This window comes from Enterobacter cloacae complex sp. P15RS, assembly GCF_014895905.1.
Classification (GTDB): Bacteria; Pseudomonadota; Gammaproteobacteria; order Enterobacterales; family Enterobacteriaceae; genus Enterobacter; species Enterobacter quasihormaechei.
Map to the genome: position 1 here is coordinate 1 of NZ_JADBQL010000001.1, position 113351 is coordinate 113351.

The following is a 113351-nucleotide window of genomic DNA, read 5'->3' on the forward strand; positions in this document are numbered from 1 at the left end:
CTTTAATAGATTACCCGATAAACATTTAAACGCTTATAAAACAGCTGTTGCTGAAATTTCAATTAAAGATAAGAACTGGTCTGATAGTTATTTCTCTGATAAATATGATTCTCTTAGCAAAGAAGCTGAATGGCATTTAAGAGTACATCTCATTGTGGATTTTGTATCTGGAATGACAGATCAGTTTTCAATGGATATGTATCAACTTCTTAAAGGTATAAATATCAAATGAATACCTATCATTATGGGCATATGAAAATAAATAGGCATCCAATTTTATGGGTTTATGATTTGTTAAAATCTTACTATGATTGGGGAATCTTGACATCTGATACAATTTTAAGCTTTAGCCGATACAGATATTATCCACAATCTTTCAAAGACGAAAGAGAAGTTTTTGATTTACCTTTATATAACTTAGATAAATCTAGCCTATTTGATATGTTAATGGATTTGGATGATACACAAGAGCTGTCTCTGAATTCTAACATCCAAACTTTAAATTCAACGTTACACCTCCCTTTAATCGATTTTGGTGGTAAAGATAGCAAATTACTTGAATCAGCATTCAAAGAATTTTGCTCTCTCTGGGGTATGAATTTTCAGATATATAGTAGTGGAAGATCTTATCATGCTTATGGTAATAAATTGCTGAGTGAATCTGATTGGATTAAATTCATGGGAAGCCTGTTGCTTATTAACATTCCTGGATCATCAAAGATAATTGATGATAGATGGATAGGGCATAGGATTTTAGCAGGATATTCGTCTTTGAGATGGAGTAAAAATACCTCTCAGTATAAAAAATACCCAACACATATTGGCATATTGACCCCAAATGGATTTTACGAAAGCCGAGGCGGCGATATGTTCGAAAAGAGTTGGCTGAGATAGCAATTGCAATTCATTGCTGAAATTTTGGCGGAAGATCACAGGAGTCGAACCTGCCCGGGAACGCTGGCGCCCCCAACTGGATTTGAAGTCCAGCCACCTCACCGGAGATGACGATCTTCCGCGCCTGCATTGCTACATGGAGGCGGGCGCATTATAGCTACTTTCAGGCATTTACCACATACCCCACACCACTTTTTTCACCGCTCTTTTGACCTTAACCCCCCTGTTTCAGCTAATTCTTAAGAAAATCCTCAGGTTAGCATTTTGTGCTCACCAACCTTTATCCCGATCACAAAAAACAAGAAACGTAATCTGCTAACCAGAAAACGCAATACCCGCTACTGAAACAATGGTTTAAAAAACGGTAACCGGTCTCAGCGCCCCCTACAGCGTGAAGGATAAAAAGATGAGCGAAGTCCTGTCAGTAAAAGAGAAGATTGGCTACGGCATGGGAGACGCCGCCAGCCACATCATTTTCGATAACGTCATGCTTTATATGATGTTTTTCTACACCGATATTTTTGGTATTCCCGCCGGGTTTGTCGGCACCATGTTCCTGCTGGCGCGCGCGCTGGATGCGATCTCCGACCCGTGCATGGGGCTGATCGCCGACCGCACCCGCAGCCGCTGGGGCAAGTTCCGCCCGTGGATTTTATTCGGTGCTATCCCGTTCGGCATCGTCTGCGTGCTGGCCTACACCACGCCGGACCTCAGCCTCAACGGCAAAATGGTTTACGCCGCTATCACCTACACGCTGCTGACCCTGCTTTATACCGTCGTCAACATCCCGTACTGCGCGCTGGGCGGGGTGATCACCAACGACCCGACGCAGCGTATCTCCCTTCAGTCCTGGCGCTTTGTGCTGGCGACGGCGGGCGGCATGCTCTCCACGGTGCTGATGATGCCGCTGGTGAACCTGATCGGCGGCGACGATAAGGCGTTCGGCTTCCAGGGCGGGATCGCCGTGCTGTCGGTGGTCGCGTTCCTGATGCTGGCGTTCTGCTTCTTTACTACCAAAGAGCGCATCCAGGTGCCGCCAAGCACCACCTCCATGCGGGAAGACCTGCGCGATATCTGGCAAAACGACCAGTGGCGCATCGTCGGCGTGCTGACCATCCTCAACATTCTCGCCGTCTGCGTGCGCGGCGGCGCGATGATGTACTACTGCACCTGGATCATGGGCTCGCCGGAAGTGTTCGTCGCGTTCCTCACCACCTACTGCGTCGGCAACCTGATTGGCTCCGCGCTGGCGAAACCGCTCACCGACTGGAAGTGCAAGGTCAGCATCTTCTGGTGGACCAACGCCGCGCTGGCGGTGGTCAGCGTGGCGATGTTCTTCGTGCCGATGCATGCCACCGTGCTGATGTTCGCCTTTATCTTTGTCATCGGCGTGCTGCACCAGCTGGTGACGCCAATTCAGTGGGTGATGATGTCCGATACCGTCGACTACGGCGAATGGACCAACGGCAAACGCCTGACCGGCATCAGCTTTGCGGGCACGCTGTTCGTGCTGAAGCTCGGCCTGGCGCTGGGCGGGGCGATGATTGGCTGGATGCTGGCAGGCGGCGGCTACGACGCGGCGGCCAAAACCCAGAACAGCGCGACCATCAGCATCATTATCGGCCTGTTTACGCTGGCGCCGGCGATCTGCTACGTGCTGAGCGCCATCATCGCCAAACGCTACTACACGCTGAAAACCCCCTTCCTGACCAAAATCCTGAGCGAGCTGGCGCAGGGCGCGCGCCGCAATCAGCAGGATTTTGAAAACCTGCCGGTCAGCAAAGAATTGCAGAACTAAGAGGACGAAAGCATGAAAATCAGTGATGGAAACTGGCTTATTCAACCGGGCCTGAACGTGACGTATCCGGTTCAGGTGTTCGACGTGGAGCAGCAGGGCAATGACCTGGTGGTGTATGTGGCGCCGCGTGACGTGCGCGAACGCACCTGGCAACTCGACACGTTGATGTTCACGGTGCGCCTGTTTGCTCCGCAGGAAGGGATTGTCGGGGTGCGCATTGAGCATTTCCAGGGTGCGCTGAATAACGGCCCGCATTATCCGCTGAACGTTCTGAAAGACGTGAAGGTCGAGATTGAAAACAACGCCGACTTTGCCGAGCTGAAAAGCGGCAGCGTCAGCGTGCGCGTCACCAAAGGCGAGTTCTGGGCGCTGGATTTCCTGCGCAACGGCCAGCGCATTACTGGCAGCCAGTTGAAAAACAACGGTTACGTGCAGGATACCAACACCGACCGCAATTACGTGTTCGAGCGGCTGGATCTCGGCGTAGGGGAAACGGTCTACGGCCTGGGCGAGCGCTTTACCGCCCTGGTGCGCAACGGCCAGACGGTCGAAACCTGGAACCGCGACGGTGGCACCAGCACCGAGCAGTCCTACAAAAATATCCCATTCTACCTGACCAACCGCGGCTACGGCGTGCTGGTGAATCACCCGGAAAACGTCTCGTTTGAAGTCGGCTCTGAAAAAGTCTCCAAAGTGCAGTTCAGCGTGGAAGGGGAGTATCTGGAGTATTTCGTGATCGACGGCCCGACGCCGAAAGCGGTGCTCAACCGCTATACGCAGTTCACCGGGCGTCCGGCGCTGCCGCCTGCGTGGTCGTTCGGCCTGTGGCTGACCACGTCGTTCACCACCAACTACGATGAAGCGACGGTCAACAGCTTTATCGACGGTATGGCTGAGCGCGACCTGCCGCTGCACGTGTTCCACTTCGACTGCTTCTGGATGAAGGCCTTCCAGTGGTGTGATTTTGAGTGGGACCCGGTAACCTTCCCGGACCCGGAAGGGATGATCCGTCGCCTGAAAGAGAAAGGGCTGAAGGTCTGCGTGTGGATCAACCCATACATCGGCCAGAAGTCGCCGATCTTCCGGGAGCTGAAAGAGAAGGGCTACCTGCTCAAGCGTCCGGACGGCTCCCTGTGGCAGTGGGACAAATGGCAGCCGGGGCTGGCGATTTATGACTTCACCAATCCGGACGCGTGCCGGTGGTATGCCGACAAGCTGAAAGGCCTGGTGGATATCGGCGTCGACTGCTTCAAGACCGACTTCGGCGAGCGCATCCCGACGGACGTCCAGTGGTTCGACGGGTCCGATCCGCAGAAGATGCACAACCACTACGCCTACATTTATAACGATCTGGTGTGGAACGTGCTGAAAGAGACGGTGGGTGAAGAAGAGGCGGTGCTGTTTGCCCGTTCTGCCTCCGTCGGGGCGCAACAGTTCCCGGTACACTGGGGTGGCGACTGCTACGCCAACTATGAGTCGATGGCGGAAAGCCTGCGCGGCGGGCTGTCGATTGGCCTGTCCGGCTTCGGGTTCTGGAGTCACGATATCGGCGGGTTCGAAAACACCGCTCCGGCGCACGTCTATAAACGCTGGTGCGCGTTCGGGCTGTTCTCCAGCCACAGCCGCCTGCACGGCAGCAAATCCTACCGTGTGCCGTGGGCGTACGATGATGAGTCCTGCGACGTGGTGCGCCACTTCACGCAGCTGAAATGTCAGCTGATGCCGTACCTGTACCGTCAGGCGGCGCTGGCCCGCGACTTCGGCACGCCGATGCTGCGCGCGATGATGCTGGAGTTCCCGGACGATCCGGCGTGCGATTACCTCGACCGTCAGTACATGCTGGGGGATGCCCTGATGGTCGCGCCAGTCTTCTCCGAGGCGGGCGACGTGCAGTTCTACCTGCCGGAAGGCCGCTGGACCCATCTGTGGCACAACGACGAGATCGCGGGCAGCCGCTGGCATAAGCAGCAGCACGATTTTATGAGCCTGCCGGTCTACGTGCGCGATAACACGCTGCTGGCGCTGGGTAACAATAACCAGAAGCCGGAATACGCGTGGCACGAGGAGACAGCCTTCCAGCTCTTTAACCTGAGCGATGGCGCAACGGCGGTGAGCGAGGTGCCGGCCGCGGACGGCTCGGTGATGTTTACGCTGAAGGCGTCACGTCAGGGCGACATCGTCACCTTTACGGGCGCAGGCGAGGCGCGTAACTGGTCCGTCTGCTTGCGCAACGTGCAGAAGGTCGGCGGCGTGAAGGGCGGCTCGCACGCGGGCAGCGAGTGGGGCGTGGTGGTGAAAGCGGAGGGGGATGAGGTGGTGGTTCACCTCTGAGCCGTAAAAATGCCCGGTGGCGCTTCGCTTACCGGGCCTACGGTAATTATGATGTTTGATGCCCTCACCCAAACCCTCTTCCCGTGGGAGAGGGAACCAAAACCTCGTAGGCCGGGTAAGGCGAAGCCGCCACCCGGCTTTTTACTGTGCCGGAGCCACCGCCGACACCACGCCGCCGGTCATCGTCTGCTGCACCTGCTGTTTATCCATATTTACCGCGCTCAGCTTCCCATTCACCGTCGGCTTCAGTGGCGCATTCGCCTGCACGCTGCCGCTGGCGGTGAGCTGAATATTGCCGTCCCCCGCAATCGGCAGCGCTGGCCAGCCCCATTGCTGCAATACGTTGAGCGGTACGCCGCGCCCGTTCAGGCTCACGGTGGTTTGCCGCTGGGGCAGCTGTGACACGGTGGCGGTCGCTTCCAGGATCCCTTTCTCGGTAAAGGCGCTCAGGTCGGTAATATTTACCGTCGCGGCGTTGGCGTTCAGCGCCAGCGACGGGCGTCGCACGTCGACGCGGTTAAAGGTTGCTGCCGCGCCGTTCAGGGTTGCGTTACCGCCCCATATGCCCCATTTGCGATCTTTCGCCAGCCGCAGATTTGCGCCATAGCCGTCAAGGGAGGTGATCTGCCACGGGAAGGCAGGATCGATGTCGATCACCAGGTTGCGGCTCAGGCCAAATTTTTTCAGCGTCACGCTGTTCAGCCATGCCGGGAGCGGATCCATCCACAGCGTTTTCCAGTTTTCCGGAAGCGTATATTCCAGCCCGGCAATGGCAACGTCATCCAGCACCAGCGCCTGACCCTCGCGCAGCCAGTTGCCGGAGGTGCGCACCATGCCCCCTTCCCAGCGGGAGGTGAACTGACGCAGCGCAATGCCCTGAGGCGAGAATTCCGCGTTCAGGATGGGATCAAACAGATGCAGCGAGCCGTAAATAAACTCGCTGGCGTTCATGGATAACCGTCCCTCCTGGCTCTGCCAGTCACCTTTACTCAGGGTGAGGTTACGCAGGCTGAGATCGAGGTCGGTTACCGCCCAGTCAGGCCCCTGTAGACGGGCATCGGTCACGTCCAGCCGCCCAATCTGTAACGAAGGCAGGGTGACGATTGGGGCGAAGAAATCCAGCAGCGATTTGTCGCTCTGCAAGCGGATCTCATTCAGACGCAGGGTATCAATCACCCAGCTGCCATCGGCATTACGCTGGGCAGAGCCCGTCAGGGAGCCGCGCCCCATATCGGCGCCGATGGTGTTAAGCACCACCTCATTGCCGTTCAGCTGCCCCTGAATCAGCACGTTATTCGCCGGTATGCCGTTGAGCGTGAGCGAGCCGGCGCTCATCTGAATGCGCGCGTTTTTCCCCAGCACGTTACCCGCCTCGGGCTGCCACGGGCTGACGCCGCCCGTGACCTTTTGTGCGCTGAGATCCCACGCCGTGTTCGGGCTGTTAAAGGCCATGTTATTCAGTTGCAGACGGTCGGCCTGGAACGGCAGCGGCGCCGTCTGCGGCGATAAGTTCAGCGTGCCGTCGGACAGGGTGATGGCGTCTACGTGCAGCGGGTCGGTGATTTGGCGACTGCTTAAGCCGATATCCACCTTTTTAGCGACCAGCGTGGCCGGTTTGCCATCTCGTCCGAAGGTGACGTTTTCCAGAAGGATGTGAGAAGGGGATGAAAATCGGTGATCCATCAGGTCAAAGTTGAGCTCGTAATCGGTATTCACCGTGATCCAGCTGCTGACCTGCGATGCGCCCCAGCGGGTCTGGAGCAGAAAATAAAAGGCGAGCACTACGATGAGCAGGGCTACCAGAAGATAGATGAGCAGCTTTCCAATAAATTTCATGGTCTTCCTTCCCGCGAAACGTACATAAAGGTGTTATGCACGATTTATGCGCAATGCTCAAGGCGGGAATGGTGTAAAGAGGTGTCACGGCAGGCATTGACAGCCTGCCGTGAGGGAGATCAGTTCTTTTCAGGCGGAAAAACGAGGTTCAGCACGATAGCGGTAATACCGCCCGCGGCGATGCCGGAAGAGAGCAGGTTTTTCACCCAGTCCGGAGCAAACTGCAAAATCATCGGCTGCTGGGAGACGCCCAGACCCACGGCGAGCGACAGCGCGATAATCATGATTGCGCGGCGGTTCAGCGACTCGCGGGAGACGATACGCACGCCGGAGGCGGCAATGGTGCCAAACATGACCAGCGTCGCGCCGCCCAGTACCGGCTCAGGAATGTGCTGCACAAACCCGCTCACTGCCGGGAACAGCCCGAGGACGACCAGCATCAGCGCCACCACGAAGCCCACGTAGCGGCTGGCCACGCCGGTCAGCTGGATCACGCCGTTGTTCTGGCCAAAGCAGGAGTTCGGGAAAGTGTTGAATACCGCCGAGACAAACGAGTTCATCCCGTTTGCCAGCACGCCGCCTTTGAGGCGTTTCATGTACAGCGGGCCAGAGACCGGCTGCTCGGAAACGTCGGAGGTGGCGGTGATATCGCCGATGGTTTCCAGCGAGGTGATCATAAAGACCAGCATCAGCGGCAGCAGCAGACTCCAGTCGATGCCCAGGCCGTAGTAGAGCGGCGTTGGCACGGTAATCAGCGCGCTGTTGGTCGGCGCGGTGTTTTCCGGCAGCATACCCAGCGCCCACGCCAGCAGGTAACCGGCCGCCATGGCGATCACCAGTGATGCAACGCGCAGGTACGGGTTACGCTGGCGGTTGAGCAGAATAATGATCGCCAGCACCACGCCTGCCAGCAGCAGGTTTTTCGGGGCGCCAAAGGTATGGTCGCTCATTGCCGCGTAGCCGCCCCCGATGGAGGTCAGGCCTACCTGAATCAGCGACAGGCCGATAATCATCACCACCACGCCGGAGACCAGCGGGGTGATCACCCGGCGCGCCAGGTGCAGAACGCGGGAGATAATCATCTCCGTGCAGCTTGCCAGCATCAGGGTTCCAAAAAGCGCCGCCATCATGGTCGGCACGTCCGCGCCGCCGGTTTTCAGCGCCGTACCGCCCATGATCAGCGGTGCCACAAAGTTAAAGCTGGTGCCCTGAATCGACAGCAAGCCCGATCCCACCGGACCCCAGGCTTTAATTTGAATGATGGAGGCCACGCCGGAGGCGAACAGAGACATACTGATGATGTGCTGCGTATCCTTTGCCGGTAGCCCCAGCGCCTGGCAAATCAGCAGCGCCGGCGTGATGACCGCCACGAACATCGCCAGCAGGTGCTGACAGGCGGCAAAGAGGGTTTGAGGCAGCGGGGGACGATCTTCAAGGCGGTAAATCAGTTCGCTGTTTTGCTTCTGCGCAATCGGTTGCGCATCAGAAGACTCCAGAGTGTTAACAGACATCGGCGGCAATCCCACGGTGGAAAAGCGGGCATTTTAGCTGACGACCTGGTAAAAGCAAACGATTGCCAGCAAAAAAAAGAGAGAAAATCTGCCGGTGTGAGCAGGTTTTCTACAACCAACAGGAAAAAAAAATTACACTTTTCGCGCCGGCGGCTCATGACGAGCATCACCCGGCCCAGGATAACGCCGCGTGTGTATGGAACACGCGCATAACAGGAGCCTTCTATGATTCATCTCGATACGTTGTCGACCCTTGTTGCCGCAACGCTGGTTCTTCTGCTTGGTCGCAAGCTGGTACACAGTGTTTCCTTTCTGAAAAAGTACACCATTCCTGAACCCGTCGCCGGTGGATTGCTGGTGGCGCTGGCCCTGCTGGTGCTGAAAAAAAGCATGGGCTGGGAAATCGATTTTGATATGTCCCTGAAAGATCCGCTGATGCTGGCCTTCTTTGCCACTATCGGCCTGAACGCCAACCTGGCAAGCCTGCGTTCAGGCGGCAAGGTGCTGGGCGTTTTTCTGATTGTCGTGGTGGGCCTGCTGCTGATGCAAAACGCCATCGGCATCGGTATGGCGTCGCTGCTGGGGCTGGATCCGCTGATGGGCCTGCTGGCGGGGTCGATTACCCTCTCAGGCGGCCACGGAACGGGCGCGGCGTGGAGCAAGCTGTTTATCGAACGCTATGGCTTTGAAAACGCAACGGAAGTGGCGATGGCCTGCGCGACCTTTGGTCTGGTGCTTGGCGGCCTGATTGGTGGCCCGGTGGCGCGCTATCTGGTGAAACACTCCACCACGCCGGAAGGCAGACCAGACGATGAAATGGTCCCGACCGCGTTTGAAAAACCGGACGTTGGCCGCAGCATCACCTCGCTGGTGATGATTGAAACCATCGCCATGATTGCCATCTGCCTCACCGTGGGCAAAATCGTTGCGCAATGGCTGGCGGGAACGGCGTTCGAACTGCCTACCTTTGTCTGCGTGCTGTTTATCGGGGTGATCCTGAGTAACGGTCTGGCGCAGATGGGCTTCTACCGCGTCTTTGAACGCGCGGTGTCCGTGCTCGGGAACGTCAGCCTGTCGCTGTTCCTGGCGATGGCGCTGATGAGCCTCAAGCTGTGGGAACTCGCCTCGCTGGCGCTGCCGATGGTGGCGATTCTGGCGGTGCAGGCCGTGTTTATGGCGCTGTATGCCATCTTTGTCACCTGGCGGATGATGGGCAAAAACTACGATGCGGCGGTGCTGGCGGCAGGACACTGCGGGTTTGGACTGGGGGCAACGCCAACGGCCATCGCCAACATGCAGGCGATCACCGAACGGTTCGGCCCGTCGCACATGGCGTTCCTGGTGGTGCCGATGGTGGGCGCATTCTTCATTGATATCGTCAACGCGCTGGTGATTAAGCTCTACCTGATGCTGCCGATGTTTGGCTGACCGTCAGGCGTTGGAATACCGCTCGGTTTCCGGCATCCAGCGTTCAATCAACGCTGCCGCCTGTTCGGGGTAGCGTTCATGAATATGGCGCGCAAGGCGTTGTACTTCGGGGATCATGGCCTGATCGCGCAGCAAATCCGCCACTTTAAATTCGGCGTTACCCGTCTGACGCGTGCCCAGCAGTTCGCCCGGGCCGCGGATCTCCAGATCTTTTTGCGCAATGACGAAGCCGTCATTGCTGTCGCGTAAGACCTGCAACCGCATCTGCGCGGTTTTCGACAGCGGGGCTTTGTAGAGCAGCACGCAGTGAGAGGCGACTGCGCCACGGCCCACGCGGCCTCGCAGCTGGTGGAGCTGCGCAAGACCCAGGCGCTCCGGGTTCTCAATAATCATCAGGCTGGAGTTTGGCACGTCCACGCCCACTTCAATGACCGTCGTGGCGACCAACAAATGCAGCTCGCCCTGCTTGAACGACTGCATCACCGCCTGCTTCTCGGCGGGCTTCATGCGCCCGTGCACCAGACCAACGTTCAGCTCCGGCAGGGCGAGTTTCAGCTCTTCCCACGTGGCTTCGGCAGCCTGGGCTTCCAGCAGCTCAGACTCTTCAATCAGGGTACAGACCCAGTAAGCCTGGCGGCCTTCCTGCGTGCAGGCGTTGCGCACACGGTCAATAATGTCGCTGCGGCGCGTGTCCGGAATGGCGACCGTGGTCACCGGCGTACGGCCCGGCGGCAGTTCGTCGATAGTGGAGGTATCCAGATCGGCATAGGCCGTCATCGCCAGGGTGCGCGGGATAGGCGTGGCGGTCATGATCAGCTGATGCGGATGGAAGCCCTGTTGCAGGCCTTTCTCCCACAGCGCCAGACGCTGATGCACACCAAAGCGGTGCTGTTCGTCGATAATGACCAACGCCAGGCCGTTAAACTGCACCTGTTCCTGGAAAATAGCGTGTGTGCCGACAATCATCTGCACCTGCCCGCTGGCAATGGCCTCCTGTTGCGCAAGACGCGCTTTGCCTTTTTGCTTTCCGGCCAGCCAGCCCACTTCGATGCCCAGCGGGGCGAACCAGTTACGGAAATTGTTGGCATGCTGTTCGGCCAGCAGTTCCGTCGGCGCCATTAGCGCCACCTGCTTGCCGTGGGCGATGGCGCGTAACGCGGCCAGCGCGGCGACCAGCGTTTTACCGGAACCGACATCGCCCTGCACCAGACGCATCATCGGCACATCAAGCGCCATATCGCGTTCGATCTCGGCGGTGACCCGCGCCTGTGCGCCGGTGGGTTTAAACGGGAGTGAGGCCAGCAGCTTATCTTTGAGTTCATCGCGCTGGCTTAATGGCTGCGCGTGGAAGCGCTGCGCACCTGCGCGCAGTGCCAGCATGCTCAGGTTATGAGCCAGTAATTCCTCAAGGATAAGACGCCGTTGGGCGGGGTGTTTACCGCTTTCTAAATCAATAAGCTGAAGCGTTGGCGGTGGACGGTGCAGGGTGCGCAACGCCTCCGGCAGGCTCATCATGCCCTGCGCCAGCTCCGGTGGCAGCAGCTCGTTAATGGCGCAGGTATCGAGCAGCTCCAGCGCCTGGTCGGTGAGCTTGCGCAGCGTTGCCTGCTTGATACCCTCGGTGGTCGGATAGACCGGCGTGAGCGTCTCCTGTAGCTCAGGTGAGCTAAGATCGCCCTGCACGCGGTATTCCGGGTGGATCATCTCCGCGCCGTATTTGCCACGTTTCGCTTCGCCGTACGCGAGCACACGTCGTCCGGTGGCAAGGCTGTTTTTCATCGCCGCGCTGAAGTTGAAAAAGCGCAGGGTAAGAATACCGGTCCCGTCGCTGATCTGGCAGGTCATCATCCTGCGTCCGCCAAAGGTGATGTTGCAGTTCAGCACTTCCCCTTCAACGGTGGCGTAGATGGCAGGCAGCAGATCGCCAATCTTATAAAGCTGGGTGCGGTCTTCGTAACGCAGGGGGAGGTGGAGCAGGAGATCCTGCACGGTGTGCAGGCCAATTTTGGCCAGTTTACTGCTTTGTGCCGCACCCACGCCCGTCAGGCTGTTGAGCGGTATGGCGTCCAGCAGGCGGCCTTTCATCTTTTACCCTGCGTACTGCATGGTGGACCACCACTCGGCATCGGCTTCAATTTCGCCCTGCGCGTTGACGTGGGGGTAAGGCAAATTCTTCTGCTTCGCAACGCGAGCCAGCACCGGATAGCCACCTTCAAACAGCAGGCGCTGCTGCTCATCTTCCGGCAGCATGCTGTTGCTGCGCTCGTACATTCCGGCGTTCTGACGCTGGCGCTGCGCTTCGTACAAAATCAGCGCAGAGGCGACCGACACGTTGAGCGACTGGACCATGCCGATCATCGGAATGATGATGTCCCGATCGGCCAGTTCCAGAGCTTCCTGCGTGATCCCCGTTTTCTCCTGGCCCATTAAAATACAGGTTGGACGGGTATAGTCGATCTCACGGAAATCCACGGCTTTAGCAGAGAGGTTGGTTGCCAGAACCTGCATACCACGCCCTTTCAGGTGCGAGACCGCTTCACCAATGCTCTGGTGCGTTTTAACGGAGACCCAGCTGTTGCTGCCTGCGGCGGTGGAGGCCATGGTACGCATACGCGCGCCCGGCCAGACGGCGTGTACTTCATGCACGCCGACGGCATCTGCGGTGCGAACGATAGCAGAGACGTTATGAGGTTTATGGACCTGCTCCATGCAGACCGTCAGATCAGGCTGACGCCTGGCGAGCATTTCGCAGATTCGCTCGTAACGTTTTGAATTCATAATGCTAGTTTCGGTTTCGGGTGACTTTAATGACGTCCGGCATCACGCGGATCTTGCGCATAATATTCGCCAGATGCACGCGGTCACGGGCGGTCAGGCGAATAAAGGCGCTGTAAACGCGGCCATCTTTTTCTTCCGTATTCAGGCTCTGAATGTTGGACGAGGCCGTGTTGATTGCTGCCGTCAGGTTCGCCAGTGCACCCTGGTGGTTAAACATATCCACCTTGATTTCAGTAATAAATTCCTGCGCTGTCTCTTTATCCCACTCGACCGCCATGAACTTCTCAGGCTCTTTCTGGTAGCCACGGATGTTACGGCAGGATTCGTGGTGGATCACCAGCCCTTTACCTGGGCTGACGTGCGCAATAATCGGGTCCCCCGGGATGGGACGGCAGCATTTGGCGAAGGTGATGAGCACCCCATCAGCGCCTTTGATCGGCAGGTGACCATGATTTTGTGCGTTAGCTGGAACGGCTGTCGTTTCGCCCTGTTGCAGGTTCTTCGCCACGACCACGCTCATGGCGTTGCCGAGGCCAATCTCAGCCAGCAGGTCATCCAGCGAGGCGAGCTTCATACGCTCCAGCTCATGCTGAATGTTCTCTGGCGGGATTTCAGCCAGTTTGCGGCTGCCACCTAGCGCGTGATTGAGCAGACGGCGCCCCAGGCTGACGGAGTCGTCGCGCTTGAGGTTTTTCAGCAGCTGGCGGATTTTTGCGCGCGCTTTTGAGCTCACGACAAAGTTCAGCCAGGCGGCATTAGGCCGTGCGCCCGGCGCGGTAATAATTTCTACCGTCTGTCCGCTAAAGAGTGGCTGGGAGAGCGGGTAAGGCTGCCTGTCGACGCGGGCACCTACGCAGGCATGGCCGATATCGGTATGCACGGCGTACGCGAAGTCGACCGGTGTCGCGCCCGCAGGCAGTTCTACAATGCGCCCTTCCGGCGTGAAAACGTAAATCTCATCCGGGAAGAGATCGGATTTAACGCTCTCGATAAATTCAAACGAGCTACCTGCACTCTGTTGCAGCTCCAGCAGGCTCTGCATCCAGCGCTGGGCGCGGATTTGCGCGGTAGTGCTGCTTTCGCCACCGTGCTCTTTATAGGCCCAGTGCGCCGCGACACCCATCTCTGCCATTTGATCCATGTCTTCGGTACGAATTTGTACCTCAACAGGGACACCGTGCGGGCCAATCATGGAGGTGTGCAAAGATTGATATCCGTTCGCTTTTGGAATGGCAATGTAATCTTTGACGCGCCCCGGACGTGGCTTGTACAGGCTGTGCATCTGCCCCAGCACGCGATAGCAGGTGTCTGAGTCATGGACGATCACGCGAAACGCGTAAATATCCATGATTGAGTGAAAACGCTGCTCTTTAAGCACCATTTTGCAGTAGATAGAGTACAAATGCTTTTCGCGACCGCTCACGCGGCACGGTATACCGGCTTCCTGCAAACGCCCTTCGATTTCAGAGAGGATCTTTTGAATCATCTCTTTACGGTTGCCGCGAGCGGCTTTCACCACCTCTTTAATCACGCGATAGCGGTTCGGGTACAACGCCTCAAAACCCAGCTCTTCCAGCTCGGTTTTAATGTGATGTATACCTAAACGGTGCGCCAGCGGACTGTAGATTTCGAGGGTTTCACGGGCGATGCGGCGACGTTTATCCGGGCGAAGTGAGCCCAGCGTGCGCATATTGTGGGTGCGGTCAGCAAGTTTGATGAGAATGACGCGGATATCCTGCACCATCGCCATGATCATCTTGCGAAAGTTTTCGGCTTGCGCCTCTTTCTTGTCGCGGAATTTCAGCTTATCAAGCTTAGAGACCCCTTCCACCAGCTCGGCAACGCTTTTGCCAAATAGCTGTTCCATATCCTGGTAGGTGGCAGGGGTATCTTCGATCACGTCATGCAGCAGGGCGGCCATCAGCGTTTCGTAGTCGAGTTTCATCTCGGCCAGAATACAGGCTACCGCTACCGGGTGCGTGATGTAAGGTTCACCGCTTGAACGTGTCTGGCCCTCGTGAGCGTCACGTGCAACGAGATACGCCTGCTGAAGACGTTTAATCTGGTCTTCAGGCAGGTAGGTTTGAATCAGTTGATTCAGGCTTTCAAACAGATACAAGGGCGACCCGCAGGTTTAATTAACGACGACCTTCAGCAATAGCGGTAACAGCTTGTAATTCAGCGGCTTCCTGCTCTTGCTGCTCCTGGCGCTCACGCACGTCGAGGATCTGGTTGTTGATCAGACCTTCTTCGATTTCGCGAAGTGCAATAACGGTGGTTTTATCGTTTTCTTCCGGTACCAGCGGATCTTTACCGCCTACCTGCATCTGACGAGCGCGACGCGCGGCGACCAGCACCAGGTCAAAACGGTTACCAATTTTCTCTACAGCGTCCTGAACAGTTACGCGTGCCATACTTAAAATGCTCCACAGGTGAAGAAATGACTGGGCATGATACTGAAAGTGGGTTCAGTCTGCCAACAGTTTGGTGATTAATGCGTCATGTCGCTGCTTCTGGCGGCTCATACGCAGACGTTCTGCGCGAAGGATAGTTTTGAGATCGCTTAGCGCGGCATCAAAATCATCATTCACAATAAGGTAATCATATTCCGCGTAATGGCTCATTTCTGCAACAGCCTGCGCCATACGCTTTGCGATAACTTCTTCGCTGTCCTGGCCGCGGCCACGCAGGCGGCGATCCAGCTCATCTTTCGATGGCGGTAAAATAAAGATACTGCGCGAATCAGGCATTTTCTTGCGAATTTGCTGCGCGCCCTGCCAGTCGATATCCAGGAACACGTTCACGCCGGTCGCCAGAACCTGCTCAATGGTTTCACGCGAGGTTCCGTAGTAGTTACCGAAAACTTCAGCGTGTTCAAGAAACGCGTCTCTGCCAATCATCGCCCTGAATTCATCGTGATTCACAAAGAAATAGTGTTCACCGTGCACTTCACCCGGACGCGGCGCCCGCGTGGTGTGAGAAACAGAAACCTGCGTATCGTACAACGGTTGGGTTTTTAACAGTGCCTGAATAAGGCTGGATTTACCCGCGCCACTAGGGGCAGAAACAATATAAAGCGTGCCTTGAGCCATGAGAGTCTTTTGTATGTGTTAACGAAGAAGTCCTACATACGGGCTTATTATACACGTCGCCGCTGTGTGACGTAGCCTTTGTCACACTTTTTCCCCTGGATTATTGATTTTGCGTGCCGTTTTCAGGTTTTACCCTCCTTTTGCTGCAACAAAAACAATGCGCTGAAGCACGCTCGTAATATGCCTTTTTGCCGCTGGTCTGCGGCTCCCGGGCGGGGTATACCCTTCGCAAAACCGGGAGGGATGATAATGGTGAGATGGATAAGCATACTGATGTTCTTCTTAAGCAGCGGGGCGATGGCAATCTGCCCGGTCTGGTCGCCGTCGAAGGCCGGGCAGGAGATCGCGGCCCTGAAGGCGCAGCTGGCCCGCTGGAATGATGCTTACTGGAAGCAGGGCAGCAGCGAGGTGAGCGACGACGTTTACGACAGGCTTAACGCCCGATTAAAACAGTGGCAGCGCTGTTTTCACGATGAGCCGCTGCACGACGATCTCCCTGCCGCCAGCGGGACGGTGAAGCACCCCTTCGCCCATACCGGCGTGCATAAGGCAGATAGTCAGCAGGCGCTTAGCCGCTGGATGGCCGCGCAGCAGGATCTCTGGGTGCAGCCAAAGGTGGATGGCGTAGCGGTCACCCTGGTCTACAAAAACGGCAGGCTGGTGCAGGCCATCAGCCGCGGCGACGGTTTGCAGGGGGAAGAGTGGACGGCTCAGGCGCGAATGATCCCCGCTATCCCGCAAACGCTGTCCGGGCCGCTTGCCAACAGCGTATTGCAGGGTGAACTTTTTCTGCTTCGCGAGGGGCATATTCAACAGCAGATGGGCGGTATGAATGCGCGAGCGAAGGTGGCGGGAGCGATGATGCGCGCGACCGATCGCGCAGCGCTGAAGCAGACAGGCATTTTTATCTGGGCCTGGCCGAATGGTCCAAAAATGATGAAAGCACGCCTTTCCGCGCTGGCAAAGGCCGGTTTTACCCTGACTGCGCGTTATACCTTGCCGGTTAAAAACGCGGCTGACGTGGAAGCGCAGCGGACGGCCTGGTTTAAGGCTTCGTTACCCTTTGCCACGGATGGCATTGTGGTTCGCGCCTCGGCAGAGCCGCCGGGTGAGCAGTGGCTGCCGGGAGAAGGGAACTGGGTCATCGCGTGGAAATATCGTCCTGTGGCCCAGGTGACGGAAGTCAAAGCCATTCATTTTACCGTTGGCCGTACCGGGCGGATCACGGCGATTGCGCAGCTTGAGCCGCTTATGCTCGACGATAAACGTGTACAGCGCGTGAGCCTGGGGTCGGTCAACCGCTGGCAGATGCTGGATATTGCGCCTGGCGATCAGGTGCTGGTAAGCCTGGCGGGTCAAGGTATTCCCCGGCTGGATAAGGTGGTATGGCGCAATGTGGATCGCCATAAACCACAGCCGCCCTCATCGCACTATAACGGCTTAACCTGTTTCTACGCCTCGCCGGAATGCATGGAGCAATTTTTTGCCCGGCTGACGTGGCTAAGCTCCAGCCAGGCGTTAGATATCAAAGGGGTGGGCGAGTCGGGGTGGCGTAACCTCTATCAGGCGCATCGGTTTGAGCATCTCTTCTCCTGGCTACAGCTCACGCAGGCGCAGCTCGCTGCGACGCCGGGGATATCGGCAACGCATGGCGCTGCGCTATGGCATCAGTTTAACCTGGCGCGGGAGCGTCCTTTTATCCGCTGGATCGCCGCGATGGGAATACCGTTGTCCCGGTCAACGCTGAAGGCGGCAGGGGATCGCTCCTGGCAGGCGTTGGTTCAACGAAGCGAAGCGGAGTGGCGGAGGCTGCCGGGTACCGGACAGGAGAAGGCCCGCCAGATCGTAGACTGGCTGCATCAGCCGCAGATTGATGCGCTGGCGAGGTGGCTGGCCGCACAGCACATTGGTGGATTTTAATCTGCGTACAACGTCTGGAGCAGAGCGGCGTCAACACCAAAGGGGTGATCCTGAACGGCGTCATTAAGCGGGCAAGCAACGCTTACGGCTACGGCTATCATCACTACGGCTACACCTATTCGAGTAACTGATAATCCGGCGCCTGCCCGTTCTGACATTAATGCGCATTGTGTTTGTAATGAAAAACGGGCAGGCCAAGCTTCAGGCGCAATGCGAGCATGCGCGCGGTGAAACCAAACAGCAGCGTGGAGATAACCACCACATCGTGACTGGTGACATAGTGCTGCAAGGCAACATACAGCACTGCGGCGGCAAAGGAGATGCCGGCATACAGTTCCTTCTGGAAAACCAGCGGGATACGTTTACAGAACATATCGCGCAGCACCCCGCCAAACACGCCCGTGATCACCGCCGCAATGGTGGCGATAACCGGACCTTCACCCATATCAAGAGCGATTTGCGCACCAATGATGGAAAAAACAATCAGCCCAAGCGCATCAAGCACCAGGAATAAGCGGCGCAGATGAGGCATCACCGGAGCCACAATCGTGGTGAGTACGGCTGCCGTTGCCACGATAATGACGTACTCAGGGTTTTTGACCCAGCCGAGTGGATAATGGCCAAGCAGGATATCGCGTACGGACCCGCCGCCGAGCGCAGTGGCTGTGGCAATAATGATCACGCCGAAGGTGTCCATACGGCGACGTCCGGCAGCAAGCGCGCCGGTCATGGCTTCTGCGGTAATGCCAATGAGATAGAGAACGTGAAGCAGCATAAAACCTCCGGAATGAAGAAGGGGAGATTAACGATTTGTGCGGGAGATCACGATTGAGATTTTCTAAGGCGAGGTGGTTTTCCCTAAAGGAATTTATCAGCGCACGGCGGGCAGGCTTGATTTAAGGCGGGGAGAGAGAAAGTAAGGCTAAATAAGGATTAGAAAAAGTAATGGGTGGCGTGCGAGGCAGCACCACCCGGAAAGGGATCACTCGATATTCTGGATCTGCTCGCGCATCTGCTCAATCAGGACCTTCAGTTCAATCGCTGAATTGGTCACCTCTGCATTGATGGACTTAGACGCCAGCGTGTTCGACTCGCGGTTGAACTCCTGCATCATAAAGTCGAGACGGCGGCCTACTGCTTCTTTCTTCTTCAGAATGTTGTAGGTCTCTTTAACGTGCGCTTCCAGACGATCCAGCTCTTCAGCCACGTCCACGCGCTGCGCCATCAGCACCAGCTCTTGTTCCAGACGGTTGTTTTCGAGCTGGACTTCCGCCTCTTCCAGTTTGGCGACAAGTCGCTCACGCTGCCATTGCAGCACTTCTGGCATATGAGCGCGAACTTTAGCCACTTCGGCGCTCACGCCCTCAAGACGCTGTTCAATCATTGCTTTCAGCGCCTGGCCTTCGGTTTCGCGGGCAACGATAAAGTCATCCAGCGTGCCGTCGAGTGCCGCGAGGATTTCGGCGGTAATTGCGTCCAGATCCTGCTCTCCGGCGGCCATCACGCCAGGCCAGCGCAGAATATCAACCGGGTTGATCTCGCCTTCGTCGCTTTGCATTTTGACCCAGTTCGCCGCATTAACGAGCTGTTTTGCCAGCTTTTCGTTAAGGATCAGTTCACCCTGCGCGCTGGCATCGGGCTCAAAACGCAGATTACATTCCACTTTCCCGCGGGTCAGACGCGTACGGATACGCTCACGCACCACAGGCTCCAGGCTGCGGAACTGTTCCGGCATACGGAAATATGTTTCCAGATAGCGCTGGTTTACCGAGCGCATTTCCCAGGTAGCGCTACCCCAGCTACCCTTGATTTCACGCCGGGCGTAGGCGGTCATACTGCGGATCATAGACATTCCCGTTTTTAAAGGAGAGATGGGGGGATTATAACTTTCAGGGGCTTCTCAGGATAGGAATAAGCGTCCTTTATCCGTATAATGCGCAGCCACATTCGTTTCAAGCCGGAGAATCCATCATGCGTCCAGCAGGTCGTAGCGCCAATCAGGTGCGTCCCGTCACCCTGACCCGTAACTATACAAAACACGCTGAAGGCTCCGTGCTGGTTGAGTTTGGTGACACCAAAGTGCTTTGCACCGCGTCCATCGAAGAGGGCGTGCCTCGCTTCCTGAAAGGTCAGGGCCAGGGCTGGATCACCGCCGAATACGGCATGTTGCCGCGTGCAACCCATACCCGTAATGCCCGTGAAGCGGCGAAGGGTAAGCAGGGCGGTCGTACTATGGAGATCCAGCGCCTGATCGCGCGTGCGCTCCGCGCCGCGGTTGACCTGAAAACGCTGGGCGAGTTCACCATCACTCTGGACTGCGACGTGATCCAGGCCGATGGCGGCACGCGTACCGCCTCCATTACCGGCGCCTGCGTGGCGCTGGCAGATGCGCTGAACAAGCTGGTTGCCGCCGGTAAGCTGAAAACTAACCCGATGAAAGGGATGGTTGCCGCTGTCTCCGTCGGTATCGTTAACGGCGAAGCACTTTGCGATCTGGAATACGTTGAAGATTCTGCCGCAGAAACCGACATGAACGTGGTGATGACCGAAGATGGTCGCATCATTGAAGTGCAGGGCACGGCGGAAGGCGAGCCATTCACCCATGAAGAGCTGCTCACCTTGCTGGCGTTGGCCCGAGGGGGTATCGAATCCATTGTAACGACGCAGAAGGCGGCGTTAGAAAATTGATTTTAAGGCGACCAATGAGTCGCCTTTTTTTTGCCTGTAAGACAGAAAAAACGAAAGGAGCAAATCCATGAAATCGTATCAGCGCCAGTTTATTGAGTTTGCGCTTAACAAGCAGGTACTTAAGTTCGGCGAGTTCACGCTGAAATCGGGGCGTAAAAGCCCGTATTTCTTCAACGCCGGGCTGTTTAATACCGGGCGCGACCTGGCACTGTTAGGCCGTTTCTATGCCGAAGCGCTGGTGGATTCCGGGATTGATTTCGACCTGCTGTTTGGCCCCGCGTACAAGGGCATTCCGATTGCAACCACCACGGCGGTGGCGCTGTCGGAGCACCATGACCGCGACGTGCCGTACTGCTTTAACCGTAAAGAGGCTAAAACCCACGGTGAAGGCGGCAATCTGGTAGGCAGTGCGTTGCAGGGCCGCGTGATGCTGGTCGATGATGTGATCACCGCAGGCACCGCGATCCGTGAATCCATGGAGATTATCCAGGCTAACGGTGCAACGCTTGCGGGCGTGCTGATTTCGCTCGATCGTCAGGAGCGCGGGCGCGGCGACATCTCTGCTATTCAGGAAGTGGAACGCGATTATGGCTGCAAGGTCACGTCGATTATTACCCTGAAAGACCTGATTACGTATCTGGAAGAGAAGCCTGAGATGGCGGACCATCTGGCAGCGGTAAAAACGTATCGCGAAGCGTTCGGGGTTTAAGTGTGTTGCCCGGTGGCGCGACGCTTACCGGGCCTACCCGTTCGTAGGCCGGATAAGGCGAAGCCGCCATCCGGCGATGGCGTTACTGCAATTGTGCTGCCACTAACGGCCAGCGGGCGTCAAAATCGTCCGTTGGTCGGTATTTAAATTCGCTGCGCACAAACCGAGAGAGCATCCCCTCGCAAAATGCCAGGATCTGGCTTGCCAGCAGGGCCTCATCAGTAGTATATCCCTCACCTTCCCGCATTTTTTTCTCGCGCAGAACCTGACGCAGCTGAGCTTCGATACGCTCAAAAAGCTGGTTTATACGGCCTTGCAGACGATCCTGTTCAAACATCAGCGCGTGGCCGGTCAGAATACGGGTCAGACCCGGGTTACGTTCACCAAAGCCCAGAATCAGCAGCACAATCAGACGCAGACGCGCGCTGGTGTCTTTTTCATCTTTCAGAATCAGGTTGATGCGCGTGATCAGGCTATCTTCAATAAACTCGATCAGGCTGTCGAACATCCGGGTTTTACTCGGAAAATGACGATACAGCGCCGCTTCTGATACGCCCACAGAGGCCGCCAGCTTTGCGGTGGTGATGCGTTGACTGCCGTCGCTGGATTCAAGCATCAGAGCCAGAGATTGAAGTATTTCTTCGCGACGATTCCTTTTCGCGGTTTGTTTTTCTGCCATGTTACAAAATACCCCTGAAAATAAGCACTTGTCAGGCTGGCAACCACACAGCGACCCGCAAACTGACGTTTGCGGTTTGTTATTGCATTATGGCGCTGTGAGATGCGTGTTTGTCGGGTGGTTATTTGCGCCCGGAATGGCCGAAGCCGCCTTCGCCACGGTCGGTGGCGTCGAAGTCTGCCACCAGGTTAAATTCTGCCTGCACCACCGGTACAAACACCATCTGCGCGATACGCTCGCCCGGCTCAATGGTGAAGCTGTCCTGGCCACGGTTCCAGACGGAGACCATCAGCTGACCCTGATAGTCAGAGTCGATCAGGCCGACCAGATTACCCAGCACGACGCCATGCTTATGGCCCAGGCCAGAGCGCGGCAGGATCACTGCTGCCAGTGACGGGTCAGCAATGTGAATCGCCAGTCCGGTCGGGATCAGGGTCGTTGCACCCGGCGCCAGTTCTACGGCGTCGTCGAGACAGGCGCGCAGGTCAAGACCGGCAGAGCCGGAGGTGGCATACGTTGGCAGCGGAAATTGCTCGCCAACGCGCGGGTCCAGAATCTTAACGTCGATTTTTTTCATCATAACGGGTAACGATCTCGTCCAGTAATTGTTGGCCCAGGAGTGCTTTGCGCTCAAGCGGTAAGACTTTATCTCCATCCTGCCAGAAAAGGTGCAATGCGTTGCTGTCGCTGTTAAATCCTTGCGTGGACAGCGATACGTCGTTCGCGCAAATTAAATCGAGGTTTTTGCGGGTACGTTTTTGCCGGGCATATTCTTCCACATTATTCGTTTCTGCGGCAAACCCAACAACGTAAGGACGATGAGTTTTCAATGCGGCGACACCGGCAACGATATCCGGGTTCTTCACCATTTTTATTGTTAATTCATCGCCTTGCTTTTTAATTTTGGCGTCAGCAATGGTTTCAGCACGGTAATCAGCGACGGCCGCACAGCCGATAAAAATATGCTGCTGTTGTGCATGCGCCTGTACGGCGGCGTTCATTTCCAGCGCGGTCGTCACATCAATACGTTGCACAAACGCCGGTGTGGTAAGCGACACCGGGCCGCTCACCAGCGTGACGTTCGCGCCGCGTTTGGCCGCCGCGGCGGCAATGGCAAAGCCCATTTTGCCGGAGCTGTGGTTGGTGATGTAACGCACCGGATCCAGCGGCTCGCGCGTTGGGCCCGCGGTAATCATGATGTTGAGATGTTGCAGATCGTTGACAGGCGAGAAATGGGCGGCGGCCATATCAACAATCGTCAATGGGTCGAGCATACGGCCCGGCCCCACGTCGCCACAGGCCTGGCTGCCGCTGTCCGGCCCCCAAATCAGCAGGCCGCGTGAGGCCAGCGTTTCCAGATTATGCTGGGTGGCGGCATTGCGGTACATCTGCTGGTTCATGGCGGGCACAACCGCGACGGGCGCAGGCGTGGCAAGGCAAATGGTCGATACCAGATCGTTCGCCATACCGGCCGCCACGCGGGCAATTACATCTGCCGTGGCGGGGGCAAGGATAACCAGATCGGCCCATTTCCCCAGCTCAATGTGGCCCATTGCGGCTTCGGCCGCCGGGTCGAGAAGGCTGTCGGATACCGGGTATCCCGAGACGGCTTGCAGGCTTAGCGGGGTGATAAAGGCTTTGCCGCCTTCGGTGATCGCGACCCGTACGTCGGCCCCGCGCTCGCGCAAACGGCGCACCAGGTCTGGCGTTTTATAGGCAGCAATACCGCCGCTTACGCCAAGAACGATTTTTTTACCGGCCAGGCTCATCATGATTCTTTCCTGTTGGGTTCACCAGAGAGCGGGCATTTTATCACAATCCCTAAAACGGGGTGATGATGTCCTTTATTCACTTTGCGAGGCGTTACGCAAGAACGAAACGTCAGCGTCGAGCCCCGAATTTGCCTGTGGCAGCATAATGGCAAACAGAAGGAGGCCGGGCATGGAAGAGACTGAACTACTGCTACCGCGTGAAAAAATGCTGCGCCATGGCGTCACGTTGCTGAAAGACGACGAGCTGCTGGCGCTCTTTTTACGCACCGGCACGCAGGGAAAAACGGTATTTACGCTGGCGAAAGAGCTGATAGACCATTTTGGTTCACTGCATGGTTTGCTGACCGCCGAGCTGGAGGCGTTTACGCACGTGGAGGGCATCGGCGTGGCGAAATATGCCCAGCTGCGGGGCATTGCGGAGCTTGCCCGGCGATTTTATAACGTGCGTATGGAGGAAGAAGACCCGATCCTGACCCCGGACATGACCCGCGAATTTCTGCAAAGCCAGCTCTCCGATCTGGAGCGGGAGATCTTCATGGTGATCTTTCTCGACAACAAAAACCGGGTACTGAAACATACCCGCCTTTTTTCGGGAACATTGAGCCATGTTGAGGTGCATCCGCGTGAAATTGTGCGGGAAGCGATAAAAGTGAATGCAGCCGGCGTGATCCTCGCGCATAATCACCCCTCTGGCTGTGCAGAACCAAGCAGAGCTGACAAAGCCATTACCGAACGTATTATCAAATGCTGTCAATTCATGGACATTCGTGTGCTGGACCATCTGATAATTGGCCGCGGAGAGTACATTTCTTTTGCCGAACGTGGCTGGATTTAGGCCTTTTCTCGCGATCCATCGGGATCTTTGTCTGTTCGGGACTTGAGCACACCGCCGAGTCAGCGTATACTACGCCACCTTTGAGAATCTCGGGTTTGGCATTTGGGCCTGGCAATCGAGAGTTCAATAGAACTATGCGATGACCGGGCTGTAAAGCCTGACGAGGCGCCGATACCCCATACGAAGCTCGAGCTAATTTGATTTTTGGAGAATAGACATGTCCCGAGTCTGCCAAGTTACTGGCAAGCGTCCGGTGACCGGTAACAACCGTTCCCACGCACTGAACGCGACTAAACGCCGTTTCCTGCCGAACCTGCACTCTCACCGTTTCTGGGTTGAGAGCGAGAAGCGTTTTGTCACCCTGCGCGTATCTGCTAAAGGTATGCGTGTAATCGATAAGAAAGGCATCGATACAGTTCTGTCCGAACTGCGTGCCCGTGGCGAAAAGTACTAAGTACTTAAAGAGGAAATAAATCATGGCTAAAGGTATTCGCGAGAAAATCAAGCTGGTTTCTTCTGCTGGTACAGGTCACTTCTACACCACCACGAAGAACAAACGTACTAAGCCGGAAAAACTGGAACTGAAAAAATTCGATCCAGTTGTACGCCAGCACGTACTGTACAAAGAAGCTAAAATCAAATAATTTTAGTCTCCTTGTATTGAAAAACCCCGCATCTGCGGGGTTTTTTGCATTCTGCATCTCAACGGAGGAACCATGCCTGAATTACCTGAGGTAGAGACCAGCCGCCGCGGTATTGAGCCGCATCTGGTCGGCGCGACTATTCTTCATGCTGTCGTTCGCAACGGGCGTCTGCGCTGGCCGGTTTCCGATGAGATCCACGCGTTAAGCGATAAACCCGTCCTGAGCGTGCAGCGCCGCGCGAAATATCTGCTGCTGGAGCTGCCTGACGGCTGGATCATTATCCATCTGGGCATGTCGGGCAGTCTGCGCATCCTCACCGAAGAATTGCCTGCGGAAAAGCACGATCACGTTGACCTGGTGATGAGCAACGGCAAAGTGCTGCGTTATACCGACCCGCGTCGCTTTGGCGCATGGCTGTGGACCAAAGAGCTGGAAGGGCACAACGTGCTGGCGCATCTCGGGCCTGAGCCGCTCTCAGAGGCGTTTAACGCGGATTATCTCAAAGAGAAGTGTGCGAAGAAGAAGACCCCGATTAAACCCTGGCTGATGGATAATAAGCTGGTGGTGGGTGTGGGGAATATCTATGCCAGCGAATCGCTGTTTGCCGCCGGGATCCATCCCGATCGGCTGGCCTCTTCGCTGTCGGCGCAGGAGTGCGAGCTGCTGGTCAGAGTGATTAAAGCGGTATTGCTGCGCTCAATTGAGCAGGGCGGGACGACGCTGAAGGATTTCCTGCAAAGCGACGGGAAGCCGGGCTATTTTGCGCAGGAGTTGCAGGTTTATGGCCGTAAGGGTGAACCATGCAGGGCCTGCGGGACGCCGATTATTGCCACGAAGCACGCCCAGCGGGCCACGTTCTACTGCCGTCAGTGCCAGAAGTAAGGTTACTTTAGCTTTTCCATCAACGCCTGGTGGACGTTAACCGGCAGGAAGTGGGTAACGTCCCCGTGATGGCGCGCCACCTCTTTCACCAGCGAAGACGAGATGAAAGACCACTCCTTGGAGGGCATCAGGAATACACTCTCCAGCTCCGGCATCAGATGGCGGTTCATGTGCGCCAGCTGCATCTCGTATTCGAAGTCTGCTACCGCGCGAAGCCCGCGGATCAGGATATTGGCCTGCTGAGCACGGGCAAAGTTTGCCATCAAATCGCTGAACCCGACGACCTCAACATTCGACAGATGCGAAATCGCATCGGTGGCCAGCTGCACGCGTTCGTTCAGGTCGAACATCGGCTTTTTGCTCGGGCTGGCGGCGATAGCCAGAATCACCTTGTCGAACATACACGCCGCACGGGTGATGATATCAAGATGACCGTTAGTGATTGGATCGAAGGTACCCGGATAAATCGCTTTTGTGCTCATGGCTCACGTTTTCTCTGAGTAGCCGCGGTTCAGCGCCCACAGCTCGGTGTATTTGTTGAAAGTATACTGGGCATTGACCACCGCCAGTAACCAGCCCTGTTTGCCGTCCAGCACGCCGCCGCGCAGCAGCAGCGTTTTCAGAAACGCGCCCAGCGTGTGGGTGAAGATACCCGTCAGCGTGGCCTTCTTGCCGCGCTGGTGGCGTTCCTGCGCCCATGCAGTGGCATAGTTGAGCTGTTTGCGCTGGAAGCTGGCGAAATCACGGCAGGTCAGGTGAAGCAGATCGCCCGTCAGGGGGATCACCTGAGCGTTATCGCAGGCCAGCGACTCATGAACAAGGTTATCGTTGTACTGATAACGCTCGCGCGCATAGAGGCGCATCACGCGGTCGGGATACCATCCGCTGTGGCGCATAAAGCGGCCCAGGAAATAGTTACGACGCGCGATACTGTAGACCGCGCCAGGCTGCGGCGCGGCAAGCACCGTTTGAATGGCCTGCCGGAGTTCCGGGGTGACGCGCTCGTCGGTGTCGATCATCAGCACATAATCGCCCGTGGCGAACCTCTGCGCACGCTGGCGCTGAATGCCGTAGCCCTGCCAGTCGGTGTCGGTAAAGACTTTTGCGCCCGCTGCACGGGCAACGTCCACCGTGTTGTCCGTACTTCCGGAGTCGAGAATGACGATTTCGTCAGCCCAGGCAACGGAGGCCAGGCAATCCGGAAGCAGGTCGGCGGCGTTTTTGGCGATCATCACGACCGACAGACGCGTTGACATCAGTGGCTCCGCTGCGGCAGATAAGGTTGCAGAAGTTGCAGCAGACGGGTCAGTGCGCCCTGGTTCTGATGCAGGACTTCAACGGCATGTCGACCGTACCACAGGCGGTAATCTTCGTCAGTCAGAAGGGTCGAGACCTCTTTGACCACCGAATCCGCGTCGGTCACAGTGATTAAGCCGTCGGCTTGCTGCAATTTAGCGCAGATATCTTTGAAGTTAAACGTGTGCGGCCCCATCAGAACAGGGATGGCGTGGGCCGCCGGCTCCAGCGGGTTATGGCCACCGCGCTCTACCAGGCTGCCGCCGACAAAGGCGAGATCCGCAATGCCGTACAGCAGCATCAGTTCGCCCATCGTATCGCCAATCACCACCTGCGTGCTGCCTGAGGGGATTTCCCCGCTGCTGCGCAGGGTGAAGCTGAAACCGCCTTTTTGCACCATTTCACGGGCATCTTTGAAACGCTCCGGATGGCGGGGAACCAGAATCAGCAGTAAATCAGGGAATTTTTCCAGCAGCTGGCGGTGAGCCTGAAGAATAATCGCTTCTTCGCCGTCATGAGTGCTGGTGGCAATCCAGACCTGGCGACGCGGCGCCCACTGTCGACGCAGCGTGACCGCACGGGCGGCGAGTTCTGGCGTGACGGAAATATCGAACTTCAGGCTACCCGTGACAGCAAGCTGGTTGCGTTTCAGCCCGAGGGCGATAAAGCGCGCGGCATCTTCTTCGTTCTGCGCGGCAATCAGCGTGATTTTGCTGAGCAGGCGACGCATAAATTTACCCAGCTTGCCGTACCCTTTCGCCGAGCGTTCTGACAGACGCGCATTGGCGATAACCAAAGGGATTTTACGGGCATGCAGGGCGGAAATCATATTCGGCCACAGTTCGGTTTCCATGACGATCACCAGTTTAGGGCGAACGGTATTCAGGAAACGGTTCATGGCGCAGGGAAGATCGTACGGAAGATAGACGTGATGTACGTCTTTACCGAAAGCAGACATCACACGCTCTGAGCCGGTTGGCGTCATCGTGGTGACGGTGATGGGCAGCGACGGATAGCGGTGGCGCAGGGCACGCACCAGCGGAATGGCCGCCAGCGTTTCCCCGACTGACACGGAATGCAGCAGAATACCGTCCGGCGCCACTTTATTGCGGCAGTAGCCATAGCGTTCGGCCCAGCGTTTACGGTACGCAGGCGCTTTACGGCTACGGAGCAACAGTCGCAGCCACACCAGTGGCTGAATGATGTAGAGCAGGGCGGTATACAACAATTCCAAGCGATTATCCGTTTTTTTAGTTTCGGCCGGGAAATTCTAAGCATTTAAGCGTGCTAAAGCTATCTCTTATGCCAGATACCGTTTTAAACGGAAGTAGCGGCGGCCCAGGCGCCAGCGCAAACGCGGGCTTTTGGCACTTTTCCAGATGAGCTTCCAGATCCCGGTGTCGAAGAACTCTTTGATTATCATTGATTTCTTCGCCTCATCCTTCATGTTGTCGAAGGTATGAATAATTCCCAGCCCCTCTTTGGCGATTTGCCAGTGGCAGGCAGGGATATTTTTCACTTTATCCGGGTAACGCTGGTTAATGGCATCAAGCATCTTCAGGATCTTCATGTAATGACGCGCGGAGCGAATAAGCGTGTCGTCATTATCCGGGGTGTGCGATACCGAGGCGGAGTGTATGTAGTAGTCGTAAAAGCGTTCGCTGGTGTACTGGACGCGTTCCGCAGCAAGCAGCACCTCGGTAGTCCACGGGATATCCTGATGGCGCAGGCCAGGCTCGAAGCGGAAACCGTTCTGACGAATAAAATCGTGGCGATAGATATTGAGCCAGGTCACATGCAGGAACTTACGTGAATCCAGCGCCTTTTTTAGCCATGCCGCGCCATTCATGACGCCCGTTGAGGCGAGCTTATCTTCAGGGAAGATAGGGCGAGACGGTTTTTTGTTATTTTCCCAGACGTAGTTGCCATTGCAGGTGGCGACGTCCAGGTTCTGCGTGACGGCCATATCCAGCAGACGCTGGTACATGCCGGGTTTAAAGACGTCATCAATATCCGGAAAAGAGAGATATTGGCCGGTCGCAACGGCCAGGCCGGTATTACGCGCGATGGACACGCCCTGATTAGGTTGTTCAATAACCTGCATCTGTGGCAGCGTTTCACGCCATTTTTCGACAATCTGCATCGAGCGGTCAGTAGAGCCATCATTGACGATGATGACTTCCATACTGTCGATATGCTGATTGACAAGGCAGGTAAAGAACTGATCGAGAAAAGCTTCACCGTTATAAACGGCAACCACCACGCTTAACAAAGGCGCTGAATTTTGCATATGAAACCTGATTATTTTTGGTTGTCGACCAAAGCAATGTATTGCTGGCAAATGGCGTTGATACCGAACGATGCGATCGTTTCGCGATCAACAACCGGCGGAGAGGCATACAGTTCTGCCAGAGTTTTCGCCAGTGATTCGTCGGTTAACGCTGTCAGACCACGTGCCAGGGGGCCAGTAAGGATCTCAGCAGGGCCGCCAGGGCAGTTTGTACTCACCGGTGGGGTCTGACAGATAATGGACTCCACCAGTACATTACCAAAACCTTCGCAGTCGGAACTTAACACTAAAAGGCGAGCCCCTTTGATCCACGGATAGGGGTTGGTTTCGAACGGGCGGAAAATGATCTTATTTTCGATTCCAAGCTCAGCCGCTAACTGTTTGAGCTGGTCTATTTTGGCGTCAGAGCCTTTGCCCATTAACACCAGCGATGCGTCGATCTTGCTCAGCGCGAACGCGCGCAGAAGCCGGTCGTGTCGCTTGTGTTCATGAAAACGGCCAACGTGGATAATGTAATCCTGCCCCTGCATCTCAAAGGGCGCTTCTGCCAGACGCTGAATTTCAGGGATATCGAAGGGGTTATGGATAACCGCTTTGCGCCGCAGGGGGATAGCGAGTACTTCAGCGAGATCGTGCAGCACGGCGCCGGATACCGCCACAACGTTGCGGTTTTCATAGGTATGGCGAATTTTATAATGCTTAAACCAGCGGGAAAGCCCGCTGCGATGGCGTAAATAGGAGAAGGAAAACATCCCGTGTACGCAGAACCAGACCTTGTCCCGATCCAGCGCGCGGCTGTGCGCCACGATACGGTCGGTTTTATGCAGATGCGAGAAGACAACGTCAAATTTACCGCTGCGTTCTGCCTGCTCAATGGCGCGATCCAGCAAACGGGCGCGACGCGGGATCTCGGTCAGCTTCCGCCAGGGTTTTTTACAGGTATCCTGCACAACCTGAAAATCGATGCCTTCCGGAATGGCGTAGTCGCACACCTTCCGTAAGGAGAAAAGGGTAACCTGATGCCCCAGTTCTGTCAGTCCGCTGGAGAGGGTGAGAACCGTTTTTTCAGCTCCTCCACCGGGTAAACCATCAATAATCATTAGGATGCGCATTATTAATCCAGTAATTTTTGATAAAGCGAAATAAGCTCACTTGACAGTTTTTCAGGGGTTGCTTCTCTGACGCGTTCACGCGCCGCAAGCCCCATATTGTTATTTTTTGCCAGTGAAGGAATGGACACGACGGCCTCCTTCAATGTGCGGATATCAAGTGCATCACAGTAAAACCCGTTCTGGCCTTGCGCAATAAATTCTGATCCACCGCAACTCTCTGACGTAATGACGGGCAATCCGCAGGCCATTGCTTCAAGTATGACGTTAGGAAAAGGATCATACAGCGTCGGCAGCAGTAAACCATCAGAAAGCTGATAAAATGGCAGCGTCTCTTTTTGCATCCCCAGGAAACGGATTTGCCCCTCACAGCCTAATGAACGGGCGAGGTCGCGATAGCGGCTTTCCGCTTTATCCTGACCGACTACAATCAGCCACGCCGATGTTCCTGCTATCGCCTGAATAGCGCTTGCCAGACCCTTGCGTTCAAACCCCGAACCCACGAAGCAGAAAATGACGGCATCAGCGGGTAAGCCAAATTGCTTACGCAGTACAGCACGCTGACGCTCTTCTGCCGGAACGAAGCGGCTGGAATCTATTGAATTATAAATCACATGTATCTTTTTTGCGTCAATATCAAAGTCTTCGACGATTTCGCGTTTGATCATCTCCGCATTACAGATAACGGCTTTCAGCTCGGGCGCCTGATACATTTCACGCTCTGCGTGCATTACGTAGCGGTGATAGCGATCGTGCATAAGCAGCTTCGCGCGCCAGGCGGGGAGAATACGCGACCGCTGTAGCAGCCAGCGTCGATGCACGCCATCTCCGGCGCGGTAAATATCACAGCCCGGAATGCGTTCGTGGCTCTGCACAATATCAAACTGCTGTTGCTGCCAGAGCGCGCGCGCGGCATGTGCGAAGCCGCGTTCACGGCTGATGCGACCCCATTTCCGTGGATCGCAAATATGAATGTGCCAGTCGTCCTGCTTTTCGCCCTGCCACTCGCGAGTGATGACGTTGAGCTCAAGGTTTTGATTGCTCAGCGCGGTGAGTGCCCTGGAGACAAAACGTTCCGCTCCCCCATCCGGACGATATTTTTGGCGCACGATGGCCAGACGATGAAGCTTCATTGCAGGTATCTCCTTGCGGCGGAGACGACGGCATCAACGGGTATGGCGTCGAGATAACGTTCCGTCGTTTTTGTATCAATGGCGTCAGGGTTGGGAAGCGGGCCGTAGTTACCTGCCCAGATGACCTCGCCGTTAACCTGCCATGGCGACCAGAACGTCAATTTTGACGGGCCAAACAGCGCCACGCAGGGCGTCTGAAGGGCGGCGGCCATGTGCATGGGTACGGAGTCAACGCCGATGAAGAGGTTCGCATGATCGATAAGTGCGGCCAGCTGGCGCAGGGTTAACTGTCCTGCCAGCGAAACAACACCCGTTTGCGGGGAGGCGGCAAGGATGCGATCGATCATCGCCAGCTCTTTTTTATCCGGACCTGCGGTAAGAACGATGGTGTGGCCATCCTGCTGCAACGCGGCGATAGTTTGCGCCATTTTGCCTTCGTCCCAGCACTTAAAGAACCAGCGTGAAGTGGGTTGAATAACGATGAAGCCTTCTCCCACGCCCTTTTGCGTCAGCTTTTGCTGAGCATGGTGCCAGTCATCCGCGCTGTAAGCCATGGTGACGGTAGGGTTGGACGCTACCGGCAGCGCTGACAGTATGGAGAGATTTTGTTCAACGGTATGCAGCGACTGATGACTGGCCACAGAAACCAGTTCACTGTGACAAAAACGCCAGAATGCATTATTGCGCTTGTTAAAGGCAAACCCGAGCCGAACCGGTGCGCCGGTGAAGCGGGTGACAATCGCGCTGCGCCACTGATCGGCCAGATTAATCACCAGGTGATAATGTTGAGCGCGCAACGCACGAAGCAGCTGCCACTCTTTTTGCAGGTGCTTTAGCGTCCCCAGCTGCTTCCATTTACGATCGATACCGTAGATCGTACCGATTGCCGGATGCGCGGCGAGCATGTCTCGCGTCTCTTCATAGAGAAGCACGTCGATTTGGGCTTCAGGCCATTTTTGGCGTAATGAATTGATGACGGGGGTAGTGAGTAACATGTCACCATGATGGCGAAGTTTGATCAGTAAAATGCGCAAATCAGGCGTGTCAGGTAAGTTATTCATCATCATCTTATCGGCGTTGTACTATTGGCAATTCTAATAGACCTGGTAACGACTTGCACTCTTTCTCCATAATGTCGGGAATTTCCCGGGAAGGGTTTACTCCTGCTTTCGGGCGTGCGTAACATAGCGCTAACTATTTTGTCTTGCGGGCTCCTTATGAAAAAACCAGCGTTTATCATCACGATCGATACCGAAGGGGATAATCTCTGGCAGAACCACCGGGTGATCAAAACGGAAAACGCGCGCTACCTGGCGCGGTTTCAGGCGCTTTGTGAACGTTTCGGCTTTAAGCCCGTCTGGCTGACCAACTACGAGATGGCTGTCGAACCGGTATTTATTGCGTTCGCTAAAGAGGTCATAGCCCGCGGCCAGGGTGAGGTGGGGATGCATCTCCATGCCTGGAACAGCCCTCCGGAGCACGATCTCACCGGTGATGACTGGCGCTGGCAGCCTTATCTGATTGAGTTTTCAGACGAGGTGATGCGTGAGAAAGTGGTATTTATGACCCGCTTACTGGAAGAGACCTTCCAGACAAAAATGCTCAGCCATCGCGCCGGGCGCTGGGCATTTGACAGCCGTTACGCCAGGCTGCTGATTGAGCTGGGGTATCAGGTAGATTGTTCCGTCACGCCGCGCGTGAACTGGCGAAATGCGAAAGGTGCCCCTCAGGGAAGTGGCGGAACGAATTACCAGCATTTTCCCGATCGCGCTTACTTTCTGGACGCAGACGATATTTCCCGTCCTGGAAACAGCCCGTTACTCGAAGTGCCGATGAGCATCCAGTATAAACACCCGGCATGGCTGAATTCCCTGAAGCAGGGGTATGATCGTCTTCGCGGTAAATACCGTTCTCCGTCAGTTAACTGGTTACGCCCGTCCGGCGGGAACGCGGCGGAGATGATTAAGGTTGCGCAGCAGTGTCTGTCTCAGGGGAATGACTACGTGGAGTTCATGCTTCATTCTTCAGAATTTATGCCTGGCGGCAGCCCGACGTTTAAAGATGAGGCGGCGATTGAAGGTTTATATCAGGATTTGGAGCAGCTCTTTACCTGGTTATCAGATAAAACGGTGGGAATGACGCTGGCGGAGTTTTACCAGTACAAAAAAGCATAATGCCCGCCAGGCGGGCATATTTGCTATTGCTGCTTTGTTTGCGAGAAAGGTGTACTCAACGCAAAGATAATCATAAAGAAGATGAGGGCTTCTGAGCTGAGCAGTATGACATCCGTCAGTCCATACAAAAGCAAAAGAAGCATCGACGTTAGCAGCAGCGCATTTCTGTTTCGCAGAGCATACGCAATCATCGAAACAAAGAAAAAGAGCATTACCGCCACGCCGGGGATCCCCTGCAAAGAGAACTTCTCAATGAATTCGTTGTGCAGGTGGACCTGAATGTATTCGAGCGCGCTGCCAAGGTGTGGATGTCCGTCTTTAATATACTGCCGCGTCCATGCTTCACGCTCTTCGAGTGATTGTCCTAACGGATGGGCAAGTCCATTCTGAATACCTACCGTCCACATGGAAAAACGCGCGCCGAGTGACGTGCGGTCAATACCCTGTTGATATCTCTGATATTCAAGCTGTGTTTGCGATATTTTAGGCGATATTAACGGCTTGTAGCTAACGATGATAATACCAGCCACAATACATAAAAAGATGAGGGTGGATTTAAGGTGAATACGCCTGAAGTGATAGAGCGTCAGCACTATCGCCAGGAGCAGATAAAGCCCCATTGCAGCGCGCGTGCCCGTGAGCAGTATGACGAAGTAAGAAAGTAAAATGGTTAAACCAGCAACAACGTAAAGCGTCACGTTCTTCTGTAGGTAAAGACTGTATACGAATGCCAGCGATAACACGGAATACACATAAGCTGAAACGGTGGCTCGGTTAATCGCCATCTCGACGCGAGCCATCCCTTGCGTTGCCTGCCACAGGCCATATCCCGTTGCGAGTACAAACCCCGCAGCTGAGGCGTAAAGGAAATATTTTTTAAAGGTCTCTTTATCGAGATAGGATTTAAAACGGTCAATATAGAATATCAGGACGCTCGCCAGGATTAATTTTTTACTTGAATCGAGATAATCGCTGTAAAGATTCATCCCCTGATTATGGTACTCATAGATGAGATACCAGCTAAGGTTCAGTAATCCAATCAATAAAATCGGCAGCGCTATGGTAAAGGGACGCAGCGTGATTTTTTTATATTCGAACGCCAGGCCGATAATGCTGACGTAAATAGCAATATAGAAAAACTCTCTCTGTTTTCCTGAACTAACCAATGCCAACATCAAAGAGATGAGGCTCAAAATGAGTGTCAGTTGATACAGTCGTGGTCTTATTTTTTCCATAACGCCTCAATAACCCTTTTTTTGTAGCTAAAACGAACATCGGTGGAAAGGAAAAACGACAATGTATACATGGATTTTACGCGTTGCGTAACGAGCGCCATGTGTTGGTCTGAAAGATATGTCCGATGATTGCTGTAGATATCAAACCAGTGGCAATTGACGAGATGCCTGTAAGAGGATGGAAATGTGTTTTCCATCTGTAGCGTACACTCGACCAGCGTAGATATTTTGCTGGCATCCAGAACGCTCGATAAACTGTCGCTGCGTTTAATATAATAATAGTGGCCCTGGCGCTGATAAGCTATTTTACTCGACTGCATTAGCATGCCGGGAAAAACAGCGAAATCCTCATAGCATTGCAGAGAGGGAATCGGATTGTTTTCATATAGCTTACGATGAACAAACTGACCGATGAGATGCGCCTGAAAATCTTTGTGGCGTAAGAAACGGGAGATTGCTTCATGCTGTGACAAGGAAATAGGGTTAAATCCCCGCCACTCTGCGCTTATTTTCCGGGGATCGCGAATCTCAAGCAAACGCGTCAGCAGCATGTCCGGGCGCTGTGCTTTCAGGAAGGTGATTGCGTCTCTCAGGCTACGCGGCTTTAAGCAATCGTCACTGTCGAGCATCGTAATGTACTCTCCCGATGCCAGCGCGACGGCACTGTTTCGGACCTGGCCTACGTTACGAAAGTTCACGGTCCGGGTTATGACCTGCGGAAATTTAGGCGACCACTCGTCAATTATTGCCTGCGTGGCATCCTCAGAACTGTCGTTAAAAATGATGACTTCGGTGTCTTGGTCTGTTGCTGCCAGCAGGCTCGAAAGCGTGGCGGGCAGCGTATCTTCAGCATTATGCGCAGCAATGATGACGCTTAAAAAAGCCATAAAAATTAGTGTCCTTGAGCGTCGGTAGCGCGATCCAGTGAGCGGGCTTTCGGCAAGCGTCGAATAAACTGCTGGAGTTCGTCTAAAGCGGGTTCAGTCACCGCGAAAAGCTCTTCCCTCTCCTGAGGGAAATAATAACGTGTTTCAAAGACATAAGAGCAAATGTTGTCGTCATTACCAATCAGCATCACGTTGCCAAGCGGACGCTGTTCATAGTGGCAGCAAGGCCCAAACAGCAGAACCACCGGCACGCCGACAGCGTCTGCAATGTAGACATTGCCCGAATCAGACGCGATGTAGCAGTCCATTTTAGAAATGGCCCAGGGAAGCTCTTCGAGCGAAATTTTGCCAATCAGATTGATAAAATTCGGGATGTCACCGTAAAGGCGGGTGATATCGTCCATCCACGACTGTTCGTTTGGCGCGCCGAAGACATAAAACTCGCAGGGTAAATCGGCGAGACGATCCACAATCCGCTTCCAGATAGCAGGCGGCACCGTTTTGGCTTTATTACCCGCCGCAATGCTGATGCCGATGCGGATAACGTCTGGTTTATCAAGAATGGCCGGGTAAGTCGTCGGTTTGAAGAGCGGCTTTGTGGCGTGCTTGGGAGAGTCTTGCCAGGTAAGCGAGCGGTCGGCCAGTTTCAGGTAGTTCGTCACCGAAAGCGTTTTTTTGCCGTGCTCAACGGTACCGTCGGCCGCGAGATAGAAAATCCCGTGATACCACCTGCGTGTGTAAATGCTTAGAAATTGTTTGTTTTTTGCATTGCAGACGGAGGCAAAAAAGAGGTTTACGCTGTTGGGCTGTAGCAGGTAGATGTTGTCGTAGCGGTTCATGATCCTGCAAGCGAAGCAGAGCTTACGCCACAGGCTGCGCTTATGCTGCTCAATAAAATAGATCTGCTCGATAGTCTCATCATGCTTCGCCAGCGCGCCAACGCTGCGACTGACCAACACATCGCTTTTTTGCAGATGTGCCAGAAGAGGTGTCGCATTAATAAAGTCACCGATTTTGGCTGTCTGAATGACAAGGTTTTTGCCCGTGTCTTTCCGAAACAGCTTCCGGAGGAGCTTCACCGGAAAGAGTAAAATCAGCAGAAATACATAACTCATGGGTTAAATATCCCTGTTGGAAAGCCGATGGCTGCCCTGTAAAAATGAAAAAATAGCATCTGCGCTAATATCCTTCGTTTGTTGCGTAGGGCTGACCATCTGATGCTGGTTTTTACCGTAACCCCCGATCAACCCCGGATCGGTCGGGCCGAAAATCGTGATATTAGGACGATCCAGTGCGGCGGTTAAATGGCTTAACCCTGTATCCACAGAAACGACGGCGTTAGCGCCCGCCAGCTGTGCGGCAACTTGCGCCAGCGTGAGTTTGGGTAACACCTCGACGTGGGAAAAGCCTGCTGCCAGACGCTCCGCGCGCTGCCGCTCATGTTCAGCGCCCCACGGGAGTTTAATATGGATACCGCAAGGTTGCATTAGTTCAATCAGTCTTCGCCAGTGCGTTTCCGGCCAGTGCTTGTCGTCGCGCGTTGTGGCATGCAGGAAGACCAGATACGGCTCGCTATCCTTCTCCGTTTCGCGCAGAAAATGCTGTGCGATGGCGTAGTCACCCTGGGCGTCGGGTTTTGCATAGCCGAGACTCTTTGCGAACAGCTCGCGGGTGCGTTCCACGGCGTGTTGCTGCTTCGCAATATGGTGGCGACGATTATAGAACAGGCTCGCCAGCGGTTCGCGGGCGGTTTGCCAGTCCATACCGTGCTTTACGCCGTGCGCCAGACGCGTGACCAGCGCCGCGCTTTTCACCAGCCCCTGCGCGTCGATAATCGCGTCGTAACGCTGCGCCTGTACCGCTTCGCGAAAGGCTTTACGTTCGGCTCTAATCGGTGCGGAAAACCACGCTTTGCGCCAGCGGCGAATGGCCACCGGGATCACGCGGTCAACGGCTTCATGCCAGGTGGGGATCTGCGCGAAGCCTTCTTCTACCACCCAGTCAAAACGGATGCCTGGAATGGCCCGCATCGCGTCCGTCAACGACGGCAGCGTATGCAGAACATCACCCATTGAGGAGGTTTTAACGATCAATACCCGCATCCGTTATCCTTCTTCGCTCAACAGCAGTTCGTTGAGTTCTTCGAGAACGCGCTGCGGCGTAATGTCGATCAGGCTCTGATGGTAACCTTCTGCCGCATCGCCTTTGCGGACTTTGTGATAGCCGGTAATGAGACGGATAACGCGCGCCTTGTGCGACAGCGGCGGCGTGAAGTCCGGACTGCTCGGGCCATACAGCGCGACCAGTGGGCGATCCAGCGCGGCGGCGACGTGCATTAAACCGGAGTCGTTCGTTACCACGGCCTTACAGGCGGCAATCAGGATAACCGCCTGCTCAAGCTGCGTTTCGCCGGCCAGGTTGCGGCACCAGGCCTGTTGCTCTGTGCTGAGCGTGGCGAGAATTTCGTTGCCTGCCTCGTGATCCTTCGCCGAGCCAAACAGGACAATCTGATAGCCCTCGTCGATCAGCTGTTTCGCCAGTTCAGCGTAGTGGTAGTGCGGCCAGCGTTTTGCCGGGCCAAACTCCGCGCCGGGACAGAAGCCAATCATCGGGCGTTCGGACGAAATGCCAAACGCGTTGCAGGTGTGGGATTTCTCCCCGTCGTTAACCTGAAGCTGCGGCCACAGCAGCGGCTGCGGCAGATCTTTCGCGCTGCGCATGACGCCTTTGTCGTAGGCCAGCGCCACGTAGCGCTCCACCATCAGCGGCCAGGCTTCTTTATCCAGCACCCGGGCATCGTTCAGCAGGCCGTAGCGCATTTCGCCGCGCCAGCCGGTACGGTGCGGGATACCCGCAAAGAAGGGCACAAGGGCGGATTTGAAGGAGTTAGGCAGTACGTATGCGCGATCGTAGCGCTTCTCGCGCAGGCTATGGCCGAGCTTGCGGCGTTCGCCGATTTCTAGCGCCCCGTGGCCGAGCGGCATCGGGATCGCCTCGTTCACTTCCGGCATGCGCGATAACAGCGGACGGCACCATGCGGGTGCCATCACGTCGATTATCGCCTGGGGATAACGCGCCTTGAGCGTGCGATAGAGACTTTGCGACATCATCATGTCGCCCACCCATGACGGGCCGATCACCAGAATCTTCATGCTTATGCGTCGCGGTTCAGCCAGGCCATATATTCCGTTACGCCTTCGGCAACGGTCTTGAACGGCTTGTCGTAGCCCGCGGCGCGCAGGTTGGTCAGGTCCGCCTGCGTGAACGCCTGGTAGCGGCCTTTCAGCTTATCCGGGAACGGAATGTACTCGATGCTGCCTTTCTTATGGTACGCCAGCGTGGCGTCAGCCACCGCCTGGAAGGATTCCGCGCGGCCCGTGCCCAGGTTGAAAATGCCGGAGACGCCGTTTTCCAGGAACCACAGGTTTACGGCCGCAACGTCGCCTACGTAGACGAAGTCACGCTTGAAGCCGTCGCTGCCTTCGAACAGTTTTGGACTTTCACCGTTATTCAGCTGCGTGTTCAGGTGGAACGCCACGCTCGCCATGCTGCCCTTGTGCCCTTCGCGCGGCCCGTAAACGTTGAAGTAGCGGAAGCCGACAATCTGCGAGTTCGCTTCCGGCAGGATCTGACGCACGTACTCGTCAAACAGGAACTTGGAGTAGCCGTAGACGTTCAGCGGCTGCTCGTATTCGCGAGATTCGATGAAGTCCGAGGTGCGCCCGCCGTAGGTTGCTGCTGAAGAGGCATACAGGAACGGAATTTCACGCTCCAGGCAGTAGTGCAGGATCTCTTTAGAGTACTGATAGTTGTTATCCATCATGTACTTGCCGTCCCACTCGGTAGTGGAAGAGCACGCACCTTCGTGGAAGATGGCTTCGATCTCGCCGAACTCTTCACCCGCCATAATCTGGATAAGGAAGTCTTCTTTATCCATGTAGTCAGCGATGTTCAGATCCACCAGGTTAACGAACTTGGTGCCGTCTTTCAGGTTGTCCACCACCAGAATGTCGGTGATGCCCTTATCATTGAGGGCCTTAATAATGTTGCTGCCGATAAAGCCCGCGCCGCCGGTAACGATGATCATAACTGTAACCTTTGAAGTGTTGAGCCCGGGGACAATCCCGGACGCTAATAGTCATATCATATCATCACAATGCCCGGTCTTCAGCCATTCACCGATATGCAGCAGGGGTACACGTGATTTATGCTGCAAAAACGAGAAGAGATACGGCGTCATCTCGTCATGAACTATAGGTTTGGGTAATATGTGCCAAAATTTGCCGAGTCTGGAGAATTGCAATGCGTGGTGATTTTTACAAACAGTTAAACAGCGACCTCGACACCGCACGTGCGGAAGGGTTGTTCAAAGAAGAGCGTATTATCACGTCTGCCCAGCAGGCGGACATCACCGTTGCCGACGGCAGCCATGTGATCAACTTTTGCGCGAACAACTACTTAGGTCTTGCGAATCACCCTGAGCTGATTGCCGCCGCGAAAAACGGCATGGACACCCACGGCTTCGGCATGGCCTCCGTGCGCTTCATCTGCGGCACCCAGGACAGCCACAAGCAGCTTGAGCAAAAGCTGGCGAACTTCCTCGGAATGGAAGACGCGATTCTGTACTCCTCCTGCTTCGACGCCAACGGCGGTCTGTTTGAAACCCTGCTCGGCGCAGAAGATGCGATTATCTCCGACGCCCTGAACCACGCCTCTATCATCGACGGTGTTCGCCTGTGTAAAGCGAAGCGTTTCCGCTACGCCAACAACGATATGGTTGAGCTGGAAGCCCGCCTGAAAGAGGCCCGTGAAGCGGGGGCCCGCCACGTGCTGATCGCGACCGACGGCGTGTTCTCCATGGACGGCGTGATCGCCAACCTGAAGGGCGTGTGCGACCTGGCGGATAAATACGACGCGCTGGTGATGGTCGATGACTCCCACGCGGTCGGTTTTGTCGGCGAAAATGGCCGCGGCTCCCACGAATACTGTGATGTGATGGGCCGCGTGGACATCATCACCGGGACGCTGGGCAAAGCGCTCGGCGGCGCGTCCGGCGGTTATACCGCTGCGCGTAAAGAGGTGGTTGAGTGGCTGCGCCAGCGCTCCCGCCCGTACCTGTTCTCCAACTCCCTGGCGCCGGCGATTGTGGCCGCCTCCATCAAAGTGCTGGAGATGGTGGAGTCCGGGGCTGAACTGCGCGACCGCCTGTGGGCAAACGCCCGTCTGTTCCGCGAAAAAATGAGCGCCGCAGGGTTCACCCTGGCCGGCGCTGACCACGCGATCATCCCGGTGATGCTGGGCGACGCAGTTGTGGCGCAGCAGTTTGCCCGCGAGCTTCAGAAAGAAGGGATTTACGTGACCGGGTTCTTCTTCCCGGTGGTACCAAAAGGTCAGGCGCGTATCCGCACCCAGATGTCTGCGGCGCATTCGCCTGAACAAATTGAGCGTGCGGTGGAAGCCTTTACCCGCATCGGCAAACAGCTGGGCGTAATTGCCTGAGGACGTGTGATGAAAGCGTTATCCAAACTGAAAGCGGAAGAAGGGATTTGGATGACCGACGTGCCGGAGCCGGAAGTCGGTCATAACGATCTGCTGATCAAAATTCGTAAAACCGCCATCTGCGGTACTGACGTTCACATCTACAACTGGGATCAGTGGTCGCAAAAAACCATTCCTGTCCCAATGGTTGTCGGTCACGAATATGTTGGTGAAGTGGTCGGCATCGGCCAGGAAGTAAAAGGCTTTAGCATTGGCGATCGCGTCTCGGGTGAAGGCCATATTACCTGCGGTCACTGCCGCAACTGCCGCGGCGGTCGCACCCACCTGTGCCGCAACACCGTCGGCGTGGGCGTGAACCGTCCGGGCTGCTTCGCGGAATATCTGGTGATCCCGGCGTTTAACGCCTTCAAAATCCCGGACAATATCTCTGACGATCTGGCCTCCATCTTCGACCCGTTCGGCAACGCGGTACACACCGCGCTCTCCTTCGACCTGGTCGGTGAAGACGTGCTGGTCTCCGGCGCCGGCCCAATCGGCATTATGGCGGCAGCCGTGGCGAAGCACGTGGGCGCGCGCAACGTGGTGATCACCGACGTGAACGAATACCGCCTGTCGCTGGCGCGCAAAATGGGCGTCACCCGCGCGGTGGATGTCTCGAAAGAGAGCCTGACCGACGTGATGGAAGAGCTGGGTATGACCGAAGGCTTTGACGTCGGTCTGGAGATGTCCGGCGCGCCGCCGGCGTTCCGCACCATGCTGGATACCATGAACCACGGTGGGCGTATCGCGATGCTGGGCATTCCGCCGTCAGATATGTCCATCGACTGGAACAAAGTCATCTTCAAAGGGCTGTTCATCAAGGGCATCTATGGCCGCGAGATGTTCGAAACCTGGTACAAGATGGCAGCGCTGATCCAGTCCGGCCTGGATCTGTCCCCGATTATCACTCACCGATTCTCCATCGATGAGTTCCAGCAGGGCTTTGACGCGATGCGTTCCGGCCAGTCAGGGAAAGTGATCCTGAGCTGGGATAAGTAAACAAAAAGGGGCCTCAGGCCCCTTTTTTACTGATTCTTTTTCTCTTCATCCGTCAGGTAGCGCACCTTGCGGGTGTAGTCCTGCCCTTTGAACAGCAGTTTGTTATCCGGCGATTCAAGATACTTCTGCCATTCGGAAAGCGGGAAACCCCCGTGCGCGCCAATCACCTCTTTCGGCACTACGGCTTCCTGTCCGCCGATCTTCTTGGAGACCGGCCAGTTCATCCAGTCGCCCAGGTTAACCGTTTTTATATCCAGCATGTCCAGCAGCGCAGCGAGCGGCAGCTGATCGGTCGGCGGCTGGGTATCGTCCATCAGCTCCCAGGTATCCTGGAACAGCGTCAGCCACAGCGGGCAGATGCGGCGCCAGGTCTTTTTGGTTGCGGCGAGAAACGCGCCGTTAACGTGATCGACCAGATACGGGCGCACCGTTTCTTTGTAATAGGCCGGCACTTTTTCTGCGGGGGCGCCGTCCAGCTTGGCAATCATTTTGCCCTGACGGAAGCTGGAGTAGATGTGCATATCGGCCATGTTGATCTGGGGCATCTTCAGCAGGTTGAGATCGGAGTCGATCATCAATACGCCTTCACCGCGCGCCTGAAGCGGAGCGTTAAGCTTCACCAGACGGCTGAGGTAGATCTGCTTATAGCGGTACCCCTCTTCACGTTTTGGCAGCGTGAGGGTCACAACGCGGGTTTTTGGCGGCAGCTCGCCGAAAGCGGATTCAGGCTGATCGCTGACGATAACAATCTCGCTGACGTCGGTGGCGTAACGCGCTGCAAAGGTCGCTGACAATAACGCCTCTTCGACGAAATCCGCGCCCGTACAGGGGATCACAATGGAATCAACCGCAACGAGATCGCGCGTGGCCGGAAGGGAAGCGTAAGGAATGTTATGACGCCCGGTAATGTGGCGGTAGCGAGCATTCAGGAATTTAAACATGTTCTTCTCGTTTGGTTATTGCGCGCCAAGAACGGCCTCGACACCGTTAACATAGCTTTCAATTGCATACGCGTTGCAGACATTCTGGTGCGCGGCTGCGGCGAGCCGGGCGCGCAGAGCAGGATCCTGCCAGATATTATCCAGATGTTGAGCAAGTTGCGACACATCGCTCCACGGGAACAGCAATCCGGTCGACTCGTGGTCGATCAATTCTGCCGTGCCGGTCACCTTTGAGCCAATCACCGGAATGTTCAGCAGCATTGCCTCCAGCACGACGCGGGGCAAACCTTCGCTCTTTGAAGCCAGAATAAACGCGTCAAAGGTGGCGAGATAGTCAAAAGGCGTATTCTGGAAACCGGTAAAAATGACGTGCTCAGCAATCCCCAGCGCGTCAGCCTGTGCCGTCAGCGCGCCGCGTTCAGCCCCTTCACCGACCAGCACCATCTTCCATTTTGCCTGCGGGTGCTTCTGGTTGAACTGGGCCAGCGCCTCCAGCGTGTGATGGTTGGCCTTGCGGGGGATTAACGATCCAATGCTGCCGAACACAAACGTGTCGTCATCGATGTTCAGACGCTGGCGCATGGCGCGTCGGTCGGGCAAGGGCTGGTGGATGTCGATGGCGTTATTGACCGTGGTGCACAGCGCTGGCCGGACGCCATGCTGAAGAAGCACGCGTTCAACGCCGTGCGAGACGGCGATAATTTTTGTGGCGTGGGCATTCACCAGCTTCACCAGCGGCGGGGTCAGCGCCGGTTCAATCCGGCAGTGCTGGATTATCCGCGCATGCAGGTTCGCGCCCGCCAGATACCCTTCTTCGTTAGAGCCCGGCTGGTTGTTCATGTACAGCGTATCGAAACCGCCTTCCCTGAAAATCGTCTCGATCTTGCTGACGTTGGGCCGGATGCGCCAGAGCGTATCAATATGTCGGGTAAACGCCTTGCGGGCGCTGCGCGAGAAAAACAGCAGGCCACGGCCCAGCTCTTTCGCAACCTTCGCCCAACCGGGCTGCTTTTGCTGCGGAATGACAATTAACGGGATGCCAATGCCGTTCAACACCTGGCCGATGGTTTCCCCTTCGGCCCGGCTGTAATCGCTGTAAAAACAACAGGTAATATCAAACTTCTCGCGGTTAATCCGCTTCAGAAGTTCGAGCATGCTGTTGGTGCCTCCTCCCCACTCTTTACCGGTGTCGAGGAGCAGAATTTTGTGTCGTTGCGGCATCTTTCTACCTTAATCGCCTGTCACTGGGTTGGGCTCGCTGCTGTTTTTTTCCCCCAGCCCTGCCACTGGTGCTGGAAGTACTGCACCAGCGTACTCTGGCTTACGCTTTCGCCAATTACCGTGAAGAAGCGGGTGGCATACACCGGTTCAGGCGGCTGCTTCAGCGTGCAGTTCTTCACGCCACGGAACGGGTTACGCGGCTGCGTTGCGGGCGGTTGCGCACTACCCGGGCGAGAGGTATCCACCTGAGGTTCGTTGAGCAGATCGCTCGGACGCACCAGCGTGATATCGGCGGGTAAGCTCGGTAACATTTGCTGCAAAACGCGAACGGTAGACGGATGCGGGTGCCCGATGGCAATCGCCGAACCGTTACGGCGCGCCAGCTGAACCGCTCGGTTGAACTGCACGCGGATATCCGCTTCGTTCTGGGAGTCGTCCAGGAAGACTTTGCGCTTGATGACCTTCACCCCCGTACCCTGAGCGGCACGCATCGCCTGGCTGTTGCCAATGGTCATGCTGTCCAGGAAATAGAGATTGTAACGCTCCAGCGCCTGCATCACCTTCAGCATACCGTACAGGCTGGAGGTCATCGCGCTGCCCATATGGTTATTCAGACCCACGGCATACGGCACTTTATTGTACGCATCGCGGATGATGCGATCGATCTCGTCGCTGCTCATGTCCGGGCGCAGGGTATCTTTTTCCAGCGGCTGCTTGCTGAGGGGAGCCATCGGCAGATGGATGAGCACCTGATGGCCGCCATTGTGTGCTTTGGTCGCCATTTCATGCGCGTGAGGCGCATTCGGCAGGACGGCAACAGAGATGGCTGACGGCATCGCCAGCACCTGATTTTCATAGTGTGGTCGATAACCGAAGTCATCAATCACAATCGCGAGTTTGCCTGCATAAACCGGTGCAGCCAGCGCCAGTGCGCTGACGACGGAAAAAACAATTCGACGAAATTGAAGCAAAACTTATCTTCCCAACCACGGCTGTGGATTGACCGCCTGACCCTGACGACGAATTTCGAAATAGAGTGACGGGCGGCCCTGACCGCCACTGCTGCCCACAAGGGCGATGGGTTGGCCGGCGCGCACCTGGGTGCCGACGCTGACCAGCGCGCTCTGGTTGTAGCCGTAAAGACTCATGTCGCCTTTACCATGCTCGACCACCACCACGAGCCCGTAACCCTGTAGCCAGTCGGCCAGGATCACGCGGCCATCGGCGATGGCTTTCACTTCGCTACCTTCAGACGCACCGATAACGATCCCCTTCCAACGTAGCTCACCCTGCAACTGTTCGCCATAGCGATGCAGGATCGTACCGCGAACGGGCCAGTAGGCCTGACCACGAGGGGAACCGAGGCCGCCGGTGCGCGACATCAGGGAACGTTCATTTTCAGTCGGCTTATAGGTGGTGCCTTTCCGGGAGGCTTCCTGCTGCTTATTACGCACCGCCTGCGCTTCGCGCGCTTCTTTTTCGGCGCGCGCTTTGGCTGCGGCTTCTGCCCGGGCGATGCTGTTACGCAGTTTCGATTCGTTGGCGCGCATTTCGCTCAGCTGGCTTTGTCCTGCCTGGATAGAGGACTCCAGCCCGGCGAGCGTCTTCTTACGCTCATTGCGCGCCTGCTCAAGCTTCTCCTGCTGCGCCTGCTGATCGTAGAGTAGCGTTTGCTGCTGGCTCTGCTTCTCTTCCAGCTCGGCTTTTTGCGTGGTGACTTCTTCGCGCGTCTGTTTCAGCTGCGCAATGGTCTCCTGACGAGCCTGGTTGAGATAGCCGAAATAGGCCTGTAAACGCTGACCGCGCTGGCTCTCTTCACCGCTGAGGATCAGCTGAAGGCCAGTGTGTTCACCCTGACGGAAAGCGGCATCAAGCTGTGCAGCCAGGTTGCGTTCCTGGGCGTCACGCTGACGCTCCAGTTTCGCAATCGACGCGTTCATTTCATCGATTTGCTTATTGAGCTGGGCAAGGGTGTTTTGCGTTTCACGCAGCTTACGCGCAGCGGCGGAAATGGCCTCTTCCTGCTTTTTAAGCTGGGCAAGCAGGGCAGAACGCTGCTGCTGCTGCTGGCGTACCGCACGCTCTTTAGCGGCGATATCGGCCTGAATGGATTTGAGCTGGTCGCGGTCATCCGCGTGGGCGGATGCGGCGCACAGCAATACGCCAGCGCTGAGTGCGCTGGCGTAAAGCAGAGGTCTGACTGATAACCGAAGCGGCTTCACGACCCATGTGATTGAAAAAATCGCCTTTCCCCTCATGGGGAGCGATTATTCCACGATGAACAGCGGCTTGCCAGTCATCTCTTCAGGGATTTCCATACCCATCAGCGACAACATGGTTGGCGCGATGTCGGAAAGCTTGCCGCCTTCCACTGCTTTCACTGATTTATCACCCACATAAATCAGTGGAACAGGCAGGTTGGTATGGGCGGTATGCGCCTGACCGGTTGCCGGGTCACGCATCTGTTCTGCGTTACCGTGATCGGCGGTGATCAGCAGCTGGCCTCCCACGGATTCAACCGCTTTTGCGACCTGCTCTACGCAGTGGTCCAGCGCCTCAACCGCCTTAACGGCGGCTTCCATCACGCCGGTATGGCCGACCATGTCACCGTTCGGATAGTTACAGATGATAGTGTCGTATTTACCGCTTTCGATCGCGGCCACCAGTTTTTCGGTCAGCTCCGCAGAGCTCATTTCTGGCTGGAGATCGTAAGTCGCGACTTTCGGCGAGTTGATCAGGATGCGGTCTTCGCCTTTGAACGGCTCTTCTACGCCGCCGTTAAAGAAGAAGGTCACGTGCGCATACTTCTCCGTTTCAGAGATACGCAGCTGGGTTTTATCGTTTTTCGCCATCCACTCGCCGAAGGTATTTTCCAGCGACGCTGGCGGATACGCGCAGGGGGCCTTGATATCCGCTGCATACTCGGTCAGCTGGATGAAATCGAGCTTCGCTACTTTCTTACGGGCGAAACCGTCGAAATCACTGTTGACGAAAGCACGGGTGATTTCGCGCGCGCGGTCAGCGCGGAAGTTCATGAAGATCAGCGCATCGCCATCTTCCATGGAGGCATCGGCCTGGCCTTCAGCGCGGATCACGGTTGCTTTCACGAATTCGTCGTTTTCATCACGCGCGTAAGCCGCTTCCAGACCTGCGACGGCGGTCGGGAACTGGAACTCACCTTTTGCCAGGGTCAGCAGATCGTAGGCTTGCTCAACGCGGTCCCAGCGGTTATCGCGGTCCATCGCATAGTAGCGGCCAATGATGGACGCCACGCGGCCTTTGCCCAGTGCGGTAAATTTTTCTTCAAAGGCTTGCAGCGAGCCCTTAGCACTGCGTGGCGGCGTATCGCGACCGTCCAGGAAGGCGTGTAGATAGATTTTTTCCGCACCGCGTTCAGCGGCCAGTTCAACCATCGCCATGATGTGATCTTCGTGGCTGTGAACGCCGCCCGCAGAGAGCAGGCCCATAATGTGAACGGCCTTGCCTGCGGCGACAGCTTTATCCACTGCTCCGGTGAGCGTTGGGTTGGCAAAGAATGTACGTTCTTTGATTTCAACGTCCAGGCGCGTCAGGTCCTGATAGACGATACGGCCTGCGCCCAGGTTCACGTGACCCACTTCAGAGTTGCCCATCTGACGGTCCGGCAGGCCGACTTCCAGACCAGACGCGTCAATCAGGGTGTGGGGACGTTTTGCCCATAGCGCATCCATTACCGGGGTTTTGGCGTTGAAAATGGCGTTATCCTGCTGATCTTCACGGTAGCCATAGCCATCCAGAATCACCAGTACCATAGGTTTTTTAGAAACCGACATTGCGACAACCTCATGCTCAAGAGACAAAAAATTTGCGTAATTTTACTACAGCTGAATCGATAAAATAGCCGCAGAAGATCAAAGAAAGCGTGGAGGCAAGGCCGTTCTCGGGCCATTTTGAGGCTTTTTTTTCGTGGCATGCCGCAGAAAATAGATTAGCTTTATGTCGCTGGCTGTATTTGCCACAGCGCACAGGTATACTCCTGTCCTGGTTTTTTTAATCACTTAGTCGGGAGTTGTTACCCCCCATGCAAGAAATTATGCAATTCGTTAGCCGCCACCCGGTTCTGAGCATCGCGTGGATTGGCCTGCTGGTCGCTGTACTGTTCACCACATTTAAGGGACTGACGTCTAAAATTAAGGTGATCACCCGCGGTGAAGCGACACGTCTGATCAACAAAGAGGACGCCGTTGTGGTTGATCTGCGTCAGCGCGACGATTTCCGCAAGGGCCATATCGCAGGTGCTATCAACCTGCTGCCAGCGGAAATCAAAGCGAACAACATTGGTGAGCTGGAGAAGCATAAAGCCCAGCCGATTATCGTTGTTGACGGCACAGGCATGCAGGCGCAGGAATCTGCCAACGCACTGCATAAAGCAGGCTTTGAAAACGTAACGGTGCTGAAAGAAGGCATCTCCGGCTGGAGCGGGGAGAATCTTCCTTTAGTGCGCGGTAAATAAGGAGTTAAGTGATGGCCAATATTGAGATCTACACCAAAGCAACGTGCCCGTTCTGCCACCGAGCGAAAGCGCTGCTGTCCAGCAAAGGCGTAACGTTCAAGGAACTGTCGATCGATGGTGACGCGATTAAACGCGAAGAGATGATCCAACGCAGTGGTCGCACAACGGTTCCACAGATTTTTATTGATGCGCAGCACATTGGCGGCTGTGATGACTTGTATGCGCTCGACGCCCGCGGTGGACTCGATCCGCTGCTGAGCTAGAGACTTTAGGACAATTAAAAAGGGTTTTTCCATGTCAGAACAAAACAACACCGAGATGACTTTCCAGATCCAGCGCATCTACACCAAGGATGTCTCTTTCGAAGCGCCAAACGCGCCGCACGTTTTCCAGAAAGACTGGCAGCCAGAGGTTAAACTTGATCTGGATACCGCATCCACCCAGCTGGCGGATGACGTGTATGAAGTCGTACTGCGTGTCACCGTGACCGCCTCTCTGGGCGAAGAAACTGCATTCCTGTGCGAAGTACAGCAGGGCGGTATCTTCTCCATCGGCGGCATCGAAGGCAACCAGATGGCGCATTGCCTGGGTGCATACTGCCCGAACATCCTGTTCCCGTATGCGCGTGAATGCATCACCAGCCTGGTTTCTCGCGGTACATTCCCGCAACTGAACCTTGCGCCAGTTAACTTTGATGCGCTGTTTATGAACTATTTGCAGCAGCAGGCTGGCGAAGGTGCCGAACAACATCAGGATGCCTGATGAGCACTGTTAATGCGTCAATGACTGTGATCGGTGCCGGCTCTTACGGCACCGCTCTTGCCATCACGCTGGCAAGAAATGGTCACGACGTGGTCCTGTGGGGCCACGATCCAAAACATATCGCGACGTTGCAACACGACCGCTGCAACGTGGCGTTTCTCCCGGACGTTCCGTTCCCTGACTCTCTCTATCTGGAAAGCGACCTCGCGACCGCGCTGGCGGCCAGCCGCAATATTCTGATTGTGGTGCCGAGCCATGTGTTTGGCGAAGTCCTGCGTCAGATTAAGCCGCTGATGCGCGCGGATGCGCGTATTGTGTGGGCGACGAAGGGGCTGGAAGCCGAAACCGGACGTCTGTTGCAGGACGTTGCCCGCGAAGCGCTGGGAACGGCGATCCCGCTGGCGGTGATCTCCGGGCCGACGTTTGCTAAAGAGCTGGCTGCCGGTCTGCCGACGGCGATCTCGCTGGCGTCCACCGACCAGGCATTTTCCGACGATCTTCAGCAACTGCTGCACTGCGGCAAGAGCTTCCGCGTCTACAGCAACCCTGATTTTATCGGCGTACAGCTGGGCGGTGCGGTGAAGAACGTCATTGCCATCGGGGCCGGGATGTCTGACGGCATCGGTTTCGGCGCGAATGCGCGTACGGCGCTGATCACCCGTGGTCTGACCGAAATGTCCCGCCTGGGCGAAGCGCTGGGTGCCGATCCGGCCACCTTTATGGGGATGGCTGGGCTGGGCGACCTGGTGCTGACCTGCACCGACAACCAGTCGCGTAACCGCCGCTTTGGCATGATGCTCGGACAGGGCAGCGATGTAAAAAGCGCGCAGGAGAAGATTGGTCAGGTGGTTGAAGGCTATCGCAATACCAAAGAAGTCCGCGAATTGGCGCACCGTTTCGGTGTCGAAATGCCAATAACCGAGGAAATTTATCAGGTATTGTATTGCGGAAAAAATGCGCGCGAGGCAGCATTGACCCTATTAGGTCGTGCGCGCAAGGACGAGCGCAGCAGCAATTAGCCGGGAAGTATCGTCACCTGAATGACCCAGCCAGCGCAGAACTGGCTGGTCATTAACTATCGTCTGGAGCAAGCAATGCCGTGTGAAGAACTGGATATCGTCTGGAATAATATTAAAGCCGAAGCCCGCGCTTTGGCCGACTGTGAGCCTATGCTGGCCAGTTTCTATCACGCGACGCTACTCAAGCACGAAAACCTCGGCAGCGCCCTGAGCTATATGCTCGCCAATAAGCTGGCTTCCTCCATCATGCCTGCTATCGCCATTCGTGAGGTGGTGGAAGAGGCCTACGCCGCCGACCCGGAAATGATCGCCTCTGCCGCCTGCGACATTCAGGCCGTACGCACGCGCGATCCGGCGGTGGATAAATATTCCACGCCGCTACTGTATCTCAAAGGTTTTCACGCCTTACAGGCGTACCGCATCGGCCACTGGTTATGGAATGAGGGACGCCGCGCGCTGGCTATCTTCCTGCAAAACCAGGTTTCTGTGACCTTCCAGGTCGATATTCACCCGGCGGCGAAAATTGGCCGCGGGATCATGCTCGATCACGCCACCGGCATTGTTGTCGGTGAAACGGCGGTGATTGAAGATGATGTGTCGATCCTGCAATCCGTTACGCTGGGCGGTACCGGTAAAACCAGCGGCGATCGCCATCCGAAAATTCGTGAAGGGGTGATGATTGGCGCAGGCGCCAAAATTCTCGGCAATATTGAAGTCGGACGCGGCGCGAAGATTGGCGCGGGGTCAGTTGTGCTCCAGCCCGTACCGCCGCATACCACCGCCGCTGGCGTCCCGGCGCGCATCGTCGGTAAGCCAGACAGCGATAAACCGTCGATGGATATGGATCAGCACTTCAACGGTATTCACCACACCTTCGAATACGGCGACGGCATTTAAACGCGGAATAGCCAGATAAAAAAAGCCCGGTGAGTCAATGCACCGGGCTTTTGATTAGTTGCGGTATAACACTTTGATAATGTGATAGCCGAACTGCGTATGCAGTGGGCCGGTTGGCTCCAGCACCGGGCAGGAGAAAACCACCTTATCAAACGCCGGAACCATCTGGCCCTGGCGGAACTCGCCTAAGTCACCGCCGCGTTTGCCTGACGGGCAAATCGAGTGTTTCTTCGCCAGTTTGCCGAAATCGGCGCCGTTTTTAATCTGTTCGAGAAGATCCTGTGCCAGTTTCTCTTCTTTAACAAGGATATGCACTGCTGCTGCTGTTTTTGCCATGATCGTGCCTTGAGTCAACGAGTTTACGATCGGTATACTACCACGCGTTTTTCCTCCTCTCCCCACTTTCATTGAGCGATCACTTATGCGTTTAAACCCCGGACAACAACAAGCTGTCGAATTCGTCACCGGACCCTGCCTGGTGCTGGCGGGAGCGGGATCCGGTAAAACACGTGTGATCACCAACAAAATTGCCCACTTAATTCGCGGTTGTGGCTACCAGGCGCGCCATATCGCGGCGGTCACCTTTACCAACAAAGCGGCGCGTGAGATGAAAGAGCGCGTCGGCCAGACCCTGGGCCGTAAAGAGGCGCGCGGGCTGATGATCTCCACTTTCCACACGCTGGGCCTGGATATCATCAAGCGTGAATACGCGGCGCTGGGCATGAAGTCCAACTTTTCGCTCTTCGATGACACCGACCAGGTGGCGCTGCTTAAAGAGCTGACGGAAGGGCTGATCGAAGATGACAAAGTGCTGTTGCAACAGCTGATCTCGACGATCTCGAACTGGAAAAACGATCTCATGACGCCGGCCCAGGCAGCGGCGAGTGCCAAAGGCGAGCGCGATCGTATCTTTGCCCACTGCTACGGTCTGTACGACGCGCATATGAAAGCCTGCAACGTACTGGATTTCGACGATCTGATCCTGCTGCCGACGCTGCTGCTTCAGCGGAATGAAGAGGTGCGCGAGCGCTGGCAGAACAAAATCCGCTACCTGCTGGTGGATGAATATCAGGATACCAACACCAGCCAGTACGAGCTGGTGAAGCTGCTGGTAGGACAGCGTGCGCGTTTCACCGTCGTTGGCGATGACGATCAGTCCATTTACTCCTGGCGCGGCGCACGTCCGCAAAACCTGGTGCTGCTGAGCAAAGACTTCCCGGCGTTGCAGGTGATCAAATTGGAGCAGAACTACCGTTCTTCCGGACGCATCCTGAAGGCGGCGAACATCCTGATTGCCAATAACCCGCACGTCTTTGAGAAGCGCCTGTTCTCCGAGCTGGGTTACGGTACCGAACTGAAAGTGCTCAGCGCCAACAATGAAGAGCACGAAGCGGAGCGCGTAACGGGTGAGCTGATTGCCCATCACTTCGTCAACAAAACCGACTATAAAGACTACGCGATCCTCTATCGCGGTAACCACCAGTCGCGCGTTTTTGAAAAGATGCTGATGCAGAACCGCATTCCCTACAAAATCTCCGGCGGCACGTCGTTCTTTTCGCGTCCGGAAATCAAGGATCTGCTGGCCTACCTGCGCGTGCTGACCAACCCGGATGACGACAGCGCTTTCCTGCGCATCGTGAATACGCCGAAACGCGAAATTGGCTCTGCGACGCTGCAAAAGCTGGGCGAGTGGGCGATGACCCGCAACAAAAGCCTGTTCACCGCCAGCTTCGATATGGGGCTGAGCCAGACCCTGACCGGGCGCGGCTATGATGCCTTAACCCGCTTCACCCACTGGCTGGGAGAAGTGCAGCGTCTGGCCGAGCGCGAGCCGGTGGCGGCGGTACGCGATCTGATCCACGGCATTGATTACGAATCCTGGCTCTATGAAACCTCCGCCAGCCCAAAAGCGGCTGAGATGCGCATGAAAAACGTTAACCAGCTCTTCAGCTGGATGACCGAAATGCTTGAAGGTTCAGAGATAGACGAGCCGATGACCCTGACGCAGGTCGTCACCCGCTTCACGCTGCGCGATATGATGGAGCGCGGCGAAAGCGAAGAAGAGGCCGACCAGGTCCAGCTGATGACGCTTCACGCGTCCAAAGGGCTGGAGTTCCCGTATGTCTATCTGGTGGGGATGGAAGAGGGCCTACTGCCGCACCAGAGCAGCATTGATGAAGATAACGTCGACGAAGAGCGCCGTCTGGCCTACGTGGGGATCACCCGTGCGCAGAAGGAGCTGACGTTTACGCTGTGCAAAGAGCGCCGTCAGTACGGTGAGCTGGTGCGCCCGGAGCCGAGCCGTTTTCTGCTGGAGTTGCCTCAGGACGATCTTATCTGGGAGCAGCAACGTAAGGTCATTACCGCGGAAGAGCGCATGCACAAAGGCCAGGCCAACGTGGCAAACATTCGCGCGATGCTGGCAAAAGCCAAAGAGAAGGGATAACGGTTTGTAGGCCGGGTAAGGCGAAGCCGTCGCCCGGCACGCTTCAAAGGGTCACTTCACCTCAAGCGCCCAGTGCACATAGCTCTGCCACTGGAACTCCTGCTCAACCAGTTCTGCGCCAAGCGGGTGATTTTCAAGCCAGTTTTTCGGCAACGTCAGCGTCAGTTTCTCATCGTCTGCCACCAGCGTAATGTCTGGCAGCAAATCATCACGACGGCGGCTGGCAAACAGGATCGCCAGGCGCAACAGACGGCACAGATGCTCGGCCACGCGCGGCGGGACGGCGTTCTGCTGGTGAAGTGAAGAGAGATCGACGGCGTTGGTCTGGTTCAGCAGCAGGGTGGCCAGTAGCTTTTTCTGTGCGGGCGTATAGCCGGGTAAATCGAGATTTCGTACCAGCCAGGCCGCGTGCAGCGGTGCCTGCTTGTACTCCACGCTGAGACCAATTTCATGTAGCGCACAGGCGCTTAGCAACAGATCGCGGCTTAACGGTTCAATATCCCAGCTAGTTTTCACCTGATCGGCAAAAAGTGACGCCAGCTGACTTACTCTTTGCGCCTGGTCGGTATCAACAATAAAGCGTCGCTGAACATTACGCAGCGTACGGCTACGGATGTCCTGATCGACCGACTGGTGCAGCATTCCGTAAACCAGACCTTCACGCAGCGCACCGCCTGCCAGCGTCATACACTGGATATTCAGCTCGGTGAAAATGGCGATCAGGATGGCGAGCCCGCTTGGGAAAACCAGCGCGCGTTCGAGCGTCAGCCCCTCAATTTCAAGCTCTTCCAGGCGTCCACACTGAATGGCGCGCTGTTTAAGCTGCTGGAGCTTGGCAAGGGTGATCCGCTCGTCCATGCCCTGCGCCATCATGATTTCCTGCAACGCCTGAACGGTGCCGGAAGCCCCGACGCAGACTTTCCAGCCGTGATAGCGCAACTCATCCATGACCGGGCGCAGCACTTCACGCGCCGCGTTTTCCGCCTCGTCGAAATTCTCTTTGGCAAGGTTTCGATCGGTAAAGTAGCGTTCCAGCCAGGTCACACAGCCCATCGACAGGCTAAAGAGCGAGGTCGCCTGTGCGCCCGTGCCCGTGACCAGTTCGGTACTGGCACCACCGATGTCCACCACCAGACGGCGATCGTCGCCACCGGTCGTGTGCGCCACGCCCTGATAAATCAGACGCGCTTCTTCTTCACCGCTGATGACCTGCACCGGACAGCCCAGAATTTCCTGCGCTTTGGCAATAAAATCACCAGCGTTAACCGCCAGACGAAGGGTCGCCGTGGCAACAACGCGGATTTGACTGAGCGGGATATCCTGCAAACGTTCTGCAAACAGACGCAGGCACTGCCAGCCACGTTCCATGGCTTCAGGGGAGAGGTGGTTGTCGCTGCTCAGGCCCGCCGCGAGGCGGACCTTGCGCTTAATGCGCGTCAGCGTTTGTATGCTTCCCGCCACCTCGCGCACAACCAGCATATGAAAACTGTTGGAGCCGAGGTCTATTGCCGCATAAAGCGAGGTGGAGCTGAGCATATTTTCTTAACCTGAACGACGACGGTTACGCGGTGCGCCGCCGGAACGACGCGGACCATTGCCGGGGCGTGGGCGGGTAAGGCGCTTAGGCGGCGGCAGTTCGCTTAACAGCGCGTCCGGATTGTATTTGCTCTGTGGAATAGAGTGACCGATGTAGGTCTCAATGGCCGGAAGATTCAGCGCATACTCTTCACACGCCAGGCTGATGGAGTGGCCGCTTGCGCCGGCACGACCAGTACGACCGATACGGTGTACATAGTCTTCACAGTCATCTGGCAGATCGTAGTTAAAGACGTGCGTCACGGCTGGAATGTGCAGGCCACGGGCCGCCACGTCGGTCGCGACCAGAATATCGAGATCGCCACGGGTAAACTCGTCCAGAATGCGCAGGCGTTTTTTCTGCGCCACGTCGCCGGTCAGGAGACCTACGCGGTGACCATCTGCCGCCAGGTGGCCCCAGATATCTTCACAGCGATGTTTGGTGTTCGCGAAGATGATCGCGCGATCCGGCCACTCTTCTTCGATCAGCGTTTGCAGCAGGCGCATTTTCTCTTCATTAGAGGGATAGAAGAGCTCTTCTTTAATGCGGTGCCCGGTTTTCTGCTCCGGTTCCACTTCCACATACTCGGCGTTGTTCATCTGCTCGAAGGCGAGTTCACGCACGCGGTATGACAGGGTTGCGGAGAACAGCATGTTCAGACGCTGGTTTGCGGCAGGCATACGACGGAACAGCCAGCGGATATCTTTAATGAAGCCCAGATCGTACATGCGGTCTGCTTCATCAAGCACGACAACCTGGATTGCGCCGAGGTTGATATGGTTCTGTTTGGCGTAGTCGATAAGACGGCCAGTGGTTCCAATCAGGATATCCACGCCGCTTTCCAGCACTTTCAGCTGTTTATCGTAGCCGTCGCCGCCATAGGCCAGGCCAAGCTTCAGGCCGGTGGCTTGCGCCAGTGGCTCAGCGTCTGCGTGGATCTGTACCGCCAGTTCTCGCGTCGGGGCCATAATTAGCGCGCGCGGCTGGTTAACTTTGCGGTCTGCAATCGCTGGGTGAGAAAGTAAATAATGAAACGTTGACGTTAAAAACGCCATCGTTTTGCCAGTACCGGTTTGCGCCTGCCCTGCAACGTCGCGACCGGCCAGCGTCAGCGGCAGGGCGAGAGCCTGAATGGGCGTGCAGTTATGAAACCCTTTAGTTTCAAGGGCTTCGATCACCTTTGGGTGCAGGGCGAAGTCGGAAAACTTCTGTTCTGTTAAATGTGTTTTGCTCATAGTGTGGTAGAATATCAGCTTACTATTGCTTTACGAAAGCGTATCCGGTGAAATAAAGTCAACCTTTAGTTGGTTAATGCGACATCAACACGTCGTTGGTGGTGACAAAACCAACGTACCAGGCTTATTCCTGTGGAGTTATATATGAGCGATAAAATTATTCACCTGACTGACGACAGTTTTGACACGGACGTACTTAAAGCTGACGGGCTGATCCTCGTTGATTTCTGGGCTGAATGGTGTGGTCCTTGCAAAATGATCGCTCCGATTCTGGATGAAATCGCTGACGAATATCAGGGCAAACTGACCGTTGCCAAGCTGAACATCGACCAGAACCCGGGCACCGCGCCAAAATACGGTATCCGTGGCATTCCAACCCTGCTGCTGTTCAAAAACGGTGACGTGGCGGCGACCAAAGTGGGCGCACTGTCCAAAGGTCAACTGAAAGAGTTCCTGGACGCTAATCTGGCGTAAGGTTTCTCAGCTGAGCGTTCAGAGCGCCTAATTAATGGCGAGCTCTGGACGCCCGGCTTTAGTCGTGCTAAGTTAGCTATGACTACGTTTTAAACATATCTTGTTGTTTGAATCTTGTTTTACCCGATACTTCCCGTTGTTAATGTAAACAGTGCGTGAAGTTGCTAGATTCCGGGCTTGTCACTCAATCCGTCTTGTCGTTTCAGTTCTGCGTTCTTTCCCTGTGACCAGACAGCGAACAGACATGAGGTGATGGCCGCTAAACAGGCATGGATGACCCTGCCATACCATTCACAACATTAAGTTCGAGAATCACCCCGAGTTTAAGAACCCACACCATTATGAATCTTACCGAATTAAAGAATACGCCGGTTTCTGAGCTGATCACTCTCGGCGAAAATATGGGACTGGAAAACCAGGCTCGTATGCGCAAGCAGGACATCATTTTCGCCATCCTGAAGCAGCACGCTAAGAGTGGCGAAGATATCTTTGGCGACGGTGTGCTGGAGATACTGCAAGACGGATTTGGTTTCCTCCGCTCCGCAGACAGCTCCTACCTCGCCGGCCCTGACGACATCTACGTATCCCCTAGCCAAATCCGCCGTTTCAACCTCCGCACTGGTGACACCATTTCAGGTAAGATTCGTCCTCCTAAAGAGGGTGAACGCTACTTTGCGCTGTTGAAGGTTAACGAAGTTAACTACGACAAACCGGAAAACTCCCGCAATAAGATCCTGTTCGAGAACTTAACGCCGCTGCACGCGAACTCTCGCCTGCGCATGGAGCGTGGTAACGGGTCTACTGAAGACTTAACCGCTCGTGTGCTGGATTTGGCATCGCCAATTGGTCGTGGTCAGCGTGGTCTGATTGTGGCACCGCCAAAAGCCGGTAAAACCATGCTGCTGCAAAACATTGCGCAGAGCATTGCTTACAACCATCCAGACTGTGTGCTGATGGTGCTGCTGATTGACGAACGTCCGGAAGAAGTGACCGAGATGCAGCGTCTGGTGAAAGGTGAAGTGGTTGCGTCTACCTTCGACGAACCGGCTTCTCGCCACGTTCAGGTTGCGGAAATGGTTATCGAGAAGGCGAAACGCCTGGTTGAACACAAAAAAGACGTGATCATCCTGCTCGACTCCATTACCCGTCTGGCTCGTGCCTACAACACCGTGGTGCCGGCTTCCGGTAAAGTACTGACCGGTGGTGTGGACGCCAACGCCCTGCACCGTCCGAAGCGTTTCTTCGGTGCGGCGCGTAACGTGGAAGAGGGCGGTAGCCTGACCATTATCGCGACGGCGCTGATCGATACCGGCTCCAAAATGGACGAAGTTATCTACGAAGAGTTTAAAGGTACAGGCAACATGGAACTGCACCTTTCTCGTAAGATCGCAGAGAAACGCGTCTTCCCGGCCATCGACTACAACCGTTCCGGTACCCGTAAAGAAGAGCTGCTTACCACTCAGGAAGAGCTCCAGAAAATGTGGATCCTGCGCAAAATCATCCATCCAATGGGCGAAATCGACGCAATGGAATTCCTCATTAACAAACTGGCGATGACCAAAACGAACGACGATTTCTTCGACATGATGAAACGCTCGTAACGTAAATAATCCCAGTAAACGCCACGTTTTTACGTGGCGTTTTTTATTTATGGACTATACGCTATTACCACACACTCCCAATTTAGACCTGTCGGTGCGACAATAAGAAGGTTTGCACAGTCAAAGAAATAATTGATTGAAAAACATACAAAGGGAGTTGTGAGAAGCCATCTTTAATCCTTCTGAGGCAGAGGCTTCATGGTTATACTTCCGGGACTAACATTTGTTGAGAGCAATCCATTGTGAATCTACTCACTGCAGTAACTGAGCTGATCAGTATTTTTTTATTCACAACCTGTTTTTTGTTCATTGCGCGCAAGGTAGCAAAAAGAATTGGGTTAGTGGACAAACCGAACTTCCGTAAACGTCATCAGGGGCTTATTCCACTGGTGGGCGGCATTTCGGTATACGCAGGCATCTGTTTCACATTCGGGATCGCGGATTACTATATCCCCCATGCCGCACTCTACCTGGCGTGTGCCGGTGTGCTGGTACTGGTCGGCGCCCTTGACGATCGTTTTGATATCAGCGTGAAGTTTCGCGCGACGGTACAGGCGGCTATCGGCATCATTATGATGGTGGTGGGCGGTCTCTATCTCAGAAGTCTGGGCTACGTGTTTGGTCCCTGGGAGCTGGTGCTTGGGCCATTCGGCTTCTTCCTGACGCTGTTTGCCGTTTGGGCGGCCATCAACGCCTTTAACATGGTTGACGGCATAGACGGTCTGCTCGGTGGGCTGTCCTCTGTTTCATTTGGCGCTATCGGCATTATTTTATGGTTTGACGGCCAGTACAGCCTGTCAATGTGGTGTTTTGCCATGATTGCCGCCATCCTGCCTTATATCTGCCTGAACCTGGGTGTGTTAGGGCGTCGTTATAAAGTGTTTATGGGCGATGCGGGCAGCACCCTGATTGGCTTTACGGTGATCTGGGTCCTGCTGGAGACCACCCAGGGCAAAACTCACCCGATAAGTCCGGTAACGGCTCTGTGGATTATCGCCATCCCGCTGATGGACATGGTCGCCATTATGTACCGCCGTCTGCGTAAAGGGATGAGCCCGTTCTCTCCCGATCGCCAGCATATTCATCATCTGATTATGCGTGCTGGCTTCACGTCTCGTCAGGCATTTGTGCTGATTACGCTTGCGGCTGCTATTCTGGCTGCGATTGGCGTTGCCGCGGAATACGCACATTTCATTCCTGAATGGGTAATGTTGGTATTATTCTTGCTAGCATTTTTCATGTACGGTTACTGCATTAAGCGTGCATGGAAAGTCGCGCGTTTTATTAAACGTTTAAAACGCAGGATGCGTCGGAACAGTGGCAAAAACACAACATTAACTAAGTAAAACCGGGACTATGATGACTCAACCGTTGGCGGGAGCGAAATCAGTGGGCACTGAGAACGAGCTGGATATTCGTGGTTTGTTTCGAGTGTTATGGCAAGGCAAACTGTGGATTGTGGGTATTGCATTGGGGTTCGCACTGTTAGCGCTTGCCTACACCTTCTTTGCAAAACAAGAGTGGAGCGCCACGGCAATTACAGACCGACCAACGGTGAATATGCTTGGAGGCTACTACTCCCAGCAGCAATTCCTGCGTAATCTTGATATCAAGGCCAATCTGGCGACCCCGGATCAGGCCTCGGTGATGGATGAATCCTACAAAGAGTTTGTGATGCAGCTGGCGTCGTGGGATACGCGTCGCGATTTCTGGTCCCAGACGGACTACTACAAGCAGCGCATGGTCGGGAACAGCAAAGCGGATGCCGCGCTGCTGGATGATTTAATTAATAACATTCAGTTTATGCCTGGCGATATGCTCCGTAATGTTAGCGACAGCGTGAAGCTGATTGCGGAAACGGCGCCGGACGCCAATAACCTGCTGCGTCAGTACGTTGCTTTTGCCAGCCAGCGCGCAGCAAGCCATCTGAATGACGAGCTGAAAGGCGCCTGGGCGGCACGTACAATCCAGATGAAGGCGCAGGTAAAACGTCAGGAAGAGGTCGCAAAGGCCATCTTCGCGCGACGCGTGCATAATATTGAGCAGGCGCTGAAGATTGCTGAACAGCACAATATTTCCCGTAGCGAAACGGATGTTCCGGCTGACGAACTCCCGGATTCAGAAATGTTCCTCCTGGGTCGCCCAATGCTTCAGGCACGTCTGGAAAATATCCAGGCGGTTGGCCCTGACTTTGACCTTGATTACGACCAAAACCGCGCCATGCTCAATACGCTCAACGTCGGTCCAACGCTGGACCCGCGTTTTCAGACCTATCGTTATTTGAGAACGCCTGAAGAGCCTGTAAAACGCGATAGTCCGCGTCGCGCCTTCCTGATGATCATGTGGGGGATTGTGGGCGCACTGACTGGCGCTGGCGTAGCGTTATTGCGTCGCCGCACAAACTAAGAACGCCGTCTACGATGAAGGCTGCGGCCTTCATCGTCTAATCGAAGAGAATCGATGTGAAAGTACTAACCGTATTTGGCACCAGGCCGGAGGCCATCAAGATGGCACCTCTGGTTCATGCGCTGGCCAGAGATCCTGACATTGAAGCGAAAGTGTGCGTAACTGCCCAGCACCGTGAGATGCTCGATCAGGTCTTAACCCTCTTTTCTATCGTCCCGGATTACGATCTCAATATAATGAAACCGGGACAGGGATTGACGGAAATTACCTGCCGTATTCTGCAAGAGTTAAAGCCTATCCTGGAGTCGTTCAGGCCTGATGTGGTGCTGGTGCATGGCGACACCACCACCACCGTGGCGACCAGCCTGGCCGCGTTCTATCAGCGTATCCCTGTGGGCCATGTCGAAGCGGGGCTGCGTACCGGCAATCTCTATTCTCCCTGGCCGGAAGAGGCCAACCGTACCCTCACCGGCCACCTGGCGATGTACCATTTTGCGCCTACCGAGAACTCACGTCAGAACCTGCTGCGAGAAAATATCAGCGACAGCAAAGTTTTCGTCACCGGCAATACGGTTATTGATGCGCTGATTTGGGTGCGCGACCGCGTGCTGGCTAACGGCGAACTTCAGGCAGAACTCGCTGCGCGTTATCCGTTCCTGAATAACGGCAAGAAAACGATCCTGGTGACGGGCCACCGTCGCGAAAGTTTTGGCCGTGGTTTTGAGCAAATCTGCCACGCGCTGGCTGAAATTGCCGCGCAGAACGAGGATGTGCAGATTGTCTATCCGGTACACCTTAACCCTAACGTCAGCGAACCGGTCAACCGTATCCTCGGCCACGTGGAAAACGTGCTCCTGATTGAGCCGCAGGACTATATGCCGTTTGTCTGGCTGATGAACCACGCCTGGCTGATCCTGACCGATTCTGGCGGCATTCAGGAAGAAGCGCCTTCTCTTGGCAAGCCGGTACTGGTGATGCGCGAAACCACCGAACGTCCGGAAGCGGTAACTGCCGGGACCGTCCGTCTGGTCGGAACGGATCCGCGTCGTATTGTCGAAGAGGTCACGCGCTTACTGCATGACGATGAAGAGTATCAGGCGATGAGCCGCGCCCATAACCCGTACGGGGACGGGCAGGCTTGTGGCCGTATTTTGCACGCACTTAAACACAATCGGGTAACGCTATGAGTTTTACTACCATCTCTGTTGTTGGTCTTGGCTATATCGGACTGCCTACTGCGGCGGCCTTTGCCTCTCGTCAAAAGCAGGTTGTTGGCGTAGATATCAACGCGCACGCGGTGGAAACCATCAACCGTGGCGAAATTCATATCGTGGAGCCTGACCTCGATCGCGTGGTGAAAAAAGCGGTGGACGGCGGCTTCCTGCGCGCCAGCACGACGCCGGTAGAAGCCGACGCGTACCTGATTGCGGTACCAACCCCTTTTAAAGGCGATCATGAGCCTGACATGGTTTACGTCGAGGCGGCGGCAAAATCCATTGCGCCGGTGCTGAAGAAAGGGGCGCTGGTTATCCTTGAGTCCACTTCACCTGTTGGGGCCACCGAGCAGATGGCCCAGTGGCTGGCCGAGGCGCGCCCCGATCTCAGCTTCCCGCAGCAGGCGGGCGACCAGGCTGATATCAATATCGCCTACTGCCCTGAGCGCGTGCTGCCGGGCCAGGTAATGGTTGAGCTGATTAAAAATGACCGCGTGATTGGCGGCATGACCCCGGTCTGCTCCGCGCGCGCCAGCGAGTTATATAAGATTTTCCTTGAAGGCGAATGCGTGGTGACCAACTCCCGCACCGCCGAAATGTGCAAGCTGACCGAAAACAGCTTCCGCGACGTCAACATCGCGTTTGCGAATGAACTGTCGTTGATTTGCGCCGATCAGGGAATTAACGTCTGGGAACTGATCCGCCTTGCCAACCGTCACCCGCGCGTAAACATTCTTCAGCCGGGGCCGGGCGTGGGTGGACACTGTATCGCGGTCGATCCGTGGTTTATCGTGGCGCAAAACCCGCAACAGGCACGCCTGATTCGCACCGCGCGCGAAGTGAATGACCACAAACCGCACTGGGTGATCAACCAGGTGAAAGCCACGGTCGCGGATTGCCTGGCCGACAGCGGCAAACGCGCCAGCGAGCTGAAAATCGCCTGCTTTGGTCTGGCGTTCAAACCGAATATTGACGATCTGCGCGAAAGCCCGGCGATGGAAATTGCCGGGATGATCGCTGACTGGCACAGCGGTGAAACGCTGGTGGTTGAGCCGAATATTCATGCGTTGCCGGCAAAGCTTGCCGGTCACTGCACCCTTACCGCACTGGATGACGCGCTGGCGACGGCGGATGTGCTGGTACTGCTGGTGGATCACAATGCGTTTAAAGCGGTCTCCGGTGATGCCGTACGTCAGCAGTATGTTGTTGATACTAAAGGCGTGTGGCGTTGAGTATCCTCAACGGCGTGCTGGAACCCCTTGAGTGGGAAAGCACATTCTTTGCGCGTGCCTCAGCGATAGTGCGCTTGCGCGAAAATGCCCCTGCGTTGCGGGAAGCCGACTTCGGCGCCTGGCCGCGCGTGCAGGCTAAGATCCCGGCAGACCGGGCCGATATGCTGGACGCGCTCCAGCAGCACGGATTCCGGCTGGTTGAGGGTGAGGTTGATCTCTCTATTACCGTGGCCCGCCACGACTCACCGGGCGCGGAAATTGCATCAGAGCAGGATATTCCCGCGCTGCGCAACATGGCGGCGCTGGCATTCGCTCAGAGCCGTTTCCGGGCGCCCTGGTATGCGCCCGATGACAGCGGCCGTTTTTATGCCCAGTGGATTGAGAATGCGGTAAAGGGCACGTTTGACCACGTCTGTCTGGTGTTTCGTGCGGCGGAAGGTCCGATTGAAGGTTTTGTTTCGCTTCGCAGGCTCAACGAGCACGAGGCGCGCATCGGTTTATTAGCCGGACGCGGCATGGGCGAAAAACTCATGCAGGCGGCGCTGCACTGGGCGGAGCAACAGCGAGTATCAACGCTGCGGGTCGCGACCCAGATGGGCAACACCGCTGCGCTTAAACGTTATATTGCGAGTGGTGCCAGCATCGACGCCACCGCCTACTGGTTATACAGGTGACAAGATGATTCCATTTAACGCGCCTCCGGTCGTGGGCACTGAACTTGATTATATGCAGTCTGCTATGGGCAGCGGCAAGCTCTGTGGCGACGGCGGGTTCACCCGTCGCTGCCAGCAGTGGATGGAGCAACGTTTCCACAGTGCCAAGGTTCTGCTGACGCCGTCCTGTACCGCATCGCTCGAGATGGCGGCGCTGCTGCTGGATATCCAGCCCGGCGATGAAGTGATCATGCCGAGCTACACCTTCGTCTCCACGGCGAACGCCTTTGTCCTGCGCGGGGCGAAAATCGTGTTTGTGGATATCCGCCCGGATACCATGAACATTGACGAAACGTTGATTGAAGCGGCGATCACCGACAAAACGCGGGCGATCGTGCCGGTGCATTATGCGGGCGTGGCCTGCGAAATGGACACCATCATGGCCATCGCCAAAAAGCATAACCTGTTCGTGGTGGAAGACGCCGCGCAGGGCGTGATGTCCACCTACAAAGGACGCGCGCTGGGCACCATCGGTCATATCGGCTGTTTTAGCTTCCACGAAACCAAAAACTACACCGCAGGCGGTGAGGGCGGCGCGACGCTGATTAACGATCGCGCTCTGGTAGAGCGTGCGGAAGTGATCCGTGAGAAAGGGACCAACCGCAGCCAGTTCTTCCGCGGCCAGGTGGATAAGTACACCTGGCGTGATATCGGCTCAAGCTACCTGATGGCGGACTTGCAGGCCGCATACCTCTGGGCGCAGCTGGAAGCGGCAGAGCGAATCAATCTGCACCGCCTCTCCCTGTGGCAAACCTACTACGACGCGCTGGCGCCGCTGGCTAAGGCAGGGCGTATTGAGCTGCCGACCGTACCGGTCGACTGCGTCCACAACGCCCACATGTTCTACATCAAGCTGCGCGATAACGACGATCGCAGCAAGCTGATTGCCTGGCTGAAAGAAGCGGAAATTATGGCGGTATTCCATTACATTCCGCTGCACTCCAGCCCGGCGGGAGAAGCCTTCGGCGCGTTTGCCGGTGAAGACCGCTACACCACCAAAGAGAGCGAACGTCTGCTTCGTCTGCCCCTGTTCTACAACCTCGCGCCGGTGAACCAGCGTACGGTGATCAATTCGCTTCTGAGTTATTTCGCCTGATATGTCTCTGGCAAAAGCGTCGGTGTGGACGGCAGCGTCCACGCTTGTAAAAATTGGCGCCGGATTACTGGTCGTCAAGCTGCTGGCCGTCTCATTTGGTCCGTCAGGCGTTGGGCTGGCCGGGAATTTCCGCCAGCTGGTCACGGTGCTTGGCGTGCTGGCGGGGGCCGGGATATTCAACGGCGTCACCAAATACGTAGCGCAGCATCATGACGATGCCGGAAAGCTCCGCACGGTGGTGGGGACCTCATCTGCAATGGTGCTGGGCTTCTCTACGCTGCTGGCCGTCGTCTTTTTGCTGGCGGCGGCACCCATCAGCCAGGGGCTGTTCGGACATACGCACTATCAGGGGCTGGTACGCCTGGTGGCGCTGGTTCAGATGGGCATCGCCTGGGCGAACCTGTTGCTGGCGCTGATGAAAGGCTTCCGTGATGCCGCCGGGAATGCACTGGCGCTGATCTTCGGCAGCGTCATCGGTGTTATCGCCTACTACTTTTGCTATCGGCTGGGCGGCTATGAGGGCGCACTGCTGGGGCTGGCGCTGGTGCCTGCCCTGGTTGTCATCCCGGCGGCGTTTATGCTGATGCGCAGAGGCGATATCCCGCTGAGTTACCTGAAACCGCAGTGGGACAAGTTACTGGCAGGCCAGCTGGCGAAATTTACGCTGATGGCCCTCATCACTTCCGTCACCATTCCGGTAGCCTATGTGATGATGCGAAACCTGCTGGCGGCGCATTACAGCTGGGAAGAAGTGGGGATTTGGCAGGGCGTGAGCAGCATTTCCGATGCCTACCTCCAATTTATTACGGCTTCCTTTAGCGTCTATTTGCTGCCAACCTTATCGCGCCTGACGTCCAGGCAGGATATTACCCGCGAGATTTTTCGCTCCCTGCGTTTTGTGTTGCCGGCTGTTGCGGTCGCCAGCTTTACCGTCTGGTTGCTGCGTGACTTTGCCATCTGGCTGCTGTTTTCGGCGAAGTTTACCGCCATGCGCGATCTGTTTGCCTGGCAGCTGGTCGGCGATGTGCTGAAAGTGGGGGCGTACGTTTTCGGCTATCTGGTGATTGCGAAGGCCTCGCTGCGGCTGTATATCCTGGCAGAGATTAGCCAGTTTGCGCTGCTGACGGCATTTTCTCACTGGCTGATCCCTACCCACGGAGCGCTGGGGGCGGCTCAGGCCTATATGGCAACCTATATCGTTTATTTCGCTGCCTGTTGCGGCGTATTTTTACTTTGGCGTAAACGCGCATGACTGCACTGATACACATTCTGGGATCGGACATCCCGCATCATAACCAGACCGTTCTGCGGTTTTTCAACGATGAGCTGGCATCCGGCACGCCCGACGCGCGCGAGTTTATGGTTGTTGGAAAAGATAATGGCCTGAGCGCGGCCTGTCCGGCACTGAACATAACTTTCTGGCCAGACAAAGCGGCCCTGACCAAAGCCGTTGTCGCGAAAGCCAAAGCGGATCGAAGCCAGCGTTTCTTCTTCCACGGGCAGTTCAATACCGGCCTGTGGCTGGCGTTGTTGAGCGGCGGGATCAAACCCTCCCAGTTCAGCTGGCATATCTGGGGAGCGGATCTCTATGAAGTCTCCCACGGCTGGAAATTCCGCCTGTTCTACCCGCTGCGCCGTCTGGCGCAGGCGCGCGTGGGCTGCGTTTTTGCCACCCGCGGCGATCTCACCTATTTTGCTAAACAGCATCCGAAGGTTCGCGGCGAGCTGCTCTATTTCCCGACCCGCATGGATCCGGCGCTGAACACGATGGGGAATGACGCGGTTCGTGAGGGCAAGCTGACCATCCTGGTGGGGAATTCCGGCGATAGCAGCAACGAGCATGTCGCGGCGCTCCGGGCTGTGCATCAGCAGTTTGGCGACACGGTGAACGTGGTGGTGCCGATGGGCTATCCCGCCAATAACGACGCCTACATCGACGAGGTCCGCCAGCAGGGGCTTGCGCTGTTTAGCGCGGACAATCTGCATATTCTCAGGGATAAGCTGGAATTTGATGACTATCTCGCGCTGCTGCGAAAATGCGATCTGGGCTATTTCATCTTTGCCCGTCAGCAGGGGATTGGCACGCTGTGTCTGCTGATTCAGGCGGGAGTACCGTGCGTGCTCAACCGCGAAAACCCGTTCTGGCAGGACATGGCCGAGCAGCACATTCCGGTGCTGTTTACCTCTGACACGCTTAATGTCGGGGTGGTACGGGAAGCACAGCGCCAGCTCGCGCTGGTGGATAAAAATAGCATCGACTTTTTCAGCCCGAACTACCTCATGCCGTGGCACCGCGCGCTGCGTATTGCTTCAGGAGACAACGCATGAGCCAGTTGCAGTTTAGCGGCCTGCTGGTGGTCTGGCTGCTGAGCACGCTGTTTATCGCCACGCTCACCTGGTTTGAGTTCCGGCGCGTACGTTTTAACTTCAACGTCTTCTTCTCGCTGCTGTTTTTGCTGACCTTTTTCTTTGGTTTCCCGCTGACCAGCATCCTCGTGTTCCGCTTTGATGTGGGCGTCGCTCCGCCGGAAATCTTGTTGCAGGCGCTGCTCTCTGCGACCTGCTTCTACGCGGTGTACTACGTCACCTATAAAACGCGCCTGCGCGCGGCGAAAGACACCGCGCCCCGTCGACCGCTGTTTACCATGAACCGGGTAGAGACCCATCTGACGTGGGTCATGCTGATGACCATCGCCCTGGTCAGCGTGGCGATTTTCTTCATGCATAACGGTTTTTTACTGTTTAAGTTGCAGTCCTATAGCCAGATTTTTTCCGCCGAAGTCTCCGGCGTCGCGCTCAAGCGCTTCTTCTATTTCTTCATCCCGGCGATGCTGGTGGTCTTTTTCCTGCGCCAGGACAGCAAAGCCTGGCTGTTCTTCCTGGTCAGCACCGTCGCGTTTGGCATTCTGACCTACATGATCGTCGGCGGTACCCGCGCCAACATCATTATCGCCTTCGCGATTTTCCTGTTTATCGGCATTATTCGCGGCTGGATCTCCCTGTGGATGCTGGCGGCGGCAGGCGTCTTTGGGATTGTGGGAATGTTCTGGCTGGCGCTGAAGCGCTACGGTCTTAACGTAGCCGGTGACGAAGCGTTTTATACCTTCCTGTATCTGACGCGCGATACCTTCTCGCCGTGGGAAAACCTGGCATTGCTGCTGCAAAACTACGACAAGATCGAATTCCAGGGGCTGGCGCCGATTGTTCGCGATTTCTATGTCTTTATTCCGACGTGGCTGTGGCCTGACCGTCCCGGCATTGTCCTGAACACGGCAAACTACTTCACCTGGGAAGTGCTGAATAATCACTCGGGCCTGGCGATTTCCCCCACCCTGATTGGCTCGCTGGTGGTGATGGGCGGAACGTGGTTTATCCTGCCCGGCGCGATCGCGGTCGGACTGATAATAAAATGGTTCGACTGGCTGTACACGTTGGGTAACGAAGAGACCAACCGCTACAAAGCCGCTGTTTTGCACAGTTTCTGTTTCGGTGCCATTTTCAATATGATCGTTCTGGCGCGCGAGGGGCTGGATTCGTTCGTCTCGCGCGTGGTGTTCTTTATGGTTGTTTTCGGCGTCTGTCTGCTGCTGGCAAAACTCCTGTACTGGTTGTTTGACAGTGCAGGGCTTGTGCACAGACGTGAGCCACAGGGCAGCACAACGCTGTCGCAAGTCTGAGTAGGGATTATCATGACGGATAAAACTTCAGCCCCGCGTTATGCGCTGCGTGGGCTACAGCTGATTGGCTGGCGTGACATGCAGCACGCGCTGGATTTTCTGTTCGCGGACGGGCAGATGAAGTCGGGCACGCTGGTGGCCATCAACGCAGAAAAAATGCTGGCGGTTGAAGATAACGCGGAAGTGAAAAGCCTGATCGAAGCCGCGGAGTTTAAATACGCAGACGGTATTAGCGTGGTGCGTTCGATCCGGAAAAAGTTTCCTGACGCTAATGTGTCTCGCGTGGCGGGAGCCGATCTTTGGGAGCGGCTTATGGAGCGCGCAGGCGCTGAAGGCACGCCGGTATTTCTGATTGGCGGCAAGCCCGAGGTATTGGCACAGACCGAACAAAAGCTGCGTAGCCAGTGGAATGTCAACATCGTGGGCAGTCAGGATGGCTACTTCAGGCCGGAAGATCGCCAGGCGTTATATGAGCGCGTGCGCGACAGCGGGGCGAAAATCGTCACCGTTGCCATGGGATCGCCGCGCCAGGAAATACTGATGCGCGATTGCCGTCTGGTCAGCCCGGATGCGCTCTATATGGGCGTTGGCGGCACCTACGACGTCTTTACCGGCCACGTTAAGCGTGCGCCGAAAGTCTGGCAAAACCTGGGCCTGGAGTGGCTGTACCGCCTGCTTTCCCAACCGACACGCATCAAACGACAGATTCGCCTCCTGCGGTACCTCGCCTGGCATTACACCCGGAAAATGTAATCAATATGCAGCGCGATCTACCGTTCGCGCTGCAACGCCCCCCGCAAAACTGCTGAGTTTATGTGCAATGCATTCATTTTTTTAATGCATTGTTTGCCATTTGCCAGAATTTAAGAAACCATTCGCTCCGTATTTCAGTACCCCTCAAAAATAATAACCGGCAACAAGTCGGGAAACAGCAAACACAACCGAGGAATTATGGCAGAGAAAAAACCGGAGCTTCAGCGTGGGCTGGAAGCTCGACATATTGAACTGATTGCGCTGGGCGGGACTATCGGCGTTGGCCTGTTTATGGGCTCGGCAAGCACGCTGAAGTGGGCGGGGCCTTCCGTCCTGCTGGCGTATATTATTGCCGGGCTGTTCGTCTTCTTCATCATGCGCTCAATGGGCGAAATGCTGTTCCTGGAGCCGGTGACGGGCTCTTTCGCCGTTTACGCCCACCGTTATATGAGCCCGTTCTTTGGCTATCTCACGGCCTGGTCGTACTGGTTTATGTGGATGGCCGTGGGGATTTCGGAGATCACCGCCATCGGGGTCTACGTGCAGTTCTGGTTCCCGGAGATGGCCCAGTGGATACCCGCGCTTATTGCCGTAGGGCTGGTGGCGCTGGCGAACCTTGCCGCCGTTCGTCTTTACGGCGAAATCGAGTTCTGGTTTGCGATGATCAAAGTCACCACCATTATCGTGATGATTGTCGTTGGCCTCGGGGTCATCTTCTTTGGCTTCGGTAACGGCGGGCACGCCATCGGTTTTGGTAACCTGACCGGGCACGGCGGCTTCTTTGCGGGCGGCTGGAAGGGCTTCCTGACGGCGCTCTGTATCGTGGTGGCATCCTATCAGGGCGTAGAGCTAATCGGGATCACCGCAGGTGAAGCGAAAAACCCGCAGGTGACGCTGCGTAGCGCGGTAGGCAAGGTGCTGTGGCGTATCCTGATTTTCTATGTAGGCGCCATCTTCGTTATCGTGACCATTTTCCCGTGGAACGAAATTGGCACGACCGGCAGCCCGTTTGTTTTAACCTTTGCAAAGATTGGCATCACGGCGGCGGCCGCGATTATCAACTTTGTGGTGCTGACGGCGGCGCTTTCCGGCTGTAACAGCGGAATGTACAGCTGCGGGCGTATGCTTTACGCGCTCTCGCAAAACAAACAGCTGCCGGCAGTGATGGGCAAAGTCTCTCGCGTGGGTGTCCCCGTGGCGGGTGTGGCGGTATCAATTGTCATTCTGCTGATTGGCTCTTGCCTGAATTACATCATCCCCAATCCGCAGCGCGTGTTCGTTTACGTCTACAGCGCCAGCGTGCTGCCGGGGATGGTGCCGTGGTTTGTGATTCTGATTAGCCAGCTGCGTTTTCGTCAGGCGCACAGGCAGGCGATTGCCAGCCATCCGTTCCGCTCCATTTTGTTCCCGTATGCAAACTATTTGACGATGGCGTTCCTGATTTGCGTATTAATTGGAATGTACTTTAATGAAGATACCCGCATGTCGCTGTTTGTCGGGATGATCTTCCTGGCCGCCGTGACGGCTGCCTATAAGCTATTTGGCCTGGGTCGCCGCGGCTCCGCCCATAAAGTGGAGGAATAAGCGGCAAAATGTGCAAACCATAACCAAACGCGCATTTTTTTCAAAAAAGCACTAGACAGCGGGGACGGAGGTACGTAATATCCAGCCCCGCAACGGCGCTAAGCGCCCGTAGCTCAGCTGGATAGAGCGCTGCCCTCCGGAGGCAGAGGTCTCAGGTTCGAATCCTGTCGGGCGCGCCATTTTAGTCCCGGCGCTAGAGCTGCGGTGGTCTGAGAAGTAGTCAGAACCGCGTGAAAGAATACAGTGGTGGCTATAGCTCAGTTGGTAGAGCCCTGGATTGTGATTCCAGTTGTCGTGGGTTCGAATCCCATTAGCCACCCCATTATTGAAAGAGTTGTGAATTGCGAAGGTGGCGGAATTGGTAGACGCGCTAGCTTCAGGTGTTAGTGTTCTTACGGACGTGGGGGTTCAAGTCCCCCCCCTCGCACCACGACTTTTAATGAATTGAACTAAAAATTCAAAAAAGCAGTACATCGGCGAGTAGCGCAGCTTGGTAGCGCAACTGGTTTGGGACCAGTGGGTCGGAGGTTCGAATCCTCTCTCGCCGACCAATTTTGAACCCCGCTTCGGCGGGGTTTTTTGTTTTCTGCGCTTTTTCATCCTGTAGCCATCCCCCGACAACACCCTGCATCCTTGTCGCGATTCAGCGACATATAACTCGTTAATAATAAAGAAATTTTTATTTTGTCGCTTTAAGCGTCTCCTGCTGACGACAGATCGCCGCCCTTAACGCGATGTTGTACGGCGTAAGGCGGTTCTTAACAGCATAATTTCCTTTTATCTTAAAATGTTGCGTGATGTAAAAGTTCTGTGTGTAAACCTGGCACAATACGTGCAATAATACAGGGGTAGATGCTCATTCCATCTCTTATGCTCGCCTCAGGGCCTCATAAACTCAGGAATGACGCAGAGCCGTTTACGGTGCTTATCGTCCACTGACAGATGTCGCTTCGGCCTCATCAAACACCATGGACACAACGTTGAGTGAAGCACCACATATGTTGTCTTACAGACCTGTTTTAACGCCTGCTTTTATAGCAGGCGTTTTTTTATGCCTAAAAAAAGGAGGCCATTTGGCCTCCTTGTAATCTACTGCTGCGTCCCGTTGTTCTGTAGCGTCAGCAGTAGTCCATCATGTCGCATGGCTGCGGCCTCTTCCGGCTTGTGCTGCTTGTCCAGCGAATCAGCAAGCCAGGCGTAATCGAATGCGTCCGGGCGCTGCTTCAGCGCTGCGCGGAAGGCGAGGCTTGCCTCCTGCCACTCGCCGTGCTTCATAAGAGACTGGCCCAGCGTACTCCACAGCAGCGGACGATCGCCGACGGTTTTGATCTGCTGGCGCAGTACTTTTTCGATCTGCTCAGGATTATTGGTCTTCAGGCGCGGGATCACCATTACCAGGCGGTCATCATACTGTCGCTTGAGACCGTCGAGGAGGATCTCCTGCGCGGTGTCATGGTCGTCACACTCAATCAGATGTTCGGCCATCGCCACCTGGAGAGGGACCTGCTGGCGCGTTTTGCGGCTCTGGTTTTTCCACCAGGCCTTCAGCCCGTCGCTGCCAAGATCGGCACGCGCCTGATCCATCAGGCCAATCCACGCCAGACGCTGAAGTTCATCACGGTGTTCATCGTCGCCCACGTCGGCTTTCGCCATGGAAGGGATAATGTCCAGCAGCGATCCCCACGCACCGGTCCGGATGTATGCTTGTTCAGCAAGACGCAGCACTTCCGGATGACGAGGCGTAATCTCCAGCAGACGGTCAACGCCGTGGCGTGCCGCATGGTTTTCATTCCGCGCCAGTTGCAGACGAACGCGGGTGATCTCAACCGGAATCGGATCCTTAGTAGAAAGCTCAGAGGCGCGTTCAAGATGCTGATTGGCGCGGGCCTCATCGCCTCGCTGCTGCGCCGCCTCAGCGGCCAGCAGATAGTTTACAACCGGCTGTTCTGCATGGTCGGCATTTTTCGACATCAGCTTTTCAACTTGCTGATAATCGCCTTCGGCCAGCTTCAGCAGCGCCTGCTCGGTCTGCTTACGGGCGCGACGGCGCTTACGGCCAACGAACCAGCCGCGGGTATGCGCGCCGGTACGGAAAATACGACGCAGGATCCACTCCACGGCCAGCAGAACGACCACGCCCAGGATCAGGATAATCACCAGCCCGGTCACGCTGGTTTCGATGTTGTAGTTATCGGTCTGGATCAGTACGTAACCCTGGTGACCCGCGAGCATCGGCCCCAGCACAATCCCGGCGATCAGCAGGATGAAGAGTAAGAAGACTTTTAGCATCATTACTCTCCTTGCGGCGCGCTTTCAGGCGCTGGCGCGGCGGCAGGTGCTTCAGCCGGGTGCTCTGCCGGAACGCCCGGCTGGGCCAGCAGGTTACGCACGCGCGTCTGCATGATCTTCTCCAGAATCGGCTGGCTCTCCAGTTTGTCCGGCACGTTCATGGTGATGTTTTGCTGGCTTAGCTTGTCGATATCCTCAAGGAACGCGGTCGTGGTTGCGTCATTGGTATCGTAGTAAGCGCGGACCCAGGTGGATACGTTATCCAGAGCCTGTTTGTAGGTCTCTTCCTGATGACGCGGTACGGCCTGAGCAGCCACCAGCAGGCGGGAGCGAATGTTTTCGCGCAGATAGACGTCCTGGTTCGGCGCCAGCAGCGGCACGGCCGTTTCATCGCGGCGGCGAACGGTAATGAAGCTGTCCATAAAGTTCTGCCAGCTCTTTTGCAGGTTGATACGCCACTCGCTCAGGGAGCTGGACAGCTCGGTGCCGTCGGAATCCATTGGGGAGTCGTCGTCGTTGTTATCGGCCAGCTGGAGGTTATCAATCTGGTTCGAGAGCTGATTCACCTTAAGAATGATACCGTCGTAATCGACCTGAGAAACCGCAGACAGGCTGGCGATATCTTCCGTAATGGCGCGGCGTGCGCCGATCAGGCTCGGATCGTTCATGTCGGCCAGGCTTGCGTCGGCGCTTTTCAGCAGCGCGGCGGCGGTGGTGACATCCTGATCGCTCCAGAGCTTACGTCCGGCCAGCTTCACCAGAAAATCGGCCTGTGAAAGCAGCCAGGTTTTGGCATCGGTTCCGGAAATCGTGGCGACTTTTTCCTGCACTTCGCTCAGCTGTTTGGTCAACGCTTCACGCTTGCTGTTCGCGTCGGCGAGGGCGGCAGCCTGCTGCTTAATCACGCCTTCCAGCTCGGCTTTTTGCGTCTCCTGCGCTTTTTGCAGGGCGGTGATTTGGTTAACCAGCGCGTCGCTGGTGGCCGTCTGGTTGGTGCCCTGTTTCTTCACCAGCCCGTAAAGTCCCACGCCTGCGGCCAGCGCAATCGCGATGGCAATCACGCTCAGCGTAAGGCTGGTTTTGTTGCTGCCGTTTTTCTTCTCAACGGTTTTGTCTGTCGTCTCTGGCTGTGACGTGGTGTCCACAGTCTCCCTGGTCTCTTCAACCACGGCGGAGGATTTTTCGTGTTCCGTCATTATGGCTTCCCATTTGAGAGTTATTGTAATGCGCGCAGCAGCGCATCGTTGTCGGCGTTATCAGCGATCCGAATATCCTGCCAGCCCAGTTCCCGGGCGTGGTTCGCCAGACGCTCGCTGACGACCAGAAGCCGACAGCGGAGTAACCAGTTTTCGCGATACCAAAGCGGGATCAGCGACCAAAGCTGTTGTAACATTTCACCGCTGGTGACCACCAGCGTATTAATGCCGCGGGCGTGCCAGCGCATTGCTTCTTCCGCGCCATCGTAATGTTTCGCACAGCGCTGATAGCACTCCACAAACGTCACGTCTGCACCGCGTTCCCGCAACGTTTCACCCAGCAGTTCGCGGCCACCGTTGCCGCGCAAAATGAGCGCACGCTTTCCGGCAATGGTTTGTAATTCAGGTAATTGTAGCAAGACTTCGCTGATTTCCCGATCTAACGGATAACGAACATCAATTCCGCTGGCGGTGTGTAAGGCCAGCGCGGTGGTGCGCCCGATGGCGAAATAGCGGGGTGCACAGGGCCAGCTAGTGCCCTGCTGTTGCAGCTGCGCATGGGCAAACTCAACGGCATGCTGCGACAGGGCAAAGAGCAGATCGCCTTCCTGCAAGGCACGCATCTGGTCAGCGAGCGTAGACAGCTCGCGACCGGGGGAGAATTCAATCAGCGGAAAACTCCAGGCCACCTGCCCCAGTGCGCGCAGACGGCTCACTAACTGCTCTCCTGCGGGAGAAGGGCGGGTGACAAGAATACTCATGCAGGGGGTTCTCCGTTATAGACCTCGGCCAGAATTTCACGCGCGCCGTTATTCAGCAACTCTTCCGCCAGCGATACGCCAAGCGCTTCGGCATCCTGCGGCCTGCCGCGACGTTCACCGCGAACCATCTGCGAGCCGTCCGGCGCGCCGACCAGCGCACGCAACCACAGTTCACCGTCGGTTAATTCAGCATAGCTGCCAATGGGCACCTGACAGCCGCCTTCGAGACGAGTATTCATCGCACGCTCGGCTTTTACGCGAATGGCGGTATCGTCATGATTCAGCGGCGCGAGCAGGTTCTGGGTGCGCGCATCATCCAGACGGCATTCAATGCCGACGGCACCCTGACCGACGGCGGGCAGCGACAGCTCCGGCGGCAACGCCACGCGAATGCGTTCCTCCAGCCCCAGGCGTTTCAGGCCCGCCACCGCAAGAATAATGGCATCGTAGTCGCCGTTATCCAGCTTGCCAAGGCGCGTGCCGACGTTACCGCGCAGCGAACGAATCACCAGATCCGGGCGACGCTCCGCCAGCTGACACTGGCGGCGTAAACTTGACGTGCCGACCACGCTGCCCTCTGGCAACGCGTCGAGCGACGCATAGCGGTTAGAGACAAACGCATCGCGCGGATCCTCGCGCTCGCAGATAGTCACCAGCCCCAGCCCTTCCGGGAACTCAACGGGCACGTCTTTCATCGAATGCACGGCGATATCGGCGCGGTTCTCAAGCAATGCCAGTTCCAGCTCTTTGACAAACAGGCCCTTGCCGCCCACTTTCGCCAGCGGCGTATCGAGGATTACGTCACCGCGCGTGACCATTGGCACCAGCTCAACGCGTAATCCGGTGTGGCAGGCTTCCAGGCGCTGCTTAACATAATGTGCCTGCCAGAGCGCAAGGGGACTTTGGCGTGTGGCAATTCTCAAAACATTGTCTAACATGCTTGTTACCGTCATTATCAATCGCTAACCATCCTAACATTGTTGACACTCGGATGGCAGTTTTACGGTTGATGAAGCGCGAGAGGGACAGGGCGGCGTACGCGTCAGCCACCGCCGTATTCAGGAATTTACACGTACAGAACGGTGCTACACTTGTATGTAGCGCATCTTTCTTTACGGTCAACCGGCAAGGTGTTAAATTGATCACGTTTTAGACCATTTTTTCGTCTGTACCACCAGAAAAGCAAAAGGCGAAAGAAGGGTAACGGTTATTTTTTGAAATACTGCGGGTCCGCTGCTTTTTCTGTTTTGACTGGCGTGCGACACCCGGAAACATCAGGCGATACGTCTTGTACCTCTATATTGAGACTCTGAAACAGAGACTGGATGCCATCAATCAATTGCGCGTGGATCGCGCGCTTGCTGCCATGGGCCCTGCTTTCCAGCAGGTATACAGTCTACTGCCGACATTGTTGCACTATCACCATCCGCTAATGCCGGGTTACCTCGATGGTAACGTTCCCCAGGGCATTTGCCTCTTCACGCCTGATGAAACCCAACAGCATTACCTGACCGAACTTGAGCTCTACCGTGGTATGCCGCCGCAGGATTCGCCGAAAGGCGAGCTGCCGATTACCGGGGTTTACTCCATGGGCAGCACCTCATCGGTTGGGCAAAGTTGTTCTTCTGACCTGGATATCTGGGTCTGCCATCAGTCCTGGCTCGACAATGAAGAGCGCCAGCTGTTGCAGCGTAAATGCAGCCTGCTGGAGAGCTGGGCGGCGTCGCTCGGCGTGGAAGTAAGCTTCTTCCTGATTGATGAAAACCGTTTCCGCCATAACGAAAGCGGCAGTCTGGGTGGTGAAGACTGCGGCTCGACTCAGCACATTCTGCTGCTGGATGAGTTTTACCGTACCGCCGTTCGCCTGGCCGGGAAACGTATTCTGTGGAATATGGTGCCGTGCGATGAAGAAGAGAATTATGACGACTACGTCATGTCGCTTTACTCGCAGGGCGTTCTGACGCCAAACGAGTGGCTCGATCTGGGCGGCCTGAGCTCCCTGTCCGCCGAAGAGTACTTTGGCGCAAGCCTCTGGCAGCTCTATAAGAGCATTGATTCACCGTACAAAGCGGTGCTGAAAACCCTGCTGCTGGAAGCCTACTCCTGGGAATACCCCACGCCGCGTCTGCTGGCGAAAGACATTAAGCAGCGTCTGCACGACGGGGAGATCGTCTCCTACGGGCTTGATGCCTACTGCATGATGCTGGAACGCGTCACCGAATACCTGACGGCCATTGATGACACCACGCGTCTTGACCTGGTGCGTCGATGTTTCTATCTCAAAGTCTGTGAAAAACTGAGCCGTGAGCGTGCCTGCGTTGGCTGGCGTCGTGAAGTGGTCAGCCAGTTAGTCAAAGAGTGGGGATGGGACGAAGCGCGTCTCGCCATGCTCGACAACCGCGCCAACTGGAAGATCGATCAGGTGCGCGAGGCGCACAACGAACTGCTTGATGCAATGATGCAAAGCTACCGCAACCTGATCCGCTTCGCCCGCCGTAACAACCTTAGCGTTTCTGCCAGCCCACAGGATATCGGGGTGTTAACCCGTAAGCTGTACGCCGCGTTTGAAGCGTTGCCGGGTAAGGTTACGCTGGTTAACCCACAGATTTCGCCTGACCTGTCTGAACCGAATCTGACCTTTATCTACGTCCCGCCGGGCCGCGCGAACCGCACCGGGTGGTATCTGTACAACCGTGCGCCAAGCATGGATTCAATCATCAGCCATCAGCCGCTGGAATATAACCGCTACCTGAACAAGCTGGTGGCCTGGGCCTGGTTTAACGGCCTCCTCACCTCACGCACCCGGTTGTTTATCAAGGGCAACGAGGTGGTCGATTTAGCCAAGTTGCAGGAGATGGTGGCGGACGTCTCGCACCACTTCCCGCTGCGCCTGCCTGCGCCGACGCCAAAAGCGCTCTACAGCCCGTGTGAGATCCGCCATCTGGCGATCATCGTCAACCTGGAATACGACCCGACAGCGGCCTTCCGCAATCAGGTGGTCCACTTCGACTTCCGCAAGCTGGACGTCTTTAGCTTCGGCGAGCAGCAAAACTGCCTGGTGGGCAGCGTGGATCTGCTGTACCGCAACTCGTGGAACGAAGTGCGTACCCTGCACTTCAACGGCGAGCAGGCGATGATCGAAGCGCTGAAAACCATTCTCGGCAAGATGCACCAGGACGCCGCGCCGCCGGACAGCGTGGAAGTGTTCTGCTACAGCCAGCACCTGCGCGGCCTGATTCGTACCCGCGTGCAGCAGCTGGTGTCTGAGTGCATCGAACTGCGCCTCTCCAGCACCCGCCAGGAAACCGGGCGCTTTAAAGCGCTGCGCGTCTCTGGCCAGACCTGGGGCCTGTTCTTTGAGCGCCTGAACGTGTCGGTGCAGAAGCTGGAAAACGCCATTGAATTCTACGGTGCGATTTCGCACAACAAGCTGCATGGCCTGTCGGTTCAGGTGGAAACCAACCACGTTAAGCTGCCACAGGTGGTGGATGGCTTTGCCAGTGAAGGGATCATTCAGTTCTTCTTCGAAGAGTCGGGCGATAACGCCGGGTTTAACATCTACATTCTGGATGAAACCAACCGCGCCGAGGTGTATCACCACTGTGAAGGCAGCAAAGAGGAGCTGGTGCGCGACGTCAGCCGCTTCTATTCGTCCTCGCACGATCGCTTTACCTACGGCTCAAGCTTTATCAACTTCAACCTGCCGCAGTTCTACCAGATTGTGAACGTAGATGGCCGGGCGCAGGTGATCCCGTTCCGTACGCAGGCAATTACCCCTGCGGCGCCTGCGAATCAGGATACCGCACCGCTGTTGCAGCAGTATTTCTCCTGAGCCTTTTCGCCGGGCGGCGCTTACGCTTACCCGGCCTACGGTCCGAGCCGTTGTAGGCCCGGTAAGGCGTAGCCGCCACCGGGCAACAAAACTACCTGAAACTCACGTCCTCGCCCGCCTGCGCGGTTGCAGCCTGTTCCAGCAGATCCCAGAACGTTTCGCCGCTGCGATCGCAAACCCACTCGTCACCTTTCAGGTCAAAGTGATAACCGCCCTGTTTAGCCGCCAGCCACACCTGGTGAAGCGGCTCCTGACGGTTAATAATAATTTTGCTGCCATTTTCGAAGCTTAAGGTCAGGATCCCGCCGTTGATTTCACAATCGATATCGCTGTCGCCGTCCCAGTCGTCGATACGCTCTTCGATGGTCATCCACAGGGTATCGGCGAGGCGATGAAATTCACTGTCGTTCATGGTTTTATTCCTGTTTTTCGTGATGGCGGCAGTATAACGCTAAATAATTCCCGTTGCAGGAAAGCGGCAAACTCTTGCTTTTGTGTCTTCTCCTGCGATGATAGAAACAGATTTGAACTTACGGGCAACCTCTACATGAAAAACGTCTTTCGAACGCTTGCCGTTCTTGTCACTCTGTTTAGCCTGACCGGCTGTGGACTGAAGGGACCACTTTACTTCCCGCCAGAGGATAAAAACGCACCACCGCCGACAAAACCGGTGCAAAGTGGTATCGAGTCATCTACGCCGGATACCAACGATCGCGGCAATAACGGTGGCCCGACTCAGGTCAATCTCTGACGATTACGTTCTGTACCCGCGCAATGGAGCAAATGATGCAGTTCTCTAAAATGCATGGCCTTGGCAACGACTTTATGGTCGTCGACGCGGTAACGCAGAATGTCTTTTTCTCCCCGGAGCTGATCCGTCGTCTGGCAGATCGACACGTGGGCGTGGGGTTTGACCAGCTGCTGGTGGTGGAGCCTCCTTACGATCCTGACCTGGACTTTCACTACCGCATTTTTAACGCCGACGGCAGCGAAGTGTCCCAGTGCGGCAATGGCGCGCGCTGTTTTGCCCGCTTTGTTCGGCTAAAAGGGCTCACCAACAAGCGCGATATCCGCGTCAGCACCGCCAACGGTCGGATGGTGCTCAGCGTCACCGACGACGAACTGGTGCGCGTGAACATGGGCGAGCCAAACTTCGAGCCTTCTGCCGTGCCGTTTCGCGCCAACAAAGCGGAAAAGACCTATATTATGCGCGCCGCCGAGCAGACAGTATTGTGCGGCGTTGTCTCAATGGGTAACCCGCACTGCGTGATTCAGGTGGATGATGTGCAAACCGCCGCGGTCGAAACGCTCGGCCCGGTACTGGAAAGCCACGAGCGCTTCCCGGAGCGGGCGAACATCGGTTTCATGCAGGTGGTGAAGCGTGAACACATTCGCCTGCGGGTTTACGAGCGCGGCGCGGGCGAAACCCAGGCCTGCGGAAGCGGTGCCTGTGCGGCGGTGGCCGTGGGTATCTCGCAGGGGTTACTGGCAGAAGAGGTTCGCGTGGAATTACCGGGCGGGCGTCTTGATATCGCCTGGAAAGGAGCGGGTCATCCACTGTACATGACTGGCCCGGCGACACATGTTTATGACGGGTTTATCCATCTATGAAGCAACCAGGGGAAGAACTGCGGGAACCCTTAACGGAGCTGGACGACAGCGCCGTTGTGGATTACCTGCTGCACAATCCTGAGTTTTTTATCCGCAATGCACGCGTCGTCGAACGGATGCGCGTGCCGCATCCGGTTCGCGAGACCGTGTCGCTGGTTGAATGGCACATGGCGCGCTCGCGCAATCACATCCATCAGCTCGAAGAAAACATGACGCTGCTGATGGAGCAGGCCAGCAATAACGAAAGCCTGTTCCACCGTCTTCTGCACCTCCAGGCGCGCCTGGCGTCTGCGCACAGTCTCGAAGAGTTTCTCAACCGCTTCCACCGCTGGGCGCGCGAGCTGGGGCTGGCAGGCGCAACTCTCCGCCTGTTCCCTGACCGCTGGCGCATTGGCGCGCCGTCCGGGTTTACCCATCTGGCGCTTAGCCGTCAGGCGTTTGAGCCGCTGCGCATTCAGCGTCTGGGCCACGAACACCACTATCTGGGGCCGCTTAATGGACCCGAGCTGTTGGTGGTGCTGCCGGAAGCCAAAGCTATTGGCTCGGTGGCGATGTCGCTGATGGGGCGTGATGGTGACCTGGGTGTGATGTTGTTTACCAGCCGCGACGCGCATCATTATGAGCAGGGGCAGGGCACGCAACTGCTACAGGAAATCGCCCTGATGCTGCCTGAGCTGCTGGAGCGCTGGATTGAGCGCGTATGACGGACGCACTGCTCGCCACTGACGTCTCGCGTTTTCTGCGCTATCTGGGCGTAGAGCGCCAGCTTAGCCCCATTACGCTGCTCAACTATCAGCGTCAGCTTGATGCCATCATGCAGATTGCCGATGAAATCGGCCTGAAAAGCTGGCAACAATGTGACGCCGCCACGGTACGCGGATTCGTCGTGCGTAGCCGTAAAAAAAACTTAAGCCCGGCGAGCCTGGCGCTCCGGCTCTCTGCCCTGCGCAGCTTTTTCGACTGGCTGGTCAGCCAGGGCAAGCTGAAAGCTAACCCGGCAAAAGGGATCGCCACGCCAAAAGCCCCACGCCATCTGCCGAAAAATATCGACGTCGACGACGTAAACCGCCTGCTGGATATCGATCTTAACGATCCGCTGGCCGTGCGCGACCGCGCGATGCTGGAGGTGATGTACGGTGCCGGGCTGCGTCTGTCCGAGCTGGTCAATCTCGATATAAAACATCTCGACCTGGAAACGGGCGAAGTGTGGGTGATGGGCAAGGGCAGCAAAGAGCGCCGCCTGCCGATTGGCCGCAACGCCGTCTCCTGGATTGAGCACTGGCTGGATCTGCGCGGGCTGTTTGGCGCCGAAGAAGATGCGCTGTTTTTGTCGAAGCTTGGCAAGCGGATCTCCGCGCGTAACGTGCAGAAGCGCTTTGCGGAGTGGGGCATCAAGCAGGGGCTGAACAGCCACGTGCATCCGCACAAGCTGCGCCACTCCTTTGCGACGCACATGCTGGAATCAAGCGGCGACCTGCGCGGCGTGCAGGAGCTGCTCGGCCACGCGAATCTGTCGACCACCCAAATCTATACCCATTTAGACTTCCAACACCTTGCCTCGGTGTATGACGCGGCGCATCCACGCGCCAAACGGGGGAAATAATGCGTTTTTACCGCCCACTCGGTCAGATATCAGCCCTGACGTTTGACCTTGATGACACTCTTTACGATAACCGTCCGGTGATCCTGCGTACCGAGCAGGAGTCGCTGACGTTTGTGCAGAACTACCATCCTGCGCTGAAAGCGATGCAGAACAAAGACTTCCAGCAGCTGCGTCAGTCCCTGCGGGAAACCGAACCGGAGATTTACCACGACGTGACCGAATGGCGTCGCCGGGCGGTTGAGCAGGCGATGCTCAACGCCGGCCTGAGCGCGCAGGATGCGGCCACGGGGGCCGAAGCGGCCATGGAAAACTTCGCCAAATGGCGCAGCCGCATCGATGTGCCGCAGGAGACACACGACACGCTGGCGAAACTGGCCAGTAAGTGGCCGCTGGTGGCCATCACCAACGGCAACGCTCAGCCCGAGCTGTTCGGCTTAGGTGACTATTTTCAGTTCGTGCTGCGCGCGGGCCCGCACGGGCGCTCGAAGCCGTTTAACGATATGTATCACCTGGCGGCGGAAAAACTGGATTTGCCGCTCGGCGAAATCCTGCACGTGGGCGATGACCTGACCACGGACGTCGCCGGGGCGATCCGCTGCGGTATGCAGGCCTGCTGGATCAAGCCGGAAAACGCCGATCTGATGACCACCCTGGACAGCCGTCTTCTGCCGCACGTGGAAATTTCACGGTTGGCATCCCTCACGACGCTGATATAATCATCAATTGTTCTGTATAAATTAACAGGGTTTTGGCGAATGGAAACATTTGCCTGCCCGACATGACGTGACGGTGCCAATGGACGTTTCTTACCTGCTCGACAGCCTTAATGATAAACAACGTGATGCGGTTGCCGCCTCGCGTACAAACCTGCTGGTACTGGCTGGAGCGGGCAGTGGTAAGACGCGCGTGCTGGTTCACCGTATTGCCTGGCTCCAGAGCGTGGAGAACTGCTCGCCGTACTCAATTATGGCCGTGACGTTTACCAACAAGGCGGCGGCAGAGATGCGCCACCGTATCGCACAGCTGATGGGCACCAGCCAGGGCGGCATGTGGGTTGGCACCTTCCACGGCCTGGCGCACCGTCTGCTGCGCGCGCACCATATGGACGCTAACCTGCCGCAGGATTTCCAGATCCTCGACAGCGAAGACCAGCTGCGCCTGCTGAAGCGCCTGATCAAGGCGATGAACCTCGACGAGAAGCAGTGGCCGCCGCGTCAGGCGATGTGGTACATCAACGGTCAGAAAGACGAAGGTCTGCGCCCGCACCATATCCAGAGCTTCGGCAACCCGGTCGAGCAGACCTGGCAGAACGTCTACAAGGCCTATCAGGAAGCGTGCGACCGCGCCGGCCTGGTGGATTTCGCCGAGCTGCTGCTGCGCGCCCACGAGTTGTGGCTGAACAAACCGCATATCCTGCAACACTACCGTGAACGCTTCACCAACATTCTGGTGGACGAATTCCAGGATACCAACAACATCCAGTACGCGTGGATCCGCCTGCTGGCCGGTGATACCGGCAAGGTGATGATCGTCGGCGATGACGACCAGTCTATCTACGGCTGGCGCGGCGCGCAGGTGGAAAACATCCAGCGCTTCCTCAACGATTTCCCCGGCGCGCAAACCATCCGTCTGGAGCAGAACTACCGCTCAACCAGCAATATTCTGAGCGCGGCCAACGCCCTGATTGAGAACAACAACGGGCGCCTGGGTAAAAAGCTGTGGACCGACGGCGTCGACGGCGAACCTATTTCGATTTACTGCGCCTTCAACGAACTCGACGAAGCGCGCTTCGTGGTGAACCGCATTAAAACCTGGCAGGACAACGGCGGCGCGCTGGAGCAGTGCGCCATTCTCTATCGCAGCAACGCCCAGTCGCGCGTGCTGGAAGAGGCGCTGTTGCAGGTGAGCATGCCGTACCGTATTTATGGCGGTATGCGCTTCTTCGAACGTCAGGAGATCAAAGATGCGCTCTCGTATCTGCGTCTGATTGCCAACCGTAACGACGATGCGGCGTTTGAGCGCGTGGTGAACACGCCGACGCGCGGCATCGGCGATCGCACGCTGGACGTGGTGCGCCAGGCCTCGCGCGATCGTCAGCTTACGCTGTGGCAGGCGTGCCGCGAGCTGTTGCAGGAAAAAGCCCTCGCCGGACGCGCCGCCAGCGCGTTGCAGCGCTTCCTGGAGTTAATTGACGCGCTGGCGCAGGAAACCGCCGACATGCCGCTGCACGTACAGACCGACCGGGTGATCAAAGATTCCGGCCTGCGCACCATGTACGAGCAGGAAAAAGGCGAAAAGGGGCAGACCCGTATAGAGAACTTAGAGGAACTGGTCACGGCAACGCGCCAGTTCAGCTACAACGAAGAAGACGAAGATCTGATGCCGTTGCAGGCATTCCTCTCCCACGCCGCGCTGGAGGCGGGAGAAGGGCAGGCCGATACCTGGCAGGATGCGGTTCAGCTGATGACCCTGCACTCCGCCAAAGGTCTGGAGTTCCCGCAGGTGTTTATCGTCGGGATGGAAGAAGGCATGTTCCCGAGCCAGATGTCGTTGGATGAAGGCGGGCGTCTGGAAGAAGAGCGTCGTCTGGCCTACGTGGGCGTGACCCGTGCGATGCAGAAGCTTACCCTGACTTATGCGGAAACCCGCCGCCTGTACGGGAAAGAGGTGTATCACCGTCCGTCGCGCTTTATCGGCGAGCTGCCCGAGGAGTGCGTGGAAGAGGTGCGCCTGCGCGCCAGCATCAGCCGCCCGGTCAGCCATCAGCGTATGGGGTCGCCGATCTCTGAAACCGACACCGGGTACAAGCTGGGCCAGCGCGTGCGCCACGCTAAATTTGGCGAAGGCACCATCGTCAACCTGGAAGGCAGCGGCGAGCACAGCCGCTTGCAGGTGGCGTTCCAGGGGCAGGGGATCAAATGGCTGGTGGCAGCCTATGCCAGGCTGGAAAGTGTGTAACTTTCAGAAAAATATCACTATTTTGTAATAATCTGCTAGCCTTATACGCTGAAGGTCAATTAATGCCCTTCAGCGTTCCGTTGCGTGTTGACGCCACAGTTATTGCTGGCGTAACATGCGCGCACGATTACGCTAAGAGGACATTCGCCTTGGACACACCCAGTAGATACTGGCTCAATTCCCTGTCATCCAGGAACAACTCCTAAGGCTATCTCCTCTTGCTGATGGCCTTAGTGGTTGTCAGCGACTGCATTTTTCCCGTCGCGCTGAGTCAGGCTGTTTAATGGTCTGAAACCCAATTTGTTTCTGTGTGCCCACCGAACTGTCCGATATTTTTTGCATTGGGAGTCCCGGTCATGTTGAGCGCATTTCAACTCGAAAATAACCGACTGACTCGGCTTGAAGCCGAAGAGTCACAGCCCCTCATTGATGCCGTATGGGTGGATCTGGTCGAGCCGGACGACGATGAACGCCTTCGCGTACAATCTGAACTGGGGCAAAGCCTGGCGACACGCCCGGAACTGGAAGACATCGAAGCATCCGCCCGTTTTTTTGAAGACGAAGACGGCCTGCACATTCACTCCTTCTTCTTTTTTGAAGATGCCGAAGACCACGCGGGGAACTCTACCGTGGCGTTCACCATCCGCGATGGCCGCCTGTTCACCCTGCGCGAGCGCGAACTGCCGGCGTTTCGTCTCTACCGCATGCGTGCCCGCAGCCAGGCGATGATAGACGGAAACGCCTATGAGCTGCTGCTGGATCTGTTCGAAACCAAAATCGAACAGCTGGCGGATGAAATCGAAAACATCTACAGCGACCTGGAAAAGCTGAGCCGCGTGATCATGGAAGGCCATCAGGGCGATGAATACGACGAAGCGTTGTCCACGCTGGCGGAGCTGGAAGATATCGGCTGGAAGGTGCGTTTGTGTCTGATGGATACCCAGCGCGCGCTGAACTTCCTGGTGCGCAAGGCGCGTCTGCCGGGCGGTCAGCTGGAGCAGGCGCGTGAGATTTTACGCGATATCGAATCCCTGCTGCCGCACAACGAATCCCTGTTCCAGAAGGTCAACTTCCTGATGCAGGCGGCGATGGGCTTTATCAACATCGAGCAGAACCGCATCATCAAGATCTTCTCGGTGGTCTCCGTGGTGTTCCTGCCGCCGACGCTGGTGGCGTCCAGCTACGGGATGAACTTTGAGTTTATGCCGGAGCTGAAGTGGAGCTTTGGTTACCCGGGGGCGATTATCTTTATGATCCTCGCCGGGCTGGCGCCGTATCTGTACTTTAAGCGGAAGAACTGGCTTTGAGAGTTCGCCCGGTGGCGCTACGCTTACCGGGCCTACAGATCTTGTAGGCCGGATAACGCGCAGCCGCCATCCGGCAAAAAAGCACTACACCCCTCTGCGGATCCTGCGCTGGGTATAGATCGCATCCGCAACAAAGATGGCCAGCGCTACCCAGATAAAGGCGAAGGTCACCATCTTATCCGCACCCGGCACTTCGCCGTAAAATACCACTGCCAGCAGGAACATCAGCGTCGGGCCAATGTACTGGAAGAAGCCCAGCGTGGAGAGGCGCAGACGCGTTGCCGCGCCGGTGAAGCACAGCAGGGGAATCGTCGTGACCACGCCTGCGGCCATCAGCATCAGGTTTAACGACCAGGGGTTGCTGCCCATGTGACTGGTGGCGCTGTCGGCAATACCGAACAGATAAATTGCCGCGACCGGCAGCAGCCACAGGGTTTCAAACAGCATGCCCGTCTGCGCTTCCACCGCAATCTTCTTACGCACCAGGCCGTAGAAGGCAAAGCTGAACGCCAGGCCGAGGGCGATGATCGGCAGCGAGCCAAAGGTCCACAGCTGCACCAGCACGCCGCAGAAGGCCAGAATCACCGCCACCCACTGCATCCGACGGAAGCGCTCGCCGAGGAAAATCATCCCCAGCACGATGTTCACCAGCGGGTTAATGAAGTACCCCAGGCTCGCTTCGAGCATATGATGGTTATTCACCGCCCAGATGAACAGCAGCCAGTTGCCGCCGATCAGCACTGCGGAAAGCGCGAGCAGGAAGACCTTCTTCGGCGTTTTCAGCAGCGTTTTGACGCCTGACCACTGACGGCTGATGCTCATCAGCGCGATCATGAAGAAAAACGACCAGATGACGCGGTGGGTGAGGATTTCGTCCGCCGGGACATAGGCGATAAGCTTGAAGTACGCCGGCGCGATACCCCAAATAAAATAAGCGGCAAGGGCGAGTAAAACGCCCTGCCGCGTCTGTTTAGCATCCATCGGGAAAATCCGTTACAAAAAAGTGAATCAATTTTACCCGAATTTGCCGCCTCAACCCACCATATAAGTGGCGGTTGCGCTGGCGATATAAACCTGCTCCTCGTTATGCAGCTCAACGCGGGCAACGGCAACTTTATTCCCGGCACGCAGCAGGCTGCTGGTGCAGGTAAAGCGGTTTCCTCGTCCTGGTCGCAGGTAGTCGACGCGTAAATCGATGGTTCCCATGCGCGACAGGCGCTGGCGTAACTCATCTTCGTTGATGGTGTCGTGGCGCGTCAGCGTGCTGCCCACGCACACCAGACCGGCCGCCACGTCCAGCGCAGAGGCAATCACCCCGCCATGCAAAATGCTTTGCGCCCAGTTGCCCACCATCATTGGCTGATTATTGAAGCTAAGCTGAGCAAAGTCTTTTTCGTATCGTTCCAGCTCAAGACCCAGTGCACGGTTAAATGGCATGTGGTACACAAAAATCTCGCCCACGAGTTTTAATGTTTCTTCGGCGGTTAGCGTGGCTGACATCAGACGTGGCATCCTTGTTGTTAATAAAATGTTGATTTTATGCTTCAGGATAAAGGAATGCCACTTTAAGAAACGAGGAAGCGGAAGTTATCGCAGAAGTCTGTAGAATGCGCAGACAAAACTATTCATTAAATGTCACAATTTCAGGAGAACACCACCGATGCGGACGTATCTGGGTTGGTTACTGGCGGCGGTTGCGCTGCCCCTCACAGCATATGCGCAGGAAGCGACGATCAAAGAAGTGCATGATAAACCTGCCGTTCAGGGCAGCATCATCGCCAATATGCTTCAGGAGCACGACAATCCGTTCACGCTGTACCCCTATGACACAAACTACGTGATCTACACCCAGACCAGCGATCTCAACAAAGAGGCGATAAGCTCCTATAACTGGTCTGATAATGCGCGTAAAGATGAGGTGAAGTTCCAGCTCAGCCTCGCCTTCCCGTTCTGGCGCGGCATCCTGGGGCCGAACTCGGTGCTTGGCGCGTCCTACACGCAGAAGTCATGGTGGCAGCTATCCAACAGCGGCGAATCTTCACCGTTCCGCGAAACCAACTATGAGCCGCAGCTGTTCCTCGGTTTCGCCACCGATTATGAGTTTGCAGGCTGGACGCTGCGCGACGTAGAGGTGGGTTATAACCACGATTCCAACGGTCGTTCCGACCCAACCTCACGCAGCTGGAACCGCGTCTATACGCGTCTGATGGCGCAGAACGGCAATTTCATGGTGGAAGTGAAGCCGTGGTACGTGGTGGGCAGCACCGATGACAACCCGGATATCACCAAATACATGGGCTACTATCAGCTTAAGGTGGGCTATCAGCTGGGTGACGCGGTGCTGAGCGCCAAAGGTCAGTACAACTGGAACACCGGATACGGCGGCGCTGAGCTGGGCCTGAGCTACCCGGTGACGAAACACGTGCGTCTCTATACCCAGGTGTATAGCGGGTATGGCGAATCGCTGATCGACTACAACTTCAACCAGACCCGCGTCGGTGTGGGCGTCATGCTGAACGATATTTTCTAAGCTGCTCGAATGTTTTTGCGTTAAACGTTGAAGTTTCTCTCTCAGGCGCTGAAAATAGCGCCTGTTTCATTTCTGGCATATGGGGTTAACGTGGCGCAGGCGGAAGTATTGAATCAGGAATCGCTGGCTAAACAGGTTTTGCATGAAACCTTTGGCTACCAGCAGTTCCGTCCTGGCCAGGAAACCATCATTGAAACCGTGCTGGAAGGCCGCGATTGCCTGGTGGTGATGCCGACCGGCGGCGGTAAATCGCTCTGCTATCAGGTGCCCGCGCTGGTGCTTAACGGCCTGACGGTCGTGGTATCGCCCCTTATTTCCCTGATGAAAGACCAGGTCGACCAGCTGCTCGCCAACGGCGTGGCGGCGGCCTGTCTTAACTCAACGCAAACCCGCGAGCAGCAGCAAGAGGTGATGGCCGGGTGCCGCACCGGACAGGTTCGTCTGCTGTATATCGCGCCAGAGCGCCTGATGCTGGACAACTTCCTCGAAAACCTGGCGCACTGGAACCCGGTCCTGCTGGCGGTGGATGAAGCGCACTGTATCTCCCAGTGGGGGCACGACTTCCGCCCGGAATATGCCGCGCTCGGCCAGCTGCGTCAGCGCTTCCCCGAGCTGCCGTTTATGGCGCTTACCGCCACGGCGGATGACACCACGCGTCTGGATATCGTTCGCCTGCTGGGGCTGAAAGATCCGTATATCCAGGTCAGCAGCTTCGACCGGCCGAACATCCGCTACATGCTGATGGAAAAATTCAAGCCGCTGGATCAGCTCTTACGCTACGTGCAGGAGCAGCGCGGCAAGTCCGGCATTATCTACTGCAACAGCCGCGCGAAGGTGGAAGACACCGCCGCGCGTCTGCAAAACCGCGGCTTTAGCGCCGCGGCCTATCACGCCGGGCTGGAGAACCACATCCGCGCCGAGGTGCAGGAGAAATTCCAGCGCGACGACCTGCAAATTGTGGTTGCAACGGTGGCATTCGGGATGGGGATCAACAAGCCCAACGTGCGCTTTGTGGTGCACTTCGACATTCCGCGCAACATTGAATCCTACTATCAGGAAACCGGCCGCGCCGGTCGTGATGGCCTGCCTGCGGAAGCGATGCTGTTTTACGATCCGGCGGATATGGCGTGGCTGCGCCGCTGTCTGGAAGAGAAACCGCAGGGGCAGTTGCAGGATATCGAACGCCACAAGCTCAACGCGATGGGTGCCTTCGCCGAAGCGCAAACCTGCCGCCGTCTGGTGCTGCTCAACTACTTTGGTGAAGGACGACAGGCGCCGTGCGGCAACTGCGATATCTGCCTCGACCCGCCAAAGCAATACGATGGCCTGATGGACGCGCGTAAAGCGCTCTCGACTATCGGACGCGTGAACCAGCGCTTCGGGATGGGCTACGTGGTGGAAGTGCTGCGCGGTGCCAACAACCAGCGTATCCGCGACATGGGTCACGACAAGCTGCCGGTTTACGGCATCGGTAAAGATCAGAGCCACGAGCACTGGGTAAGCATCATCCGCCAGCTGATCCACCTCGGCTTTGCCACGCAAAATATCGCCCAGCACTCTGCGCTTCAGCTCACCGAAGCGGCGCGACCGGTCCTGCGCGGCGAGGTGGAGCTGAAGCTCGCCGTTCCGCGCGTCGTCGCCCTCAAGCCGCGTGTGATGCAAAAATCCTACGGCGGCAACTACGATCGCAAGCTGTTCGCCAAGCTGCGTAAGCTGCGCAAGGCCATTGCGGATGAAGAGAACATCCCGCCATACGTGGTGTTCAACGACGCGACGCTGATTGAGATGGCCGAGCAGATGCCGCTCAGCGCCAGCGAAATGCTCAGCGTCAACGGCGTCGGTACGCGCAAGCTGGAGCGCTTTGGTAAAGAATTTATGGCGCTCATCCGCTCTCACGCCGATGGTGATGATGAGGAGTAGTCAGCCGGGCGAAAAAGTGCCAGGATGATGACTCACTGAATTATTTCCCCGCGAGCTAATTATGTTAATGCTATTTCTCACCGTGGCGTTAGTGCACATCGTTGCGCTGATGAGCCCTGGCCCTGACTTTTTCTTCGTGTCACAAACGGCCGTCAGCCGCTCCCGCAAAGAGGCGATGATGGGTGTGCTTGGTATTACCATGGGCGTTATGGTCTGGGCGGCTGTTGCGCTGCTCGGTCTGAACCTGATCCTGGCGAAGATGGCGTGGCTGCATAACATCATCATGGTCGGCGGTGGACTGTACCTGTGCTGGATGGGCTATCAGATGCTGCGCGGGGCGCTGAAGAAAGAAGAGAAAAAGCCGGAAGAGCCAAAGGTTGAGCTGGCAACGGGCGGACGCAGCTTTGTGAAAGGGCTCCTGACCAACCTGGCGAACCCGAAAGCGATTATCTATTTCGGCTCCGTGTTCTCGCTGTTTGTGGGTGACAGCGTCGGCGCGGGCGCGCGCTGGGGGATCTTCCTGCTGATCGTGGTTGAAACCTTTGCCTGGTTTACTATCGTCGCCAGCCTGTTTGCCTTACCGGCAATGCGTCGCGGCTACCAGCGCATCGCGAAGTGGATCGACGGCTTTGCCGGCGCGCTGTTCGCCGGCTTCGGCATTCATCTCATTATTTCTCGCTAAGCATGACGCGCTGACGCAAGCAGCGCGCCAACCAGCATAAACAGCGAACCAAAGGCTTTGTTCAGGGCCTTCATCTGCTTAGGCCCTTTGATCCACGCCGCAATTCGCTGCGCCAGCGTCGCGTAACCAATCATCACAATGATATCGACAATAATGGTGGTCGCGCCGAGCACCACATACTGCATGACCTGAGGCTGATGCGGCACGATAAACTGCGGGAACAGGGCGGCGAGGAACACGATGCTTTTTGGGTTGGTCAGGTTAACGAACACCGCGCGCTTAAACAGATGGCCGCGTGTTTGCGTCCGGGAGAGCGTATTCAGGTCAATTGAGCCTGCCGCGCGCCACTGCTGAATGCCCAGCCAAATCAGATACGCCGCACCGGCCCACTTCAGCACTTCAAACGCCAGCACCGAACGGGAGAACAGGGTCCCCAGGCCAATCCCCACCAGTACAATGTGAATGCCAAGCCCGGTCTGTAAACCGGCAATCGACGCCGCCGCGCCGCGATAGCCGTGGTTGATGGAGGTGGTCATGGTATTGATGGCCCCGGAGCCGGGTGAAAGGCTGAGGATGATGGATGTCAGCAGGTAAGCGAACCACCACTCGAAGGACATTTGAAACTCCCGGATCGTCTGTTTTTATGCCACAATACGCTATTGTTGAGTCATTTTGTGACCGATGACGAAAAAAACTATATTCCCTGGATTACGGGGGGTGGAAACCCAATGTTTCAGCAGAAAAAGGACTGGGAAACACGAGAAAACGCATTTGCGGCTTTCTCCATGGGGCCGCTGAGCGATTTCTGGCGCCAGCGAGAGGAAGATGAATTTACGGGCGTCGGAGGGATCCCGGTACGCTTCGTTCGTTTCCGTGATGAAAAAAATGACCGGGTGATTGTGGTCTGCCCCGGCCGTATCGAAAGTTACGTCAAATATGCCGAGCTGGCGTATGACCTGTTCCATCTGGGCTTCGACGTATTAATTATCGACCATCGCGGGCAGGGGCTTTCAGGCCGGTTGCTGCCGGATACCCATCGCGGCCACGTGGATAACTTCAGCGATTACGTCGACGATTTCGCCGCGTTCTGGGAGCAGGAAGTGCAGCCAGGCCCGTGGCGCAAGCGCTATATACTGGCGCACTCCATGGGCGGTGCCATTTCCACGCTGTTTTTGCAGCGCTACGATCACCAGTGCGATGCCATCGCGCTTACCGCGCCGATGTATGGCATTGTGATTCGCTTCCCTGACTGGATGGTACGCCATCTTCTCGACTGGGCTGAGGGCCATCAGCGTATTCGGGAAAATTATGCCATCGGGACAGGGCGCTGGCGGGCGCTGCCGTTTGCCATCAACGTGTTAACCCACAGCCGGCAGCGCTATCGCCGTAACCTGCGCTTCTATGCCGATGAGCCGCGATTACGCGTCGGTGGCCCGACCTGGCACTGGGTGCGGGAAGGCATTCACGCCGGCGAGCAGGTGCTGGCGGGCGTGGGTGATGATGATACGCCGACGCTTCTGATTCAGGCGGAGGAAGAGCGTGTGGTGGATAACCGCATGCACGATCGATACTGTGAACTGCGCGCCGCGGCGGGCCACCCGTGTGAAGGGGGTAAACCGCTTGTCATCAACGGCGCGTACCATGAGATCCTTTTCGAAAAGGACGCTATGCGCTCAGTCGCGCTCAACGCTATTGTTGAATTTTTCAACAGGCATAACTGATTACTGTTTTCACCAGAGGTTTAAATCCCTATGTACCAGGTTGTTGCATCTGATTTAGATGGCACGCTGCTTTCCCCCGACCACACCCTGTCGCCTTACGCGAAAGAGACCTTAAAACTCCTGACCGCCCGCGGCGTGAACTTTGTCTTCGCCACTGGCCGCCACCACGTGGACGTGGGGCAGATCCGCGATAACCTGGAAATCAAATCGTACATGATCACCTCCAACGGTGCTCGCGTACACGACACGGACGGCAACCTCATTTTCACCCATAACCTGGATCGTGATATCGCTGCCGATCTGTTCGGCGTGGTGCATAACAACCCGGATATCGTCACCAACGTTTACCGTGACGACGAATGGTTTATGAACCGTCATCGCCCGGACGAAATGCGCTTCTTCAAGGAAGCGGTATTCAACTACTCGCTGTATGAGCCGGGTTTGCTGGATCCGGAGGGGATCAGCAAGGTGTTCTTTACCTGCGAAAGCCACGAAGCGCTGCTGCCGCTGGAGCAGGCGATCAACGCCCGCTGGGGCGACCGCGTCAACGTGAGTTTCTCCACGCTGACCTGTCTGGAAGTGATGGCGGGCGGCGTGTCCAAAGGTCACGCCCTGGAAGCGGTGGCAAAACGTCTGGGCTTTGAGCTGAAAGACTGCATCGCGTTCGGCGACGGCATGAACGATGCCGAGATGCTCTCCATGGCGGGCAAAGGCTGCATCATGCAGAACGCACACCAGCGCCTCAAAGACCTGCACCCGGAGCTGGAAGTGATCGGCACCAACGCCGATAACGCGGTGCCTAAGTATTTGCGCAAGCTGTTCCTTGAATAATCTTCATTTGATTGTTTATTGCTCAGATGTCAACTAAAGAGTTCGCTACAATGCCTGTCCTTCTTTCTGAGAGACAAGCATTGTGGCGCTACTCATTATCACCACTATCCTGTGGGCCTTCTCCTTTAGCCTGATTGGCGAATATCTTGCCGGATCGGTCGACAGCTACTTCTCGGTGCTGATGCGCGTAGGGCTGGCGGCGCTGGTATTCCTGCCGTTCCTGCGCACCCGCGGGCAATCGCTGAACACCATTCTGTTGTACATGCTGGTGGGCGCGATGCAGCTCGGCATCATGTATCTGTTCAGCTTTCGGGCCTACGTCTACCTGTCCGTCTCGGAATTCTTGCTCTTTACCGTCCTGACGCCGCTCTATATCACACTGATTTACGACCTGCTCAGCAAGCGCCGCCTGCGCTGGGGATATCTGCTGAGCGCCGCGCTGGCGGTGATTGGCGCGGCGATCATTCGCTACGACAAGGTGAGCGATCACTTCTGGACCGGGCTGATGTTCGTCCAGCTCGCCAATATCAGCTTCGCCATCGGGATGGTGGGTTACAAACGCCTGATGGAAACCCGCCCGATGCCGCAGCATAACGCGTTTGCATGGTTCTATGTGGGCGCGGCGATTGTCGCGGTGGCGGCGTGGTTTCTGCTCGGCAATCCGCAAAGGTTGCCGACCACTACCGTGCAGTGGAGCGTTCTGGTCTGGCTGGGCGTGGTGGCGTCGGGGCTGGGGTACTTTATGTGGAACTACGGCGCTACGCAGGTAGACGCCGGAACGCTGGGGATCATGAACAACGTACACGTCCCGGCGGGACTGCTGGTAAACCTCGCCATCTGGCAGGAACAGCCGCACTGGCCGAGCTTCCTTATTGGGGGAACGGTGATCCTGGCTTCGCTGTGGGTACATCGCCGCTGGGTCGCTCCGCGCTCCGCACAAACGGAAGATGGTCGCACGCGTGGTTCCGCGCTGAGCGAATAAACGCTTCCGTAATCGGCTGACGCTGCTCGCCGTCGCGCACGGCAGCGTACAGCCGGCTCCACAGTCCTTCACCCAGGGTTTTGGTGACCACCAGACCCTGGCGTTCAACCGTCTCGACCACCCAGTGCGGCAGCGCCGCGATCCCCATTCTGGCCGCCACCATCTGGATCAGCAGCAGGGTATTGTCCACGCTTTTCAGCTGAGGGCTGATGCCTGCGGGTTGCAGAAAATGGCGCCAGATATCCAGACGACTGCGCTGTACCGGGTAAATCAGCAGCGTTTCGCTGGCAAGATCTTCCGGCGTGATGCGCGTTTTGGCGGCCAGCGGATGATCCGGGGCCAGCACCAGACGCACCTCAAAATCAAACATCGGCGAATAGTGCAGGCCGCTGCGCGGCAGAATGTCTGAGGTCATCACCAGATCCAGCTCACCCTGCTGAAGCGACGGCTGCGGATCAAACGTAACGCCGGATTTAAAGTCCATCTCCACCTGCGGCCACTTCTGGCGGAAGTTCTCAAGCGCGGGGGTCAGCCACTGAATACAGCTGTGACACTCAATGGCAATGCGCAGAGTGGTCTGCTGCGGCTCATTGCAGGACTGCAACGCGCTGGCAATCTGCGGCAGCACCTGGTTCGCCAGTTGAAGCAAAATTTCGCCCTGCGGCGTAAAGCGCAAAGGCTGGCTCTTACGCACAAAAAGACGAAAACCGAGGCGTTGTTCCAGATCGCTGAACTGGTGAGAAAGGGCAGACTGAGTCTGGTGCAGCGTGGCCGCTGCCGCCGCAAGAGAACCGCAGTTCCGCAACGCTTGTAGCGTTTTCAGGTGTTTTATCTCGATCATGAAAGTCCTTCACTTCGCCATGAACATTTTGCGCTTGAGGAATATACAGTACCTGCCAATTATAGAAGTGTAAACATCTGGACGTCTAAATAACGAATTTCTACAAGGGGTATGCCATGACAATCCGCTCTCACACTCTCGGTTTCCCTCGCGTTGGCCTGCGTCGCGAGCTGAAAAAAGCGCAAGAAAGCTACTGGGCGGGTAATGCCACCCGTGAAGAACTGCTGGCGGTGGGCCGCGAGCTGCGCGCCCGTTACTGGGATCAGCAAAAACAGGCGGGCGTTGACCTGCTGCCGGTGGGCGATTTCGCCTGGTACGACCATGTTCTGACCACCAGCCTGCTGCTTGGCAACGTGCCGGCTCGTCATCAGAACAGCGATGGATCGGTAGATATCGACACCCTGTTCCGCATCGGCCGTGGCCGTGCGCCAACGGGTGAGCCAGCGGCAGCGGCGGAAATGACCAAATGGTTTAACACCAACTATCACTATATGGTGCCGGAGTTCGTTAAGGGCCAGCAGTTTGCGCTGACCTGGACGCAGCTTCTGGATGAAGTGGACGAAGCGCTGGCGCTGGGCCATCAGGTGAAGCCCGTATTGCTGGGGCCAGTAACCTACCTGTGGCTGGGCAAAGTGAAAGGCGAACCGTTTGACCGCCTCAGCCTGCTGAACGATATTCTGCCGGTCTATAAGCAGGTGCTGATCGAGCTGGGCAAACGCGGCATCCAGTGGGTGCAAATCGACGAGCCGGCGCTGGTGCTTGAGCTGCCGCAGGCATGGCTGGATGCCTTTAAATCAGCGTATGACGCGCTCACCGGCCAGGTGAAGCTGCTGCTGACCACCTATTTCGAAGGCGTGACGCCGAACCTCAACACCATTACCGCGCTGCCGGTTCAGGGCCTGCACGTGGACCTCGTTCACGGTAAAGACGACGTGGCGGAGCTGCATAAGCGTCTGCCTGCGGACTGGCTGCTCTCCGCCGGTCTGGTCAACGGTCGTAACGTCTGGCGCGCCGATCTGACCGAGAAATACGCGCAAATTAAAGACATCGTCGGTAAACGCGAGCTGTGGGTGGCTTCGTCCTGTTCTCTGCTGCACAGTCCGATCGATCTGAGCGTGGAGACTCGCCTGGACGCAGAAGTGAAAAGCTGGTTTGCCTTCGCCCTGCAAAAATGTGAAGAGCTGGCGCTGCTGCGCGATGCGCTCAACAGCGGCGATACGGCGGCGATTGCCGACTGGAGCGCCCCAATCCAGGCGCGTCGTCACTCGGCTCGCGTGCACAACCCGGCGGTGGAAAAGCGTCTGGCGGCCATTACCGCCCGGGACAGCCAGCGCCAGAGCCCGTACGAGGTACGTGCTGAAGCCCAGCGCGCCCGCTTCAACCTGCCCGCGTGGCCGACCACGACCATCGGTTCATTCCCGCAGACTACCGAGATCCGCGGCCTGCGTCTGGACTTCAAAAAGGGCAATCTGGACGCGAATCATTACCGCACCGGCATTGCGGAACACATCAAGCAGGCGATTATCGAGCAGGAACGCCTCGGGCTGGACGTGCTGGTGCACGGTGAAGCCGAGCGTAACGACATGGTGGAATACTTTGGTGAGCACCTGGACGGCTTCGTCTTTACCCAGAACGGCTGGGTGCAGAGCTACGGCTCCCGCTGCGTGAAGCCGCCGGTAGTGATTGGTGACATCAGCCGCCCGGCGGCGATTACCGTGGAGTGGGCGAAGTATGCCCAGTCTCTGACCGATAAACCGGTAAAAGGCATGCTGACCGGCCCGGTGACCATTCTCTGCTGGTCGTTCCCGCGCGAAGACGTGTCGCGCGAGACGATTGCCAAACAGATCGCGCTGGCGCTGCGCGATGAAGTGGCGGATCTGGAAGCGGCTGGGATTGGCATCATTCAGATCGACGAACCGGCGCTGCGTGAAGGTTTGCCGCTGCGTCGCAGCGACTGGGATGCGTACTTACAGTGGGGCGTGGAAGCCTTCCGCATTAACGCCGCCGTTGCGAAGGATGACACGCAGATCCACACCCACATGTGCTACTGCGAATTTAACGACATCATGGACTCCATTGCCGCGCTGGACGCCGACGTCATTACCATCGAGACCTCGCGTTCAGACATGGAGCTGCTGGAGTCGTTTGAAGAGTTCGACTACCCGAACGAAATTGGGCCGGGCGTGTATGACATTCACTCCCCGAACGTGCCGAGCGTGGAGTGGATTGAAGGGCTGCTGAGGAAAGCCGCCCAGCGTATCCCGGCAGAACGCCTGTGGGTAAACCCGGACTGCGGCCTGAAAACCCGCGGCTGGCCGGAGACGCGCGCCGCGCTGGCGAATATGGTGAAGGCAGCGCAGAATCTGCGTCAGGCGTAGTGGTGCTGGATTGCCGGGTGGCGCTATCGCTTACCCGGCCTGCCTGTAGGCCCGGTAAGGCGCAGCCGCCACCGGGCTTTTTTATGCTTTCTTCCCGCCGTACTGGCTAAACCACGCCAGCATTCTCTGCCAGCCATCTTTCGCCGATTCCGCGTGATAGCTCGGACGATAATCGGCATTAAACGCGTGTCCGGCATCGGGATACACCACGATTTCGGCCTTCGCGTTTGCCGCCCGCAGCGCGTGGCGCATGGTCTCGACGGTATCAAGCGGAATGCCGGTATCCTGGCCGCCATACAGCCCTAACACCGGGGCATTGAGATCGGTAGCAATATCAACCGGATGCTTCGGCGAGTTCAGGGTCTTTTCACCCACCAGTTTGCCGTACCAGGCAACGGCGGCTTTCAGCTGCGGGTTATGCGCGGCGTACAGCCAGCTAATGCGCCCGCCCCAGCAGAAGCCGGTCACCATCAGGCGATGCGGGTCGCCGCCGTTGCGCGCCGCCCAGCTGGCAACGTGGTCAAGATCGGCAAGCACCTGCGCGTCCGGCACCTTGCTGACCAGATTGCTGAACAGCGTCGGGATGTCGCTGTAATCGTTCGGATCGCCCTGGCGGAAATAGAGCTCTGGCGCAACGGCCAGATAACCCTCCAGCGCCAGACGGCGGCAGAGGTCACGAATATGTTCATGAACGCCAAATATTTCCTGAACCACAATCACGATAGGCAGCGGGCCCTCGGCGGATTTTGGCCGCGCGTGGTACGCCGGCATATTCTCTCCCTGAGAGGGGATCGACGTTTCGCCTGCGGTGATGGCCTCTTCAGGGGTTGAGACAATGGTTGAGGCATGCGGGGCAGCAGCAGGTGCAAAACCAGTTTTTTCAGTCATGGCATTCTCCGTACCAATGAATGGATTAGCGCAAAGATAAATATAGACACCAGGTTAACAATCCACAGTGCCTTATAGCGTCTATCTTTTGTGCAGCACCCGTCGATATAACTTGTTAATGTGATGTGAATCACTATTTGATGGAAATTAACTGCAATCATTTTCATTCATGGTGAGATGCGTCACGAAATAATGCACATTGCTTCTGTAAAGTACCTTTTTACTTCTTCTGACTAACCGACCCACAGAGGAGTCACCTATGTCTAAGTCTGATGTTTTTCATCTCGGCCTCACTAAAAACGATTTACAAGGGGCTACGCTGGCTATCGTCCCTGGCGATCCTGAGCGTGTGGAAAAGATCGCCGCGCTGATGGATAAGCCGGTTAAGCTGGCAGCCCATCGCGAATTCACCACCTGGCGCGCAGAGCTGGACGGCAAAGCGGTGATCGTGTGCTCTACCGGTATCGGTGGTCCGTCTACCTCAATCGCCGTTGAAGAGCTGGCGCAGCTGGGCATTCGTACTTTCCTGCGTATCGGCACCACGGGCGCCATTCAGCCGCACATCAACGTGGGCGACGTGCTGGTCACGACGGCATCCGTGCGTCTGGACGGCGCAAGCCTGCACTTTGCACCGATGGAATTCCCGGCAGTGGCTGACTTCGAGTGCACCACCGCGCTGGTAGAAGCGGCGAAATCCGTTGGCGCAACCACCCACGTGGGCGTGACGGCCTCCTCCGACACCTTCTATCCGGGCCAGGAGCGTTACGACACCTTTTCTGGCCGCGTGGTGAACCGTTTCAAAGGCTCAATGGAAGAGTGGCAGTCCATGGGCGTGATGAACTATGAAATGGAATCTGCAACGCTGCTGACCATGTGCGCAAGCCAGGGTCTGCGTGCCGGTATGGTGGCGGGCGTGATCGTCAACCGTACCCAGCAGGAGATCCCGAACGCCGAAACCATGAAGCAGACCGAAAGTCATGCGGTGAAAATCGTGGTTGAAGCGGCTCGCCGTCTCCTCTAATTCTCTCTTCTGAGATAAAAGGCCGACGCGTTCGGCCTTTATTTTTTGCGTAGCGCCTCGCAGGAAAACCCTTTCAAACTGGACGTTTATACAGCACAATTCTATTTTGTGCGGGTTATACGTGGATGCAGGGGGGCATTGTGGATATCTCAATCCTGGTTTATGCGGTAGTGGCGCTGGCGAGCGTGGGGATTGGCTGGCTCATTTCCAGCTACCAGCACGCGCAGCAGAAAGCCGAACAGCTGGCAGAGCGCGAAGAGATCGTGGCTGAACTCAGCGCGACGAAACAGCAGCTTGCGCTGAGCGACCACTGGCGCGAAGAGTGTGAACTGCTCAATAACGAACTGCGTAACCTGCGCGACATCAATACCTCGCTGGAGGCCGATCTCCGCGAAGTGACCACCCGCCTTGAATCCACCCAGCTGCACGCCGAAGACAAAATCCGCCAGATGATCAACAGCGAGCAGCGCCTCAGCGAGCAGTTCGAAAACCTCGCGAACCGTATTTTTGAGCACAGCAACCGCCGCGTGGATGAACAAAACCGCCAGAGCCTGAACAGCCTGCTGACGCCGCTGCGCGAACAGCTGGACGGTTTCCGCCGTCAGGTGCAGGACAGCTTTGGACAGGAAGCGCGCGAGCGCCACACCCTGGCGCACGAGATCCGTAACCTCCAGCAGTTGAATGCGCAGATGGCGCAGGAGGCAATCAACCTTACGCGGGCGCTCAAAGGCGATAACAAAGCGCAGGGGAACTGGGGCGAAGTGGTCTTAACTCGCGTGCTGGAGGCCTCGGGCCTGCGCGAAGGGTATGAATATGAGACGCAGGTCATCATTGAAAACGACGCGCGCTCGCGAATGCAGCCGGATGTGATTGTGCGTCTGCCTCAGGGCAAGGATGTGGTTATCGACGCCAAAATGACCCTGGTGGCCTATGAGCGCTATTTCAACGCTGACGATGACTACACCCGAGAATCAGCGTTGCAGGAGCACATCGCCTCCGTGCGTAACCATATTCGTCTGCTGGGCAGGAAAGATTATCAGCAGCTGCAGGGGCTGCGATCGCTGGATTACGTGCTGATGTTCATTCCGGTCGAGCCTGCATTCCTGCTGGCGCTCGACAGACAGCCTGAGCTTATTACCGAAGCGCTGAAAAATAACATTATGCTGGTCAGCCCTACCACGCTGCTGGTGGCGTTACGTACCATTGCCAACCTGTGGCGCTATGAGCACCAAAGTCGTAACGCGCAGCAGATTGCCGATCGCGCCAGCAAGCTGTACGACAAAATGCGGCTCTTCGTCGACGATATGTCCTCGGTGGGGCAAAGCCTGGAACGCGCCCAGGATAATTACCGGCAGGCGATGAAAAAACTCTCCTCCGGGCGCGGCAATTTGCTGGCACAGGCGGAGGCGTTCCGCAGCCTGGGCGTGGAGGTGAAGCGCGAGATTAATCCGGAACTGGTGGAGCAGGCGACCGCTCAGGACGAAGAGTTCCGCCTGCGCGAAGGCGACGCTGAGCAAAATTCCCGCAATGAAGATAACGATTTAGCGGCGAGTTTATCGCCAGATGAGCAGCCGGCACGTTTCTTTCACGGTGGTTGAAACGTAGGGCAAATGCGCCCAATCTGTTACACTTCACGAACATTTGACTGATTAGCAGGCTCTGAGATGGTTGACGATTCACAAGACACAACGCACTTTGGCTTTCAGACTGTCGCCAAAGCGCAGAAAGCTGACATGGTGGCCCACGTATTTCATTCCGTGGCGGCGAAGTACGATGTGATGAATGATTTGATGTCATTCGGCATTCATCGCTTGTGGAAGCGCTTTACTATTGATTGCAGCGGCGTGCGCCGTGGACAAACGGTGCTGGATTTAGCCGGGGGCACGGGCGATCTGACCGCAAAATTCTCCCGTCTGGTAGGCGAAACGGGCCGCGTGGTGCTGGCGGATATCAACGACTCCATGCTGAAAATGGGCCGCGAAAAGCTGCGCAACATCGGCGTGGTGGGGAACGTGGAATATGTTCAGGCGAACGCCGAAGCGCTGCCGTTCCCGGACAATACGTTCGACTGCATCACCATCTCTTTCGGTCTGCGTAACGTGACCGATAAAGACAAGGCGCTGCGCTCCATGTACCGCGTGCTGAAGCCGGGCGGTCGTCTGCTGGTTCTCGAGTTCTCAAAACCCATTATCGACCCGTTGAGCAAAGCTTACGATGCCTATTCCTTCCACGTTCTGCCGCGCATTGGCGAGCTGGTGGCGAACGATGCCGAAAGTTACCGTTATCTGGCCGAATCCATCCGAATGCACCCGGATCAGGACACGCTGAAAGCGATGATGCAGGATGCGGAGTTTGAAAACGTGGAATACTTCAATTTGACGGCGGGTGTCGTCGCGCTGCATCGTGGTTACAAGTTCTGAGTGGAGGTTTCCCGTGCCCATTAAACCCTTAGTCACCGCTGGCATCGAGAATGTACTGAATGCCTTTCTGTATCGCGCACCGGCGCTGAAAACCGCACGTCAGCGGCTTAACGGGAAGGTACTGCGTATCGTATTAAAGGAGTTCTCGACGCCGCTTGTGCTGGTCTTCAGCGAACGCCAGCTTGACGTTCTGGGTGAATGGGAAGGCGCGGCTGACTGCTCGGTGATTACGCACATGAGCGTACTGCCAAAACTGCGTGACCGTCAGCAGATGACGGCGCTTATTCGCAGCGGTGAGCTGGAAGTCGAAGGCGATATTCAGGTGGTACAGAACTTCGTTGCACTCAGCGATCAGGCCGAATTCGACCCGGCGGAACTTCTGGCACCCTATATCGGCGACATCGCGGCCGAAGGGATAAGCAAAACGCTGCGCACGGGCTCCGCTTTCCTGCGTAAAGGTCTGCTCCGTCAACAGCGCTATGCTGCCGAGGTGCTGACCGAAGAGTGGCGTATGGCGCCGGGGCCTTTAGAGGTCGCCTGGTTTGCTGAAGAGACCGCGGCAGTTGAGCGCGCAGTTGATGCGTTAACCAAACGGCTGGAAAAACTGGAGGGCAAATGACGCCTGGTGAAATTCGGCGCCTCTACTTTATCGTTCGCACCTTTTTGAGCTACGGGCTCGACGAGCTTATCCCCAGAATGCGTATCACCCTGCCGCTTCGGCTTTGGCGGCGCACGCTGTTCTGGATGCCGAATCGCCATAAGGATGAGGAGCTGGGCGCACGCCTGCGTCTTGCGTTGCAGGAGCTCGGTCCTGTCTGGATCAAGTTTGGGCAGATGCTCTCAACGCGTCGCGACCTTTTCCCGCCGCAGATTGCCGATCAGCTCGCGCTGTTACAGGACCGCGTCGCCCCGTTTGACGGGGAGAGAGCAAAGCAACAAATCGAAGAGGCGATGGGTAATATTCCCATCGACACCTGGTTTGATGATTTCGACATCCAGCCTCTGGCCTCAGCGTCTATTGCGCAGGTTCACACCGCGCGCCTAAAGGAAAATGGCAAAGAGGTGGTCATAAAGGTGATTCGCCCGGATATCCTGCCGGTTATCAGAGCGGACATGAAGCTGATCTATCGTCTGGCCCGCTGGGTGCCGCGCCTGTTGCCGGATGGCCGCCGTTTGCGTCCGCTGGAAGTGGTGCGTGAATACGAAAAAACGCTGATTGACGAGCTTAACCTGCTGCGTGAATCGGCGAACGCCATTCAGCTGCGTCGTAACTTTGAAGACAGCCCGATGCTGTATGTTCCTGAAGTCTACTCTGACTATTGCAGCCAGAACATGATGGTGATGGAACGTATCTACGGCATTCCGGTCTCGGACGTGGCGGCGCTGGAAAAGCAGGGCACCAACATGAAGCTGCTGGCCGAGCGCGGCGTGCAGGTCTTCTTCACGCAGGTTTTCCGCGACAGCTTCTTCCACGCTGACATGCATCCGGGCAATATTTTCGTGAGCTACGAGCACCCGGAAGATCCGAAATACATCGGCATCGACTGCGGAATTGTTGGCTCGCTGAATAAAGAGGACAAGCGTTATCTCGCCGAGAACTTTATCGCTTTCTTCAACCGCGACTACCGTAAGGTGGCCGAGCTGCACGTGGATTCAGGCTGGGTTCCGCCAGATACCAACGTGGAAGAGTTTGAGTTTGCGATCCGCACCGTCTGCGAGCCGATTTTCGAAAAGCCGCTGTCGGAGATCTCCTTCGGTCACGTTTTACTGAACCTGTTCAACACCGCACGCCGTTTCAATATGGAAGTGCAGCCACAATTAGTTTTACTTCAGAAAACATTACTTTACGTTGAGGGCGTAGGCCGCCAGCTCTATCCTCAGTTAGACTTGTGGAAAACCGCGAAACCGTTCCTTGAGTCCTGGATTAAGGATCAGGTCGGTATTCCTGCGCTGGTTCGCTCGCTTAAAGAGAAAGGCCCGTTCTGGATTGAAAAAATGCCTGAAATTCCTGAACTGGTTTACGACAGTTTGCGTCAGAGCAAGAACCTTCAGCACAGCATGGATAAAATCGCGCACGAGCTTCAATCCAGTCGCGTGCGTCAGGGGCAGTCCCGCTATCTCTTCGGAATTGGCGCGACGCTGCTGATAAGCGGCACGTTGCTGTTGATCAATCGTCCGGACTGGGAAATGATGCCAGCCTGGATTATGGCTGCCGGCGTGGTTGTCTGGCTTGCTGGCTGGCGAAAAACGCGCTGAATTAGCGTCGCTATCGATGGATTGCATACGTATAATGCGATCTGACTAATTAATCGTCTATCACTGGGGAACACGCATGGGTGGTATCAGTATCTGGCAGTTAGTGATCATTGCCGTCATCGTTGTGCTGCTGTTCGGCACGAAAAAACTGGGATCGATTGGTTCCGATCTGGGCGCGTCAATCAAAGGCTTCAAGAAAGCCATGAGCGATGATGAGAATAAGCAGGAAAAAACCGGTCAGGATGCTGATTTTACCGCTAAATCTATCGCCGATAAGCAGGACGAAGCCAAAAAGGAAGAGGCCAAACGTCACGATAAAGAGCAGGTGTAATTCGTGTTCGACATTGGTCTTGGTGAGTTACTGCTGGTCTTTGTGATTGGTCTGATCGTGCTGGGGCCGCAGCGTTTACCCGTTGCGGTGAAAACCGTCGTGGGCTGGGTGCGGGCGCTCCGCTCGCTGGCAACGACCGTGCAGAACGAGCTGGCGCAGGAATTGAAGCTTCAGGAATTTCAGGACAGCCTGAAAAAGGTTGAAAAGGCGAGCATGGACAACCTGACGCCGGAGCTGAAAGCGTCGATGGATGAGCTACGCGAAGCGGCTGAATCCATGAAGCGCTCATACAGCATTAACGATCCTGAGAAGGCGAGCGATGAAGCAAACACCATCCATAATCCGGTGGTGAAGGGCAGCGAAGAGCAGCGCGAGGGTGTGACGCCTTCCAGCGCGGAGCATCAGGCCGCTTCGCCAGAGCAATCGCCGCAGGAGCCCGAAGTGAAAAAGCAGGTGCCGCCGGAAGAGCCCGTGGTCAAAACGGCTGAGGTAAAACCCGCCGCGCCTGTTTCCGAATCATCCCCCTCGTCGAGTGATAAAGCGTAAACATGGCAGTAGATGATACTCAACCGCTGATTGCGCACCTCATTGAGCTGCGTAAGCGCCTGTTAAACTGCATTATTGCGGTTTTCCTCATTTTTTTATGTCTGGTCTATTTCGCCAACGATATCTATCAGGTGGTTTCTGCGCCGCTGATTAAACAGATGCCGCTGGGCGCGACGATGATTGCAACGGACGTTGCTTCACCGTTCTTTACCCCCATCAAGCTGACCTTCTGGGTATCGTTGATTGCATCTGCACCGGTCATTTTGTATCAGGTCTGGGCATTTGTGGCGCCCGCGCTGTACAGGCATGAACGTAAGCTGGTTATTCCGCTGCTGGTATCCAGCTCGCTGCTGTTTTACATCGGCATGGCGTTCGCCTACTTCGTTGTCTTCCCGCTGGCCTTTGGCTTCCTGACGCATACCGCGCCGGAAGGGGTACAGGTTTCGACGGACATCGCCAGCTACCTCAGCTTCGTCATGGCGCTGTTTATGGCCTTTGGTGTCGCCTTCGAGGTGCCCGTCGCGATTGTCCTGCTCTGCTGGGTGGGCGTGACCACGCCTGACGACCTGCGCAAGAAGCGTCCTTATATCCTGGTGGGTGCGTTTGTCGTAGGTATGCTGTTGACGCCACCGGACGTCTTCTCGCAAACCTTACTGGCGATACCCATGTACTGCCTGTTTGAAGTCGGCGTGTTCTTCGCACGTTTCTACGTAGGAAAGGGACGTACCGGGGACGAAGAAGACGAGCCGTCTGAAGAGACCACTAAAGAATAAAACCAACCGCCCGTCAGGGCGGTTGTCATATGGGGATACGTATGTTTGATATCGGGCTTAACCTGACCAGTGCGCAGTTTGCGAAAGACCGCGATGAGGTGGTGGCGCGCGCCTTTGCCGCCGGCGTGAACGGCCTGTTACTGACGGGAACGAACCTGCATGAGAGCGAGCAGGCATGGCAGCTGGCGCAACGCTATCAACACTGTTGGTCCACCGCCGGCGTGCATCCGCATGACAGCAGCCAGTGGACGCATGAAAGCGCTGAGGTGCTTCATCGTCTGGCACAAACGCCAGAAGTGGTTGCCATTGGCGAATGCGGGCTTGATTTCAACCGTAATTTCTCGACGCCTGAAGACCAGGAGAGGGCATTTACCGCCCAGCTCGCGCTGGCCGCAGAGCTGGGGATGCCGGTGTTTATGCACTGTCGCGATGCGCATGAACGTTTTCTGGCGCTGCTGGAACCCTGGCTGGAGAAGCTGCCCGGTGCGGTATTGCACTGCTTTACGGGCTCCCGTCAGGAGGCGCTGGATTGCCTGAACCGTGGGCTTTATTTGGGTATCACGGGCTGGGTTTGCGATGAGCGACGTGGGCTGGAGTTGCGCGAGCTGTTGCCCGTTATCCCGGCCGATCGTTTGCTGCTGGAAACGGATGCGCCTTATCTGTTGCCCCGGGATATGCAGCCCAAACCGGCATCACGACGTAATGAACCGGCTTATCTGGGGCATATTGCTGAGCGAGTGGCGCACTGGCGCGGAGAAGATGCGCAGTGGCTGGTAGCACAAACCGATGATAACGTGCGTCGTCTGTTCGGCGTGCAGTTCTAAACTTTGCGGAAATCGGTGTTTTTAACGCTCTGCAACACCTCTTTGTTCAGCAGGTTGAGCAGCAGCATGGAACGCGCTTCACCGTCCGGCTCAGAGAAGATGGCCTGTAACCCTTCAAAGGCACCTTCGGTGATCACCACGCTGTCTCCGGCGTACGGGGTTTCAGGATCGGTAATATCGTCAGGCTGCTGATAGACAGAAAGCTGATGAATAACCGATGACGGTACTCTTGCCGGATGGGCGCCAAAACGCACAAAATGGCTGACGCCGCGGGTAGCGCTGATCGTCGTGGTGTGGATCACTTCGGGGTCGAACTCAACGAACAGGTAGTTCGGGAACAGAGGCTCACTGACGGTCGTGCGTCTTCCACGCTGCATTTTTTCAAGCGTGATCACGGGCGTCAGGCAGTTAACAGACTGACGTTCAAGATGTTCCTGCGCGCGCTGAAGTTGCCCGCGTTTGCAATACAGTAAATACCAGGCCTGCATAATCACTCTTCCCATTGTTCGGGGCGCAAGCATACCAAAACCCTGGCGGGATCGCTAAGGTGATTATAATGGCGAAAAAGAGAGTAAGTCGTGGAAGTTCACGCTAATTTAACAAAATTACAGCATCACGCGGTCTTACGCCGTATAATGAAGCGCTTACAGAGAGGCCATGATTAACTGCATGAAATACCACGATCTACGCGACTTCCTGGCGCTGCTGGAAAAGCAGGGCGAACTCAAACGCATTACACTTCCTGTTGATCCGTATCTGGAAATGACAGAGATCGCCGACCGTACCCTGCGCGCGGGCGGCCCGGCGTTGCTGTTTGAAAACCCAAAAGGCTACGCCATGCCGGTACTGTGCAACCTGTTTGGCACACCTCGCCGCGTGGCGATGGGCATGGGGCAGGAAGATGTCACGGCGCTGCGTGAAGTGGGCAAACTGCTGGCCTTTCTGAAAGAGCCGGAGCCGCCAAAAGGGTTCCGCGACCTGTTCGACAAGCTGCCGCAGTTTAAGCAGGTGCTGAACATGCCAACTAAGCGCCTGCGCGGTGCGCCGTGCCAGCAAAAAGTGCTGGAAGGCGATGCGGTTGATCTGACCAAAATTCCGATCATGCAGTGCTGGCCTGAAGATGCCGCACCGCTGATCACCTGGGGCCTCACCGTCACGCGCGGGCCGCATAAAGAGCGTCAAAACCTCGGCATTTATCGTCAGCAGCTGATTGGCAAGAACAAGCTCATCATGCGCTGGTTGTCCCACCGCGGCGGCGCGCTGGATTTCCAGGAGTGGTGCGCGGCCCGTCCGGGCGAACGCTTCCCGGTATCCGTCGCGCTGGGTGCCGATCCGGCAACGATTCTGGGCGCAGTGACGCCCGTTCCGGATACGCTGTCTGAATATGCCTTTGCCGGGCTGCTGCGCGGCACCAAAACCGAAGTGGTGAAGTGCATCTCCAATGACCTGGAAGTGCCCGCCAGCGCGGAGATCGTGCTGGAAGGTTACATTGAACAGGGCGAGCTGGCACCCGAAGGGCCGTACGGCGACCACACCGGCTATTACAACGAAGTGGATAACTTCCCGGTATTCACCGTCACGCACATTACCCAGCGTGAAGATGCCATCTATCACTCCACCTACACCGGTCGTCCACCCGACGAACCGGCGGTGCTGGGAGTGGCGCTGAACGAAGTGTTCGTGCCGATCCTGCAAAAGCAGTTCCCGGAAATAGTGGATTTCTATCTGCCGCCGGAAGGGTGTTCGTATCGCCTGGCGGTGGTGACGATGAAGAAGCAGTATGCCGGTCACGCTAAGCGCGTGATGATGGGCGTATGGTCTTTCCTGCGCCAGTTTATGTATACCAAGTTTGTGATTGTCTGCGATGATGACGTCAATGCCCGCGACTGGAATGACGTGATCTGGGCCATCACCACGCGTATGGATCCGGCGCGGGACACAGTGTTAGTGGAAAACACGCCGATTGATTATCTGGACTTTGCCTCGCCGGTTTCCGGCCTTGGCTCAAAAATGGGACTGGATGCCACGAACAAATGGCCTGGCGAAACCGACCGTGAATGGGGTCGCCCGATCGTAAAAGATCCTGCCGTGACCGCGCGAATTGACGCGATCTGGGACGAGCTGGCCATAATGAGTAACGGTAAGGCAGAATAAGACCGTTTAGCCCTATAGACTTCCCGACAGAGAGAGCGAATGACAACCTTAAGCTGTAAAGTGACGTCGGTAGATGCTATTACCGACACCGTATATCGCGTCCGTTTGGTTCCTGAAGCGGCATTTTCATTCCGTGCCGGTCAGTACCTGATGGTCGTGATGGACGAGCGTGATAAGCGTCCTTTCTCTATGGCCTCAACGCCAGCAGAGCAGGAATTTATTGAGCTGCATATTGGTGCGTCTGAGCTTAACCTGTACGCGATGGCCGTGATGGACCGCATCCTGAAAGAGCGTGAAATCGTGGTCGATATTCCTCACGGTGAGGCCTGGCTGCGTGAAGACGAAGACCGTCCGCTGATCCTGATTGCCGGCGGTACGGGCTTCTCCTATGTCCGCTCTATTCTGTTAACGGCGCTGGCGCGTAATCCAAATCGCGATATCACCATCTACTGGGGCGGCCGTGAAGAGAAGCATCTTTACGATCTGTCTGAGCTGGAAGCGCTGAGCGTCAATCATCCAAACCTGCGCATCGAGCCGGTTGTCGAGCAGCCGGAAGAGGGCTGGCGCGGGCGCAGCGGTACGGTGCTGACCGCGGTATTGCAGGATCACGGAACACTGGCGGGGCACGATATCTACATCGCCGGTCGCTTCGAAATGGCGAAAATTGCCCGCGACCTGTTCTGCAACGAGCGTGACGCGCGGGAAGATCGTCTGTTCGGCGATGCGTTTGCGTTTATCTGATTGAGAGACCCGCTTCGGCGGGTTTTTTTCACGCTGGCAATCGCGCTGGTGAAAATTTAACCTTGAAACAGGCGGCGCATTGCCGTTATTCTTGTTCCCGTTAACTTTCGCCCTCAGGAGCGCCCCCCAAAAATGAACAAACACGACTGATGAATTTCGATCCTTGCTAAACGCACCGCGTCGGCAGGGGATGTTTTGATTTCATTCAGGAGTGCTTATGGCTCATTTTGCGCAGTCCCCCTCTTTTATTTTGCATCAGGTCACCTGTCAGTTTGCGACGGGCGATATCCTTTTTGGCCCTCTGTCTCTTTCTCTGGATGCGTCAGTGTGCGCGCTGGTTGGCCGCAACGGCAGCGGCAAAACGTGCCTGCTGCGGCTGCTGGCAGGTATTGATGAGCCCGCCAGCGGTCACATTGAGCGCTTTGCTACACACGCCTATGTGGCGCAGCAGCAGGATATTTCTGCGAATACCACGCTTGCCGAACTGCTTGGCTACGACGCGATCTTTGCGGCGCGCACGCGCATCGACAGCGGTCATTATAAACCCGACGATCTGGACACGCTCGACGGCCACTGGGATCTGGCTGAACGGCTGAGCCAGGCTTTTATCGCGGCCTCGCTTCCACCTTTTGACCCGAATAAACCCGCAGCAGAGCTGAGCGGCGGCGAGCGCATTCGTGCCTTGCTGTGCGGTGCATTCACCGCAGATGCTGATTACCTGTTGCTGGACGAACCGACCAACCACCTCGACAGGCAGGGCCGCATGTGGTTCTACGAGCAGCTTGCCCGGTATCAGGGCGGGGTGCTGGTGGCCTCTCACGATCGGGAATTGCTGGCGCAGGTGCCGCGTATACTTGAACTGAGTGCTTCGGGCTTGCGCAGCTACGGCGGGAATTATGCTGACTATCGAACCCAGCGTGATGCCGAGCAGCAGGCTGCCCGCGCCGCGCTGGAGCATGCAGCCACCGAGCGCAAACGTAACCGAGCCCGCATCCATAAAGAGCATGACGACAGCCAGCGGCGTTCAGCCAAAACGCTTCGTAAGGTCGACAGCCTTAACATTGCCTCGTTTGAACGGGTCAAATACAAAGCAGCGGCGAAAGAGCGTATTGGTTCCTGGAAAAAACAGCATAGCGATCAAAATCATGCCCTGAACGCTGCGGTTAACCAGGCACGCGAGCGGGTTGAAGAGGATAACGCGGTGATGTTTACCCTGCCGGGCAGTCAAATTCCGGAAGGGAAACAGGTGCTGGTGCTGGAAAAACTGGTGCTTCCGCACGTGCCTGTCCCCCCGATCGGCTGGCGAATGGATGGCCCGATGCGTGTAGCGCTACGCGGGCCAAACGGCTGTGGAAAATCCACGCTGTTGAAAGTGATCCTGGGCGAAACCGCCCCTGTTACGGGAACCTGTAAGGTCTCCGTCAGGCACGCCTGTCTCGATCAGCATCTTTCCCGGCTGGATCTGTCTCAGTCGGTAATGACGCACCTCAGCCTTAGCAATACACCGCTTGAAGAGGGGGCGCTACGTACCCGTTTAGCGCAGCTTCAGCTGGGCGCGGAGAAAGTGACGCTGCCTCTGGCCGCGCTAAGCGGCGGCGAGCGCCTGAAGGCCGCGCTGGCCTGCGCACTGTGGCGTGAAGAGGCGGCGCAGCTGTTGCTGCTGGATGAGCCGACCAATCACCTCGATCTGGCCTCCGTGCAGGCCATTGAAGCGGCCCTGGCCGATTTCCCCGGCGCGCTGCTGGTGGTGTCCCATGATGAAGCGTTTTTGGCAGGATTAAAGCTGACGCATGAGCTGGTGTGGGAAAAGTCGGGATGGCGATGTGAAAGGCTGTAAACACAAGCCCCCGCAAGGGCGGGGGCAAACAAACTTAATCAGGCTAACTGCTTGCGAAGGTCAGGGTTTGCCTGGATCAGGCGCATCAGCTTTAGCTCGGCTGGGGTAGGTTTTTCACGTTTTGACTCCCACTCCAGCACCATCGCTACGCTGACACCCATCGCTCTTGCGAATTCATCTGTTTTCAGGCCCGACCCTTTACGTAAACGCTCAAATTCACTAAAAGGATTGGACTTTTGATTCAGGGTAATCGTCGGCGGTACATCTTTAAAAATAATCTGTTCCAGGCTGCTCAGCAGCTCAAACTCAGGATCTTTTAAT

General features: G+C 56.3%; 106 protein-coding genes, 5 tRNA genes and 2 pseudogenes (1 of these 113 running past the window's edge). 67 read left to right on the plus strand and 46 right to left on the minus strand.

The genetic code is table 11. The annotated features are described in order from the left end of the window. Nucleotides 1-232 (plus strand): annotated as a pseudogene (locus IM267_RS00005) (deoxyguanosinetriphosphate triphosphohydrolase); the annotation flags it as partial. Beyond that, nucleotides 229-894 (plus strand): hypothetical protein, encoded by a 666-nt coding sequence (locus IM267_RS00010; RefSeq protein WP_193032424.1) that lies wholly within the window; start codon nt 229-231, stop codon nt 892-894. The pseudogene IM267_RS00005 and the gene IM267_RS00010, both read left to right, overlap by 4 nt. A gap of 25 nt (nt 895-919) precedes the next feature. Here the strand turns inward: IM267_RS00010 and IM267_RS00015 are convergent. Then, nucleotides 920-1014, minus strand: a tRNA-Sec gene (locus IM267_RS00015). Between the two features lie 286 nt (nt 1015-1300). Here IM267_RS00015 and IM267_RS00020 point away from each other — a divergent pair. Both IM267_RS00020 and yicI read left to right on the plus strand, forming a co-directional pair. Further along, nucleotides 1301-2692, plus strand: coding sequence for a glycoside-pentoside-hexuronide family transporter (locus IM267_RS00020; RefSeq protein ID WP_193032425.1), 1392 nt, complete (start codon nt 1301-1303; stop codon nt 2690-2692). Nucleotides 2693-2704: 12 nt separating this feature from the next. Further along, nucleotides 2705-5023, plus strand: coding sequence for an alpha-xylosidase (yicI, locus tag IM267_RS00025; RefSeq protein ID WP_193032426.1), 2319 nt, complete (start codon nt 2705-2707; stop codon nt 5021-5023). A gap of 141 nt (nt 5024-5164) precedes the next feature. On the opposite strand, the gene IM267_RS00030 is transcribed toward yicI, so the two are convergent. Together IM267_RS00030 and IM267_RS00035 are read right to left on the minus strand one after the other, a co-directional pair. Then, nucleotides 5165-6859: an AsmA family protein gene (locus IM267_RS00030; RefSeq protein WP_193032427.1), complete on the minus strand. Its 1695-nt coding sequence runs from the start codon at nt 6857-6859 to the stop codon at nt 5165-5167. A 119-nt stretch (nt 6860-6978) separates the two neighbouring features. After that, nucleotides 6979-8370, minus strand: a complete 1392-nt coding sequence (locus IM267_RS00035; RefSeq protein ID WP_193032428.1) for an NCS2 family protein — start codon at nt 8368-8370, stop codon at nt 6979-6981. A 225-nt stretch (nt 8371-8595) separates the two neighbouring features. Between IM267_RS00035 and gltS the strand changes: the two genes are divergently transcribed. Further along, on the plus strand, nt 8596-9798 hold the full coding sequence (gene gltS, locus IM267_RS00040; RefSeq protein ID WP_006812438.1) for a sodium/glutamate symporter: 1203 nt from the start codon (nt 8596-8598) through the stop codon (nt 9796-9798). 3 nt (nt 9799-9801) lie between these two features. Here gltS and recG read toward each other — a convergent pair whose 3' ends face one another. Genes recG through gmk form a run of 5 tightly spaced genes read right to left on the minus strand, consistent with a single transcriptional unit; the run spans nt 9802 to nt 15668 of the window. Further along, nucleotides 9802-11883 (minus strand): ATP-dependent DNA helicase RecG, encoded by a 2082-nt coding sequence (recG, locus tag IM267_RS00045; protein WP_193032429.1) that lies wholly within the window; start codon nt 11881-11883, stop codon nt 9802-9804. Nucleotides 11884-11886: 3 nt separating this feature from the next. Continuing rightward, on the minus strand, nt 11887-12576 hold the full coding sequence (gene trmH / locus IM267_RS00050; RefSeq protein ID WP_193032430.1) for a tRNA (guanosine(18)-2'-O)-methyltransferase TrmH: 690 nt from the start codon (nt 12574-12576) through the stop codon (nt 11887-11889). A 4-nt stretch (nt 12577-12580) separates the two neighbouring features. Continuing rightward, entirely contained in the window at nt 12581-14695 is a 2115-nt protein-coding gene (spoT, locus tag IM267_RS00055; RefSeq protein WP_022646616.1) for a bifunctional GTP diphosphokinase/guanosine-3',5'-bis pyrophosphate 3'-pyrophosphohydrolase, read from the minus strand. A 19-nt stretch (nt 14696-14714) separates the two neighbouring features. Next, nucleotides 14715-14990: a DNA-directed RNA polymerase subunit omega gene (rpoZ, locus tag IM267_RS00060; RefSeq protein ID WP_000135058.1), complete on the minus strand. Its 276-nt coding sequence runs from the start codon at nt 14988-14990 to the stop codon at nt 14715-14717. A 54-nt stretch (nt 14991-15044) separates the two neighbouring features. Next, nucleotides 15045-15668, minus strand: coding sequence for a guanylate kinase (gene gmk, locus IM267_RS00065; RefSeq protein ID WP_006177710.1), 624 nt, complete (start codon nt 15666-15668; stop codon nt 15045-15047). 249 nt (nt 15669-15917) lie between these two features. On the opposite strand from gmk, the gene ligB reads away from it, so the two are divergent. Further along, nucleotides 15918-17588, plus strand: coding sequence for an NAD-dependent DNA ligase LigB (gene ligB, locus IM267_RS00070; RefSeq protein WP_193032431.1), 1671 nt, complete (start codon nt 15918-15920; stop codon nt 17586-17588). A 5-nt stretch (nt 17589-17593) separates the two neighbouring features. Then, nucleotides 17594-17719, plus strand: a pseudogene (locus IM267_RS00075) (hypothetical protein); the annotation flags it as partial. 26 nt (nt 17720-17745) lie between these two features. Here the strand turns inward: IM267_RS00075 and IM267_RS00080 are convergent. Together IM267_RS00080 and IM267_RS00085 are read right to left on the minus strand one after the other, a co-directional pair. Continuing rightward, complete coding sequence (locus IM267_RS00080; protein WP_063868767.1) at nt 17746-18363, minus strand: trimeric intracellular cation channel family protein; 618 nt, start codon at nt 18361-18363, stop codon at nt 17746-17748. Between the two features lie 207 nt (nt 18364-18570). Next, on the minus strand, nt 18571-19434 hold the full coding sequence (locus tag IM267_RS00085; protein ID WP_003860907.1) for a YicC/YloC family endoribonuclease: 864 nt from the start codon (nt 19432-19434) through the stop codon (nt 18571-18573). Between the two features lie 125 nt (nt 19435-19559). On the opposite strand from IM267_RS00085, the gene rph reads away from it, so the two are divergent. After that, nucleotides 19560-20276 carry a ribonuclease PH gene (rph, locus tag IM267_RS00090; protein ID WP_013094888.1) on the plus strand — a complete coding sequence of 239 codons (717 nt, stop codon included), beginning with the start codon at nt 19560-19562 and terminating at the stop codon, nt 20274-20276. Between the two features lie 67 nt (nt 20277-20343). Then, nucleotides 20344-20985, plus strand: a complete 642-nt coding sequence (gene pyrE / locus IM267_RS00095) for an orotate phosphoribosyltransferase (RefSeq protein ID WP_063868769.1) — start codon at nt 20344-20346, stop codon at nt 20983-20985. An 82-nt stretch (nt 20986-21067) separates the two neighbouring features. Here pyrE and slmA read toward each other — a convergent pair whose 3' ends face one another. From slmA to coaBC, 3 genes are all read right to left on the minus strand, one after another. Continuing rightward, nucleotides 21068-21664: a nucleoid occlusion factor SlmA gene (slmA, locus tag IM267_RS00100; protein WP_193032432.1), complete on the minus strand. Its 597-nt coding sequence runs from the start codon at nt 21662-21664 to the stop codon at nt 21068-21070. A 121-nt stretch (nt 21665-21785) separates the two neighbouring features. Next, the gene (gene dut, locus IM267_RS00105; protein ID WP_015570042.1) at nt 21786-22244 is read right to left on the minus strand and encodes a dUTP diphosphatase; all 459 of its coding nucleotides are present in this window, start codon (nt 22242-22244) and stop codon (nt 21786-21788) included. Then, on the minus strand, nt 22222-23433 hold the full coding sequence (gene coaBC / locus IM267_RS00110; protein WP_107535641.1) for a bifunctional phosphopantothenoylcysteine decarboxylase/phosphopantothenate--cysteine ligase CoaBC: 1212 nt from the start codon (nt 23431-23433) through the stop codon (nt 22222-22224). Before coaBC ends, dut begins: the two co-directional genes overlap by 23 nt. Nucleotides 23434-23605: 172 nt before the next feature. Between coaBC and radC the strand changes: the two genes are divergently transcribed. The 4 genes from radC to mutM all read left to right on the plus strand — a co-directional run bounded on the left by radC (nt 23606) and on the right by mutM (nt 25797). Further along, a complete protein-coding gene (gene radC, locus IM267_RS00115) occupies nt 23606-24271 on the plus strand; it encodes a DNA repair protein RadC (protein ID WP_063868776.1) in 666 nt (221 codons plus the stop codon). 217 nt (nt 24272-24488) lie between these two features. Then, nucleotides 24489-24725: a 50S ribosomal protein L28 gene (rpmB, locus tag IM267_RS00120; RefSeq protein WP_002436699.1), complete on the plus strand. Its 237-nt coding sequence runs from the start codon at nt 24489-24491 to the stop codon at nt 24723-24725. A 22-nt stretch (nt 24726-24747) separates the two neighbouring features. After that, nucleotides 24748-24915: a 50S ribosomal protein L33 gene (rpmG, locus tag IM267_RS00125; RefSeq protein ID WP_003024094.1), complete on the plus strand. Its 168-nt coding sequence runs from the start codon at nt 24748-24750 to the stop codon at nt 24913-24915. Between the two features lie 72 nt (nt 24916-24987). Further along, on the plus strand, nt 24988-25797 hold the full coding sequence (mutM, locus tag IM267_RS00130) for a bifunctional DNA-formamidopyrimidine glycosylase/DNA-(apurinic or apyrimidinic site) lyase (protein ID WP_003860879.1): 810 nt from the start codon (nt 24988-24990) through the stop codon (nt 25795-25797). Nucleotides 25798-25799: 2 nt separating this feature from the next. Here the strand turns inward: mutM and coaD are convergent, their stop codons facing one another. The 7 genes from coaD to rfaQ all read right to left on the minus strand — a co-directional run bounded on the left by coaD (nt 25800) and on the right by rfaQ (nt 32692). Further along, complete coding sequence (coaD, locus tag IM267_RS00135; protein ID WP_063452136.1) at nt 25800-26279, minus strand: pantetheine-phosphate adenylyltransferase; 480 nt, start codon at nt 26277-26279, stop codon at nt 25800-25802. A 3-nt stretch (nt 26280-26282) separates the two neighbouring features. After that, nucleotides 26283-27053, minus strand: coding sequence for a glycosyltransferase family 2 protein (locus IM267_RS00140; protein WP_193032433.1), 771 nt, complete (start codon nt 27051-27053; stop codon nt 26283-26285). After that, the gene (gene waaA, locus IM267_RS00145; protein WP_003860874.1) at nt 27053-28327 is read right to left on the minus strand and encodes a lipid IV(A) 3-deoxy-D-manno-octulosonic acid transferase; all 1275 of its coding nucleotides are present in this window, start codon (nt 28325-28327) and stop codon (nt 27053-27055) included. Before waaA ends, IM267_RS00140 begins: the two co-directional genes overlap by 1 nt. A gap of 66 nt (nt 28328-28393) precedes the next feature. Further along, nucleotides 28394-29383, minus strand: coding sequence for a glycosyltransferase (locus IM267_RS00150; RefSeq protein ID WP_063452138.1), 990 nt, complete (start codon nt 29381-29383; stop codon nt 28394-28396). A gap of 11 nt (nt 29384-29394) precedes the next feature. Further along, the gene (locus IM267_RS00155) at nt 29395-30495 is read right to left on the minus strand and encodes a glycosyltransferase (RefSeq protein ID WP_064910019.1); all 1101 of its coding nucleotides are present in this window, start codon (nt 30493-30495) and stop codon (nt 29395-29397) included. Between the two features lie 2 nt (nt 30496-30497). Next, on the minus strand, nt 30498-31625 hold the full coding sequence (locus IM267_RS00160) for a glycosyltransferase family 4 protein (protein WP_193032434.1): 1128 nt from the start codon (nt 31623-31625) through the stop codon (nt 30498-30500). After that, a complete protein-coding gene (rfaQ, locus tag IM267_RS00165) occupies nt 31622-32692 on the minus strand; it encodes a putative lipopolysaccharide heptosyltransferase III (RefSeq protein ID WP_063868788.1) in 1071 nt (356 codons plus the stop codon). The genes IM267_RS00160 and rfaQ overlap by 4 nt, the downstream gene beginning before the upstream one ends. Before the next feature lie 150 nt (nt 32693-32842). Here rfaQ and IM267_RS00170 point away from each other — a divergent pair, with 150 nt between their 5' ends. After that, complete coding sequence (locus IM267_RS00170) at nt 32843-33799, plus strand: polysaccharide deacetylase family protein (RefSeq protein ID WP_193032435.1); 957 nt, start codon at nt 32843-32845, stop codon at nt 33797-33799. A 23-nt stretch (nt 33800-33822) separates the two neighbouring features. Here IM267_RS00170 and IM267_RS00175 read toward each other — a convergent pair whose 3' ends face one another. The 6 genes from IM267_RS00175 to rfaD are packed head-to-tail and all read right to left on the minus strand — an operon-like array spanning nt 33823 to nt 40008. Then, nucleotides 33823-35034, minus strand: coding sequence for an O-antigen ligase (locus tag IM267_RS00175; protein ID WP_193032436.1), 1212 nt, complete (start codon nt 35032-35034; stop codon nt 33823-33825). Beyond that, on the minus strand, nt 35022-35921 hold the full coding sequence (locus IM267_RS00180) for a glycosyltransferase family 2 protein (protein ID WP_193032437.1): 900 nt from the start codon (nt 35919-35921) through the stop codon (nt 35022-35024). The genes IM267_RS00175 and IM267_RS00180 overlap by 13 nt, the downstream gene beginning before the upstream one ends. Before the next feature lie 5 nt (nt 35922-35926). After that, entirely contained in the window at nt 35927-37036 is a 1110-nt protein-coding gene (locus IM267_RS00185) for a glycosyltransferase family 9 protein (protein WP_193032438.1), read from the minus strand. A 3-nt stretch (nt 37037-37039) separates the two neighbouring features. Then, nucleotides 37040-38023, minus strand: coding sequence for a lipopolysaccharide heptosyltransferase RfaC (rfaC, locus tag IM267_RS00190; protein WP_193032439.1), 984 nt, complete (start codon nt 38021-38023; stop codon nt 37040-37042). Between the two features lie 3 nt (nt 38024-38026). After that, nucleotides 38027-39073 carry an ADP-heptose--LPS heptosyltransferase RfaF gene (gene rfaF, locus IM267_RS00195; protein WP_063868799.1) on the minus strand — a complete coding sequence of 349 codons (1047 nt, stop codon included), beginning with the start codon at nt 39071-39073 and terminating at the stop codon, nt 38027-38029. A gap of 2 nt (nt 39074-39075) precedes the next feature. Continuing rightward, nucleotides 39076-40008 (minus strand): ADP-glyceromanno-heptose 6-epimerase, encoded by a 933-nt coding sequence (gene rfaD / locus IM267_RS00200; protein WP_041911658.1) that lies wholly within the window; start codon nt 40006-40008, stop codon nt 39076-39078. Nucleotides 40009-40223: 215 nt separating this feature from the next. Between rfaD and kbl the strand changes: the two genes are divergently transcribed. Beyond that, the gene (gene kbl, locus IM267_RS00205) at nt 40224-41420 is read left to right on the plus strand and encodes a glycine C-acetyltransferase (protein ID WP_045260056.1); all 1197 of its coding nucleotides are present in this window, start codon (nt 40224-40226) and stop codon (nt 41418-41420) included. Between the two features lie 9 nt (nt 41421-41429). Beyond that, nucleotides 41430-42458: an L-threonine 3-dehydrogenase gene (gene tdh / locus IM267_RS00210; protein ID WP_006812404.1), complete on the plus strand. Its 1029-nt coding sequence runs from the start codon at nt 41430-41432 to the stop codon at nt 42456-42458. Between the two features lie 26 nt (nt 42459-42484). On the opposite strand, the gene IM267_RS00215 is transcribed toward tdh, so the two are convergent. Genes IM267_RS00215 through gpmM form a run of 5 tightly spaced genes read right to left on the minus strand, consistent with a single transcriptional unit; the run spans nt 42485 to nt 48432 of the window. Next, nucleotides 42485-43399, minus strand: a complete 915-nt coding sequence (locus IM267_RS00215; protein WP_063868801.1) for a hypothetical protein — start codon at nt 43397-43399, stop codon at nt 42485-42487. A 15-nt stretch (nt 43400-43414) separates the two neighbouring features. After that, nucleotides 43415-44620 (minus strand): glycosyltransferase, encoded by a 1206-nt coding sequence (locus IM267_RS00220; protein ID WP_193032440.1) that lies wholly within the window; start codon nt 44618-44620, stop codon nt 43415-43417. 20 nt (nt 44621-44640) lie between these two features. Then, on the minus strand, nt 44641-45591 hold the full coding sequence (locus tag IM267_RS00225; protein WP_063452152.1) for a divergent polysaccharide deacetylase family protein: 951 nt from the start codon (nt 45589-45591) through the stop codon (nt 44641-44643). A 3-nt stretch (nt 45592-45594) separates the two neighbouring features. Continuing rightward, a complete protein-coding gene (envC, locus tag IM267_RS00230) occupies nt 45595-46854 on the minus strand; it encodes a murein hydrolase activator EnvC (RefSeq protein WP_239005170.1) in 1260 nt (419 codons plus the stop codon). Between the two features lie 33 nt (nt 46855-46887). Beyond that, nucleotides 46888-48432: a 2,3-bisphosphoglycerate-independent phosphoglycerate mutase gene (gene gpmM / locus IM267_RS00235; protein ID WP_193032442.1), complete on the minus strand. Its 1545-nt coding sequence runs from the start codon at nt 48430-48432 to the stop codon at nt 46888-46890. Between the two features lie 248 nt (nt 48433-48680). On the opposite strand from gpmM, the gene IM267_RS00240 reads away from it, so the two are divergent. The 5 genes from IM267_RS00240 to cysE all read left to right on the plus strand — a co-directional run bounded on the left by IM267_RS00240 (nt 48681) and on the right by cysE (nt 51790). Next, on the plus strand, nt 48681-49112 hold the full coding sequence (locus IM267_RS00240) for a rhodanese-like domain-containing protein (RefSeq protein ID WP_003860840.1): 432 nt from the start codon (nt 48681-48683) through the stop codon (nt 49110-49112). Nucleotides 49113-49123: 11 nt separating this feature from the next. Then, complete coding sequence (gene grxC / locus IM267_RS00245) at nt 49124-49375, plus strand: glutaredoxin 3 (RefSeq protein WP_193032443.1); 252 nt, start codon at nt 49124-49126, stop codon at nt 49373-49375. A gap of 31 nt (nt 49376-49406) precedes the next feature. After that, nucleotides 49407-49874, plus strand: a complete 468-nt coding sequence (gene secB / locus IM267_RS00250; RefSeq protein WP_003860835.1) for a protein-export chaperone SecB — start codon at nt 49407-49409, stop codon at nt 49872-49874. Next, nucleotides 49874-50893: an NAD(P)H-dependent glycerol-3-phosphate dehydrogenase gene (gene gpsA, locus IM267_RS00255; protein ID WP_006812398.1), complete on the plus strand. Its 1020-nt coding sequence runs from the start codon at nt 49874-49876 to the stop codon at nt 50891-50893. Before secB ends, gpsA begins: the two co-directional genes overlap by 1 nt. Nucleotides 50894-50968: 75 nt before the next feature. Continuing rightward, a complete protein-coding gene (gene cysE, locus IM267_RS00260; protein WP_008502718.1) occupies nt 50969-51790 on the plus strand; it encodes a serine O-acetyltransferase in 822 nt (273 codons plus the stop codon). A 54-nt stretch (nt 51791-51844) separates the two neighbouring features. Here cysE and ppiC read toward each other — a convergent pair whose 3' ends face one another. Further along, nucleotides 51845-52126 carry a peptidylprolyl isomerase PpiC gene (gene ppiC / locus IM267_RS00265; protein WP_032950619.1) on the minus strand — a complete coding sequence of 94 codons (282 nt, stop codon included), beginning with the start codon at nt 52124-52126 and terminating at the stop codon, nt 51845-51847. Nucleotides 52127-52211: 85 nt separating this feature from the next. Between ppiC and rep the strand changes: the two genes are divergently transcribed. Further along, the gene (rep, locus tag IM267_RS00270; RefSeq protein WP_063868811.1) at nt 52212-54236 is read left to right on the plus strand and encodes a DNA helicase Rep; all 2025 of its coding nucleotides are present in this window, start codon (nt 52212-52214) and stop codon (nt 54234-54236) included. A gap of 51 nt (nt 54237-54287) precedes the next feature. Here the strand turns inward: rep and gppA are convergent, their stop codons facing one another. Next, a complete protein-coding gene (gene gppA, locus IM267_RS00275; protein WP_193032444.1) occupies nt 54288-55772 on the minus strand; it encodes a guanosine-5'-triphosphate,3'-diphosphate diphosphatase in 1485 nt (494 codons plus the stop codon). 6 nt (nt 55773-55778) lie between these two features. Beyond that, the gene (gene rhlB / locus IM267_RS00280; RefSeq protein ID WP_063452156.1) at nt 55779-57047 is read right to left on the minus strand and encodes an ATP-dependent RNA helicase RhlB; all 1269 of its coding nucleotides are present in this window, start codon (nt 57045-57047) and stop codon (nt 55779-55781) included. 144 nt (nt 57048-57191) lie between these two features. Between rhlB and trxA the strand changes: the two genes are divergently transcribed. From trxA to IM267_RS00365, 17 genes are all read left to right on the plus strand, one after another. Continuing rightward, nucleotides 57192-57521 (plus strand): thioredoxin TrxA, encoded by a 330-nt coding sequence (trxA, locus tag IM267_RS00285; protein ID WP_006812392.1) that lies wholly within the window; start codon nt 57192-57194, stop codon nt 57519-57521. Nucleotides 57522-57862: 341 nt separating this feature from the next. Beyond that, nucleotides 57863-59122 (plus strand): transcription termination factor Rho, encoded by a 1260-nt coding sequence (rho, locus tag IM267_RS00290; RefSeq protein ID WP_001054528.1) that lies wholly within the window; start codon nt 57863-57865, stop codon nt 59120-59122. Between the two features lie 242 nt (nt 59123-59364). Continuing rightward, nucleotides 59365-60468: a UDP-N-acetylglucosamine--undecaprenyl-phosphate N-acetylglucosaminephosphotransferase gene (gene wecA / locus IM267_RS00295; RefSeq protein ID WP_001050933.1), complete on the plus strand. Its 1104-nt coding sequence runs from the start codon at nt 59365-59367 to the stop codon at nt 60466-60468. Nucleotides 60469-60481: 13 nt separating this feature from the next. Next, entirely contained in the window at nt 60482-61528 is a 1047-nt protein-coding gene (gene wzzE, locus IM267_RS00300; RefSeq protein WP_063868815.1) for an ECA polysaccharide chain length modulation protein, read from the plus strand. A 56-nt stretch (nt 61529-61584) separates the two neighbouring features. After that, on the plus strand, nt 61585-62715 hold the full coding sequence (gene wecB / locus IM267_RS00305; RefSeq protein ID WP_063452158.1) for a non-hydrolyzing UDP-N-acetylglucosamine 2-epimerase: 1131 nt from the start codon (nt 61585-61587) through the stop codon (nt 62713-62715). Continuing rightward, nucleotides 62712-63974 carry a UDP-N-acetyl-D-mannosamine dehydrogenase gene (gene wecC / locus IM267_RS00310; RefSeq protein ID WP_063868819.1) on the plus strand — a complete coding sequence of 421 codons (1263 nt, stop codon included), beginning with the start codon at nt 62712-62714 and terminating at the stop codon, nt 63972-63974. Before wecB ends, wecC begins: the two co-directional genes overlap by 4 nt. Continuing rightward, nucleotides 63971-64648 (plus strand): dTDP-4-amino-4,6-dideoxy-D-galactose acyltransferase, encoded by a 678-nt coding sequence (gene rffC, locus IM267_RS00315; RefSeq protein ID WP_193032445.1) that lies wholly within the window; start codon nt 63971-63973, stop codon nt 64646-64648. The genes wecC and rffC overlap by 4 nt, the downstream gene beginning before the upstream one ends. A gap of 4 nt (nt 64649-64652) precedes the next feature. Next, nucleotides 64653-65783: a dTDP-4-amino-4,6-dideoxygalactose transaminase gene (gene rffA, locus IM267_RS00320; protein ID WP_193032446.1), complete on the plus strand. Its 1131-nt coding sequence runs from the start codon at nt 64653-64655 to the stop codon at nt 65781-65783. Nucleotide 65784: 1 nt separating this feature from the next. Next, the gene (gene wzxE, locus IM267_RS00325) at nt 65785-67035 is read left to right on the plus strand and encodes a lipid III flippase WzxE (protein ID WP_063452162.1); all 1251 of its coding nucleotides are present in this window, start codon (nt 65785-65787) and stop codon (nt 67033-67035) included. Continuing rightward, nucleotides 67032-68111 carry a TDP-N-acetylfucosamine:lipid II N-acetylfucosaminyltransferase gene (locus tag IM267_RS00330; protein ID WP_193032447.1) on the plus strand — a complete coding sequence of 360 codons (1080 nt, stop codon included), beginning with the start codon at nt 67032-67034 and terminating at the stop codon, nt 68109-68111. The genes wzxE and IM267_RS00330 overlap by 4 nt, the downstream gene beginning before the upstream one ends. After that, a complete protein-coding gene (gene wzyE / locus IM267_RS00335) occupies nt 68108-69460 on the plus strand; it encodes an ECA oligosaccharide polymerase (RefSeq protein ID WP_063868827.1) in 1353 nt (450 codons plus the stop codon). The genes IM267_RS00330 and wzyE overlap by 4 nt, the downstream gene beginning before the upstream one ends. A 12-nt stretch (nt 69461-69472) precedes the next feature. After that, on the plus strand, nt 69473-70213 hold the full coding sequence (gene wecG / locus IM267_RS00340; RefSeq protein ID WP_193032448.1) for a lipopolysaccharide N-acetylmannosaminouronosyltransferase: 741 nt from the start codon (nt 69473-69475) through the stop codon (nt 70211-70213). 198 nt (nt 70214-70411) lie between these two features. Continuing rightward, nucleotides 70412-71797, plus strand: coding sequence for an amino acid permease (locus IM267_RS00345; RefSeq protein ID WP_063868832.1), 1386 nt, complete (start codon nt 70412-70414; stop codon nt 71795-71797). A gap of 102 nt (nt 71798-71899) precedes the next feature. Continuing rightward, nucleotides 71900-71976: transfer RNA gene (locus IM267_RS00350), tRNA-Arg, on the plus strand. Nucleotides 71977-72043: 67 nt separating this feature from the next. After that, nucleotides 72044-72119 (plus strand) — tRNA-His (locus IM267_RS00355). A 21-nt stretch (nt 72120-72140) separates the two neighbouring features. After that, nucleotides 72141-72227: transfer RNA gene (locus IM267_RS00360), tRNA-Leu, on the plus strand. A 44-nt stretch (nt 72228-72271) separates the two neighbouring features. Next, nucleotides 72272-72348, plus strand: a tRNA-Pro gene (locus tag IM267_RS00365). Nucleotides 72349-72886: 538 nt separating this feature from the next. Here IM267_RS00365 and hemY read toward each other — a convergent pair. The 4 genes from hemY to hemC are packed head-to-tail and all read right to left on the minus strand — an operon-like array spanning nt 72887 to nt 76981. Continuing rightward, nucleotides 72887-74086, minus strand: a complete 1200-nt coding sequence (gene hemY / locus IM267_RS00370; RefSeq protein WP_193032468.1) for a protoheme IX biogenesis protein HemY — start codon at nt 74084-74086, stop codon at nt 72887-72889. Between the two features lie 2 nt (nt 74087-74088). After that, complete coding sequence (hemX, locus tag IM267_RS00375; protein ID WP_131637251.1) at nt 74089-75282, minus strand: uroporphyrinogen-III C-methyltransferase; 1194 nt, start codon at nt 75280-75282, stop codon at nt 74089-74091. 20 nt (nt 75283-75302) lie between these two features. Next, complete coding sequence (gene hemD, locus IM267_RS00380; protein ID WP_193032449.1) at nt 75303-76043, minus strand: uroporphyrinogen-III synthase; 741 nt, start codon at nt 76041-76043, stop codon at nt 75303-75305. After that, entirely contained in the window at nt 76040-76981 is a 942-nt protein-coding gene (hemC, locus tag IM267_RS00385) for a hydroxymethylbilane synthase (RefSeq protein WP_193032450.1), read from the minus strand. The genes hemD and hemC overlap by 4 nt, the downstream gene beginning before the upstream one ends. A 350-nt stretch (nt 76982-77331) precedes the next feature. Between hemC and cyaA the strand changes: the two genes are divergently transcribed. Next, on the plus strand, nt 77332-79875 hold the full coding sequence (cyaA, locus tag IM267_RS00390; protein WP_063452171.1) for a class I adenylate cyclase: 2544 nt from the start codon (nt 77332-77334) through the stop codon (nt 79873-79875). A 91-nt stretch (nt 79876-79966) separates the two neighbouring features. Here the strand turns inward: cyaA and cyaY are convergent, their stop codons facing one another. Next, on the minus strand, nt 79967-80287 hold the full coding sequence (gene cyaY, locus IM267_RS00395; RefSeq protein WP_003860816.1) for an iron donor protein CyaY: 321 nt from the start codon (nt 80285-80287) through the stop codon (nt 79967-79969). Between the two features lie 135 nt (nt 80288-80422). Between cyaY and IM267_RS00400 the strand changes: the two genes are divergently transcribed. The 8 genes from IM267_RS00400 to corA all read left to right on the plus strand — a co-directional run bounded on the left by IM267_RS00400 (nt 80423) and on the right by corA (nt 87354). Then, nucleotides 80423-80626, plus strand: coding sequence for a lipoprotein (locus IM267_RS00400; RefSeq protein ID WP_006812373.1), 204 nt, complete (start codon nt 80423-80425; stop codon nt 80624-80626). A gap of 35 nt (nt 80627-80661) precedes the next feature. Then, nucleotides 80662-81486, plus strand: a complete 825-nt coding sequence (dapF, locus tag IM267_RS00405; protein WP_022646661.1) for a diaminopimelate epimerase — start codon at nt 80662-80664, stop codon at nt 81484-81486. Continuing rightward, nucleotides 81483-82190, plus strand: a complete 708-nt coding sequence (locus tag IM267_RS00410) for a DUF484 domain-containing protein (protein WP_063868844.1) — start codon at nt 81483-81485, stop codon at nt 82188-82190. Before dapF ends, IM267_RS00410 begins: the two co-directional genes overlap by 4 nt. After that, on the plus strand, nt 82187-83089 hold the full coding sequence (xerC, locus tag IM267_RS00415) for a tyrosine recombinase XerC (RefSeq protein ID WP_063868846.1): 903 nt from the start codon (nt 82187-82189) through the stop codon (nt 83087-83089). Before IM267_RS00410 ends, xerC begins: the two co-directional genes overlap by 4 nt. Next, on the plus strand, nt 83089-83805 hold the full coding sequence (gene yigB / locus IM267_RS00420) for a 5-amino-6-(5-phospho-D-ribitylamino)uracil phosphatase YigB (RefSeq protein ID WP_112792050.1): 717 nt from the start codon (nt 83089-83091) through the stop codon (nt 83803-83805). Before xerC ends, yigB begins: the two co-directional genes overlap by 1 nt. Before the next feature lie 79 nt (nt 83806-83884). Beyond that, nucleotides 83885-86047, plus strand: coding sequence for a DNA helicase II (uvrD, locus tag IM267_RS00425; RefSeq protein ID WP_063868850.1), 2163 nt, complete (start codon nt 83885-83887; stop codon nt 86045-86047). Nucleotides 86048-86196: 149 nt separating this feature from the next. Continuing rightward, the gene (gene ysgD, locus IM267_RS21130) at nt 86197-86253 is read left to right on the plus strand and encodes a YsgD/CorL family protein (protein ID WP_212743980.1); all 57 of its coding nucleotides are present in this window, start codon (nt 86197-86199) and stop codon (nt 86251-86253) included. A 150-nt stretch (nt 86254-86403) separates the two neighbouring features. Beyond that, entirely contained in the window at nt 86404-87354 is a 951-nt protein-coding gene (corA, locus tag IM267_RS00430; RefSeq protein WP_063868853.1) for a magnesium/cobalt transporter CorA, read from the plus strand. An 84-nt stretch (nt 87355-87438) separates the two neighbouring features. On the opposite strand, the gene rarD is transcribed toward corA, so the two are convergent. Together rarD and yigI are read right to left on the minus strand one after the other, a co-directional pair. Continuing rightward, entirely contained in the window at nt 87439-88335 is an 897-nt protein-coding gene (gene rarD / locus IM267_RS00435) for an EamA family transporter RarD (RefSeq protein WP_193032451.1), read from the minus strand. Between the two features lie 51 nt (nt 88336-88386). Beyond that, on the minus strand, nt 88387-88854 hold the full coding sequence (yigI, locus tag IM267_RS00440) for an acyl-CoA thioesterase YigI (protein WP_006812366.1): 468 nt from the start codon (nt 88852-88854) through the stop codon (nt 88387-88389). A 160-nt stretch (nt 88855-89014) separates the two neighbouring features. On the opposite strand from yigI, the gene pldA reads away from it, so the two are divergent. The 3 genes from pldA to rhtC all read left to right on the plus strand — a co-directional run bounded on the left by pldA (nt 89015) and on the right by rhtC (nt 92486). Next, nucleotides 89015-89884, plus strand: coding sequence for a phospholipase A (gene pldA, locus IM267_RS00445; protein WP_063452178.1), 870 nt, complete (start codon nt 89015-89017; stop codon nt 89882-89884). Between the two features lie 90 nt (nt 89885-89974). Then, entirely contained in the window at nt 89975-91804 is a 1830-nt protein-coding gene (gene recQ / locus IM267_RS00450; RefSeq protein ID WP_063868856.1) for an ATP-dependent DNA helicase RecQ, read from the plus strand. A 61-nt stretch (nt 91805-91865) separates the two neighbouring features. Then, complete coding sequence (gene rhtC, locus IM267_RS00455) at nt 91866-92486, plus strand: threonine export protein RhtC (RefSeq protein ID WP_010426287.1); 621 nt, start codon at nt 91866-91868, stop codon at nt 92484-92486. Here rhtC and rhtB read toward each other — a convergent pair. After that, the gene (gene rhtB / locus IM267_RS00460) at nt 92483-93103 is read right to left on the minus strand and encodes a homoserine/homoserine lactone efflux protein (RefSeq protein WP_193032452.1); all 621 of its coding nucleotides are present in this window, start codon (nt 93101-93103) and stop codon (nt 92483-92485) included. The genes rhtC and rhtB overlap by 4 nt on opposite strands. Nucleotides 93104-93214: 111 nt before the next feature. Between rhtB and pldB the strand changes: the two genes are divergently transcribed. From pldB to IM267_RS00475, 3 genes are all read left to right on the plus strand, one after another. Then, nucleotides 93215-94207 carry a lysophospholipase L2 gene (pldB, locus tag IM267_RS00465; RefSeq protein WP_063452180.1) on the plus strand — a complete coding sequence of 331 codons (993 nt, stop codon included), beginning with the start codon at nt 93215-93217 and terminating at the stop codon, nt 94205-94207. A 30-nt stretch (nt 94208-94237) separates the two neighbouring features. Then, nucleotides 94238-95038 carry a sugar/pyridoxal phosphate phosphatase YigL gene (yigL, locus tag IM267_RS00470; RefSeq protein WP_063452181.1) on the plus strand — a complete coding sequence of 267 codons (801 nt, stop codon included), beginning with the start codon at nt 94238-94240 and terminating at the stop codon, nt 95036-95038. Between the two features lie 82 nt (nt 95039-95120). Beyond that, entirely contained in the window at nt 95121-96020 is a 900-nt protein-coding gene (locus IM267_RS00475; protein WP_107534428.1) for a carboxylate/amino acid/amine transporter, read from the plus strand. Here the strand turns inward: IM267_RS00475 and metR are convergent. Further along, the gene (gene metR / locus IM267_RS00480; protein WP_063868862.1) at nt 95908-96861 is read right to left on the minus strand and encodes an HTH-type transcriptional regulator MetR; all 954 of its coding nucleotides are present in this window, start codon (nt 96859-96861) and stop codon (nt 95908-95910) included. The genes IM267_RS00475 and metR overlap by 113 nt on opposite strands. 116 nt (nt 96862-96977) lie before the next feature. Between metR and metE the strand changes: the two genes are divergently transcribed. Continuing rightward, on the plus strand, nt 96978-99239 hold the full coding sequence (metE, locus tag IM267_RS00485; protein ID WP_193032453.1) for a 5-methyltetrahydropteroyltriglutamate--homocysteine S-methyltransferase: 2262 nt from the start codon (nt 96978-96980) through the stop codon (nt 99237-99239). A gap of 81 nt (nt 99240-99320) precedes the next feature. Here metE and IM267_RS00490 read toward each other — a convergent pair whose 3' ends face one another. Continuing rightward, complete coding sequence (locus IM267_RS00490; protein ID WP_063452185.1) at nt 99321-100127, minus strand: dienelactone hydrolase family protein; 807 nt, start codon at nt 100125-100127, stop codon at nt 99321-99323. 259 nt (nt 100128-100386) lie between these two features. Between IM267_RS00490 and udp the strand changes: the two genes are divergently transcribed. The 9 genes from udp to tatD all read left to right on the plus strand — a co-directional run bounded on the left by udp (nt 100387) and on the right by tatD (nt 108298). Continuing rightward, a complete protein-coding gene (gene udp, locus IM267_RS00495; RefSeq protein WP_106995909.1) occupies nt 100387-101148 on the plus strand; it encodes a uridine phosphorylase in 762 nt (253 codons plus the stop codon). Nucleotides 101149-101288: 140 nt separating this feature from the next. Next, nucleotides 101289-102746 carry a DNA recombination protein RmuC gene (gene rmuC / locus IM267_RS00500; protein ID WP_193032454.1) on the plus strand — a complete coding sequence of 486 codons (1458 nt, stop codon included), beginning with the start codon at nt 101289-101291 and terminating at the stop codon, nt 102744-102746. A 66-nt stretch (nt 102747-102812) separates the two neighbouring features. Beyond that, nucleotides 102813-103568: a bifunctional demethylmenaquinone methyltransferase/2-methoxy-6-polyprenyl-1,4-benzoquinol methylase UbiE gene (gene ubiE, locus IM267_RS00505; protein WP_063452187.1), complete on the plus strand. Its 756-nt coding sequence runs from the start codon at nt 102813-102815 to the stop codon at nt 103566-103568. Nucleotides 103569-103581: 13 nt separating this feature from the next. Beyond that, nucleotides 103582-104187, plus strand: coding sequence for an SCP2 domain-containing protein (locus tag IM267_RS00510; protein WP_131637257.1), 606 nt, complete (start codon nt 103582-103584; stop codon nt 104185-104187). Further along, nucleotides 104184-105824: a ubiquinone biosynthesis regulatory protein kinase UbiB gene (gene ubiB, locus IM267_RS00515; protein ID WP_102749584.1), complete on the plus strand. Its 1641-nt coding sequence runs from the start codon at nt 104184-104186 to the stop codon at nt 105822-105824. Before IM267_RS00510 ends, ubiB begins: the two co-directional genes overlap by 4 nt. A gap of 76 nt (nt 105825-105900) precedes the next feature. Then, on the plus strand, nt 105901-106155 hold the full coding sequence (gene tatA / locus IM267_RS00520; protein ID WP_063452190.1) for a Sec-independent protein translocase subunit TatA: 255 nt from the start codon (nt 105901-105903) through the stop codon (nt 106153-106155). 3 nt (nt 106156-106158) lie between these two features. After that, on the plus strand, nt 106159-106701 hold the full coding sequence (gene tatB / locus IM267_RS00525; RefSeq protein WP_193032455.1) for a Sec-independent protein translocase protein TatB: 543 nt from the start codon (nt 106159-106161) through the stop codon (nt 106699-106701). 2 nt (nt 106702-106703) lie between these two features. Then, nucleotides 106704-107474, plus strand: a complete 771-nt coding sequence (gene tatC, locus IM267_RS00530; RefSeq protein WP_063452191.1) for a Sec-independent protein translocase subunit TatC — start codon at nt 106704-106706, stop codon at nt 107472-107474. 41 nt (nt 107475-107515) lie between these two features. Further along, on the plus strand, nt 107516-108298 hold the full coding sequence (gene tatD, locus IM267_RS00535) for a 3'-5' ssDNA/RNA exonuclease TatD (protein WP_193032456.1): 783 nt from the start codon (nt 107516-107518) through the stop codon (nt 108296-108298). On the opposite strand, the gene rfaH is transcribed toward tatD, so the two are convergent. Beyond that, nucleotides 108295-108786: a transcription/translation regulatory transformer protein RfaH gene (rfaH, locus tag IM267_RS00540; RefSeq protein ID WP_063452193.1), complete on the minus strand. Its 492-nt coding sequence runs from the start codon at nt 108784-108786 to the stop codon at nt 108295-108297. The two genes, tatD and rfaH, sit on opposite strands and share 4 nt — an antisense overlap. Before the next feature lie 169 nt (nt 108787-108955). Here rfaH and ubiD point away from each other — a divergent pair, with 169 nt between their 5' ends. The 3 genes from ubiD (at nt 108956) to IM267_RS00555 (ending at nt 113030) form a co-directional block, all read left to right on the plus strand. After that, nucleotides 108956-110452, plus strand: a complete 1497-nt coding sequence (gene ubiD, locus IM267_RS00545) for a 4-hydroxy-3-polyprenylbenzoate decarboxylase (RefSeq protein WP_193032457.1) — start codon at nt 108956-108958, stop codon at nt 110450-110452. Nucleotides 110453-110491: 39 nt separating this feature from the next. Next, nucleotides 110492-111193 (plus strand): NAD(P)H-flavin reductase, encoded by a 702-nt coding sequence (fre, locus tag IM267_RS00550; RefSeq protein ID WP_006812340.1) that lies wholly within the window; start codon nt 110492-110494, stop codon nt 111191-111193. Nucleotides 111194-111410: 217 nt separating this feature from the next. After that, the gene (locus tag IM267_RS00555) at nt 111411-113030 is read left to right on the plus strand and encodes an ABC-F family ATP-binding cassette domain-containing protein (protein WP_193032458.1); all 1620 of its coding nucleotides are present in this window, start codon (nt 111411-111413) and stop codon (nt 113028-113030) included. 38 nt (nt 113031-113068) lie between these two features. Here the strand turns inward: IM267_RS00555 and IM267_RS00560 are convergent, their stop codons facing one another. After that, a protein-coding gene (locus IM267_RS00560) for an HTH-type transcriptional regulator (RefSeq protein ID WP_063452196.1) crosses the window boundary here: on the minus strand, nt 113069-113351 show its 3' portion. 5 nt of this gene lie beyond the right edge of the window; only the last 283 of its 288 coding nucleotides appear in the window; its start codon lies beyond the right edge, outside the window; the stop codon is at nt 113069-113071.

What these genes read in the sequence shown, in the direction of transcription:
- metE (WP_193032453.1), top strand. Translation starts at nt 96,978, where the DNA reads ATGACAATCCGCTCTCACACTCTCGGTTTCCCTCGCGTTGGCCTGCGT.
- grxC (WP_193032443.1), top strand. Translation starts at nt 49,124, where the DNA reads ATGGCCAATATTGAGATCTACACCAAAGCAACGTGCCCGTTCTGCCAC.
- IM267_RS00180 (WP_193032437.1), bottom strand. Translation starts at nt 35,921, where the DNA reads ATGGCTTTTTTAAGCGTCATCATTGCTGCGCATAATGCTGAAGATACG.
- gppA (WP_193032444.1), bottom strand. Translation starts at nt 55,772, where the DNA reads ATGCTCAGCTCCACCTCGCTTTATGCGGCAATAGACCTCGGCTCCAAC.
- IM267_RS00400 (WP_006812373.1), top strand. Translation starts at nt 80,423, where the DNA reads ATGAAAAACGTCTTTCGAACGCTTGCCGTTCTTGTCACTCTGTTTAGC.
- xerC (WP_063868846.1), top strand. Translation starts at nt 82,187, where the DNA reads ATGACGGACGCACTGCTCGCCACTGACGTCTCGCGTTTTCTGCGCTAT.
- ppiC (WP_032950619.1), bottom strand. Translation starts at nt 52,126, where the DNA reads ATGGCAAAAACAGCAGCAGCAGTGCATATCCTTGTTAAAGAAGAGAAA.
- tatA (WP_063452190.1), top strand. Translation starts at nt 105,901, where the DNA reads ATGGGTGGTATCAGTATCTGGCAGTTAGTGATCATTGCCGTCATCGTT.
- yigB (WP_112792050.1), top strand. Translation starts at nt 83,089, where the DNA reads ATGCGTTTTTACCGCCCACTCGGTCAGATATCAGCCCTGACGTTTGAC.
- pyrE (WP_063868769.1), top strand. Translation starts at nt 20,344, where the DNA reads ATGAAATCGTATCAGCGCCAGTTTATTGAGTTTGCGCTTAACAAGCAG.
- rho (WP_001054528.1), top strand. Translation starts at nt 57,863, where the DNA reads ATGAATCTTACCGAATTAAAGAATACGCCGGTTTCTGAGCTGATCACT.
- ubiD (WP_193032457.1), top strand. Translation starts at nt 108,956, where the DNA reads ATGATTAACTGCATGAAATACCACGATCTACGCGACTTCCTGGCGCTG.
- IM267_RS00170 (WP_193032435.1), top strand. Translation starts at nt 32,843, where the DNA reads ATGAAAAAACCAGCGTTTATCATCACGATCGATACCGAAGGGGATAAT.
- radC (WP_063868776.1), top strand. Translation starts at nt 23,606, where the DNA reads ATGGAAGAGACTGAACTACTGCTACCGCGTGAAAAAATGCTGCGCCAT.
- wzyE (WP_063868827.1), top strand. Translation starts at nt 68,108, where the DNA reads ATGAGCCAGTTGCAGTTTAGCGGCCTGCTGGTGGTCTGGCTGCTGAGC.
- rpoZ (WP_000135058.1), bottom strand. Translation starts at nt 14,990, where the DNA reads ATGGCACGCGTAACTGTTCAGGACGCTGTAGAGAAAATTGGTAACCGT.
- yigI (WP_006812366.1), bottom strand. Translation starts at nt 88,854, where the DNA reads ATGTCAGCCACGCTAACCGCCGAAGAAACATTAAAACTCGTGGGCGAG.
- udp (WP_106995909.1), top strand. Translation starts at nt 100,387, where the DNA reads ATGTCTAAGTCTGATGTTTTTCATCTCGGCCTCACTAAAAACGATTTA.
- rarD (WP_193032451.1), bottom strand. Translation starts at nt 88,335, where the DNA reads ATGGATGCTAAACAGACGCGGCAGGGCGTTTTACTCGCCCTTGCCGCT.
- rfaD (WP_041911658.1), bottom strand. Translation starts at nt 40,008, where the DNA reads ATGATCATCGTTACCGGCGGCGCGGGCTTTATCGGCAGCAACATTATT.
- coaD (WP_063452136.1), bottom strand. Translation starts at nt 26,279, where the DNA reads ATGAGCACAAAAGCGATTTATCCGGGTACCTTCGATCCAATCACTAAC.
- rfaC (WP_193032439.1), bottom strand. Translation starts at nt 38,023, where the DNA reads ATGCGGGTATTGATCGTTAAAACCTCCTCAATGGGTGATGTTCTGCAT.
- IM267_RS00080 (WP_063868767.1), bottom strand. Translation starts at nt 18,363, where the DNA reads ATGCTGCTTCACGTTCTCTATCTCATTGGCATTACCGCAGAAGCCATG.
- kbl (WP_045260056.1), top strand. Translation starts at nt 40,224, where the DNA reads ATGCGTGGTGATTTTTACAAACAGTTAAACAGCGACCTCGACACCGCA.
- uvrD (WP_063868850.1), top strand. Translation starts at nt 83,885, where the DNA reads ATGGACGTTTCTTACCTGCTCGACAGCCTTAATGATAAACAACGTGAT.
- hemD (WP_193032449.1), bottom strand. Translation starts at nt 76,043, where the DNA reads ATGAGTATTCTTGTCACCCGCCCTTCTCCCGCAGGAGAGCAGTTAGTG.
- mutM (WP_003860879.1), top strand. Translation starts at nt 24,988, where the DNA reads ATGCCTGAATTACCTGAGGTAGAGACCAGCCGCCGCGGTATTGAGCCG.
- IM267_RS00555 (WP_193032458.1), top strand. Translation starts at nt 111,411, where the DNA reads ATGGCTCATTTTGCGCAGTCCCCCTCTTTTATTTTGCATCAGGTCACC.
- rhlB (WP_063452156.1), bottom strand. Translation starts at nt 57,047, where the DNA reads ATGAGCAAAACACATTTAACAGAACAGAAGTTTTCCGACTTCGCCCTG.
- IM267_RS00215 (WP_063868801.1), bottom strand. Translation starts at nt 43,399, where the DNA reads ATGTTTAAATTCCTGAATGCTCGCTACCGCCACATTACCGGGCGTCAT.
- IM267_RS00175 (WP_193032436.1), bottom strand. Translation starts at nt 35,034, where the DNA reads ATGGAAAAAATAAGACCACGACTGTATCAACTGACACTCATTTTGAGC.
- corA (WP_063868853.1), top strand. Translation starts at nt 86,404, where the DNA reads ATGTTGAGCGCATTTCAACTCGAAAATAACCGACTGACTCGGCTTGAA.
- IM267_RS00030 (WP_193032427.1), bottom strand. Translation starts at nt 6,859, where the DNA reads ATGAAATTTATTGGAAAGCTGCTCATCTATCTTCTGGTAGCCCTGCTC.
- gpmM (WP_193032442.1), bottom strand. Translation starts at nt 48,432, where the DNA reads ATGTCGGTTTCTAAAAAACCTATGGTACTGGTGATTCTGGATGGCTAT.
- IM267_RS00020 (WP_193032425.1), top strand. Translation starts at nt 1,301, where the DNA reads ATGAGCGAAGTCCTGTCAGTAAAAGAGAAGATTGGCTACGGCATGGGA.
- trmH (WP_193032430.1), bottom strand. Translation starts at nt 12,576, where the DNA reads ATGAATTCAAAACGTTACGAGCGAATCTGCGAAATGCTCGCCAGGCGT.
- rfaF (WP_063868799.1), bottom strand. Translation starts at nt 39,073, where the DNA reads ATGAAGATTCTGGTGATCGGCCCGTCATGGGTGGGCGACATGATGATG.
- IM267_RS00085 (WP_003860907.1), bottom strand. Translation starts at nt 19,434, where the DNA reads ATGATCCGCAGTATGACCGCCTACGCCCGGCGTGAAATCAAGGGTAGC.
- cyaY (WP_003860816.1), bottom strand. Translation starts at nt 80,287, where the DNA reads ATGAACGACAGTGAATTTCATCGCCTCGCCGATACCCTGTGGATGACC.
- IM267_RS00150 (WP_063452138.1), bottom strand. Translation starts at nt 29,383, where the DNA reads ATGCAAAATTCAGCGCCTTTGTTAAGCGTGGTGGTTGCCGTTTATAAC.
- cysE (WP_008502718.1), top strand. Translation starts at nt 50,969, where the DNA reads ATGCCGTGTGAAGAACTGGATATCGTCTGGAATAATATTAAAGCCGAA.
- pldB (WP_063452180.1), top strand. Translation starts at nt 93,215, where the DNA reads ATGTTTCAGCAGAAAAAGGACTGGGAAACACGAGAAAACGCATTTGCG.
- hemC (WP_193032450.1), bottom strand. Translation starts at nt 76,981, where the DNA reads ATGTTAGACAATGTTTTGAGAATTGCCACACGCCAAAGTCCCCTTGCG.
- rhtB (WP_193032452.1), bottom strand. Translation starts at nt 93,103, where the DNA reads ATGTCCTTCGAGTGGTGGTTCGCTTACCTGCTGACATCCATCATCCTC.
- IM267_RS00155 (WP_064910019.1), bottom strand. Translation starts at nt 30,495, where the DNA reads ATGCGCATCCTAATGATTATTGATGGTTTACCCGGTGGAGGAGCTGAA.
- ubiE (WP_063452187.1), top strand. Translation starts at nt 102,813, where the DNA reads ATGGTTGACGATTCACAAGACACAACGCACTTTGGCTTTCAGACTGTC.
- IM267_RS00185 (WP_193032438.1), bottom strand. Translation starts at nt 37,036, where the DNA reads ATGAGTTATGTATTTCTGCTGATTTTACTCTTTCCGGTGAAGCTCCTC.
- dut (WP_015570042.1), bottom strand. Translation starts at nt 22,244, where the DNA reads ATGATGAAAAAAATCGACGTTAAGATTCTGGACCCGCGCGTTGGCGAG.
- IM267_RS00410 (WP_063868844.1), top strand. Translation starts at nt 81,483, where the DNA reads ATGAAGCAACCAGGGGAAGAACTGCGGGAACCCTTAACGGAGCTGGAC.
- slmA (WP_193032432.1), bottom strand. Translation starts at nt 21,664, where the DNA reads ATGGCAGAAAAACAAACCGCGAAAAGGAATCGTCGCGAAGAAATACTT.
- tatD (WP_193032456.1), top strand. Translation starts at nt 107,516, where the DNA reads ATGTTTGATATCGGGCTTAACCTGACCAGTGCGCAGTTTGCGAAAGAC.
- ubiB (WP_102749584.1), top strand. Translation starts at nt 104,184, where the DNA reads ATGACGCCTGGTGAAATTCGGCGCCTCTACTTTATCGTTCGCACCTTT.
- rfaH (WP_063452193.1), bottom strand. Translation starts at nt 108,786, where the DNA reads ATGCAGGCCTGGTATTTACTGTATTGCAAACGCGGGCAACTTCAGCGC.
- metR (WP_063868862.1), bottom strand. Translation starts at nt 96,861, where the DNA reads ATGATCGAGATAAAACACCTGAAAACGCTACAAGCGTTGCGGAACTGC.
- trxA (WP_006812392.1), top strand. Translation starts at nt 57,192, where the DNA reads ATGAGCGATAAAATTATTCACCTGACTGACGACAGTTTTGACACGGAC.
- rph (WP_013094888.1), top strand. Translation starts at nt 19,560, where the DNA reads ATGCGTCCAGCAGGTCGTAGCGCCAATCAGGTGCGTCCCGTCACCCTG.
- rep (WP_063868811.1), top strand. Translation starts at nt 52,212, where the DNA reads ATGCGTTTAAACCCCGGACAACAACAAGCTGTCGAATTCGTCACCGGA.
- coaBC (WP_107535641.1), bottom strand. Translation starts at nt 23,433, where the DNA reads ATGAGCCTGGCCGGTAAAAAAATCGTTCTTGGCGTAAGCGGCGGTATT.
- gltS (WP_006812438.1), top strand. Translation starts at nt 8,596, where the DNA reads ATGATTCATCTCGATACGTTGTCGACCCTTGTTGCCGCAACGCTGGTT.
- IM267_RS00140 (WP_193032433.1), bottom strand. Translation starts at nt 27,053, where the DNA reads ATGTCAACGCGTCTGTCGGTCGTGATGATCGCCAAAAACGCCGCCGAC.
- wzxE (WP_063452162.1), top strand. Translation starts at nt 65,785, where the DNA reads ATGTCTCTGGCAAAAGCGTCGGTGTGGACGGCAGCGTCCACGCTTGTA.
- hemX (WP_131637251.1), bottom strand. Translation starts at nt 75,282, where the DNA reads ATGACGGAACACGAAAAATCCTCCGCCGTGGTTGAAGAGACCAGGGAG.
- tdh (WP_006812404.1), top strand. Translation starts at nt 41,430, where the DNA reads ATGAAAGCGTTATCCAAACTGAAAGCGGAAGAAGGGATTTGGATGACC.
- gpsA (WP_006812398.1), top strand. Translation starts at nt 49,874, where the DNA reads ATGAGCACTGTTAATGCGTCAATGACTGTGATCGGTGCCGGCTCTTAC.
- IM267_RS00160 (WP_193032434.1), bottom strand. Translation starts at nt 31,625, where the DNA reads ATGAAGCTTCATCGTCTGGCCATCGTGCGCCAAAAATATCGTCCGGAT.
- IM267_RS00240 (WP_003860840.1), top strand. Translation starts at nt 48,681, where the DNA reads ATGCAAGAAATTATGCAATTCGTTAGCCGCCACCCGGTTCTGAGCATC.
- dapF (WP_022646661.1), top strand. Translation starts at nt 80,662, where the DNA reads ATGCAGTTCTCTAAAATGCATGGCCTTGGCAACGACTTTATGGTCGTC.
- IM267_RS00490 (WP_063452185.1), bottom strand. Translation starts at nt 100,127, where the DNA reads ATGACTGAAAAAACTGGTTTTGCACCTGCTGCTGCCCCGCATGCCTCA.
- rpmB (WP_002436699.1), top strand. Translation starts at nt 24,489, where the DNA reads ATGTCCCGAGTCTGCCAAGTTACTGGCAAGCGTCCGGTGACCGGTAAC.
- wzzE (WP_063868815.1), top strand. Translation starts at nt 60,482, where the DNA reads ATGACTCAACCGTTGGCGGGAGCGAAATCAGTGGGCACTGAGAACGAG.
- rpmG (WP_003024094.1), top strand. Translation starts at nt 24,748, where the DNA reads ATGGCTAAAGGTATTCGCGAGAAAATCAAGCTGGTTTCTTCTGCTGGT.
- rfaQ (WP_063868788.1), bottom strand. Translation starts at nt 32,692, where the DNA reads ATGATGATGAATAACTTACCTGACACGCCTGATTTGCGCATTTTACTG.
- wecC (WP_063868819.1), top strand. Translation starts at nt 62,712, where the DNA reads ATGAGTTTTACTACCATCTCTGTTGTTGGTCTTGGCTATATCGGACTG.
- yicI (WP_193032426.1), top strand. Translation starts at nt 2,705, where the DNA reads ATGAAAATCAGTGATGGAAACTGGCTTATTCAACCGGGCCTGAACGTG.
- wecG (WP_193032448.1), top strand. Translation starts at nt 69,473, where the DNA reads ATGACGGATAAAACTTCAGCCCCGCGTTATGCGCTGCGTGGGCTACAG.
- rhtC (WP_010426287.1), top strand. Translation starts at nt 91,866, where the DNA reads ATGTTAATGCTATTTCTCACCGTGGCGTTAGTGCACATCGTTGCGCTG.
- hemY (WP_193032468.1), bottom strand. Translation starts at nt 74,086, where the DNA reads ATGCTAAAAGTCTTCTTACTCTTCATCCTGCTGATCGCCGGGATTGTG.
- IM267_RS00345 (WP_063868832.1), top strand. Translation starts at nt 70,412, where the DNA reads ATGGCAGAGAAAAAACCGGAGCTTCAGCGTGGGCTGGAAGCTCGACAT.
- tatC (WP_063452191.1), top strand. Translation starts at nt 106,704, where the DNA reads ATGGCAGTAGATGATACTCAACCGCTGATTGCGCACCTCATTGAGCTG.
- pldA (WP_063452178.1), top strand. Translation starts at nt 89,015, where the DNA reads ATGCGGACGTATCTGGGTTGGTTACTGGCGGCGGTTGCGCTGCCCCTC.
- IM267_RS00330 (WP_193032447.1), top strand. Translation starts at nt 67,032, where the DNA reads ATGACTGCACTGATACACATTCTGGGATCGGACATCCCGCATCATAAC.
- fre (WP_006812340.1), top strand. Translation starts at nt 110,492, where the DNA reads ATGACAACCTTAAGCTGTAAAGTGACGTCGGTAGATGCTATTACCGAC.
- rffA (WP_193032446.1), top strand. Translation starts at nt 64,653, where the DNA reads ATGATTCCATTTAACGCGCCTCCGGTCGTGGGCACTGAACTTGATTAT.
- yigL (WP_063452181.1), top strand. Translation starts at nt 94,238, where the DNA reads ATGTACCAGGTTGTTGCATCTGATTTAGATGGCACGCTGCTTTCCCCC.
- IM267_RS00035 (WP_193032428.1), bottom strand. Translation starts at nt 8,370, where the DNA reads ATGTCTGTTAACACTCTGGAGTCTTCTGATGCGCAACCGATTGCGCAG.
- secB (WP_003860835.1), top strand. Translation starts at nt 49,407, where the DNA reads ATGTCAGAACAAAACAACACCGAGATGACTTTCCAGATCCAGCGCATC.
- ligB (WP_193032431.1), top strand. Translation starts at nt 15,918, where the DNA reads ATGGTGAGATGGATAAGCATACTGATGTTCTTCTTAAGCAGCGGGGCG.
- IM267_RS00220 (WP_193032440.1), bottom strand. Translation starts at nt 44,620, where the DNA reads ATGCCGCAACGACACAAAATTCTGCTCCTCGACACCGGTAAAGAGTGG.
- IM267_RS00010 (WP_193032424.1), top strand. Translation starts at nt 229, where the DNA reads ATGAATACCTATCATTATGGGCATATGAAAATAAATAGGCATCCAATT.
- recG (WP_193032429.1), bottom strand. Translation starts at nt 11,883, where the DNA reads ATGAAAGGCCGCCTGCTGGACGCCATACCGCTCAACAGCCTGACGGGC.
- gmk (WP_006177710.1), bottom strand. Translation starts at nt 15,668, where the DNA reads ATGGCTCAAGGCACGCTTTATATTGTTTCTGCCCCTAGTGGCGCGGGT.